This window comes from Nitrosomonas marina (assembly GCF_900110145.1).
Classification (GTDB): Bacteria; Pseudomonadota; Gammaproteobacteria; order Burkholderiales; family Nitrosomonadaceae; genus Nitrosomonas; species Nitrosomonas marina.
Map to the genome: position 1 here is coordinate 57,672 of NZ_FOCP01000007.1, position 110,131 is coordinate 167,802.

At 46.0% G+C, this 110,131-nt stretch carries 104 protein-coding genes, 2 other RNA genes and 2 pseudogenes (1 of these 108 running past the window's edge); 54 read left to right on the forward strand and 54 right to left on the reverse strand.

Annotation, left to right across the window (positions count from 1 at the left end; genetic code table 11):
• Nucleotides 1-249: the 5' end (the start) of an XrtA system polysaccharide chain length determinant gene (locus tag BMX44_RS06535; protein WP_090629939.1), read on the reverse strand. It extends 1,317 nt beyond the left edge of the window; 249 of the gene's 1,566 nt are visible here — the first part of the coding sequence; the start codon lies at nt 247-249; the stop codon falls past the left edge of the window.
• Nucleotides 250-414: 165 nt separating this feature from the next.
• Nucleotides 415-1,035, reverse strand: coding sequence for an XrtA/PEP-CTERM system exopolysaccharide export protein (locus tag BMX44_RS06540; RefSeq protein WP_090630364.1), 621 nt, complete (start codon nt 1,033-1,035; stop codon nt 415-417).
• A 542-nt stretch (nt 1,036-1,577) separates the two neighbouring features.
• Here BMX44_RS06540 and BMX44_RS06545 point away from each other — a divergent pair.
• Nucleotides 1,578-2,684 carry an S-(hydroxymethyl)glutathione dehydrogenase/class III alcohol dehydrogenase gene (locus BMX44_RS06545; protein WP_090629942.1) on the forward strand — a complete coding sequence of 369 codons (1,107 nt, stop codon included), beginning with the start codon at nt 1,578-1,580 and terminating at the stop codon, nt 2,682-2,684.
• Nucleotides 2,684-3,538, forward strand: coding sequence for an S-formylglutathione hydrolase (fghA, locus tag BMX44_RS06550; RefSeq protein WP_090629946.1), 855 nt, complete (start codon nt 2,684-2,686; stop codon nt 3,536-3,538). Before BMX44_RS06545 ends, fghA begins: the two co-directional genes overlap by 1 nt.
• Before the next feature lie 53 nt (nt 3,539-3,591).
• Here fghA and BMX44_RS06555 read toward each other — a convergent pair whose 3' ends face one another.
• The 4 genes from BMX44_RS06555 to BMX44_RS06570 form a co-directional block, all read right to left on the reverse strand.
• A complete protein-coding gene (locus tag BMX44_RS06555) occupies nt 3,592-4,791 on the reverse strand; it encodes an acetyl-CoA C-acyltransferase (protein WP_090629951.1) in 1,200 nt (399 codons plus the stop codon).
• A 66-nt stretch (nt 4,792-4,857) separates the two neighbouring features.
• Nucleotides 4,858-7,389, reverse strand: coding sequence for a 3-hydroxyacyl-CoA dehydrogenase/enoyl-CoA hydratase family protein (locus BMX44_RS06560; RefSeq protein WP_245738857.1), 2,532 nt, complete (start codon nt 7,387-7,389; stop codon nt 4,858-4,860).
• A gap of 202 nt (nt 7,390-7,591) precedes the next feature.
• Nucleotides 7,592-8,410: a hypothetical protein gene (locus BMX44_RS06565; protein ID WP_090629956.1), complete on the reverse strand. Its 819-nt coding sequence runs from the start codon at nt 8,408-8,410 to the stop codon at nt 7,592-7,594.
• The gene (locus BMX44_RS06570; RefSeq protein ID WP_177167697.1) at nt 8,403-8,933 is read right to left on the reverse strand and encodes a CDP-alcohol phosphatidyltransferase family protein; all 531 of its coding nucleotides are present in this window, start codon (nt 8,931-8,933) and stop codon (nt 8,403-8,405) included. Before BMX44_RS06570 ends, BMX44_RS06565 begins: the two co-directional genes overlap by 8 nt.
• Nucleotides 8,934-9,276: 343 nt before the next feature.
• Here BMX44_RS06570 and BMX44_RS06575 point away from each other — a divergent pair, with 343 nt between their 5' ends.
• The 5 genes from BMX44_RS06575 to BMX44_RS06595 all read left to right on the forward strand — a co-directional run bounded on the left by BMX44_RS06575 (nt 9,277) and on the right by BMX44_RS06595 (nt 13,488).
• Complete coding sequence (locus tag BMX44_RS06575; protein ID WP_090629965.1) at nt 9,277-9,930, forward strand: DUF938 domain-containing protein; 654 nt, start codon at nt 9,277-9,279, stop codon at nt 9,928-9,930.
• Nucleotides 9,931-9,933: 3 nt separating this feature from the next.
• Nucleotides 9,934-10,668 carry an SDR family NAD(P)-dependent oxidoreductase gene (locus BMX44_RS06580; protein ID WP_090629968.1) on the forward strand — a complete coding sequence of 245 codons (735 nt, stop codon included), beginning with the start codon at nt 9,934-9,936 and terminating at the stop codon, nt 10,666-10,668.
• Nucleotides 10,669-10,707: 39 nt separating this feature from the next.
• Nucleotides 10,708-11,316 carry a DUF1326 domain-containing protein gene (locus tag BMX44_RS06585; protein WP_090629972.1) on the forward strand — a complete coding sequence of 203 codons (609 nt, stop codon included), beginning with the start codon at nt 10,708-10,710 and terminating at the stop codon, nt 11,314-11,316.
• A gap of 72 nt (nt 11,317-11,388) precedes the next feature.
• Nucleotides 11,389-12,138: a DUF2182 domain-containing protein gene (locus BMX44_RS06590; protein WP_090629976.1), complete on the forward strand. Its 750-nt coding sequence runs from the start codon at nt 11,389-11,391 to the stop codon at nt 12,136-12,138.
• Between the two features lie 9 nt (nt 12,139-12,147).
• Complete coding sequence (locus BMX44_RS06595; protein ID WP_090629980.1) at nt 12,148-13,488, forward strand: DUF3422 family protein; 1,341 nt, start codon at nt 12,148-12,150, stop codon at nt 13,486-13,488.
• Nucleotides 13,489-13,516: 28 nt separating this feature from the next.
• Here BMX44_RS06595 and BMX44_RS06600 read toward each other — a convergent pair whose 3' ends face one another.
• Together BMX44_RS06600 and BMX44_RS06605 are read right to left on the reverse strand one after the other, a co-directional pair.
• Nucleotides 13,517-14,893, reverse strand: coding sequence for an L-serine ammonia-lyase (locus tag BMX44_RS06600; protein ID WP_090629985.1), 1,377 nt, complete (start codon nt 14,891-14,893; stop codon nt 13,517-13,519).
• A 187-nt stretch (nt 14,894-15,080) separates the two neighbouring features.
• Complete coding sequence (locus BMX44_RS06605) at nt 15,081-16,547, reverse strand: TM0106 family RecB-like putative nuclease (RefSeq protein WP_090629987.1); 1,467 nt, start codon at nt 16,545-16,547, stop codon at nt 15,081-15,083.
• A gap of 136 nt (nt 16,548-16,683) precedes the next feature.
• Here BMX44_RS06605 and BMX44_RS06610 point away from each other — a divergent pair, with 136 nt between their 5' ends.
• From BMX44_RS06610 to rluB, 6 genes are all read left to right on the forward strand, one after another.
• Nucleotides 16,684-17,001, forward strand: coding sequence for a UvrB/UvrC motif-containing protein (locus BMX44_RS06610; protein WP_090629995.1), 318 nt, complete (start codon nt 16,684-16,686; stop codon nt 16,999-17,001).
• 3 nt (nt 17,002-17,004) lie between these two features.
• Entirely contained in the window at nt 17,005-17,505 is a 501-nt protein-coding gene (locus BMX44_RS06615; protein WP_090629999.1) for a hypothetical protein, read from the forward strand.
• 123 nt (nt 17,506-17,628) lie between these two features.
• Nucleotides 17,629-17,727: signal recognition particle sRNA small type (gene ffs, locus BMX44_RS06620), an RNA gene on the forward strand.
• A 135-nt stretch (nt 17,728-17,862) separates the two neighbouring features.
• Nucleotides 17,863-19,500, forward strand: a complete 1,638-nt coding sequence (gene dnaX / locus BMX44_RS06625; protein ID WP_090630003.1) for a DNA polymerase III subunit gamma/tau — start codon at nt 17,863-17,865, stop codon at nt 19,498-19,500.
• Between the two features lie 12 nt (nt 19,501-19,512).
• Entirely contained in the window at nt 19,513-19,842 is a 330-nt protein-coding gene (locus BMX44_RS06630; protein WP_090630009.1) for a YbaB/EbfC family nucleoid-associated protein, read from the forward strand.
• A 22-nt stretch (nt 19,843-19,864) separates the two neighbouring features.
• Complete coding sequence (rluB, locus tag BMX44_RS06635) at nt 19,865-20,683, forward strand: 23S rRNA pseudouridine(2605) synthase RluB (RefSeq protein WP_090630016.1); 819 nt, start codon at nt 19,865-19,867, stop codon at nt 20,681-20,683.
• A 9-nt stretch (nt 20,684-20,692) separates the two neighbouring features.
• On the opposite strand, the gene prmB is transcribed toward rluB, so the two are convergent.
• Nucleotides 20,693-21,589 carry a 50S ribosomal protein L3 N(5)-glutamine methyltransferase gene (gene prmB, locus BMX44_RS06640; RefSeq protein WP_090630371.1) on the reverse strand — a complete coding sequence of 299 codons (897 nt, stop codon included), beginning with the start codon at nt 21,587-21,589 and terminating at the stop codon, nt 20,693-20,695.
• A 118-nt stretch (nt 21,590-21,707) separates the two neighbouring features.
• On the opposite strand from prmB, the gene tadA reads away from it, so the two are divergent.
• The 4 genes from tadA to BMX44_RS06660 all read left to right on the forward strand — a co-directional run bounded on the left by tadA (nt 21,708) and on the right by BMX44_RS06660 (nt 27,403).
• Nucleotides 21,708-22,199 carry a tRNA adenosine(34) deaminase TadA gene (gene tadA, locus BMX44_RS06645; protein WP_090630021.1) on the forward strand — a complete coding sequence of 164 codons (492 nt, stop codon included), beginning with the start codon at nt 21,708-21,710 and terminating at the stop codon, nt 22,197-22,199.
• Nucleotides 22,199-22,678 (forward strand): L,D-transpeptidase, encoded by a 480-nt coding sequence (locus tag BMX44_RS06650; RefSeq protein ID WP_090630374.1) that lies wholly within the window; start codon nt 22,199-22,201, stop codon nt 22,676-22,678. Before tadA ends, BMX44_RS06650 begins: the two co-directional genes overlap by 1 nt.
• Before the next feature lie 133 nt (nt 22,679-22,811).
• Nucleotides 22,812-24,482, forward strand: a complete 1,671-nt coding sequence (locus BMX44_RS06655; protein WP_090630025.1) for a FecR domain-containing protein — start codon at nt 22,812-22,814, stop codon at nt 24,480-24,482.
• Nucleotides 24,479-27,403 (forward strand): EAL domain-containing protein, encoded by a 2,925-nt coding sequence (locus tag BMX44_RS06660; protein ID WP_090630030.1) that lies wholly within the window; start codon nt 24,479-24,481, stop codon nt 27,401-27,403. The genes BMX44_RS06655 and BMX44_RS06660 overlap by 4 nt, the downstream gene beginning before the upstream one ends.
• Here the strand turns inward: BMX44_RS06660 and nagZ are convergent.
• The 14 genes from nagZ to queF form a co-directional block, all read right to left on the reverse strand.
• Entirely contained in the window at nt 27,369-28,415 is a 1,047-nt protein-coding gene (nagZ, locus tag BMX44_RS06665) for a beta-N-acetylhexosaminidase (RefSeq protein ID WP_090630033.1), read from the reverse strand. The genes BMX44_RS06660 and nagZ overlap by 35 nt on opposite strands.
• Nucleotides 28,416-28,419: 4 nt before the next feature.
• Complete coding sequence (gene acpS / locus BMX44_RS06670; RefSeq protein ID WP_090630038.1) at nt 28,420-28,797, reverse strand: holo-ACP synthase; 378 nt, start codon at nt 28,795-28,797, stop codon at nt 28,420-28,422.
• On the reverse strand, nt 28,794-29,519 hold the full coding sequence (pdxJ, locus tag BMX44_RS06675; protein WP_090630042.1) for a pyridoxine 5'-phosphate synthase: 726 nt from the start codon (nt 29,517-29,519) through the stop codon (nt 28,794-28,796). Before pdxJ ends, acpS begins: the two co-directional genes overlap by 4 nt.
• 105 nt (nt 29,520-29,624) lie before the next feature.
• The gene (gene era, locus BMX44_RS06680; RefSeq protein ID WP_090630046.1) at nt 29,625-30,518 is read right to left on the reverse strand and encodes a GTPase Era; all 894 of its coding nucleotides are present in this window, start codon (nt 30,516-30,518) and stop codon (nt 29,625-29,627) included.
• A gap of 53 nt (nt 30,519-30,571) precedes the next feature.
• Nucleotides 30,572-31,273, reverse strand: a complete 702-nt coding sequence (rnc, locus tag BMX44_RS06685) for a ribonuclease III (RefSeq protein WP_090630049.1) — start codon at nt 31,271-31,273, stop codon at nt 30,572-30,574.
• A gap of 39 nt (nt 31,274-31,312) precedes the next feature.
• Complete coding sequence (locus BMX44_RS06690; RefSeq protein ID WP_090630053.1) at nt 31,313-31,684, reverse strand: DUF4845 domain-containing protein; 372 nt, start codon at nt 31,682-31,684, stop codon at nt 31,313-31,315.
• 27 nt (nt 31,685-31,711) lie between these two features.
• Nucleotides 31,712-32,515 (reverse strand): signal peptidase I, encoded by an 804-nt coding sequence (lepB, locus tag BMX44_RS06695; RefSeq protein WP_090630057.1) that lies wholly within the window; start codon nt 32,513-32,515, stop codon nt 31,712-31,714.
• 232 nt (nt 32,516-32,747) lie between these two features.
• On the reverse strand, nt 32,748-34,547 hold the full coding sequence (gene lepA, locus BMX44_RS06700; protein WP_177167702.1) for a translation elongation factor 4: 1,800 nt from the start codon (nt 34,545-34,547) through the stop codon (nt 32,748-32,750).
• 103 nt (nt 34,548-34,650) lie between these two features.
• Nucleotides 34,651-34,920, reverse strand: a complete 270-nt coding sequence (locus BMX44_RS06705; RefSeq protein ID WP_090630066.1) for a glutaredoxin family protein — start codon at nt 34,918-34,920, stop codon at nt 34,651-34,653.
• A gap of 16 nt (nt 34,921-34,936) precedes the next feature.
• Entirely contained in the window at nt 34,937-36,346 is a 1,410-nt protein-coding gene (locus BMX44_RS06710; protein ID WP_090630070.1) for a DegQ family serine endoprotease, read from the reverse strand.
• 237 nt (nt 36,347-36,583) lie between these two features.
• A complete protein-coding gene (locus BMX44_RS06715) occupies nt 36,584-37,564 on the reverse strand; it encodes a MucB/RseB C-terminal domain-containing protein (protein ID WP_090630075.1) in 981 nt (326 codons plus the stop codon).
• Nucleotides 37,561-38,178 (reverse strand): sigma-E factor negative regulatory protein, encoded by a 618-nt coding sequence (locus BMX44_RS06720; RefSeq protein ID WP_090630081.1) that lies wholly within the window; start codon nt 38,176-38,178, stop codon nt 37,561-37,563. The genes BMX44_RS06715 and BMX44_RS06720 overlap by 4 nt, the downstream gene beginning before the upstream one ends.
• A 1-nt stretch (nt 38,179) precedes the next feature.
• Nucleotides 38,180-38,779 (reverse strand): RNA polymerase sigma factor RpoE, encoded by a 600-nt coding sequence (gene rpoE / locus BMX44_RS06725; protein ID WP_090630377.1) that lies wholly within the window; start codon nt 38,777-38,779, stop codon nt 38,180-38,182.
• A 460-nt stretch (nt 38,780-39,239) separates the two neighbouring features.
• Nucleotides 39,240-39,659: a preQ(1) synthase gene (gene queF, locus BMX44_RS06730; protein ID WP_090630085.1), complete on the reverse strand. Its 420-nt coding sequence runs from the start codon at nt 39,657-39,659 to the stop codon at nt 39,240-39,242.
• A 119-nt stretch (nt 39,660-39,778) separates the two neighbouring features.
• Here queF and smc point away from each other — a divergent pair, with 119 nt between their 5' ends.
• The 6 genes from smc to ssrS all read left to right on the forward strand — a co-directional run bounded on the left by smc (nt 39,779) and on the right by ssrS (nt 45,747).
• On the forward strand, nt 39,779-43,330 hold the full coding sequence (gene smc, locus BMX44_RS06735) for a chromosome segregation protein SMC (protein WP_177167698.1): 3,552 nt from the start codon (nt 39,779-39,781) through the stop codon (nt 43,328-43,330).
• Between the two features lie 83 nt (nt 43,331-43,413).
• On the forward strand, nt 43,414-44,598 hold the full coding sequence (locus BMX44_RS06740) for a cell division protein ZipA C-terminal FtsZ-binding domain-containing protein (RefSeq protein ID WP_090630094.1): 1,185 nt from the start codon (nt 43,414-43,416) through the stop codon (nt 44,596-44,598).
• 98 nt (nt 44,599-44,696) lie between these two features.
• Entirely contained in the window at nt 44,697-44,936 is a 240-nt protein-coding gene (locus BMX44_RS06745) for a CDGSH iron-sulfur domain-containing protein (protein ID WP_090630098.1), read from the forward strand.
• An 81-nt stretch (nt 44,937-45,017) separates the two neighbouring features.
• A complete protein-coding gene (locus BMX44_RS06750) occupies nt 45,018-45,215 on the forward strand; it encodes a hypothetical protein (RefSeq protein WP_090630102.1) in 198 nt (65 codons plus the stop codon).
• The gene (locus BMX44_RS06755) at nt 45,208-45,504 is read left to right on the forward strand and encodes a cell division protein ZapA (protein WP_090630106.1); all 297 of its coding nucleotides are present in this window, start codon (nt 45,208-45,210) and stop codon (nt 45,502-45,504) included. The genes BMX44_RS06750 and BMX44_RS06755 overlap by 8 nt, the downstream gene beginning before the upstream one ends.
• A 66-nt stretch (nt 45,505-45,570) precedes the next feature.
• A non-coding RNA gene (ssrS, locus tag BMX44_RS06760) (6S RNA) lies at nt 45,571-45,747 on the forward strand.
• Between the two features lie 384 nt (nt 45,748-46,131).
• On the opposite strand, the gene BMX44_RS06765 is transcribed toward ssrS, so the two are convergent.
• The 10 genes from BMX44_RS06765 to BMX44_RS06810 all read right to left on the reverse strand — a co-directional run bounded on the left by BMX44_RS06765 (nt 46,132) and on the right by BMX44_RS06810 (nt 55,614).
• Nucleotides 46,132-46,788: a thioredoxin domain-containing protein gene (locus BMX44_RS06765; protein ID WP_090630110.1), complete on the reverse strand. Its 657-nt coding sequence runs from the start codon at nt 46,786-46,788 to the stop codon at nt 46,132-46,134.
• Between the two features lie 300 nt (nt 46,789-47,088).
• Nucleotides 47,089-48,387 carry an adenylosuccinate synthase gene (locus tag BMX44_RS06770; RefSeq protein ID WP_090630114.1) on the reverse strand — a complete coding sequence of 433 codons (1,299 nt, stop codon included), beginning with the start codon at nt 48,385-48,387 and terminating at the stop codon, nt 47,089-47,091.
• 22 nt (nt 48,388-48,409) lie between these two features.
• Nucleotides 48,410-49,576: an ATP phosphoribosyltransferase regulatory subunit gene (locus BMX44_RS06775; protein WP_090630121.1), complete on the reverse strand. Its 1,167-nt coding sequence runs from the start codon at nt 49,574-49,576 to the stop codon at nt 48,410-48,412.
• Nucleotides 49,577-49,610: 34 nt separating this feature from the next.
• Nucleotides 49,611-49,796, reverse strand: coding sequence for a DUF2065 domain-containing protein (locus BMX44_RS06780; protein WP_090630125.1), 186 nt, complete (start codon nt 49,794-49,796; stop codon nt 49,611-49,613).
• A gap of 285 nt (nt 49,797-50,081) precedes the next feature.
• On the reverse strand, nt 50,082-50,930 hold the full coding sequence (hflC, locus tag BMX44_RS06785; RefSeq protein ID WP_425433711.1) for a protease modulator HflC: 849 nt from the start codon (nt 50,928-50,930) through the stop codon (nt 50,082-50,084).
• Nucleotides 50,931-50,954: 24 nt separating this feature from the next.
• Nucleotides 50,955-52,142 (reverse strand): FtsH protease activity modulator HflK, encoded by a 1,188-nt coding sequence (gene hflK, locus BMX44_RS06790; RefSeq protein ID WP_090630133.1) that lies wholly within the window; start codon nt 52,140-52,142, stop codon nt 50,955-50,957.
• A gap of 54 nt (nt 52,143-52,196) precedes the next feature.
• Nucleotides 52,197-53,351, reverse strand: a complete 1,155-nt coding sequence (hflX, locus tag BMX44_RS06795; protein ID WP_090630136.1) for a GTPase HflX — start codon at nt 53,349-53,351, stop codon at nt 52,197-52,199.
• Entirely contained in the window at nt 53,351-53,596 is a 246-nt protein-coding gene (hfq, locus tag BMX44_RS06800) for an RNA chaperone Hfq (protein ID WP_090630139.1), read from the reverse strand. The genes hflX and hfq overlap by 1 nt, the downstream gene beginning before the upstream one ends.
• A gap of 289 nt (nt 53,597-53,885) precedes the next feature.
• Nucleotides 53,886-54,881 carry a cytochrome-c peroxidase gene (locus BMX44_RS06805; RefSeq protein WP_090630144.1) on the reverse strand — a complete coding sequence of 332 codons (996 nt, stop codon included), beginning with the start codon at nt 54,879-54,881 and terminating at the stop codon, nt 53,886-53,888.
• 235 nt (nt 54,882-55,116) lie between these two features.
• The gene (locus tag BMX44_RS06810) at nt 55,117-55,614 is read right to left on the reverse strand and encodes an RNA pyrophosphohydrolase (protein ID WP_090630149.1); all 498 of its coding nucleotides are present in this window, start codon (nt 55,612-55,614) and stop codon (nt 55,117-55,119) included.
• A 222-nt stretch (nt 55,615-55,836) separates the two neighbouring features.
• Here BMX44_RS06810 and BMX44_RS06815 point away from each other — a divergent pair, with 222 nt between their 5' ends.
• Both BMX44_RS06815 and BMX44_RS06820 read left to right on the forward strand, forming a co-directional pair.
• Nucleotides 55,837-57,546, forward strand: coding sequence for a proline--tRNA ligase (locus BMX44_RS06815; RefSeq protein WP_090630153.1), 1,710 nt, complete (start codon nt 55,837-55,839; stop codon nt 57,544-57,546).
• Nucleotides 57,534-58,130 (forward strand): lytic transglycosylase domain-containing protein, encoded by a 597-nt coding sequence (locus BMX44_RS06820; RefSeq protein WP_090630157.1) that lies wholly within the window; start codon nt 57,534-57,536, stop codon nt 58,128-58,130. The genes BMX44_RS06815 and BMX44_RS06820 overlap by 13 nt, the downstream gene beginning before the upstream one ends.
• 28 nt (nt 58,131-58,158) lie before the next feature.
• Here BMX44_RS06820 and BMX44_RS06825 read toward each other — a convergent pair whose 3' ends face one another.
• From BMX44_RS06825 to BMX44_RS06865, 9 genes are all read right to left on the reverse strand, one after another.
• A complete protein-coding gene (locus tag BMX44_RS06825; RefSeq protein ID WP_090630162.1) occupies nt 58,159-58,611 on the reverse strand; it encodes a TlpA family protein disulfide reductase in 453 nt (150 codons plus the stop codon).
• Nucleotides 58,612-58,778: 167 nt separating this feature from the next.
• On the reverse strand, nt 58,779-60,311 hold the full coding sequence (locus BMX44_RS06830) for a 2-isopropylmalate synthase (RefSeq protein ID WP_090630166.1): 1,533 nt from the start codon (nt 60,309-60,311) through the stop codon (nt 58,779-58,781).
• 231 nt (nt 60,312-60,542) lie between these two features.
• Complete coding sequence (gene pssA / locus BMX44_RS06835; RefSeq protein ID WP_090630170.1) at nt 60,543-61,322, reverse strand: CDP-diacylglycerol--serine O-phosphatidyltransferase; 780 nt, start codon at nt 61,320-61,322, stop codon at nt 60,543-60,545.
• Nucleotides 61,323-61,458: 136 nt separating this feature from the next.
• Nucleotides 61,459-62,109 carry a phosphatidylserine decarboxylase gene (locus tag BMX44_RS06840; protein ID WP_090630174.1) on the reverse strand — a complete coding sequence of 217 codons (651 nt, stop codon included), beginning with the start codon at nt 62,107-62,109 and terminating at the stop codon, nt 61,459-61,461.
• A 62-nt stretch (nt 62,110-62,171) separates the two neighbouring features.
• Nucleotides 62,172-63,188 (reverse strand): ketol-acid reductoisomerase, encoded by a 1,017-nt coding sequence (gene ilvC, locus BMX44_RS06845; RefSeq protein ID WP_090630179.1) that lies wholly within the window; start codon nt 63,186-63,188, stop codon nt 62,172-62,174.
• A 96-nt stretch (nt 63,189-63,284) separates the two neighbouring features.
• Complete coding sequence (ilvN, locus tag BMX44_RS06850) at nt 63,285-63,776, reverse strand: acetolactate synthase small subunit (RefSeq protein ID WP_090630183.1); 492 nt, start codon at nt 63,774-63,776, stop codon at nt 63,285-63,287.
• 5 nt (nt 63,777-63,781) lie between these two features.
• Nucleotides 63,782-65,485, reverse strand: a complete 1,704-nt coding sequence (locus tag BMX44_RS06855; RefSeq protein WP_090630189.1) for an acetolactate synthase 3 catalytic subunit — start codon at nt 65,483-65,485, stop codon at nt 63,782-63,784.
• A gap of 57 nt (nt 65,486-65,542) precedes the next feature.
• Complete coding sequence (tldD, locus tag BMX44_RS06860; RefSeq protein ID WP_090630193.1) at nt 65,543-67,003, reverse strand: metalloprotease TldD; 1,461 nt, start codon at nt 67,001-67,003, stop codon at nt 65,543-65,545.
• Between the two features lie 53 nt (nt 67,004-67,056).
• Nucleotides 67,057-67,914, reverse strand: a complete 858-nt coding sequence (locus tag BMX44_RS06865) for a carbon-nitrogen hydrolase family protein (protein WP_090630380.1) — start codon at nt 67,912-67,914, stop codon at nt 67,057-67,059.
• A 258-nt stretch (nt 67,915-68,172) separates the two neighbouring features.
• Here BMX44_RS06865 and glnE point away from each other — a divergent pair, with 258 nt between their 5' ends.
• From glnE to BMX44_RS06945, 16 genes and pseudogenes are all read left to right on the forward strand, one after another.
• On the forward strand, nt 68,173-70,977 hold the full coding sequence (gene glnE, locus BMX44_RS06870; protein WP_090630198.1) for a bifunctional [glutamate--ammonia ligase]-adenylyl-L-tyrosine phosphorylase/[glutamate--ammonia-ligase] adenylyltransferase: 2,805 nt from the start codon (nt 68,173-68,175) through the stop codon (nt 70,975-70,977).
• A gap of 93 nt (nt 70,978-71,070) precedes the next feature.
• The gene (locus tag BMX44_RS17535) at nt 71,071-71,520 is read left to right on the forward strand and encodes a pilin (protein WP_090630201.1); all 450 of its coding nucleotides are present in this window, start codon (nt 71,071-71,073) and stop codon (nt 71,518-71,520) included.
• A gap of 153 nt (nt 71,521-71,673) precedes the next feature.
• Nucleotides 71,674-72,759 carry a histidinol-phosphate transaminase gene (gene hisC / locus BMX44_RS06880; protein ID WP_090630205.1) on the forward strand — a complete coding sequence of 362 codons (1,086 nt, stop codon included), beginning with the start codon at nt 71,674-71,676 and terminating at the stop codon, nt 72,757-72,759.
• Between the two features lie 60 nt (nt 72,760-72,819).
• The gene (gene hisB, locus BMX44_RS06885) at nt 72,820-73,407 is read left to right on the forward strand and encodes an imidazoleglycerol-phosphate dehydratase HisB (RefSeq protein WP_090630210.1); all 588 of its coding nucleotides are present in this window, start codon (nt 72,820-72,822) and stop codon (nt 73,405-73,407) included.
• Between the two features lie 31 nt (nt 73,408-73,438).
• Complete coding sequence (hisH, locus tag BMX44_RS06890; protein ID WP_090630215.1) at nt 73,439-74,083, forward strand: imidazole glycerol phosphate synthase subunit HisH; 645 nt, start codon at nt 73,439-73,441, stop codon at nt 74,081-74,083.
• A 70-nt stretch (nt 74,084-74,153) separates the two neighbouring features.
• Nucleotides 74,154-74,906, forward strand: a complete 753-nt coding sequence (gene hisA, locus BMX44_RS06895; RefSeq protein WP_090630219.1) for a 1-(5-phosphoribosyl)-5-[(5-phosphoribosylamino)methylideneamino]imidazole-4-carboxamide isomerase — start codon at nt 74,154-74,156, stop codon at nt 74,904-74,906.
• 69 nt (nt 74,907-74,975) lie between these two features.
• Nucleotides 74,976-75,749 carry an imidazole glycerol phosphate synthase subunit HisF gene (hisF, locus tag BMX44_RS06900; RefSeq protein ID WP_090630223.1) on the forward strand — a complete coding sequence of 258 codons (774 nt, stop codon included), beginning with the start codon at nt 74,976-74,978 and terminating at the stop codon, nt 75,747-75,749.
• Between the two features lie 39 nt (nt 75,750-75,788).
• Nucleotides 75,789-76,178: a phosphoribosyl-AMP cyclohydrolase gene (gene hisI / locus BMX44_RS06905; protein ID WP_090630227.1), complete on the forward strand. Its 390-nt coding sequence runs from the start codon at nt 75,789-75,791 to the stop codon at nt 76,176-76,178.
• Entirely contained in the window at nt 76,178-76,516 is a 339-nt protein-coding gene (locus BMX44_RS06910) for a phosphoribosyl-ATP diphosphatase (protein WP_177167699.1), read from the forward strand. Before hisI ends, BMX44_RS06910 begins: the two co-directional genes overlap by 1 nt.
• Nucleotides 76,516-76,872 carry a histidine triad nucleotide-binding protein gene (locus BMX44_RS06915; RefSeq protein WP_090630383.1) on the forward strand — a complete coding sequence of 119 codons (357 nt, stop codon included), beginning with the start codon at nt 76,516-76,518 and terminating at the stop codon, nt 76,870-76,872. Before BMX44_RS06910 ends, BMX44_RS06915 begins: the two co-directional genes overlap by 1 nt.
• A gap of 29 nt (nt 76,873-76,901) precedes the next feature.
• Nucleotides 76,902-77,049: pseudogene (gene tatA, locus BMX44_RS17540) on the forward strand (Sec-independent protein translocase subunit TatA); the annotation flags it as partial.
• 284 nt (nt 77,050-77,333) lie between these two features.
• Nucleotides 77,334-77,729 carry a Sec-independent protein translocase protein TatB gene (gene tatB, locus BMX44_RS06925; protein WP_090630244.1) on the forward strand — a complete coding sequence of 132 codons (396 nt, stop codon included), beginning with the start codon at nt 77,334-77,336 and terminating at the stop codon, nt 77,727-77,729.
• 70 nt (nt 77,730-77,799) lie between these two features.
• Nucleotides 77,800-78,567, forward strand: a complete 768-nt coding sequence (gene tatC, locus BMX44_RS06930; RefSeq protein ID WP_090630247.1) for a twin-arginine translocase subunit TatC — start codon at nt 77,800-77,802, stop codon at nt 78,565-78,567.
• A 153-nt stretch (nt 78,568-78,720) separates the two neighbouring features.
• Nucleotides 78,721-79,326 carry a hypothetical protein gene (locus BMX44_RS06935; protein WP_090630252.1) on the forward strand — a complete coding sequence of 202 codons (606 nt, stop codon included), beginning with the start codon at nt 78,721-78,723 and terminating at the stop codon, nt 79,324-79,326.
• 120 nt (nt 79,327-79,446) lie between these two features.
• Complete coding sequence (locus BMX44_RS06940; protein WP_090630255.1) at nt 79,447-81,843, forward strand: heavy metal translocating P-type ATPase; 2,397 nt, start codon at nt 79,447-79,449, stop codon at nt 81,841-81,843.
• A gap of 16 nt (nt 81,844-81,859) precedes the next feature.
• Nucleotides 81,860-82,072, forward strand: a complete 213-nt coding sequence (locus tag BMX44_RS06945; protein WP_090630259.1) for a heavy-metal-associated domain-containing protein — start codon at nt 81,860-81,862, stop codon at nt 82,070-82,072.
• A 306-nt stretch (nt 82,073-82,378) separates the two neighbouring features.
• On the opposite strand, the gene BMX44_RS06950 is transcribed toward BMX44_RS06945, so the two are convergent.
• Nucleotides 82,379-83,065, reverse strand: coding sequence for an ABC transporter ATP-binding protein (locus BMX44_RS06950; RefSeq protein WP_090630263.1), 687 nt, complete (start codon nt 83,063-83,065; stop codon nt 82,379-82,381).
• Between BMX44_RS06950 and BMX44_RS06955 the strand changes: the two genes are divergently transcribed.
• Nucleotides 83,064-83,717 (forward strand): arylesterase, encoded by a 654-nt coding sequence (locus BMX44_RS06955; protein WP_177167700.1) that lies wholly within the window; start codon nt 83,064-83,066, stop codon nt 83,715-83,717. The two genes, BMX44_RS06950 and BMX44_RS06955, sit on opposite strands and share 2 nt — an antisense overlap.
• A gap of 72 nt (nt 83,718-83,789) precedes the next feature.
• Here the strand turns inward: BMX44_RS06955 and BMX44_RS06960 are convergent, their stop codons facing one another.
• Complete coding sequence (locus BMX44_RS06960; protein WP_090630267.1) at nt 83,790-84,797, reverse strand: RluA family pseudouridine synthase; 1,008 nt, start codon at nt 84,795-84,797, stop codon at nt 83,790-83,792.
• Between the two features lie 532 nt (nt 84,798-85,329).
• Between BMX44_RS06960 and BMX44_RS06965 the strand changes: the two genes are divergently transcribed.
• A complete protein-coding gene (locus BMX44_RS06965; RefSeq protein WP_090630270.1) occupies nt 85,330-87,954 on the forward strand; it encodes an Rne/Rng family ribonuclease in 2,625 nt (874 codons plus the stop codon).
• Nucleotides 87,955-88,038: 84 nt separating this feature from the next.
• On the opposite strand, the gene polA is transcribed toward BMX44_RS06965, so the two are convergent.
• Nucleotides 88,039-90,726 (reverse strand): DNA polymerase I, encoded by a 2,688-nt coding sequence (gene polA, locus BMX44_RS06970; protein ID WP_090630276.1) that lies wholly within the window; start codon nt 90,724-90,726, stop codon nt 88,039-88,041.
• Between the two features lie 15 nt (nt 90,727-90,741).
• Here polA and BMX44_RS06975 point away from each other — a divergent pair, with 15 nt between their 5' ends.
• The 4 genes from BMX44_RS06975 (at nt 90,742) to BMX44_RS06990 (ending at nt 94,093) form a co-directional block, all read left to right on the forward strand.
• Entirely contained in the window at nt 90,742-91,461 is a 720-nt protein-coding gene (locus tag BMX44_RS06975; RefSeq protein WP_090630281.1) for an LOG family protein, read from the forward strand.
• Between the two features lie 99 nt (nt 91,462-91,560).
• A complete protein-coding gene (locus tag BMX44_RS06980; protein WP_090630284.1) occupies nt 91,561-91,959 on the forward strand; it encodes a DUF2782 domain-containing protein in 399 nt (132 codons plus the stop codon).
• Between the two features lie 95 nt (nt 91,960-92,054).
• Nucleotides 92,055-93,005 (forward strand): homoserine kinase, encoded by a 951-nt coding sequence (locus tag BMX44_RS06985; RefSeq protein ID WP_090630287.1) that lies wholly within the window; start codon nt 92,055-92,057, stop codon nt 93,003-93,005.
• An 83-nt stretch (nt 93,006-93,088) separates the two neighbouring features.
• Nucleotides 93,089-94,093, forward strand: a complete 1,005-nt coding sequence (locus tag BMX44_RS06990; protein WP_090630292.1) for a BPSS1780 family membrane protein — start codon at nt 93,089-93,091, stop codon at nt 94,091-94,093.
• A gap of 169 nt (nt 94,094-94,262) precedes the next feature.
• On the opposite strand, the gene BMX44_RS06995 is transcribed toward BMX44_RS06990, so the two are convergent.
• The 4 genes from BMX44_RS06995 to BMX44_RS07010 are packed head-to-tail and all read right to left on the reverse strand — an operon-like array spanning nt 94,263 to nt 97,705.
• Nucleotides 94,263-94,652, reverse strand: coding sequence for a hypothetical protein (locus tag BMX44_RS06995; protein WP_090630297.1), 390 nt, complete (start codon nt 94,650-94,652; stop codon nt 94,263-94,265).
• The gene (gene pepP, locus BMX44_RS07000; RefSeq protein ID WP_090630389.1) at nt 94,649-95,953 is read right to left on the reverse strand and encodes a Xaa-Pro aminopeptidase; all 1,305 of its coding nucleotides are present in this window, start codon (nt 95,951-95,953) and stop codon (nt 94,649-94,651) included. The genes BMX44_RS06995 and pepP overlap by 4 nt, the downstream gene beginning before the upstream one ends.
• A 14-nt stretch (nt 95,954-95,967) precedes the next feature.
• Nucleotides 95,968-96,684: an N-acetylmuramate alpha-1-phosphate uridylyltransferase MurU gene (gene murU, locus BMX44_RS07005; protein WP_090630392.1), complete on the reverse strand. Its 717-nt coding sequence runs from the start codon at nt 96,682-96,684 to the stop codon at nt 95,968-95,970.
• 19 nt (nt 96,685-96,703) lie between these two features.
• Nucleotides 96,704-97,705 carry an aminoglycoside phosphotransferase family protein gene (locus tag BMX44_RS07010; protein WP_090630300.1) on the reverse strand — a complete coding sequence of 334 codons (1,002 nt, stop codon included), beginning with the start codon at nt 97,703-97,705 and terminating at the stop codon, nt 96,704-96,706.
• Nucleotides 97,706-97,946: 241 nt separating this feature from the next.
• Here BMX44_RS07010 and BMX44_RS07015 point away from each other — a divergent pair, with 241 nt between their 5' ends.
• Both BMX44_RS07015 and BMX44_RS07020 read left to right on the forward strand, forming a co-directional pair.
• The gene (locus BMX44_RS07015) at nt 97,947-98,261 is read left to right on the forward strand and encodes an accessory factor UbiK family protein (RefSeq protein WP_090630302.1); all 315 of its coding nucleotides are present in this window, start codon (nt 97,947-97,949) and stop codon (nt 98,259-98,261) included.
• Nucleotides 98,262-98,376: 115 nt separating this feature from the next.
• Nucleotides 98,377-99,882, forward strand: coding sequence for a YifB family Mg chelatase-like AAA ATPase (locus tag BMX44_RS07020; RefSeq protein WP_090630305.1), 1,506 nt, complete (start codon nt 98,377-98,379; stop codon nt 99,880-99,882).
• A 274-nt stretch (nt 99,883-100,156) separates the two neighbouring features.
• On the opposite strand, the gene BMX44_RS07025 is transcribed toward BMX44_RS07020, so the two are convergent.
• The 4 genes from BMX44_RS07025 to BMX44_RS07040 all read right to left on the reverse strand — a co-directional run bounded on the left by BMX44_RS07025 (nt 100,157) and on the right by BMX44_RS07040 (nt 103,615).
• The gene (locus tag BMX44_RS07025; protein WP_090630307.1) at nt 100,157-100,525 is read right to left on the reverse strand and encodes a hypothetical protein; all 369 of its coding nucleotides are present in this window, start codon (nt 100,523-100,525) and stop codon (nt 100,157-100,159) included.
• Between the two features lie 20 nt (nt 100,526-100,545).
• The gene (gene cbbX / locus BMX44_RS07030) at nt 100,546-101,499 is read right to left on the reverse strand and encodes a CbbX protein (protein ID WP_090630311.1); all 954 of its coding nucleotides are present in this window, start codon (nt 101,497-101,499) and stop codon (nt 100,546-100,548) included.
• A gap of 184 nt (nt 101,500-101,683) precedes the next feature.
• The gene (locus BMX44_RS07035) at nt 101,684-102,118 is read right to left on the reverse strand and encodes a ribulose bisphosphate carboxylase small subunit (RefSeq protein ID WP_090630314.1); all 435 of its coding nucleotides are present in this window, start codon (nt 102,116-102,118) and stop codon (nt 101,684-101,686) included.
• Between the two features lie 21 nt (nt 102,119-102,139).
• Nucleotides 102,140-103,615: a ribulose-bisphosphate carboxylase large subunit gene (locus BMX44_RS07040; RefSeq protein WP_090630318.1), complete on the reverse strand. Its 1,476-nt coding sequence runs from the start codon at nt 103,613-103,615 to the stop codon at nt 102,140-102,142.
• A gap of 189 nt (nt 103,616-103,804) precedes the next feature.
• On the opposite strand from BMX44_RS07040, the gene BMX44_RS07045 reads away from it, so the two are divergent.
• The 5 genes and pseudogenes from BMX44_RS07045 to BMX44_RS07065 all read left to right on the forward strand — a co-directional run bounded on the left by BMX44_RS07045 (nt 103,805) and on the right by BMX44_RS07065 (nt 109,267).
• On the forward strand, nt 103,805-104,818 hold the full coding sequence (locus BMX44_RS07045) for a LysR family transcriptional regulator (RefSeq protein ID WP_090630395.1): 1,014 nt from the start codon (nt 103,805-103,807) through the stop codon (nt 104,816-104,818).
• A 226-nt stretch (nt 104,819-105,044) separates the two neighbouring features.
• Nucleotides 105,045-105,668 (forward strand): DUF3465 domain-containing protein, encoded by a 624-nt coding sequence (locus tag BMX44_RS07050; RefSeq protein ID WP_090630321.1) that lies wholly within the window; start codon nt 105,045-105,047, stop codon nt 105,666-105,668.
• A 13-nt stretch (nt 105,669-105,681) separates the two neighbouring features.
• A pseudogene (locus BMX44_RS07055) lies at nt 105,682-105,840 on the forward strand (magnesium chelatase subunit ChlI family protein); the annotation flags it as partial.
• A gap of 464 nt (nt 105,841-106,304) precedes the next feature.
• A complete protein-coding gene (locus BMX44_RS16790) occupies nt 106,305-106,445 on the forward strand; it encodes a hypothetical protein (RefSeq protein ID WP_177167701.1) in 141 nt (46 codons plus the stop codon).
• 1,196 nt (nt 106,446-107,641) lie between these two features.
• Nucleotides 107,642-109,267, forward strand: a complete 1,626-nt coding sequence (locus BMX44_RS07065) for a formate--tetrahydrofolate ligase (RefSeq protein ID WP_090630327.1) — start codon at nt 107,642-107,644, stop codon at nt 109,265-109,267.
• A gap of 110 nt (nt 109,268-109,377) precedes the next feature.
• Here the strand turns inward: BMX44_RS07065 and ppa are convergent, their stop codons facing one another.
• Nucleotides 109,378-109,917, reverse strand: a complete 540-nt coding sequence (gene ppa / locus BMX44_RS07070; RefSeq protein WP_090630330.1) for an inorganic diphosphatase — start codon at nt 109,915-109,917, stop codon at nt 109,378-109,380.
• Between the last annotated feature and the right edge of the window lie 214 nt (nt 109,918-110,131).

Consider the following 110,131-nt stretch of genomic DNA (forward strand, 5'->3'; position numbering starts at 1 on the left):
GATTAATGTGCGTCCCATTATGGATATTTGCTGCTGCACGTTTGTTGAGACGGTAATGCCTTCCATCAACGGTCTGATAATGTTTTGTGTGTCAACATAAATTCTCGCGGATGCCTCAAAATTATCCGGTAATTTAAGCACGAAAAACCAGCCCGCAATTGCAATCATCCATGCAACAATGACTGCCAAGAAACGATATTTCCAAATTCCTTTGATACTGACATACAATCGAGTTATTAACTCATCCATGAAGAATACTCTCTTTAAATCTCGGTCGCTTATGGGCTAATACTGAAATTGAACAAAACATCTCAAACAAATTGCTCCAGATGCAATCTATGTAACATTGTTTTAACCATATTTCCGAACCAATACTCCTAACAGAACATGTTCGTAATATGTTAAATACTAGAACTAAAAGAAACTTTCTGGTATCACCAGCACGTCGCCTTGTAACATGGGAACATTGGCAGAAACATCACCGTCTCTTATTAGATCATCTAATCGAACACGGAACTGCTTTTGCTCTCCATTGATACTGCGAATTACTCTTGCTCTGTTTCCTGCTGCAAAATCTGTCATGCCGCCGACTGCAATCATGACATCCATCAACGTCATATTTTCCCGATAAGGTAACGCCTGAGGTTCTGCGGCTTCTCCTATTACTCTGATTTGTTCACTGTAAGGCCCTACAAATTGGGTTACAACGACTGTAACTACTGGTTCCTGAATATATTTGGATAATGTTTCCTCAATATCGCGTGCAAGCTGCGTTGATGTCTTCCCGCTAGCAGGTAAATCTTCAACCAGTGGCGTTGTGATTTTTCCATCGGGTCTTACCGGAACTGACATAGAAATTTCCGGATTACGCCACACAATAATATCCACATTATCGCCAGGGCCTATCAAATAATCACGGGATACAATTTCGTTTTCTGAATCACTTAGTAGTGGATATGTAGAACAACCAAACAGAAGCGGAAAAAATGAACAACAAAAAAGAAAGCGCAACAGGCCGCCTGCGCTCAAGAAGATTTTTTTCACAGAAGTTTCCTCTTATACATTTAACCAAGAAAAGCCAAAGAAAACCATTTATAACATAATGCCATAGTATCAGATACTAATCGATACACTAAGTTTCTTAAGCAAGAATAAAGCCGAAATAAACCGCATAATTTATCATGAGCCGAAAACTCAGGATTGTGCACTGGCCGATCCCAGTCAATATATGCCCGTTCAAAACATCCGTTACAATAAAATACACATATTATTATCAATTGTTCTGAGCAGGTTTTATTTGATCATAATCAGTGCATATCACAAAAACAATTGGACTACAGTACCAAAACAACTCATCCACAATGCCGGAAATAATCAAAAACATTTATTTCTTTTCGACAATTAACAGTTAAACATACGCTGCGTGTCCCGATAAAAATACGATTGAATAAACCGCGTCTATTGATAACAAGCCGGTGTACAAATGGAAATCAGACACGATAGAATTGATTCTGGATTTTAAAATTGTTGAGAAAGTGGCACGCATTTATTTTATGAAAGCAAACAGGAAAATTTAGATGAAAACTAGAGCAGCCGTGGCCTGGCAGGCAAAACAACCCCTTACTATCGAACACATTGATCTGGATGGACCCAAAACAGGCGAAGTACTAGTAGAAATCAAGGCCACTGGCATCTGTCACACCGATTACTACACACTATCAGGCGCTGACCCCGAAGGCCTGTTTCCCGCGGTTCTTGGGCATGAAGGCGCCGGAATAGTCGTTGAAGTTGGCAAGGATGTCAAATCCTTACAACCCGGTGATCATGTAATTCCGCTCTATACGCCGGAATGCCGCGAATGCAAATTCTGTTTATCGCAAAAGACCAACCTCTGTCAGGCGATTCGAAGCACACAAGGTCAAGGTTTAATGCCCGATTCCACATCTCGCTTTTCGCTCAACAACAAACCGTTGTTTCATTATATGGGTACTTCAACATTCTCAAATTTTACAGTTGTACCCGAAATCGCATTAGCCAGAATTCGCCCTGATGCCCCATTCGATAAAGTCTGCTATATCGGTTGCGGCGTTACAACCGGCATCGGAGCAGTACTCTTTACAGCAAAGGTGGAAGCGGGCAGTCATATCGCTGTTTTTGGTTTAGGCGGCATCGGTCTGAATGTCATACAAGGGGCCAGAATGGTAGGCGCTGATAAAATCATTGGCATAGACATCAACCCGGAGCGGGAGGCTATGGCACGCGCTTTTGGCATGACACATTTTCTGAATCCCAATAATGAACCTGATATTGTTGATGCTGTTGTACAGCTCACAGACGGAGGCGCAGATTACAGCTTCGAATGCATCGGCAATACAAAAGTCATGCGACAGGCGCTTGAATGCACCCACAAAGGCTGGGGACGCAGCGTAATTGTTGGCGTGGCTGAAGCTGGTGCGGAGATTAGCACGCGCCCATTTCAACTGGTAACCGGTCGCAAATGGGAAGGCACCGCCTTCGGTGGAGCACGCGGTCGAACAGATGTTCCTAAAATAGTTGATTGGTATATGGAAGGCAAAATCAATATTGATGCATTAATCACTCACACCCTGAAGCTGGAGGATATAAATGAAGGCTTTCAGTTGATGAAAGCTGGAAAATCCATACGCTCGGTTGTTGTTTACTGATGAAACAATCACTGGAAATACGCAACCAGCATCGCTGTTTTGACGGTACTCAAAGCTTCTGTCAGCATAATTCATCCACTATCGGCCTACCGATGCGTTTTTCGGTATATCAACCACCTGAGACGAATCGTCAGCCTAATCCAGCGGTATTCTTTCTTGCCGGCCTGACCTGCACTGATGAAACTTTTATGATCAAGGCAGGCGCCCAACAGTATGCGGCGAAATTAGGCCTTACGCTTGTCACTATGGATACCAGCCCGCGAGAAACCGGTATTACCGGCGAAAATGACACTTGGGATTTTGGTTCAGGCGCTGGTTTTTATCTAGATGCAACTGCAGAACCCTGGTCAAAACACTATTTGATGGAAAGTTATATCGTACACGAACTGTACAATATCATTATCCATGAATTCTCTGCGGACCCGAATCGAATTGGCATATCAGGCCATTCAATGGGCGGTCATGGCGCCCTGACGCTAGGGTTACGTTATCCAGAAAAATTCCGTTCTGTTTCTGCTTTCGCACCTGTCTCCGCACCCATGCAGTGCCCGTGGGGACAGAAAGCCTTCACGCACTATTTGGGCGACAACCAGGAAGTCTGGCGCAATCATGATGCGACTGCCTTAATAGAAGACGGCAATCAAATCGCTGACATTTTGATAGACCAGGGCCTGGAGGACCCATTTCTAACCGAACAGTTATGCCCAGACCAATTGGAAAAAGCATGTCAAAATACCGCCCAGAAACTAACGCTGCGTTATCATCCCGGTTACGATCACAGCTACTATTTCATCAGCACTTTTATAGCCGAGCACCTGAAATATCATCAAGATACGCTAAACGCTTCCCGGTGACTGTCGAAAATTTTTTACACCCGATATTTCCAGGCGCCGTGTTGTTTTACAGGTTATAGCGCTTCAAATATACCGGCAGCTCCCATACCACTGCCGATACACATGGTTACCATACCGTATTTCATATTGTGCCGGCGAAGACCGTGCAAAAGTGTAGCTACACGGATGGATCCAGTTGCACCCAAAGGATGTCCCAGTGCAATCGCACCACCCAAGGGATTGACTTTCTCACGGTCTAATCCAAGTTCACGAATAACTGCCAGGCTTTGCGCGGCAAAAGCCTCATTTAATTCAATCCAGCCAAGATCATCTGACTTGATACCAGTTTGCTCCAACGCCTTCGGAATCGCTTTGATAGGCCCGACGCCCATAATTTCCGGTGGGACACCGGCAACCGAATAACCGACAAACCTTCCCAATGGAGAAAGGTTAAAACGCTGCATGGCAGACTCGCTCATCAACATCACCGCACCGGCACCGTCAGACATTTGTGAACTGTTACCCGCTGTTACAGAACCATGCGCTGCAAACACGGGTTTAAGTTTTGCGAGCACTGCCATGCTTGTATCCGCTCGCGGCCCCTCATCAGTATCCTTGGCCACGCTTACTTCACGTACCTGATGTGTTTTCAGGTCGGGATATTTCTCATCAATGGTATATGGCACAATTTCCTGTCTGAATTCGCCACTTTCAATTGCTGCTTGAGCGCGCTGATGGCTTGTCAGTGCGAACTCGTCCTGTGCCTCACGATCCACTTTCCACTGTTCGGCTACTTTTTCAGCAGTCATACCCATACCGAAAGCGATAGCAACATTTTCGTCATGTTTGAACATCGCCGGATTCATCGACACTTTGTTTCCCATCATCGGTACCATGCTCATACTTTCCGTCCCGCCTGCAATGATAATATCAGCTTCACCCAGGCGGATACGATCGGCCGCAATTGCAACCGACTGCAAGCCTGACGCGCAGAACCGGTTTACGGTCATACCCGGTACGCTATTGGGCAAACCCGCCAGCAGCAAAGCCACACGCGCCACATTAATTCCCTGCTCTGCTTCGGGCATGGCGCAGCCGGCAATCACATCGTCAACTGCAGCCGGATCAACCCCTTCGCACAACTCCATCACGGATTTCAACACATGAACCAGCATGTCGTCAGGGCGTACATGCTTAAACATGCCGCGCGGTGCTTTACCGACTGGCGTGCGTACAGCAGCCACGATATAAGCATCTTGTATTTGCTTGACCATCAGATTCTCCTTGGATTGCAGACGCCACTCGTCCTGTTACAAATTTTACCAGGTGTGGATTACCGTTTAGTTTCTAAGTGGTTTGCCTGTTTTTAATGTATGTTCAATGCGAGCCTGTGTTTTCTCCGTCGCGAGTAGTTCCATGAACGCAGCGCGTTCAAGCTCGAGAAACCATTCTTCATCGACCAGACTTCCCGGTGTCAGATCACCCCCACACATGACAAATGCTATTTTTTTTCCGATCAGGAAATCATGATCGGAAATGAAACCGCCTTCATGCATATTGACAAGCATGCTCTCAATCGTTGCAGCACCGGTATTTCCGGCCACAGGTATTGCCCGTTGTCTTAGCGGTGGACGATAGCCCGACTCAGCCAGGGCCAATGCCTGTAATTTAGCAGCGTGCAGCAATTCAAAACGATTCATAATAATAGTATCGGCTGGACGTAAAAAACCGAATTCCTTAGCCTGTTCCGCGCTTTTTGCCAACTCTGCCAATGCTACTGTTTGATAATATTTTTTTAATTGTGGAAACGGATCATTTTCCACCGCGGTTTGTGCGGCTCTGAACGCCAGTTCCTTACAACCACCGCCAGCGGGCAGCAAGCCGACCCCCGCCTCTACCAGACCGATATAGGTCTCCATAGTAGCGACAGTATGGTCACAATGCATGATAAATTCACACCCGCCCCCAAGTGCCATACCGTCCACAGCTGCAACCGTTGGAATCATAGAATATCGGAGTGCCTGCGATATCTGCTGAAACTGGGCAATCATGGCCTCCACTTCAGCCAGCTTCCTTGCCATCAGCGCATCCGCCATATCCAGCTCTCGGGCAGCCTTCAGGACAGTCGCCTGTGCTGATTTTTTAAACTGTTTGAAAAACCTTTCAAATACGGATGGCGGCGCCGGCTCACGTTTTTCAACTTGAGGCGGTTTCGGACGTTCAGTTGCCTGTTTTAAATTAGCACCCACAGAAAAAGGTGGCTCCGTCTGCCAGATCACCAGGGCCTGCCAGTTTTTCTCGGCTTCCTCGAGTCCATCCTGAATTCCATTGAGCACATCCTTGCCTATAGTATGCATTTTGCTCTTGAAGCTCAGTATGGCTGTCTTATCACCTGTATGCCACATCCTGACCGCATCGGTTTCGAAAATGGTCTCACCGTAGGTCTTATCTTCGCCGATCAGCAGATCGGGATACAATTGCCGTCGATAAACGGGCAGTGCCGAACGCTTATGCATCGAACCCGATGCCGGAGCGAAGGAGCCACGGGGTGTATGTACAGCTGCTACCTCTTGATCGCTGATTTTCGTAACCCAGGAAGGTAACGGTGTATCACGCATACATTTACCTGCTGCGATATCTTCATTGATCCAACCGGCCACCCGTTTCCAACCGGCTCTTTGCCAGATTTCAAATGGGCCGTGTTCCCAGCCAAAACCCCATCGTAAAGCCAGATCCAGATCACGTGCATTATCGGCGATATGCGCCAGTTGAACGGCACAGTAATGAAATAAATCACGGTGAATAGCCCACAGGAATTGACCGTGCATATGTTGACTGTTACGCATCACAGCGATTTTATCCGCTGACTTGCTGTATTTAAGCTGCTGTTTTAGCTCATCATTAGCTTCGCCGCGGGAAACCCGATATGAATTATCGGCCAGATTTAACACCTGAATTTCTTTGCCGACTTTCTGATACACTCCCCGTTTGGTTTTTTGCCCGAACGCGCCCTCGTCAATCAGTCCGCGTAACCAGTCAGGTGTTTCGAAATATGCATGCCAGTCATCGTCTTTCAACGTGTCGCGCATGGTATGAATGACATGCGCCAGTATGTCCAACCCAACGACATCTGCAGTTCTGAAAGTGGCGCTCTTTGGCCGACCAATCAGCGTACCTGTCAGAGCATCTACTTCGTCAAATCCCAGTCCGAATGACCGTCCATGGTGCATGGTTGCCAGCAATGAAAACACGCCAATACGGTTGGCAATAAAATTTGGAGTATCTTTTGCACGGATAACACCCTTGCCCAGGTAAGTAACCAGAAACGACTCCAGGTTATCGAGCATCAGCGCATCGCTGTTCGCACAAGGTATCAATTCAACCAGATGCATATACCGTGGTGGATTGAAAAAATGAACCCCACAAAAACGATGTCGCAATGTTTCCGGAAATGCCTGCGCCAGCTGATTTATGGAAAGACCGGATGTGTTGCTTGCGAAAATTGTCTGTTCACCCAGAAACGGAGCAACTTTTTCGTAAAGTGCCTGTTTCCAGTCCATACGCTCTGCAATCGCTTCGATTACGACATCACACGTTTTAAGCTGTTCAAGATGCTGATCATAATTGGCTGCCTGAATAAATCCGGCTTTGGCTTTCACCGCCAACGGCGCCGGTTCATGTTTTTTCAATTTTTCAACCGCCTTAACAGCATTGGCGTTAGGATCATCTGCTTCAGCCGGTAATTCAAACAATATGGTTTCAATATTGGCGTTAACCATATGGGCTGCAATTTGTGCACCCATGACGCCCGCACCCAGCACCGCTACCTTGCGCACAATAAATTGAGCGTTATTCAATTCTGCCTCCTGCATGATTCGGTTTTCAAATAGTTTGTCCGCTCTTTCGCTTTATCCAGCATAGCAGTTCAATATCCACCTTCTACCATAGGCGCCGGTAGAAAATTGTATATCTTACCCCCACTGATACTTTTTCTGCCACCAATATTCAGCAAGGAATACTCCGTAAAGTTGTCTTTTTCGAAATCAGTCAGCGTATCAATTAATGCCAGTCAGACTAATACAAAGCAACTGTAGTATTGTTTTCCAGGCTGCCACTGGGTTGTTCAGCACGTTGTGTTTTTCCAAACAGTCTGCGCACAGCGAACCGGGGACGCCGCTGCCAGTTTGATAAAGATCCATCCTTTACCTGTCCGTCCAGATCAGAAACCTGGCGTGTCTGATCAAGCAAAAACTGTCCGGAATCTGCACAACTACAAAACAGTTGCCGATAAAATGTTCGACGCTTCCATATAGAAACGTGAATACCATCAATACTCATCCATTCTGGCTTTGGCTCGTACAATACCAGCTGATGCTGCTCAGCCAATGTATGCAAACCCTGATACACTGTGGACGCTCGCTCAATTATCTGGTCACGGGAGAGTCTGCATGTTGGAAACAAAATATTTCGCAATAACATGAACCGGCGTTCAGACATCGCCCTGACAGAGGCCATCGGCAAATTCGTCATAACAATACGCGCACCACTTTGATGCAACTGATGAATACACCAAGATACCCAGGACAGAATCCGGTCTGGCGAATAACCGTACAGAATATCGTTTCCAACATCCGTCAAAAAGGCATACACAGGCATCGGCCTTGCTGAATCCAACTGTCGCCATAAACCACACTGAACAATCCCCGGTAATTCACGCACCAAGACCAGACTATTTTGTCCGTATGAGCGCCCATGTCCCGCTGCAACCAGCACCTCACTTGGTGACCCGCAATGCTGTTGCATCAATTGGATAATCATACGAAGCGAAAAAATCAGATTGCTTGCACCGAGTAAAACAATTCGATTTGCGGGTGTTTGCAACCGACTATGCATTCCTCATACCACGATAAAAATCATTTTTGACAAACAACTGAACATAATCCAGTGCCGAGACGACACTCATGACAATTGTCAAAATCAGCAGCCATTGTGGAATCATATGCAGGCCGACAAAGCTTAAAAAAACCAGAAATTGAAATACAGTCGCGATTTTACCGGGAACTCTGGGAATCACATTAAAAAAAGCCCGCCAGTTTTTTTCCCATGCGATAAACGTTGCACCACAAAATACAGCAATATCACGCGCACCAAATAATAAAAACTGCCACCAGGTCATGTTGGTTTCCAGAAACATGATTACAGCAACTGATAGAACAAAGCATTTATCGGCTATCGGATCCAGCAACGCACCGAGAGGTGTTTGCAGATTAAACCAGCGGCTCAAGGCACCGTCGAAATATTCAGTTGCCAGCGCCAAAGCAACGATAGCCAAGCGGTATTGTTCTGGCGCAAACGGAAAAACAAAGGCCAGCGCCAGACGTAACAAGGACAATGTATTTGGCAGATGTTTCAGCATTTTAGTTAATTTTTTCCAGATTGAACTACTCGAACCCTTCATAGTGTAATTGCGTTCTAAATTACACACGCCTTACAACAGACAATTGTAGAGATGCAGTACAGTGTGATTCTAGGCGTTATTTACCATTCGCAGCAGTAATAATATTATCAGAGGGGCAACAGTTGCGTTGAAAAATTACCGCATTATCGGCATGTTCGTCATTAAGCGTTTTCGCGCCATTACTGTATTTGGAATCAACAGGGTATTGGCTATATCAACTGAAGCTGATACGCTTTCAACTTTAAAAACATTAAGCCTGTTTTTGCATTTTCAACTGATTACTCAATAAAGGACAAGTCATATGAATCAGGAAACACCTCCGTTAGATCCGCATCCTCTCAGTGAATATGTTGCCTGGGCGGGCGGACGTAACCGCGAACCGATATTAGGGGTACTAAAGGAAAAATTACCCAAAGACCCGGAACGGGTGCTGGAAATGGCCAGCGGCAGTGGCATGCATATCAATTATTTCGCACCACATTTCGAACATTTACATTTTCACCCGTCCGACATGGATACCGAAGTGTTTGACAATATCAGGAACCTGGCCACTCAGCAAGGTAATAACAATATCGCCGACCCTGTGCATCTGGATTTGACCAGCCCCGACACCTGGTTCAATCCCGGCCCGGAAAAATCATTTGCTGTGATTTTCTGTATCAATATTTTCCAGGTTGCACCCATTTCAATTGCAGACAGTATGATGAAATGCGCATCACATCTGCTGAAGGACGATGGTTTTCTGCTGATATACGGTCCCTTCCAGATAGAAGGCAAATTCACAACGGACTCCAACAAGGAATTCCACGATACGTTGAGTTCCGCCGGTGTAGCTGAATGGGGACTCAAGGATATCGCTGATTTAAAGAAAGCGGCCGCAGATCATGGTATGGAGCTTAAAGAAATCATTGACATGCCAAGCAACAACTTTTCATTAATCTTCGGAAAAAAATAACTGATGACGTCATCCGGTTCAGCCATCGTTGCAGGCGTCGGACCCGAACAAGGCCTGGGCGCTGCACTTGCACGCTGTTTCGCCAAAAACGGTTTGCATGTCTTCATTTTCGGTCGCAGTGAAGATAGACTGCATCGTGTTGCATCAAATATTCAGCGATCAGGCGGCGCTGTAACCCCGATTACAGCCGATGTTACAATTGAAAACAGCGTGCAATCGCTGTTTGACCAGATACGCGCACGTTGCGACAGGATCCATGTTGCAGCTTATAACGTCGACAGCAATATTCCCGCGCCTTTTCTTGAAACCAGCACTGAAACATTTACGCGTTTATGGCAACAAAACTGTCTGGGCGCTTTTTTATTCGCCAAACAATTGATGGCGATCATGCAGACCCAGAAACAGGGAACGGTATTTTTTACCGGTGCAACCGCATCGCTCAGAGCCAAGCCCCCTTTCACGGCGTTTGCATCTGCCAAAGCAGGATTACGGGCGTTGGCGCAGGGACTTGCACGGGAATTCTCACCACAAGGCATACATATCGTGCACACGATTATTGACGGCGTGATCGACGGTGATCGGGCGCGACAGCAATTTCCTGAATTTGTGCAGGCCAAAGGCATCGACGGTTTGCTTAAACTCGACGCAATCGCCCAAACTTACTGGGCGATACATCAACAACCACGCAGCGCATGGACACACGAGCTTGATCTGAGACCGTACAAAGAAATTTTTTGAAACCGAGTGGATTGAAGAAACCATTACTGGACTTTAACAATGAATACAATAACAGACTGGAAACTGCATGGCAGTTATTTTGAGGCATGTAACTGTGAAACCGCATGCCCGTGTATCTGGTTGCAACCGCCTTCGGAAGGTAATTGCAAACTACTGGTGGCCTGGCACATAGATAGCGGTTATTTAAATGGAGAGTCGCTGGACGACCTGAATGTAGCACTCGCCTGTTTCTCTCCCGGACACATGAAAGATGGCAACTGGCAAGCAGCGCTTTATGTAGACGAGCGCGCCAGTGACGGACAGTTTAATGCGGTTACTGAAATTTACAGCGGCAGGCATGGCGGCCATCCCGCCGTTCTTATGAGCTTCGTCACCGAAATCTGGGGCATCCGAAAGGTAAAAATCGACTATTGTGCGCGTGGCAATCAGCGTGAGCTGTCAATACCCGGTATTGCGGAAATGGCAGTCGAATCCATCCAGGGCATCCAGGACGGCGAAGCGACAATCGAAAATCCACCTTTATGTGTAGTTGCCAGTCATCCTGCAGTTGTCGCACGCTCATCCAATTATGCGTATCATGATTTTAACAAATCCTGGAAATTCTCAAACCGTAACAGCTATTTTTCCCAGTTTACCTATCAACCCTGATTACTCGCACAATACTGCCGGTCCCATCATTGGCCGGCAGCAAATCCTTTGTGTGGTCGTTCAGCTCAAATCATGTCCAGAAATCAAGCAACAATCCTCTTAACCCTGTTGATTGCTATTATTGCCGCCTGGTTTTATTTATATTACCAGCATTGGTTGATGACATCGCTGCCGATGTCGGAAATGTGGATGCCTTCGGCTGACATTTACAACTGGCAGTGGACGGACTTCTGGCTGGTTTACACAATGTGGGCCGTGATGATGATCGCGATGATGCTGCCAACCGCGATCCCAATGGTGGTTGTGTACACAAAAATTTGCGAACAACGCTACCAAACAGCCTATCCTAATACCTTATTGTTTGTTTTTGCTTATCTTGTCGTCTGGCTCGTATTCAGTATAGCCCTGTCAGTAATGCAATGGCAGATGCATGGTCTGAATTTCTTAACCCCCATGATGGACTTGCAACATGAGCAGCTGGCAGCGACCCTTTTTTTATTGGCAGGCTTTTATCAATTCACGCCACAGAAAAACAAGTTTCTACAGTTATGCCGCACGCCGATGGGGTTTGTCTTGACCGAATGGCGTGAAGGTGGCATTGGCGCTTTCCAAATGGGTATAAAGCACGGCAGCGCATGTCTTGGCTGCTGTTGGGCGCAAATGCTGATTATGTTTGCAATCGGTGTAATGAGCCTGCTGGGTATGGCGCTCATCACACTGCTTGTTTTCGTTGAGAAAATCGCCCCGCCCCGGTACCGTTTTTTTTCCAAAGCAGTCGGTATTCTGTTTATAGTATGGGGTTTCTGTCTTTTTTTCTCATAACCTACGTCTATGAATGCTGATCCCTTGTCATCACAAACGGCCAACCATCGTTTCAACGATGACCTGTTGGGTATTGCCCAGTACCAGCAAAGAAAGGAGCTTCATTATGAGTTGAACGCAATCGCGTATGAGTTCCTGGCCATTCCCGCACAGCTTTCGCATCTTGTTCTCTTATCAGACAGGCAATTTATCGGCCAGGAACGCAAGCTGCTTGGCCAGTTGTGCGACCAGTACAATACCACACCACCCAATAGCAACACCAATGAATTCACTGTCGTAATGGGTGAAGTACAACTCAGATGGGAACGCCACACAGAATATTCAACATACACAGTTTATCAGGCGGGATCATTCGAAATCCCTTTTGAACAGCCTCCGATCAAACGACTGCCACGCAAATGGTTGGCCAGCCTGCCGGGAGAGGTCCTCGTTGCAACACATATAGCGCTCGACGACCGTGCACGTCCCAAGCGCAGCTTAAATGAGATGGCGCAACTGTTTTCTTCCAATACCGTCATCGGTTCCAGAGTGGCCGGCGGTAGCGCCAGTGTATGGAGCGATAATCAAATTCATCAAGATGGTTTCGGCCGCATACTGATACATGATGACAATTTACGCAGTCGCCAGGTCGGGCGCTTGGTCCAGCGACTGCTCGAAATAGAAACATATCGTATGCTGGCGATGCTGCCGCTGCCTTTGACCCGGGATATGATACCCAAGCTCGCACAAGCTGATCACCGTCTGGCTATGCTAAGAAACGCAGAACTCAACAACATTGATGATGAACAGCAACTGCTGGACGAATTAACCACGCTGGCAGCCGAGATTGAAGTGCTGTCGGCCCAGACCAGCCATCGGTTTAACGCTTCCCGCGCGTACTATGATATTGTCAAACTACGCATCAGGGAATTACGCGAGGAACGCATTGAAGGTTTGCAAATGCTGCAAGAGTTCATGATACAGCGGTTATCTTCAGCGATGGGAACCTGCGAACTGGTGCATTCGAAACTGGAAAATTTATCCTTGCATGTCGCACGCGCTTCAGAGCTGTTGAGAACGCGCGTTGATATTTCCATGGAAGCGCAAATTCGCGATCTGCTCAAATCGATGGACAATCGCGCGCATCTGCAACTGCGTTTGCAGGAAACTGTAGAAGGGCTGTCTGTAGTAGTTTTGAGTTATTACCTTCTCGGCCTGATTGGTTATGGACTCAAGGCCATCAAAGCAACCGGTTATATGATCAATGTCGAATTGATCACTGGCATTGCCATTCCGGTTGTCGTCATCGGTGTATTTCTTGCTGTCCGGCGCATCCGCAACCTGGTAAACAAGCAGCATTCAAAAAAATAACACCGCCCGCACGGCCCGCCATTAAACATTAGCATTCAGTAATACTGACAGCCAGACCGCCAAGTGATGTTTCCTTGAATTTGACTGACATTTCCAGCCCGGTCTGTTTCATCGCTGCAATACAGTTGTCCAGTGACATAAAATGCTGACCATCGCCACGAATCGCCAGCGATGCAGCAGTATATGCCTTGATCGCACCAAACCCGTTGCGTTCAATACAGGGTACCTGGACCAGGCTACCCACCGGATCACAGGTCATTCCCAGATGATGCTCGAGTGCAATTTCCGCCGCATTTTCAATCTGTTCAGTTGTACCACCTTTAATTGCGCAAAGTCCAGCAGCCGCCATCGCTGAAGCTGACCCCACTTCTCCCTGACACCCTACTTCAGCACCCGAAATAGAGCTGTTATGCTTGATCAGTCCGCCAACGGCTGCTGCAACCAGCAGAAAATCCCGCACCTGTTCATGTGTCGCTCCCTCATGCTTTACCGCGTGATAAAGAACGGCAGGTATAACACCGGCAGCGCCATTCGTCGGCGCTGTGACGACCATATGGCCAGCGGCATTTTCTTCATTCACAGCCATTGCATAGGCACACAACCAGTCATTTAGACTTGCCTGTTGTGGCTTTTCCTGCAATTGGCGGTACAACGCCTTGGCGCGCCTTTGCACCTTGAGTCCGCCAGGTAGAGTGCCATCAGCTGACAGCCCATTCTGTATGCAGGTGTGCATGGCTTCCCAGATAGCATCCAGCCCAGCATTCAATTCCTCTTCACCAAAACGCTCCAGTTCATTGCTGCGTTTCATCATGGCAACAGATAGTTTACTGTCAGTCGACATTTTCATCATCTGGTTCGCGTTTTCAAAAGGATAACCACAGGAATTTGTCACCTCCAGTTTGATCGGCGCCACCAGTTGGCTGATCTCGGCCAATGTTGCAATAAAACCGCCGCCAATTGAAAAATAGGTTTCCTGCAATACGGTTTTTCCAACTGCATTCATCAGCTGAAAAATCATTCCGTTCGGATGTTCCGGAAGCGGTTCACCACGGTCGAATACAATATCATCTACTGGAGAAAAGATGACATCCACGCCTTTGAAATCGATTACTGCTCGTGAGGAAAGATCATCAATCAATGTATTGACATCTTCTTTGGCCAGTTCCTGAGGTGTGTAATCATTTAGACCCAATATAACAGCACGGTCGGTTGCATGACCTTTGCCGGTAAATGCCAGCGAACCTTTTAGCGTACACCGCACATGAAAGGGCTGATCGCTGCTGTCATCGTCCATATACTTCGTGCAGCGAGTACGGAAATCCTTAGCGGCAACCATCGGCCCCATGGTATGGGAACTGGAAGGACCAACGCCAATTTTAAAAAGATCAAGAACACTGATGAACATAAAAGAACCCAAAAATTGAATAAATAAGCACTACAATATCCATATTCGATACCGTATTGATTGTCAGACAGATATACGTACTGTTCCGTTCGCAGGGAAAATTTTAATACTTTTTCATCAAAAACGCTTGTGTAAGTTACATCTGCACCGTTCCCCGAAAACTGCTGTAAAAAAGCACCAGGAAGTATTAATAAGCGCTGATTGTATGAACATTTTCTCTATTTGAAAAACCGCGCAACCACAACTCAAGTTTGCGCGTAGCTATTACATCGTCTCGATTATATGTCAGCAATTCAGTTTTTAGCTGTTGCCTAGTCCACTTGTCAGTGGTTTTCTGAAACCGGTTGAACTGTACAACAGACCACTGTGAACCGGATGACTCAAGCTCCCACTGAAAATTCACCAGTTTCGGATGTTTACAGATTTCTTTTAATCCATAACCCGCTACCGGCAGCACGAGATTGTCAAGCACCGCATTTTGTATATCATACAGCGGGCTTGCTTCACCATGCAGACCCAGCAGCCACTTTACAGTATCGTCGTCGATCATGCTGTATCGTTCAGCATATTTTCTGATAATGACTTTTTCATGGTTCGAATAATGCGCGATAACCAGCGAATTATGCTTTGCACGATACTGTTGGATTTTTTCCAGAAACACCTGCCAGCCTGTGTAATCCTGCGTCTCGTCATCTGTCCATACATAATCAAAATCGTCATGGCTATAAGGTGGCGCCAACAATCCCCATAAATAAACATGCCTGTCGCACGTCCGTGCCATTGGATTGTCTTCAATATCAAAATGGACCCAGGTGCCATCCGGCAAATTGATAGCGTTTAATTGAACGATATTATCATGCAAAACCGATTGTGCCTGCCGGACAATACGCTGTTTCTTTTTCAGACTGCTCAGATGTGGAACATCAGGAATGTTTTCAGGGTCCTGAGCAGCGAGCTGCGCAATTGTCCTGATTCCTGTCTGCGCAAGAAGTTCGGCTGTACGCCCGTGCATGCCGTGGAGCATAGAAGTGTCCTGGCTGGCTTCAAATTCTGTACGGCACCGCGACAAATAAGGGCAAATACGGCAACGACTGTGACTATATCGTGCAGGCGGCTGTTCCGACAAGGTACGCAACTGATGCATGTCCCCGATAAATTCATCAACAAGCACATCAACCTCGCAGCCAATACCCGCAGTACGCCCATTTCCAAGAAAAACGACAACGGGCAACTGATTCCCCAGTAATCGCCGGTACACACCCAGTTGAATCTGAAGCGCTTTTTTATTTTCACGCTGCGTCAGTTTAGCATCGGCAGCCTGATAAAAGCCGTTTTCTTGACGAATCAGAAAATCAGGAAAACCTATCAGACCTATCTCATAATCCTTTAACCGCGCCTGATAAATAACCGGCACACCCTGTTCCATCAATGCAAGTGTATCGTCAAACGATGTCGCCTGTTGAACAACATGCTCGCTTTGGAGCCGTTGCAAGACACGGCGCTCATGCTGCAAACCTGCATCACTCAATAACTGAATGAATGGATCGACCTCACATCTGATCGGCTGGTGAAATTCCAGCCACATGCGTCGCCTGCAGAAAACCCATGTAACGGCATCACTGGCTTTGATCGTTGGCGAACTGGTAATGTGCATGTAAAAATTTCTCGATTTACCATCCCGATCTTACAGATTGACTATTTTTACAGATCAGGTAATGATAACTGCAATAGATTCCAGGATACGCAAGCATGAACGCAGCTGATTAAAAGAGAAGAGGATAAAAAATACTATGGGAATTGTATCAGGATTTGCCGCAACAATGGTTATGGCCCTCCAGATTTCACCTGTGCTTGCCGCTCCGCTGAATAAATATACGGATGATGATTCACCAACGCCATTTATCCAGCAGCAGCCTGCTCCCGACGATATCAGGCGGCGCCTTAACGATAAAATGCAGCGCTCAATTCAAATTTTGAATAATATGAAGGCAGAGGAAAAATCTCAATGGATTCGGGAATATGAAAGAAGGCTGGAACAGGCAGTCGAGGCCGGCGATTATTTAAAGGCAGCCTACTACAGGGGCATTCTGGAACAAATTGAGCGCTAACGCATGAAATCCTTGAATATATTCTGTTTCTTGGCAATATTCTGCTCAACCATCTACGCTCAGGATTTTGACACCGAAAGCAGTGAACAAAACGGTGCAACCGAACTTAACGCACTCTCTTTTGACAAGGTATTCGACAAAATCGTACGCGAGGAGTCGGCGCCAGCGGTAGACTCCGCTGATTCAATTAGTTCCATTCGGCACATACGTGTAGCAAATGAATTTTATTATGTCATTATTTTGTCCGTTATGTGCCTGCTATCTCTCAGTATTGTGCTGTATTTCTTGATTAAGCTTAAAGATGACGCCCAGCCTCAGGATATTGTCAGCGGCGCGGGTCTGATCCTGATTGTTTTCGGTACAATTATTCTGGTTCTTATCGTAGACACCTCTGAACAATTGACGGCGGCTATCGGCATACTTGGCGCTATCGCAGGCTATCTGTTCCGGACCGCACAGGAAAACGGCCGTGAATCCAAACCCAAACCGGCTACGGATAAATAAGCCCAATCTGCTAACTTCAGTGTCAATTTGGATCGCGTGCTCAAATCGCGCAAAGCACTTTGTTTAGTAACCGTGTACTGGTATACTCTCGCTTCTTGGGCACACAACCCGACCAAGATCAAAGGCGGGCCTCCCCGCATTGCAAGGTAGTGAACCTGGTCAGGTCCGGAAGGAAGCAGCCACAGCTAATTTTTGCAAGTGCCGGGGGTCTGGCTCGCCACCCTGCCCTGTTGTTTGAATTTTTATCTCGCGTACGCAGTCACATTCTTATTTAAACCCTGATTGACGAATTGATGCATAGCAATTACGTGACCTGATATAATATGCGACAGGCACACCATTTATCAATTATTCGACGTGTCACAATCACAAGTCCTTGCACGCAAGTGGCGACCAAAAAGCTTTTCTGAACTGACCGGGCAGGATCATGTCGTCAGGGCATTGACGAACGCGCTGGCACATAACCGTTTACATCATGCATATCTGTTCACAGGAACGCGCGGTGTGGGTAAAACAACGGTAGCACGCATTCTTGCTAAAGCGCTGAATTGTGAAACCGGAATAACAGCAGCACCATGTGGCAACTGTAGCGCCTGTACTCAAATTGATCATGGACATTTTATAGATTTGATCGAATTAGATGCTGCATCAAATACACAGGTCGACCATATGCGCGACTTGCTGGAAAATGCTCTATATGCACCGACTGGAGCGCGATTCAAGATTTATATAATCGACGAAGTGCATATGCTGTCCAAGTCGGCTTTTAACGCAATGCTGAAAACACTCGAAGAGCCACCTGCACACGTCAAATTTATTCTGGCTACGACAGACCCGCAGAAAATCCCCGTAACCGTTCTTTCCCGATGTCTGCAGTTCAATTTAAAGCAAATTCCAGTAGCGTTAATTACGGAGCATCTCAAACTGATTCTGACCCATGAGGGTATACCGGTGGATGGGGCAGCATTGACACTTATTGCGCAGGCAGCCCAGGGCAGTATGCGTGATGCTTTGAGTATTTTGGATCAGGCGATTGCTTTTGGTGAAGGAAATGTAACGGAGCAGTCTGTCCGAAACATGCTTGGCGCCGTTGACCAGCATTATCTACACGACCTTCTGGACGCGCTGAAACAAAAAAACGGATCACAAATGTTAGCCATTGCAGATGAGATTGCATCGCATGGCTTATCGTTTGATACTGTACTGCATGATGTCTCAGCACTGTTACATCAAGTAGCGCTGGCGCAAGCAGTGCCCCAGTCAGTTCATGAAGACATGCCGGCATACCAGCGCATAAAGGAGTTCGCGGAAACATTTACAGCCGAGGATATTCAGCTGTTTTACCAGATAGCACTGCATGGACGCCGTGATTTAAGCCTTGCTCCCGACGAATTTTCTGGCTTTACCATGACGCTAGTCCGCATGCTCGCATTTATGCCTGATAACCCGCCACTCAATCCGGCAATACAACAGGTAACCTCAACACATGAACAGCCAGGTACAATAAATACTTTTAATGGATCGGCTCAGACCAGTCATACAATGATTGCTTCCGGTTCTTCAGCAAGCGTCGAGAAGCTACCGGCAGCGCAGAAAATGTCTGCAACCGCACCGGTATCAAATTGGCATGACCTGGTTAAACAACTGAATTTGATCGGCATGGCCAAAATGCTGGCGCAGCATAGTGAAGCAAAATTATTATCAACAGATACCATTGAATTGTTGGTTCCCGATGCCCATAAACATTTACTCGACAAAAAATACCAGAATGCCATTCAGACCGCACTGAACGATCACTTCGGAAAACCGGTCGCGCTAAGCTTCAAAGTTGGCAGCATTACGGGGATGACACCGGTTGCATTACAGCAACTAGAAAACCAGCAAAAACAGACAGAGGCAATTGCCGCCATTGAAAAAGATCCGGTCGTGCAGGATCTGGTAGACAGTTTTGACGCAAAAATCATAGAATCCTCCATCAAACCTATTCGAAATTAAAGGAGATTTACCATGAAAGCTAATCTGGCAAACATGATGAAACAGGCACAGCAGGTTCAAGAAAGCATGAAACAGATGCAGGAAAAACTGGCCACACTGGAAGTTGAGGGCCAGTCAGGTGCTGGAATGGTTAAGGTTGTCATGACCTGTCGCCATGATGTCAAAAGCGTACAGATTGATGACAGCCTGGTTGGAGATGGCGACGACAAGGAAATGCTCGAAGATCTGATAGCTGCGGCATTCAACGATGCTGTTCGACGCGTTGAAACCACGACTCAGGAAAAAATGGCCGAACTAACCGGTGGTTTGGGTTTACCGCCCGGTATGAAGCTTCCGTTCTGATTACTACCGATCAAACAGATTTATGCGCACACATAAACCGACCAGATCAGGTAAATCCAAATCTCCACTTCGGGCATCTGATAAAGACAAATATGGTGTTCCGGCCTCTGCAGTCACCCACAAATTGCAGAAATTGCTGGCCCAGAAAGGGCTGGGGTCCAGACGCGAAATGGAGGCGCTGATTGCCACTGGCCAGGTTAGCATCAACGGCAGAAAGGCTGTTCTGGGAGACCGTGTTGGCGCACAAGACCGAGTCCAGATCGGTAAGCGCATCATCCGTTTTGACTTTGCCGATCGACTACCGCGGATTTTACTGTACCATAAACCTGAAGGTGAAATTGTCAGTCGACTTGACCCTGAAAACCGTCCGACTGTATTCGACAAACTGCCTCATCTTAGATCTTCCAAATGGATCGCAATCGGCCGCCTGGATTTTAATACCAGTGGCCTGTTAATTTTCACTACCGATGGGTCGCTCGCTAACCGGTTCATGCATCCGCGATTTGAAGTAGAACGTGAATATGCCGTTCGTATAATCGGGAAATTATCGGACGAACACATCACCCAGCTGACTACCGGCATCCAGCTCGAAGACGGTACCGTATCTTTCGATCAGCTGATCGAACAGGGCGGCGAAAACGTCAACCATTGGTATAGAGTTATCCTGAAAGAAGGCAAAAACAGAGAAATCAGGCGCATGTTTGAAGCACTTGGGATAACTGTTAGCCGTCTGATACGCGTGCGGTTTGGTCCGATTAATCTGCCAGCACGTATCAAGCGCGGGAAATGGCTGGAACTTGAAGAAAAAGAAACCCGGAAACTGTTAACGTTGCTAGCCTGAATGAATTTGTCAGCCTGCAAGCTGTTCGCGGCTTATCAAAAAGACAAAACTGTCACCGGAACTGGTTTCCAACCATGTGAACGGCAATTCTGGATACATGTTCAGCAATGCATCCCTGTTGTGGCCAATTTCCACAATCAACATTCCTCGATCAGTCAGATAGTTGGTCGCGACCGATAGAATACAACGAGTCGCATCCAATCCATCTTTCCCACTGGCCAGCGCACCGGATGGCTCATGGCGATACTCATCAGGCAGAGTTGCCATCGACACTACATTGACATAGGGCGGATTACTGACAATCAGATCGTATCGCTTCCCGGACAAACCATCGAACATATCAGAGTGTATCAAATGGACTCGATGTGACAATTGATAATCGTCAACATTTTTTCTCGCAACTGCCAACGCATCTTGAGAAATATCTACTGCGTCGATTTCAGCCTCTTCAAACACCTGCGCCATCAGAATGGCAAGACAGCCAGAACCCGTACACAAATCCAATGCATGCTGAATATGTTCGGGTTCTGCGATCCAGGGTTCCAGGTGACTATGTAACAGTTCCGCAATAAATGAACGTGGAATTATTACTCGCTCATCTACGTAAAAAGAGTAGTCACCCAGCCAGGCCTCACGTGTCAGATAGGCCGCTGGCTTTCTTTCTTGAATGCGCCTTTGAAGTACTTTTTCAACTTCATTCTGTTCATCACGAGTGAGTCTAGCATCAAGAAACGGCTCGAGTTGATCCGAAGAAAGATGCAGCGTATGCAAAATAAGATATGCCGCTTCATCGTAGGCATTCGTGCTGCCATGACCGAAAAAAAGTCCGGCCTTGTTAAATTTACTGACTGCATAACGTAACCAGTCGCGGACGGTGATTAACTGATCTGTTGCCTGTATATTCATATACCAATAACTGTCATTAAACCGAAACAGAACTAGACTGCCGAAATGTATCATAAAACTTACTTAGGGATTTGAATCTTTACGAGATTGCATTAAACTGTCACAAGTGGTACAGATAATGAGAGATATTCAATTCATGCGTTCGGCGCTCGAGCAAGCCAATAAAGCGCAAAAATTGGGCGAGGTGCCAGTTGGCGCCATAATCGTACACAACGAAAAGATTATCGGGCGCGGTTTTAATTGTCCTATCACAACACGAGATCCCACGGCACATGCTGAGGTCATGGCATTACGTGACTGCGGTTACAAAATGAATAATTACCGCCTTCTCAACTGTACACTGTATGTCACGCTGGAGCCTTGTACGATGTGTATCGGTGCACTTTTTCACGCACGAATAGAACGTTTGGTCTACGCCGCGACCGATCCTAAAACCGGTGTATGCGGCAGCGTCCTCAACTTGCCCGCAGAAGCGAGACTGAATCATCATATGCAGGTTGAAGGCGGTATCTTAGCCGAGGAAGCCAGTATGTTGCTTAAACATTTCTTTGCTCAACGCCGCAAAAAAACAGTCAACGATATAACCTGCTCCAACGCAACCCCGCAATGATGAAAATAAATATCTCCATCCGCAAGCAACAACTCGAATTATTCAGTGACGACGGTCAACTCGTCCACCATTATCAGATTTCTTCCGCAAAAAACGGCACTGGCCAACAATACGGAAGTTTCTGCACACCCCTGGGCAGACATATTATTCGCGCCAAAATTGGTTCCGGGCAACCAGTCAATACAGTGTTCGTTCGCCGCCGACCAACCGGAGAAATATATTCACCCGAGTTAGGAGAACAGTACCCGGCCCGGGACTGGATTCTGACAAGAATTTTATGGCTGTCGGGCTGCGAACCGGGTTTCAATAGACTCGGAACAGTCGACACCATGCAGCGATATATTTACATCCATGGCAGCCCCGATAGCGTAGAAATGGGAAAACCGGGTTCTATAGGATGTATTCGTATCTCAAATCACGATCTACTGGATTTGTTTGACAGAGTATCTGTCGGCACACAGGTCGACATTATTGCTTGATTTCCTGAATACAGATTTTCATTGACAATGGGGCCCAGATTGCTATTTTGCAATTAAATCCATTAACACCGAAATTCTGAGAATATACATTAGGCAAATCTTTCCAATCTGTAATTTTTGACGAGGAAATGGCATGCAATTGGATTTTATTTATCACGGAACAAACCTGCTTCAAAACCGCTTACTTTGCTGTTTGTATACTCTCTTATTATGTTTACCAGCTCATGCGATCGCTGATGAATGGATATATACGGTAAAACCCGGGGACAATCTATGGAATCTGTCGGAGCGTCATCTGACAGGTGTACAGTATGTCCAGCGTTTACAAAAGTTGAATCGCATCGAAGACCCTTATGTCATTCCTCCAGGCAAGAAACTCAGAATACCGGTTGCCTGGTCACGTATATCCGATGCAGTTACTGCACGAGTCATCCATGTCCAGGGCACAGTACTCATTGAACGTAGCAACCGTGGTAAAATTTTTGCAGAACCGGGAATGGAATTATATACAGGCGACACTATTCGATCCGAGAATGACTCGTTTGTCACCATTGAGTTCGCAGACAATTCTCGTATGCGCGTTCAGGATAACAGCCGAATTCGTCTGGATAAAATGCGTATATACGGTAATTTTGGCCTGATCGACACGCTGATTCAGCTTGAGCAGGGGCGAACTGAAAACTCTGTACCACATGGCACTCAGCAGGATAAGCGTTTTCGTATTCAAACACCATCGGCTGTCAGTTCCGTTAGGGGCACCGATTTCCGTGTTGGTACAGTTGAAATGCGATCCGGAACCGCCAGCGAGGTGCTATCCGGCATCATCAATGTCAGTGGCTCCAAAAAACACGTCATTGTTCCTGCCGGTTTTGGCACAGTCACTTCCCGGGATGAGCCTCCCATGACACCCGTCGTCCTTTTACCGCCACCTGATTTGTCCGGGACGTCCGGTTATTACGAGAGTCTTCCACTGGTTATTCATTTGAACGCCCTTAACGGGGCCCATGCCTACCGTACGCAAATAGCACTGGATCCGGACTTCGACAATCTTGTTTCTGAATTTACTACAACGACGCTCCCATTTCGCGATGGCGACATACCTGACGGTGAATACTGGCTTCGGATACGTGGCATTGATAAATTCGGTTTAGAGGGAAAAGACGCCGTCATGCCTTTTGCGCTGAATGCCCGCCCCGAGCCACCTTTTGTCACAGCTCCGCTTCCCGGAAGTGCAACGACACCCGACAATCAGGAATTCACCTGGACCAGTCAATCCGAACCGGTACATTATATATTGATGATTAGTAAAAACGCCGATTTTAGCGATCTGGTCTACTATAATCCTGAACTGAAAAAAAATGCCCTGGCGCTATCCAAGGCCGAGTCGCTCGCACCCGGCCATTACTTCTGGCAAATTGCTGCAGTTTCACCAACAGAAGGTGCAGGTCCGTTCAGTGATGCCATGCCCTTCAGAGTCCCTTTCCCCGGTCCCGCTCTGGAAAAAACAGAAATTGATGAGCAGGATCTGACGTTTGCCTGGCGAGCCGCTGCAGAAGGGCAGCGATTTCATTTTCAATTTGCGCGCGACGAATCATTTTCTGACATTATCCATGAAGAAACAACGGAAGCTTCCAGTATCACAATCCAGAAGCCTGCGGGCGGGACATACTTTTTGCGCATCAAAACAATTGAGTCCGATGGTTTTGAAGGGCCTTGGGGGTTGCCACAAATAGTTGAAATACCGCGCGACTTTCCTTACTGGATGATGTTATTGCTGCTTCTCCCGCTGTTAGTGCTGATATGATTGCTCCTCAAAATCCGGGACGCTACATAAATACGTATGTTTTACGTATTACGATACTCCTGACGAGTGTTGGTATTCTAGCGTTTACAGAGATTTTGGAGCGACTTGATTTCATGATCTACGATAAATTATCGACGTTTATCCCCTATTCACAAGATTCGGATGTCGTTATCATAGCCATAGATGATCAGAGTCTCGGTATTATCGGTAGATGGCCATGGCCTAGAGACATTCATGCAGCGTTTATCAACCGTATGAATTTGATTGACAATCAGCGTCTCGCTCTTGATCTGCTTTTTTCAGAACCGCAATCCAGCAATCCGCATGCCGATCAGTTACTGGCTTCGGCGATTGCATCGCATGGCAATATCGTGCTCCCACTGGCACCGGTATCCACAGCGCACACCGATTCGATTCACATCGTCGCTCCGCTTCCGCTTTTCAGAAATCACGCCATAATGGGGCATGCCGATGTAGAAATTGATAGTGATGGCGTAGTCCGGCGCGTGTTTCTCAACGCCGGCATTAATTCTCCGACATGGCCCGCCTTGGCGCAGGCACTGATCAGTCCGGCATCAGCAAAACAGGATTTTCTCCGAGAAGAAGATGAAAAACCGTCAGAACAAAGTAAACAATGGTATCGTGCCGATGAAGTATTAATACCCTATCTCGGCAGACCTGGCAGTTTTACTCAGATATCCTACGCAAGTGTTCTATTCGATGATGATATTCTCGCCAGCCTGAAAGACAAGACAATCATTGTCGGAATGACCGCTGCAGGTATCGGAACACGTTTTGCAACGCCGGTATCTTCCTTGAACCATCAGTTCATGTCGGGAGCCGAGTGGCATGCGAATGTTTACTCAATGTTGCAGCATGATCGCGCTATACATCCGGTTCCAAACACGTGGGTTGTCATCATCTCTATCGCATGGATCATGCTAGTGCTGCTGGGCATCAGTTTGACAAAAAAAAACCTGACTGTTCCACTACTGACTCTCATGTCGATAATCGGTATTTTTTCAATTTATCAGTTACTTAAATCCGTTCATGTGTGGATCCCCCCCGGCGCGGCCTTACTGGGGACACTGGCGGCTTATCCCTTGGCAAACTGGCGGCACATTAATCAGTTTGTGCGCTCTTTCCTGATCAATAAATTACGTTCCAGCACGGCGCTGGAATCGATAAAAGATGGCGTCATCATAACCGACGCCAACGATCTTGTCGTCTATGTCAACAAAGGTGCAGAGAATATATTGCGTACAGAATTCAAACATATCAAGGATAGAAATCTTCAGCAGATATTGCATATACACTCAAATTGCGCCAGCCAGCCCGACAAAAGCGCCGTGAACAAAATATTGACCCGCGATCCCGACAAGCCCGGTACCCTGGAATGCAACCTGAAAACCCGATATGGCGATGAACGTTCGATAAGAATTACGCGTAATCAATTATATGATGAACAAAAAATGTTGATCGGTTCTGTTATCGCAATTACTGATCTTACCGATACAATCGAACTGGCCCAGCAGGTTGCATACCAGGAAAGTTACGACGCGTTGACCAAACTGCCAAACCGTTCAAAATTATTATCACAGTTTGACCAGATGATCCAGGAAGCTGAAGATACTGGCAAAACAATCACTGTTTTCTTTGTTGCACTGGATAATTTTAAAAAAATCAATGATGCCATGGGACATCAGGCTGGAGATAAATTACTTAGGATGGTGTCTTTCCGTCTGTTTGAAACAGTACGGCACAACGATTGTATTGCCCGCTGGGGTGGCGATGAATTTATTGTGTTGTTCAATCACCTGGATAATATTGATTCGTCTGCTGAAATGGCGCAGCAGATTTTAGATGCCGTTAAACAAAAATTCGAAATTGATGGTATGGAAATTTTTGTCGCCGCCAGTATCGGAATCAGTCTCTATCCGAATGACGGATTGGTCACTGAAACTTTGCTAAAAAGAGCGGAAACGGCCATGCACACTGTAAAACGGGATGGAGGCAACCGTTTTGAATACTATTCTCCCGAATCATCCATAGCGTGGACCCGTGATCGTCTGGAACTGGAAAAGGAACTGCGGACTGCTATTCTTAATGATGAGCTTCAGGTTTTTTTTCAACCCATCATTAATGCCAAAACCCACCAGATAACCCGCATGGAAGCACTGGTTCGCTGGCCGCATCCCACGAGGGGATTTTTATCTCCCAGCGAATTTATCCCGCTGGCAGAAAAGGTTGGTTTGATTGAACAACTGGGCGAACTGGTGCTGAGAATGTCCTGCCTCTCAGCTTATCGACTTCTGCAACAGGGATATCAGGTCAATGTAGCAGTCAATGTTAATCCTCGCCAGTTAATGAATAAAAATTTTCTACAAACTATTTTGAAAACGCTGCAGGATACTCAGTTACCTGCCGGTTATTTGATACTTGAAATCACTGAAAGCTCCATAGTCAATAACATTGAGCGCGTAGGCATTATCCTGAAAACACTCAAGCAGTTGGACATTCTTATTGCACTGGATGATTTTGGCACAGGTTATTCTTCACTAACGCTATTGCGCGAACTGCCGATTGATATTTTAAAAATCGATAAGTCCTTCGTGCGTACACTCGATCAGAATCAAAGCGATCTAACAATTGTCCAGGCCATTATTGGCCTGGGAAATAACATGGGGCTAATGGTTGTCGCAGAGGGTGTCGAAACGGCAGAGCAGAACCAGATATTACTGCAGCATCAGTGCTATCATCAACAAGGATATTATTTCAGCCGCCCTGTTCCCTATAATGCACTGGTTGAATTGATGCACGCCAAAAATAAAAGTCGAACACCTGCGAGGGATCTATACGGGGTCGCCGCGAGTAGTGCGATCCAAACTAGAAAGGCAATAATCCGTTCGGATCACCAATAGCAGCCACCTCTCGGATAGCCTGGGCATACGTTTCATTCTCCCGCAGCTTCACCATTGAAGTAAAATACCTTTTAGCATGCATACGCGCCATTCGAGCGATACTAGTCGCCGAACTATCCCATTGTAGTGTATCCAGTAATTCGTCAACGGCATCGGAATTGTTACAAACCAGAATCATATCGCATCCCGCCTTAAGCGCAGCCGAAGCGCGCGCAACAATAGAACTGTAATACGCCGCACCTTGCATACTTAAATCGTCACTAAAAATGCAGCCTTCAAATTGCAGCTGCTGTCGTAGTATGCTTTCAAGCCATCTGCTCGAGAACCCTGCAGGATATTGATCCACTTGTGGATAAATCACATGCGCCACCATGATGCCAGCCAATCCAAAATTGATCATGCGCTGAAACGGAACCAGGTCGTCCATCTCGATATCAGCATACCGACGCAGATCAACGGATTTCTCAAGATGCGAATCGGCCTGTATACCGCCATGACCTGGAAAATGCTTGCCAACTGCCTGCATCCCGCCGGCTTTCAGGCCGGTCATTAGTGCATGTCCAAGTGTTGAGACAATCTGAACGTCCCGATGAAACGCCCGATCGCCAATGACACTGCTTTGTCCATGATCAATATCCAGTACAGGAGTAAAGCTCAGATCAACTCCGGCGACCACTAATTCAGCTGCAAGTACAAACCCTGCCTGTCTGGCAAGATGACGCGCCCGCACCTGATTCTGATCCCATATTTTCCCCAGTTCACGCATCGCAGGCAATCGGGAAAAATCTGCTTTAAAACGCTGTACCCGACCACCCTCCTGATCAACAGCGATCAGTAAATGCGGTGTTCTGAGTGCTTTAATCTCCTGAGTCAGCGCCATCAGCTGTTTCCGGGAAGTGTAATTTCGCGAAAATAGAATAACGCCGCCGGTCAGAGGGTGCATCAATCGCCGCTTATCCTCATCTGTCAGTTCAGTGGCGCCGATATCCAACATGATTGGCCCAAGAGCCATATTGCTATTTCTCCAGCACAACAAAGGCACAGGCGGCGTTCATTTCATCGCTGATAGACAGGAAATGACCAACAATTCCCTGATCACAAACATACCGGTTGAGTACGGGATGAAATTCAAAATAAGGTCTGCCAAGCTTATCATGTGCAATCGTAATGAAATCAAGATTTACAGGATGACGCAAACCTGTGCCTATTGCTTTTGAAAATGCTTCTTTGGCTGCAAACCGTCCTGCCAGAAACAATACAGGCTTACTACTGCTCTGGTACTCCTGCCATTCAGGCTGCGTTAATATACGACGCGCAAATTTATCGCCGTAGCGCTCTATCGAACGCGCGATCCTCGCCGGATCGACAAGATCGGTACCGATTCCATAAATCACCAACTTGCCTCGGAAATCAACTGTTTCATTTCTCTTACTGCCTTATCAAGCCCCACAAAAATAGCCTGACCGATAATGGCATGACCAATATTAAGCTCCGATACACCTGGGATTGCAGCTATCGCCTGCACGTTCTGGTAATGAAGCCCGTGACCGGCATTAACTTTAAGATTTCGCTGAATCCCAAAAGCAACAGCATGCTTTATTTTCTCCAGCTCTTTGATTCTTGATTCTTCAGTTGTTGCATCGGCATAACTACCCGTATGAATTTCAATGACAGATGCACCCGATTGAGCGGCAGCATCGATCTGTTCAGGATCTGCATTGATGAAAAGTGAAACACGTATACCCGCTTCTTTTAATTGCCGGCAAGCGCGTTTAATCTGTTCAAACTGTTTAACAACATCAAGACCTCCTTCCGTAGTCAACTCTTCACGGCGCTCTGGTACAAGGCATATATCTTCCGGTTTGATGCGCAGCGCAATTTCAATCATTTCAATTGTCACCGCACTTTCAAGATTCATTCGTGTTGTCAGTAAAGTGCGCAACTCTTCCACGTCGCTGTCCTGAATATGACGCCTGTCTTCACGCAAATGCAGCGTTATCGCATCGGCACCTGCCGATTCAGCGATGCGTGCCGCTTCGATTGGGCTCGGATAGATTGTGCCACGTGCTTGTCTGAGTGTTGCCACATGATCAATATTAACGCCAAGTTCCACCATATTGTTTCATTCCACGTTTAAGGTCTTTTAAAGCCAGACTTGTTACTAATCGGTTTTCAAAATGTTGCTTGCCGATTCCTCAGGTGAATTGCTACTAAAGCAGGGTTATTCATGGCCAAGCTGTTTCAAAACGTGCGCATCATTTGCCCATCCGCTACGCACCTTCACCCAAACCTGCAAAAAAACCTTTTTATTAAACAGCAATTCCATTTCTTTACGCGCCTGACTCGAGATCAGCTTCATTTTTTCACCATTTTTTCCAATAATAATAGCTTTCTGACCGGGTTTATCAATCAGAATTGTCGCATATAGCGTGATCAGCTTATCTGTTTCGACAAACCGATCAATAATCACGCTTGTGGAATAAGGTATTTCATCTCCAATCAAACGAAAAAGCTTCTCTCGCACCAGTTCAGCTGCAATAAAGCGGACATTTCTATCGGTTACATCGTCTGCATTATACAAAGGTGGGTTTTCCGGCAAATACGGACGAATTGCATCAACCAGATCCGTCAGCTGCAATCGACCAGCTGCACTGACCGGAGACAACGCCACAAAATCAAATTGCCTGCTCATCTTGTCAAGAAATGGCAGCAACATGTTTTTATCCGTTAACCGGTCAATTTTGTTCACCACCAGTATAACCGGCACTGTCTTGGGTAATCGTTCGAGCACAAGACTGTCTCGCTCATCGAAACGCAACGCCTCAATGACAAATAAAATCACATCGACTTCCTGCATGCTTTGAGCCACAACCTTGTTCATCGCGGTATTCATACGATTTTTGTATCGCACCTGAAAGCCTGGTGTATCCACAAAAATGATTTGTGAATGCTGTTCTGTCAAAATACCGTGTATTCGATAACGCGTTGTTTGAGCTTTCCGGGATGTTATGCTGATTTTTTGTTGAATCAGACTATTAAGCAAGGTCGACTTGCCAACATTTGGCCGACCAACAATAGCGACATAACCGGTGCGAAAATGAGTATCAGACTGCATAACGAGATCTGCTATTCTATATACTTTCCAATACAAGCTATCATCAAAAACGACTAAGAAAGAGAATCAGCAGCGCAGGCAATCTCGTAAGCTTTTTTTGCAGCGGCCTGTTCAGCATTGCGGCGGCTGGAGCCTTCTCCAAACGTACGAATATTGAATTCCGGTATGACACACTCCACTCTGAATTTTTGCTGATGTGCTTTCCCTGTTGTAGTGACCACAGTATATGCCGGCAAATTCAGCCTCTGACTTTGCATTAACTCCTGCAACAGGGTTTTGGGGTCTTTTCCATGTGTGGAATGATCGATTGTTTCAAGGACGGGCGTATATAACCTGGCAATAACAGTCTCTGCCTGGGTAAAACTGCTATCCAGATAAATCGCGCCAATAACAGCTTCCAGAGCATCGGCCAGAATTGACGGCCGCCGGTCTCCTCCGCTTCGGATTTCGCCTTCGCCCAACCGAATCAACTGATCCATCCCCAACTGCATTGCCATTTCAGACAAAGCTTTCTGATTAACCATACTCGCACGCAAGCGGGAAAGTCGTCCTTCAGGAAGGTCATGAAATTTTTTGTAGATTAACGCGGCAACCGCACAATTGAGCACACTGTCACCCAAAAATTCCAGACGTTCGTTGTGCACTATACTGTGACTACGATGCGTTAAGGCTTCATGCAGCAACTCGGGGCTGGCGAACTGGTATCCAAGCCGGTTGCAGAATAAATTCACATTGTTTTCCCGATTGGTCTGCATGTTATTTCTATAGTAATAATTTTCAATTTCTTTGCTTCGTCAGTTAGTTTGCATATCAAAATCGAATTCCAAAGAAATATTTGCAAACAGAGGTACTTTTTCTGAATAAACCACACTCAGAATGTTTTGTCCGTTCTCACGGGCTATCGTAATGTCTTTTGCTGTAATCGCCGTAATACCATCGATCTGTGCACGCTTGGAGAATGCAAGCCTGATCTGGGTGGGAGTTGCTTTATTTAGCGTGGAATCACTAGCAACCGCCACCAGATTTTTTTTAATCGATGCATTTTCAATATAAACCGGCGCTACTTTCATGCCCAGCAACACAAACAGAATCAGCACTACAGACCAGAACAGCATACCTGTCAAAGTAACACCGTATTGATTTGCATGTTGCCCACACAGATTCATGACACCTCCCGAGAAAAATGGACCAGACTACTGAATAAACTGACCGATGCGATCAAAATCACCAAAATTCCACCAGATCATAAATGCCTTGCCTACAATATTTTCGTCCGGCACAAATCCCCAATACCGACTATCGCTACTGCTATCCCTATTATCACCCAAAGTAAAGTAGTTTCCGGGCGGAACTGTACAGGTAAATCCAGTTCGGCTGTATTGACAGTTTTCGCGAAAAGGAAACTCGCGCACGCTGGCATATTGCAAGCCATTGACTTCTCGGCTCACCAAAATCGAATGATTGGCTTCTCCAAGATATTCAGTATATTTTTCGGAATAAATGTAACCCAGTCCGGGTTCTACATATTTATAATCACCCTCATACGCCTGCTCAACTATTTGATCATTAATAAACAACTGCTTATTATGATAAGTAACAACATCACCGGGAACACCGACAACACGTTTAATGTAGTCTATGGAAGGGTCCTCAGGAAAACGAAACACCAGAACATCTCCGGCTTCCGGGCTATCCATGTCGATTATTTTTTTATTAATAACCGGCAGCCGAATACCATACACATATTTATTGACCAGGATAAAATCGCCAACAATCAAAGTTGGAATCATGGAACCTGATGGGATCTTGAATGGTTCAATAATAAACGAACGCAAACAGAATACAATTAAAATGATTGGAAAAAAACTCTTAGGATACTCAATCCACCAAGGCTCATCTTCATCCTGCTTGCGTTTATGGCGCCATATTAAATAATCAAGCACCCATACGGCACCGGTAATCACCAGCAAAGAAAACAAAATCAAAGGAAAATTCATGTAATTACCTTTCTGTGTTTTTTTATGTAATTATTATCAGGCAGCCGAGAAACCATCCATGTTGACACTGCTGCGTTAAAAAGTAGCATGTTCGCTTATCACACAGCCCATACATCTCGATTCACCTGCTTTAGCCTTGTTTCTCAACTGCATCGAATATATTGAACGATCAGTCCGGCTTCAATTACATTTCCCTTGGGATTGAATCTTGTATTTTTCGGCATGCTGCCTTTTACGATTTGGCGTCAGTTTGTAAAATTGCCAAAAAAGCTTCCTGAGGAATCTCCACATTACCGACCCGTTTCATCCTTTTTTTACCAGCTTTTTGCTTTTCTAGCAATTTACGCTTGCGGGTGATATCACCTCCGTAGCATTTTGCCAGTACATTTTTCCGCAAAGCTTTGACAGTTTCTCTGGCAATAATATGTGCGCCTACGGCTGCCTGCACGGCTATATCGAACATTTGTCTGGGAATAAGTTGTCGCATTTTTTGCACCAGTTCCCGACCACGGTATTGACTGCTGCTGCGATGAACAATTAACGATAACGCATCGACCCTGTCACCGTTTATCAGTATATCCAACTTGACCAGATCCGATGCACGGAATTCTTTAAATTCATAATCAAGTGATGCGTAACCGCGGCTGGTCGATTTTAGTCGGTCAAAAAAATCCATCACAACCTCATTTAAAGGCATTTCATAGGTCAGCATGACCTGTTTACCCATATATTGCATGTTTTTTTGGATACCACGCTTATTGACGCAAAGGGTTATTACAGCTCCGACATACTCTTCAGGCACCAGAATGGTCGTCGAAATAATAGGTTCCCGAATTTCGGCGATTTTTGACAGGTCCGGAATTTTTGATGGGTTGTCGATTTCAATTACTGATCCGTCCCGCATTTGAATCTGATAGACAACGGTAGGCGCTGTCGTGATCAAATCCATATCATATTCTCTTTCGAGGCGTTCTTGCACAATATCCATATGCAATAGCCCCAGGAACCCGCAGCGGAATCCAAAACCGAGTGCCTGAGAAGTTTCCGGCTCGAATTGAAGAGAAGAATCATTGAGCCTGAGTTTTTCCAGGGCTGATCGTAATGCATCATATTGGTTGGATTCCACCGGATATAATCCGGCAAAAACCTGTGGCTTGATCTCTTTAAAACCCTGTAAAGGTTTTTTTGCAGGATTTTGTGCCAATGTAACGGTATCGCCCACTTTGGCAACGTCAAGATCTTTAATTCCAGAAATTACAAAGCCAACTTCGCCTGCATTCAGTGCATCCCGATTTAAAGACCTGGGTATAAATACACCGACTTGTTCACAAAGATGGGTAACGTTGCTGGCCATCAACAGAATCTTGTCTCCGGGTTTGAGTACGCCGTCGAAAATACGCACCAGTATGACGACACCGACATAATTATCGAACCAGGAATCAATAATGAGCGCTTTTAACGGCGCATCAGAATCACCCACCGGAGCTGGAATCCGGCTCACAACAGACTCTAGGACTGCTTCTATACCAACGCCCGTTTTGGCACTGACATGTAAAGCGTTATGCGCATCTATGCCAATAACATCCTCGATATTTTCAATGACTCTTTCAGGATCGGCGGCCGGCAAATCAATTTTATTCAGAACAGGTACCACCTCTACGCCCTGATCGATTGCAGTGTAGCAATTTGCAACAGTCTGCGCTTCCACGCCTTGAGATGCATCAACCACCAGTAAAGCACCTTCACAAGCAGCCAAGGATCGTGAAACTTCATACGAGAAATCCACATGGCCGGGCGTATCAATCAAATTAAGCAGGTAGATCTCGCCATCTCTCGCTTTATACTGCAACGCGACTGTCTGTGCCTTAATGGTAATACCTCTTTCACGCTCCAGATCCATAGAATCCAGAACCTGCTCTTCCATTTCCCGTTCCGACAGACCCCCACAGTATTGAATAAGACGATCCGCAAGTGTCGATTTGCCATGATCAATATGGGCAATAATGGAGAAATTACGTATTCGCTGCATTATGATTCCGAGGGAATGATCCAACTAGTCAATTGAACAGAAGTTATCTGAGCTCCGGCTATTTAACAGCCGGACCATCCATGATTCTGAATTACGATGCAGCATTTTATCGAAATCTGGCGAGATAATCATCCAGAGCATTCATATCCAGATGATAATGACAGATTATCTCTTGATTGGAGGGTGACACTAAAACGGGTATCTTATCGTTAAATCTACTCACCAGTTCTGGATCCGCATCAATATCAATTACTTTAAAATCAAACGATAACCGTGCCTGACACTCCTTCAGTGCTTGTATCATTTGTGTACATAAATGACACGCTTCACGACTGTAAACAACCAGATCGTCGACAGCCGAATCTGTTTTTATCATGACTAACTAAACACCATTATTCGTCGTTATTTAATTTCATAGTAATAAAGGTCGTCAGATCACCCCGTTTGACCAACAGGGCAATATTGCGTCCGCTTTCCACTTTTTCCAGTAACTGATTAAATTGTTTAACACTACCAATATCTTTACTGTTAAAACCTAAAATGATATCACCTTTGCGCACACCTGATTGGCTTGCAATTCCCGGTTGTATATCTTCCACCAGCAGACCATTTTCTATTTCCAGTTGCTTTTTCTGTTCACCAGTCAATTCGATCAACACAAGTCCCAGACGATTGGATTTATCGGTTTTTTGATTTTGTTTATTTTGAGTGTGCTGATCTGATTCCTCGGTAGGAATTTCCCCAACTTTCAACTGAAGCATCTTGATGGAGCCATCACGCCAGATTTTTACCTTTACTTTCGAGTCGGGCGCTGTATTTCCAACGATGCGCGGCAAATCAGCTGAAGCCTCAACTTCCTCACCGTTGAAAGACAAAATAATGTCACGCGCCTGTACACCGGCGACATCTGCAGGACCATTTTTTTCAACTGACACAACCAATGCTCCACGTGTATCAGACAGACCAAATGAATCAGCCAATTCCTTGGTTACTTCTTGTATTAGCACGCCGATTCTTCCACGCCGAACAACCCCGGATATTTTAAGCTGATCAGCTATATCTGTTGCAACATTGATCGGTATAGCAAATGACAGTCCCATAAATCCGCCTGTTCGGCTGTAAATCTGTGAATTGATACCAACCACTTCACCATGCATATTGAATAAGGGGCCACCGGAATTACCCGGATTAATGGCAACATCAGTCTGAATAAACGGCACATAATTTTCCTGTGCCAAAGACCGTCCTTTTGCACTGACAATACCGGCTGTAACACTGTTTTCAAAACCAAATGGCGATCCAATCGCAACCACCCATTCTCCGACTTTGAGTTTTTCCGGATCGCCTCGATTGACAGTTTGTAAATTTTCGGCGTCAATTTTAATCAACGCTATATCAGTTTTTTTATCAGTACCGATCACTTCACCAATAAACTCACGTTTATCATTCAGTTTAACGGTAATTTCCTCCGCTGACTCAACGACATGCGCATTTGTTAAAATGTAGCCATCAGAACTGATAATAAAACCGGAACCCATTGATCTTGGTTCAGATTTTCTGGGCGTAGCAAATGGCTCCATGTGTCGTCGAAAGAATTCGTAAAATGGTGAATCCTTGGGAAGGTTTGGGATCTCTGGAAAAAATTGGGTAACTGCGTTCTGCTGTGACTGCGTTGTACTAATATTAACGACAGTCGCGCCGTATTTTTCCACGAGACCTGTAAAGTTTGGCAACTCATTCGTCTGAGCAGCAACAATCCCTGTGGTTACAATTAACCACATCCCTATTAAGTTACGCACCATTATTATTAACCTCTGTATTTCCATCATATTTAAGCTGTGTATAACATAAACTAGTTTTTTCTATAAAGTAAAGGAACGGGGAGTTCGTCGCATTTCCCGTCCGGCTGCTGAGAGTGATAACAGGTCTATTTCATTTGACCCGCCAATAAAAAAGCGCTTACATAGCGCGATTCATAGCAAGTGCAATTTTGTTTCACGTATTGTCGAAACTACGACAGATTGTGACAGGAGTTTCCTTCATTTGCGTGCAAACACGGCGTCACCAATTAGCTTAATCGTGTTTAGCGGGACCTCTCCTACAGTTGTTATTTTGTTATTTTCCAGTTCGCGCACGTAAATATTTATCGCGCCACGACTTGAATAGAAACCTGGAACCGGAGGCGTATCATCTGTCTTGACAGGTTCAATAAAAATAGACACGGTAGCTATATCATCAGATAAAACAATATGATCAATCATCGCGCTCTTTCCTGCCAGCTTACGTCTCATTTCAGCAAGCTTTTCAAATCCCGCGGGCAGTTCTTCCAATTGCCATTTCAGCTCACCTTTATCCAGATGCTCTGTCGTTAGATCTACCTGCTTCCAGTTTTGGGTTGATATTGACTCTGTACTCAGCAATTCTTCGTCAATATCTTTACCAATTTTCAGCTGAGCAAATGCATACTGTTCAACGATATCTTCTTTGTCTGTTACAGCGGCTTTCAACAGCAGGCCGCTGTCAATATCAATCCAGAACTTGTGCCCATATCGCAAGTTATCTTTTGGTATCAGTTTTATCATCTGGGCGTCATGTCCTGCAATACGCTCCTGGCCGTCAACCTCCATTTTATAATTATCACGTATTCGCACGGTTGGATGCGGCAGCAAATCCGGAAAAAACTTTCTAAACCAACGTGTTTCAGTATAGACTTTCTTGCTGCCCGGCATGTAGCATTTCATCTCATCGTTGTAGCGATAAACAATACGCGCCATGCCATCCAAAATCTCTATTTTGTCATACTCATCATCATGATCCACGCGATGCGTAATTTGTGATGTTTCTATATGACCATCGGCATAATACACAAAGGTTCCGTGATAATTTTGTTGACGCGGTGCTTCAGCGATTCTCTGTAACCAGTCGTATGCACGTGCATAGGACTGGGATTGAGGTTCAGCGCCAACCGCCTGGAATGTCAGTACAAGTAACAAAAAAACGGGTAATGCAGGGTTTTTCATCTACCATATTGATCATGGAAATTATCGTGAGCGCCAGTCACTGGATAAATATAGGCTGATTGACTGCCGTATTTGGCATGTCCAGAAGATAACTCTTTATAATGGTTTTGAAAATTATGATAAAAGAGATAGTTGTTCATTTCCTCTGCTGAGGTATTTGGATATGGATGAGTAACCTGATAAGGTCGAGCAGTTTGTGGATGAGACACCAGCATCGAACCTGAACCTACAGGCCTATCAGTATCTACTTGGCTGCGTGATTGATCCGCCACAACGACTGGTTGTGTTTGCAAGTATACATCATGCATGACAAACCACGCGGTTACCATTGCCACTACTGATGCTGCTGTTGCAAATGCGAATACCTTTGTTTTGGAATTTCTATAGACGGGCTTGTTTGGTGTAAGTACTGTAGGTTCTGTTTCGAGTTGTTGTCTGACACGATAGGTGAGGTCTGCCGGTGAAGTGTCCGGTTGCCTTAGGACATCACCGATTAAATGAAAAGTTTCCCAATCCTGATGCAATTCCTGGTTCTTTTTGAGTGCTTCAATTATTTTACTGGCATCTGAGCCAGTGAGTTCACCATCCATTAATTCGGAAACCTTACTTTTCACTTTACCACCTCTTGTCTTTGCTTGTACCCAGTAACGGGCGTAGTTTCTCAGAAATTGCTTCACGCGCTCTAAAAATACGCGAACGAACTGTACCTATCGGACATTCCATGATGTTTGCAATTTCTTCATAACTCAGCCCTTCTATTTCTCGCAATATAATTGCAGTTCTTAACTCATCCGGCAATTCTTCCAACGTCTGGTTCACTGTTTGAGCAATCTGTTTACTCATCAGTTCACTTTCAGGCGTATGCATCTCACGCAAAACGCCGCCTTCTTCAAAATTTTCAGCTTCGTCACTATCAATGCCATGCAAGGTCGGCGCTTTTCTACCTTGAGACACCAGATAGTTTTTAGCAGTATTTATACCTATTCGGTACAACCAGGTGTAAAAGGCGCTGTCACCTCGAAACGAAGGCAGTGCCCTGTAAGCTTTGATGAAAGCCTCTTGCACTACATCTTCAACTTCGGACGAATCCCGTATGAACTGTGATAGTAAACGTGTCAACTTACGTTGATATTTAGCTACCAATAGGTCAAACGCGCGTTTATCGCCATTTTGTACCCGCTCCACTAATTGCTGATCGATTTCACGATCGCCCATCCTGCCTGATCCTTGCGCATTAAGAATTAATAAAACTGCTTTAATTGCAATATGGCCTTGATTAAAAGCCAGCGGGATCAAGTATACCTATTCAAAGGGATCACGAAAACCAATCAGCTACTTTACTGAAGACAACAAACCAAGTGAAATAGTTCATTGATCATCCGCTACAATTGATAACTAATGCCAAATTCCTGACGGAATTCCTGCACATGTATTACAAACATCATTCGGAACTATCCGGCAATACAACCGCTTGAAATAGTTTCTGCTACAACACTGAAGCTTTGCTCATAATAATAGCGTAAAAGATTATTAAATACCTCTCTCATATGATTATTGGAGCTCTATGCACCATAGTATGTGGATTCTGGCTCGAAGAAATGCGCTATTGCTGTTCACTTCTGTCTGAATCCACGATCTTCGGAATGATTACAATACAGTATACAGCCTAAATCCGTCATTTCCTTGTGTTTGACTGCTCATCACAATGATGCAGCGATATAATCGGTTGCGGGGTCCAACCGGATTTTCGATGATCAACAATCACATTGGTAAATATACCACCGCGCACAAAAAAGCGTGCAGTCAAACGGATATATCTCGGTTTTAACACACCTACAAGATCTTCAAGTATCTGGTTAGTCACCGCTTCATGGAAAGCAGCTTCGTCTCGATATGACCAGATGTACAATTTAAGGCTTTTAAGCTCGATACATTTTTTATCTGGAATATAATCCAATATCAAAGTGGCGAAATCAGGCTGACCGGTTTTAGGACATACACATGTAAACTCTGGTATCTCCATATGAATTTGATAATCCCTTTTAACGAAAGGGTTGGGAAATGTTTCTAACTGTTTGCTGGGCTTAGTTGACATTCAGCATTCTCTTATTACGGTTAATTCAGTTACAATAAAACAAATATCGCTACATGCAGTTATCGCATGCAGTACATACTAATGAATTGTCCTATTATAACTGTATCCAGCTCATTAAATTGCGCCTTACTAAAATCAAACTTGCCGGCTTTAAATCATTCGTTGAACCGACTGTTATTCCGGTAAACAGCGATCTGGTCGGTATTGTAGGTCCCAATGGCTGCGGCAAATCCAACATAATAGATGCTGTACGCTGGGTACTGGGTGAATCCAAAGCCTCGGCATTACGCGGCGAATCCATGCAGGATGTTATTTTCGGCGGCACTGCGCAACGAAAACCTGTTGGCCGGGCCAGCGTCGAACTGGTATTTGACAACAGTCAGGGTAAAGCAGTCGGCGCCTGGTCCGGTTACACGGAAATTGCCATAAAACGCATTATTCAACGAGAGGGTAATTCGAATTATTACATCAACAATATTCATGTCAGGCGCCGCGATGTAGCCGATCTTTTTCACGGCACCGGTGTCGGTGGCCGCGGTTATGCCATAATTGAGCAAGGCATGATTTCACGCATCATAGAAGCGAAACCCCAGGAATTAAAATATTTTCTTGAGGAAGCAGCGGGCATCTCCAAATATCGTGAAAGAAGGCATGAAACAGAATTAAGGCTTGCTGATACTCGCAAAAACCTCACTCGCGTTGAAGACATCCTGAGTGAACTTAACAAGCAGATAGACCACCTAAGCGGTCAGGCTGAGATCGCCTGCAAATACAACTCACTCAAGCAGCAGCTGAATAAAACACAACAAATACTCTGGCTACAACAAAAAAAAGAAGCCATTCACAAACGCCAGCGCATAGAAAAAGAAATTAAGACAGTCGAACAGGCACTAGAAGCAGAAATTTCCTCAACACAATCCTGCAGAGCCCAAAGGGAAACAGCACGGACACACGAGCATCAACTTGGCGAAGAGTTGCATGAGCTGCAGGGAAAATTATATGCAGCCAACGCAGACAAAGCGCGTATCGAACAGGAAATAACACAATTTCATAAAAACAGGGAACGACTTGCAGCCCAGATACTTGATCTAGAAAAACAGATCACTCGAAATCGACAACAAATCGACGCTGCTAAAGACAACCTGAAGCACTGGCATGAGGAAAATAATCAGGCACAGGCCTTGCGCGAAGCCGATATGCAAATCTGCCAAGCGGAAAATGACAAGTTACCTGAATCGGAGAAAGCTTATGATCAATGTCAAAAAGCATTCGATTCACTTCAACAAAAGCTAATCATGGCTGAAAGAGCCGGTAGTCTGGAGCGAACCCACATTCAGCATGCAAACAGAATGATTCAGCAACTACAATCGCGCAATAACCGCTTGCTTACAGAATTCAATACGCTGCCAACTCCTGATCACGAGACATTACAAAACCTTGAACTGAATTCTGAGCACATACGCGATCAGTTGTGCCAGGCAGAAAATACATTAAAACAGACAGAGGCGGATTATTCTCTAGAGAGCGGCCGTAAAGATAAAGTCGCCTCACAAGTATACGAACTTCAGAAAAAAATATCTCATTCACAGGCCCAATTTAATGCGCTGCAGAGTTTACAGCAAAAAATTGAAAATAATGATGCGCTAAAAGATTGGCTACACAAACATAATCTGGAAACTCAGCCGCGCTTATGGCAGTGCATACATATCGAGAAAGATTGGGAAAACGCACTTGAATCCATTTTACGCGAACGCCTCAACAGCCTGGGATTTGCGCAGTTGGAACTCGTCCACGACTGGAAGGATGATATCCCTCCAGGAAAACTGTCTATCTTTGAGTTTCGTCAGCATGAAGACCATAAATACGCTGATCATCTGGATTTTCCTGCCAATCGTAAAAACTGGCGAGCTTTGGCAGGCTTTTTGTCGTGCAGCGATCAATCTATTAAACCCGTCCTTAATGAATGGCTTAGACACATGTTTGCCGTAGATCATATACATGACGCCATTCAGCAAAGAGTCCATCTTAGTTCAGATGAAAAATTTGTTACACCTGAGGGCCACATTATTTCCCGCAGCAGCATCAACTTTCATTCTCCAGAGTCACAGTTGCATGGCGTTTTGTCCAGGCAGCGCGAACTCGACCAATTACAAACTGAATTAAAAGCGCTGGAAAAAAAACTAAAAGTTCAACAGTCACTTCTTGATCAGTCTTCGACAAACCTGGACAAGCTCTATGAAGCCACCCAAGCGGAGCGCACACGCTTGCAGCAACTGACACAGCAACAACATCATTTGCAGCTTGAAAAAACAAAACTCTCTCAAATTCATCAACAGGTCGATCAACGTAAAAGCATGATCACGAAAGAGCTTGAAGAAATCGATCAGGAACTGGTCACAGAAACTACTCAAAAAGCACGTGCTGAAACACGATCATCAGATTTTCAGAGCCAGATCGAAACTACAAAGCAACAAGTTGATTCAGCAAAAAATGCATTGGCAATTGCCCGCCAACAGCTTGCAGACCGTCAGTTAAAAATTCAAAGCTACAATAAAAAAATTCAAGAAGCAGTTTTTAACGAAAAAATATGTCAGAATAAAATCAGTGATATATCAAACTCAATCAAAGCATGTGAAACAGAAATTACACATCTCTTAGCAAAACACAATCAAGTATCATCAGAGAAAAACGGGCAGGACGACACGCTGCTAACAAATCAACTACACGAATGCCGGTTACAAAGCGCAGCCCTGGAGCAAAGCGTTACGGAGAAACGAAGTCTGCTAGATATTGCTAGAAAGCAGATTCAGACGATTGAAAACATGCTGATGGCATCAGAACAAAAACAGACAGCAATAAGAGAATCATTGAGCCAACTGCACTTAAAAACACAGGAATACGGCCTGCTGGAAGAACGATATGCAGAGCAACTCATCGAATCTCAGGCGACTGAAGCTGAATTGATGGAATTCGTAAATCAGAAAGGCATATCCGCTTTGCAGGCTGAGATCAATCAAATCAACAAACACATAGCAGCGATGGGCACCGTTAACCTCGCGGCAATTCAGGAACTCGAAGCTGCCAGTCAACGTTCAGACACGTTAAACACTCAGGTTCGGGATCTTAAAGAAGCCATGAACATCCTGGAAAATGCCATCGACCAAATCGATCAAGAAACCAGGAAACGTTTGCAGGAAACTTTTCATACAGTCAATCACAATTTAAACGAAATTTTTCCAGTTATATTCTCTGGTGGAAAAGCCGAGCTGATTCTTTGCGAAGGTACAATACTTGAATCCGGATTGATGTTGACCGCGCAACCACCCGGCAAAAAAAACAATTCGCTGCACCTGTTATCCGGTGGTGAAAAAGCACTTACAGCATTAGCATTGATTTTTGCATTATTTCGCTTAAAGCCTGCCCCTTTCTGTTTACTGGACGAAGTTGACGCACCCCTTGATGATACAAATACGACACGTTTTTGCGAACTGGTCAAAAAACTGTCACAACAAACACAGTTTTTATTTATCAGTCATAATAAAATTACAATGGAAATTGCGCAGCAGCTAATCGGCATTACAATGCAGAATCAAGGAATCTCAAGTGTTGTTGCAGTTGATATTGCAAACGCTGTAAATCCGGCCAGAAATAAGGAGACTGCACTATCATAGTAGTGAAAAGTTTCACCCGGCAGCCATGAAAATGATTGCCTTTTCAGGAATATTCATGTGTATCGAGATGGTAAGGAAATAGTATGGATTTATTGAATATGAGCGACTTACAAGTCAGTTTGATTTTTATCGGCATAGTTATCATTGTCGGCGTTGCTATTTTTAACTGGGTACAGCAATTACGTTACCGACGCAAAATTGAATCTACCCTGGATCATCAACATGATGATGCCCTATTTAAAAAAAACAGTGACCACAAACAGCGTGAACCGCACAAAAGAATAGAACCAGAACTCGGTCAAGGCTTCTTTTCAAACAATCCATCCCCGCCCCAGCATTCTCTAGTCGACGAACCAGACAGTCTCTCTGAAGAAAATAACTTGCAAACCGACAGTTCCGAAGTTGACACATCTTCTTCGACAGAAGCTTTACCTACTGCAGACGTTTATGATAGCCGTTCAAATTATGTTGTTATCATATCCGCAGACGAAATAATTCCCGGTATGGAACTAAACAAGCTACTACAAAGAAAGTATGAATTTAGCAAACCATTGATTTGGCTGGGAAGAAGAGAAAAATCCAGCACATGGGAAGAAATTGCTGCGGGAACAACGGCAGAGAATTCAGATTATATCAGCCTGAAAGGCTGTCTTTTATTGGCTGATAGATCGGGACCGATCAGAGAAATCGATCTATCGAAGTTTCGGGATACGGTACAGGATTTTGCTTCGCACGTCAGAGCGAGTGCCGATTGTCCTGATATCGTAAACGCTCATGAACAGGCTATTATTCTCGATAAATTTTGCGCTGATGTCGATGTGATGATTGGCATCAATATTATCAGCAAAGACAACGGCGCTTTTGTCGGCACAAAAATCAGAGCACTCGCAGAGGCATCCGGTTTCAAGCTCGAAGCCGATGGTATTTTCAAATATCGTGATGAAAATAATCATGTTTTGTTTACACTTACGAATTATGAGTCGGATTCCTTTAAACCTGAAAATATGAAAGCAATTACCACGCACGGTGTTACCTTTTTACTGGACGTGCCCCGGGTAGCCAATGGCGAAAAAGTTTTTGATCAGATGACACATCTGGCAAAGATTTTTGCCAATACACTTGGGGGTATTATGGTTGATGACAACCGCGTTCCACTCAGTGAGAATGGGCTTGCTAGAAGTAAGCAGCAGTTGGTCAATATCCAGACATCCATGAAAGAAAATAATATTGTCGCTGGCAGCTCTAATGCATTGCGTTTATTCAATTGAAAAACTGTACTGATTCCTGATTCATAAACCGATTACACAAACTTAATCCGCCCGTCTAAATCAACCGAATACCATAACAAATAAACTGGAGCACGCATATGAACCAAGAAAGTAAAAAAACCTTTTCGCCGATCGAAGTTCAGTTGGAAGCAAGCAAGCAATACTTTTGGTGCACATGTGGTCGCAGTCAATCACAGCCATTTTGTGATGGATCGCATAAAAATACGACTTTTACACCCAGAGCTTTCTCCGTCAATGAAAATAGATCAGCCTGGCTTTGTACATGCAAAAAAACAGGTAATGCACCATTCTGTGATGGTACACACAACAAACTATAATGGGTGTGGTAGACTTGAAGTAATCCCTATTGTCGAATAGTCTTACCTGAGCATTGTCTTGCAGATCTTCCTAGGATATTCATGGACTCAGAACTCAAATTTCTAGCGGAGGAAGTCGACCGGCTCATACGCCTGTATCAGGAGATCAGCATTGAAAATACAAAGCTACGTCAGCAGCTTGCAGAAACCAGTGCCAGGAACGAAAAATTAACAGAAAAAATTCATATTGCCAGCAGTCGTCTAGAAATCCTTTTACAGCATCTACCTGATCATGAATAAGGAAGATATTCTAAAAGTCACAATCATGGGACGCGATTTCAATATCAGCTGTTCCGAGCAAGAACGCGCCGAACTATTATTAGCTGCAGAATTACTGGAAAGCAAAATTCAAAAAATCAGGCAGGAGGGCAAAATGATTGATTCTGACCGAATTGTTATTGCCGCCGCACTGAGCATAGCGCACGAACTGCTTGTTCTGCGCCAATCAAGCGGCTTTGACATTGACGAGATTAAGCGTAGAATAGCCCATATACGTAAAAGAATTAATGATGTATTGATTAAGAAATAGCTTTGATGTTTGATAATCAGCGTATCTGTTTATTAGTGATCAAGCATATATCCGTTTAATAAAAATAGCTCCCTGCTATGTACGTTTAAGGCTGAAATTCTTTGAACCAATTATCATATTTGGTTGTTGACTAAAGTGGTGCTGGTGTGCGAGCCTGTACGGGCTTGCCTGATGTACCCGGGAAACGACCACCTTGAACCATCAGGTTCAAGATGATGGCCTGACGGCATCTGCGGGGAGCCCCTTTTATTTTAATCTGCACCCGTTCCAGTTAAGACTGTTGTTTTAAGAGCTTGCATTATATTCAGGCACAGATTAAATAATCCATTCAGCAGCTGGCCTGCTCTGAAAAATGTACTATTATGTGTGGGTCAACACATTTCCTCCGAACCGCAAACAGTCTGAATGGACGGGATATATGGTGTGTACATATAAGCGGTGTGTACATATAAGCGGTGTGTACATATAAGCATGTAAAACAGTGTGTCAGCTTCCCTGACAGTTCCATGGCCGGCAAAACTGAATTCTGCAAAATGCTGGCAGGAAGATCTCTCAAAACTACCGATTAATCTGGCATGAAACTTTATGCACTTATCATAATGTTGCTAGCTTTGATAATCAGCATATTCAATTTTGGGCCAAAAGCTGTTCAATGGCTGACTGTTTATGAGCAACTTGACCAAATGATACATCCTGTAGCGTTCCTTTTCTGTCAAACAGAATAGCCGAAGGCGTCCCTTGTAATGAGAAACGCTCAAATGTTTCAGCTTTCATATGTTTTTGTTCAAGAAAAGTCTGGATTTGGTTCTTGATTGCCTGCTGTTGATCCTCTCGCAACTGATCAAATTGCTCCAGTAACTGTCGCGCGTAAGCCAGCACACGTTCTTCTGTTACCGGCTCATTATCCGGTTCTATTCGATCCATACCCACTGCAAAAGGAAGTCTCCATGGCAGTTTGGAATGATCAACCAGCAAGCCGCGTTGATTGAGTGCTTTAAGTGTTTCCCCGATCACCTCTCCGGTTCCAACAAGCTGACGAAGATTTTCCAATGTATTTTTATCATAATCTTCAAAAGCAGTTGCCAGGGCAACTATTACAAGGCCATGGTCACTATATTTTTCATGGAGTTGTATTGCATTCGGAAGTGCATACAAAAAACAACCCGGGCAATTTACCTGAAAAACCTCAATCAGCACTACGGAGCCCAGTAAATCCTCCATCCTTGCCGGACCGTCTTGCACCCATGTATCTACAGCCACATCAGTAAGGTATAAATTATTCATGCATATTTACTCTAAGAATTGAGATTTTCAGAAGAATGAACGTCACCAAGAATTTGTGTAAATGAAACCCTAGCAGAATGAATGGATCGTTACAATTGAACCCAAATAACAGTCGAAATATTTTGTGACTCGATGTACCTGTCTGTTCAAATTTTAAACTCAAAATGAATTAAATACCTGCTAGCCAGCTTCAGTCATATTTTTCATTATGCTGAACTCCATTGATCTACAAATATTGCCACGTGTTCAATTACCAAACGTTATACTGAAATATGACCCTAATGAATGACACTCTTCCGATTATTCAAATGGATGACGTAAAACAATGGTGTCCTTTCGATCCGGGCCTGTAGAAATCATGTCAATCGGCGTCTGACATATATCTTCAATTCTCTTTAAATAATTTTGAGCCGCTTTGGGCAATTGGCTAAAATTCTGGATACCACCTGTCCCGGCTGACCACCCCGGAATCTCTTCATAAATTGGCTCGCATTGATGCAAATCATCCGCCCCTACCGGCAACACATCAGATTTTTTGCCACTACTCAATCGGTAGCCAACACAGATATTCAATACCTCCACACCATCCAGTACATCTAGCTTGGTCATACACAGTCCTGTCACACCATTAATCTGTATTGATCGCCTCATTGCAACAGCATCAAACCAACCACAGCGTCTTGGACGACCTGTTGTCGAACCAAACTCATGGCCACGTTCAGCCAGACGATGGCCAATTTCATCTTCCAGTTCTGTAGGAAACGGACCGGAACCAACGCGAGTTGTATAGGCTTTAGTAATACCTAGCACATAATGCAGCATCTGCGGCCCAACCCCACTCCCGGCTGCTGCTGCTCCAGCTGTACAATTACTGGATGTTACAAAGGGGTAAGTACCATGATCAATATCCAGCAGCGTTCCCTGAGCACCTTCAAACAATAGATTATTACCAGCCTTACAAGCATCAAATAAAAGTTGAGGTATGTCTGCGATCCACGGTTTTATGCGCTCTGACTGCATAATCAAATCATCCAGCGTTTTCTGAAAATCGACTATAGATGCATTGAAATAGTTTTTTAAAACAAAATTATGATAATCCAATACTTCACCCAGTTTTGCTGCAAGTCTGTCTCTATGAAACAAATCCTGCAACCGTATTGCACGACGCGCAACTTTATCTTCATAGGCCGGACCGATACCACGTCCGGTTGTACCAATTTTACTCACACCTCTGGCACGCTCGCGGGCATGATCAAGTGCGGTGTGGCAAGGTAATATCAGCGGACATGCTTCACTGATACGTAGCCGACCATTGATATCAACATCCATTTGCTCAAGCATGTCTACTTCTTTTAATAGCGCTTCAGGCGACACGACTACGCCATTTCCTATGTAGCAGATCACATCATCGCGTAAAATTCCTGACGGAATCAAATGCAGAATTGTTTTGTTTTCGCCAATTACTAGTGTATGACCCGCATTGTGACCGCCTTGAAAGCGAACTACACCCTGGGCATGATCTGTCAACCAGTCAACAACTTTCCCTTTGCCCTCATCTCCCCATTGTGTGCCAATCACAACAACATTTTTAGTTACCATACAAAATCTCTTGATTCATCCTCTAATTTTCAATGAATTCAATCTGCTCTACATTCCACGTACCGTTATGCATGACAAGTCGTCTGTCACAATTCAAGGCAACTTCTGATTGCCCCGGTAATTCAATGATGACAATATGCCCTTCCTGACGTAAACGCGCTATTATAGAATTCAATTCCTTGTCTTTTTTGTTATAGGGAGCACTTATACCCTTCGGATATGATTTTTGCTCAACAAGCCTGGATAACTCACGCAAATCCATGCTGAAGCCAGTAGCAGGCCTAGCCCTGCCAAATGCCTTACCAATCTCATCATATCGCCCGCCCAGTGCGATGGCATTCGAACAGCCTCGTGCGTATGCGGCAAAAACCATGCCAGTATGATAGTGATACCCACGCAAATCTGCCAAATCAAAGGCAACGGTTTCCACAATCGGCTCGAGTTCTTCACTGATCCACTCGAGCTGATCAATGGCTGATAAAATTTCATTCTGCGAAGGCAGACGCTTCTTTGCCTCCTGTAAAATTTCTATACCGCCATATAATTCGGGCAGTAACAACAATGCCTCCCGCGTACTTTGTTTAAGTTTTCGACAAATTTCTTTCAGCGCAGAAATATCTTTTGCCTGCAGTACTGTAAACAGTTCAGCTTCCATTTCTGATGAAATATTGGCATTTTTGATAATTCCTCTGAAGACTGCCACATGTCCAAGATCCAGATGTACTTGATTCAGTCCGGCAATCGCAAGACATGCCAACATCAACTGCTGGATTTCAATGTCGCTTTCCATCCCCCCATGACCATAAAGCTCTGCACCGACCTGTAACGGTTCACGTGTTTGTGTCAGACTGATTGGGACCGTATGTAACACACTGTTCGCATAACAGAGCCGAGTGATACCATCACAGTTTAATAAATGCGCATCAATCCGCGCTACTTGTGGAGTCATATCAGCACGCAAACCCATCATTCTGCCACTAAGCTGATCAATTACCTTGAACATTTGCAGACTCATGTCGCTTCCACTACCGGTCAACAAAGATTCCTCATATTCGAGTAAGGGCGGAAAAACCTGTTGATAGCCATGGAGCAGCAGCAAATCAATAATGCGTCGTCGCATCGTTTCAATATGCAACGCCTCTGCAGGCAGAATATCTTCAATATACTCAGGCAGTAGCCAGTTACGCATGGTAAAACTATAGAAATGAGTAAAATTTAAAAAATCAGCTCAGTATCAAAAACAACGCCAACCCGATGAGCATTGATGTCAATCCGATAAATCGAATCTGACCATCATGTATCTCAGTTAATTTCTTGAATGTCTCACGCCAAATGCGTGGCGAAATGAATGGTAACAAACCTTCTAGAATCAGCATAAGTGCAAATGCCATCAGAAAAGTCTCAAACATAAAACACTTCCCCTCACCAAACTCAGAATAGTTGAAATTTATAGGATTATTACGCTGTAAAAAAACAAAGGCGCCGCAAATGGAAGTAAAACTATCTTCTTCAGCGAGCGCCTTTTGTTTTATTGATAAACTGATCTAGGTAAAAAGCTGATATACCAATAATCAATCAGATTCACTATTCTGTCACGAACGTAATTACTGCCACAACGAAGCAACAGGTTTAGCTATCGAATCAGTAAAGCTTGTATAAAAATTGTCTCTCAACAAAATTTTTGCCATCACGAATCAATTGCTAGTCGGATCTTTAAGATACTTGAAAAATTCTGATTTAGGCTCCAATACCATCATATCGTTTTTATGCTTAAAGGTATTTTTGTAGGCATCCATACTACGCCAGAATGAATAAAATTCAGCATCTTGTTCAAATGCACTCGCATAGATCGCTGCAGCTTCCCGGTCTCCCTCACCCATAGTTGTCTGGGCCTCCCGATAGGCTTCTGCCAAAATAACTTCACGCTGGCGATCTGCGTCAGCACGAATTTTTTCTGATTCGGCTGCACCCGTCGAACGGAGTTCATTCGCTACGCGCTTACGTTCTGCCTCCATTCTGCGATAGACAGACTCGCTTACTTCCTGCGGCAAATCTACACGTTTCAAGCGCACGTCAACCACCTCTACGCCAATGGTTCGTGCATCGACATCAGCTTTCTGACGCATAATCTCCATGATCACGTCCCTTTCACCGGACACCACGTCATGAACCGTTCGATTACCAAATTCGTCACGTAAGCTCGCGTTGATTGTTTGTGCCAGACGGATCTGTGCCAAGCTTTCATCTCCGCGGACACTAATGAAATATTGTTTCACATCGATGATACGCCATTTTACAAACAGATCCACAAGAACGTTCTTTTTCTCAGAAGTAATAAAGCGCTCCGGCTCCTCTGAATCCATCGTTAAAATACGCTTTTCAAAAAAACGTACATTTTGTGCGATTGGAATCTTGAAATACAAACCAGGCTCAGTTTTGACATCGACAACCTCACCCAGTTGGAACAAAATTGCCTGCTGTCTTTCATCGACAATATAAATTGCAGAAGTGGCCAGCAAAAAACCCACCACTACAATACCCATTAAAACTGATGTAACACTTTTCATTTATCTCATCTCCCTTTCGCGTCCACGAAACGACTCGCGCGACCGGATACTATTATTGTCTGTCATCGTCTCAGGTACCATGGATGATTGTGTTGTATTCTTTGCAGGCGAGCCTGTTGAGGCTGAGCCACTGCCAATTAACTTATCCAGAGGCAGGTACAACAAATTGTTGCCGCTTTGCTGATCGACCATAATTTTACTGGTGCTGGACAGTACCTGCTGCATCATATCCAGATAAAGACGCTCACGAGTCACGCCCGGTGCCTTGCTGTATTCCTGAAGAATTTGTTCAAAACGGCTCGCATCACCTATTGCACTTGAAACAACGCGCGCTTTATAACCTTGCGATTGTTCAATCAAGCGTTCAGCTTCACCTCGCGCCCTTGGTATTACATCATTAGCATATGCCTGACCTTCATTCTTTTGGCGCTCTCTATCCTGGCCAGCTTTAACAGCATCATCGAAAGCTGCCTGGACCTGTTCAGGCGGTTGCGCATTCTGCATTGTTACTCTACTGATTGCTATACCGACCTGGTAGCGGTCAAGAATTTCCTGCATCAAAACTGTTGCAGCCGACGCAACCTGCTCACGACCTTCGTATAGAACATAGTCCATTTTACTTTTACCGATGATCTGCCTGATCGCCGTTTCAGCAGCCTGTAGTACGGAATCGTCTGGGTCCCTATTATTGAACAGAAATTTTTCTGGATCATTCAAGATATACTGTACAGCAAACTGTATATCAATAATATTCTCATCGTCAGTCAGCATCAGTGACTCGCGCAAAACTTTACTTCTGACGTTATTACGATAACCGATTTCTACCGTACGGACCTGGCTGACATTAACAAGCTCAACTTGCTCAATCGGATATGGCAAATGCCAACGCAAACCAGCCGGAGTCGTATTGACATATGCGCCAAAACGCAAAACGACACCTCGGTGACCTTCGTTGACAATATAAAACCCACTGGCAACCCAGACAACAAGCAATAAACCCAGGATCAGAATAATACTACCGCGGCTGTGCTGCTTTGGCTCTTTACCTCGTGAACCGCCACCGCCTTTGCCTTCCTTAGAACCAAATATGTTATTAATTTTTTTATTAACGTTACGTAAAACCTCATCCAGATCAGGTGGCCCGGAATCACCTTTGTTTTTTCCCCATTGAGGATCATTTAAACCCATAATTCTTCCTGTTTCATTTGTTTAAAATTAAATCAAACCACAGCACTTCCGCGCTCAATTATTACAGCCCGCCAGCGTCTTATTCATTGATTCAACTTCTTCCGAAAGCGCCTCAGACAGGGCCTGTCTAATAAAATCCAGCCCCTCCCCTGTTTTAGCACTTAGTCGTATGCGCGATATTCTATCATATTCATCCCGCATAAAACCCACGCACTTTGCTGGCGAATCGCATAAATCAATTTTGTTATACACCATAATTTGGGGAATTTTGTCTGCTCCTATTTCCGCCAAAAGTTTATTTACTTCTTCTATCTGCTCATCTTTATTTGGACTGCAAGTATCCACGACATGCAACAATATGTCGGCCTCTACAGTCTCTTCAAGAGTTGCCCGAAATGCTGCAACCAGTGTATGAGGTAATTCTCGAATAAACCCTACTGTGTCCGAAATGACGACCGGGCCGCGCTCAGGAATGAACAGTTTTCTCGTTGTCGTATCCAGTGTCGCAAACAATTGATCCGCTGCATATGTTTCTGATCTCGTCAGCCGATTAAATAACGTTGATTTCCCTGCATTGGTATAACCTACTATGGAAACCGACAAAACTTTTGATCGTCTTCTAGAACGACGTTGAACCTTGCGTTGGCGCTCCAGATTCACTAGCTTTTCCTTAAGCAGTTTGACACGCTTTCTCAATAAGCGACGATCTGTTTCCAGCTGCGTTTCTCCTGGTCCACGCAGACCGATGCCACCTTTTTGTCGTTCCAAGTGAGTCCAACCACGGACTAATCGTGTTGCCAGATGTTCTAGTTGCGCCAGTTCAACCTGCAATTTTCCTTCGTGACTCTTGGCTCTCTGCGCAAAAATGTCCAGTATCAAACTGGTACGATCAACTACTGGACAATCCAGCTGCTGCACCAAGTTACGTTGCTGTGCAGGACTGAGATCATGATTAAAAATTACCATGTTAGCACCAGCGCTTGTGAGCAGTTGCTCAATTTCTGCAACTTTTCCGCTGCCTACATATGTTTTCGCATCTGGGCATATACGTTTTCCTTCAACGACAGCACACACTGTAATCTGATCGCTGGCTGCAAGCTGCTGCAATTCTTGCAGGCGTTCTTTGCTCATGCCGTCACCAAAGTCCAGATTGACCAAGATCGCGGCATTCATGTTTCGTGTATGTTGAATACCTGACCTGTCAGGCATTAAGTATCTCTCGATTCAGGAACTTCAATAGGCAGGGTCACTGCTCTCGCAGGTACGACAGTTGATATAGCATGTTTATATACCATTTGTGTCACCGAATTTTTTAACAACACAACATATTGATCAAAAGAATCAATATGTCCTTGCAATTTAATGCCGTTTACTAAATAAATCGATACAGGTATATGTTCTTTACGCAAAATATTCAGAAACGGATCCTGCAATAACTGGCCCTTGGTACCCATGCGTGGCTCCCTGTTTTAATTATTAATTATAGGAGTAATGACTCTACTTGATTTTGATTTGCAAATCCAGTACCCCTGATACTTTTCAGAATACTAGTTTTTCTTAGCAAGTCATTAGCACCTCAATATAATTAAAAAGCGTAAGGCTAAAATGATTCCCAGCCCGGTTAAATAAAGCAATTGCTTCATGTTATCAAGATACCCAGACTGATTAAACAGCCTGGGAAATACTAACTAACTGACAAAATAGTTTACTTCCTTTTCTGAAACAAACCAAGTCATTTAATCCCTAAAATGGCTGGGGTCTTGGTGTATCGTTATTGGATGGTGGAAGAATAGGTAATTGAATATCAGGTTGTTCGCCTGTGAGTGTTTTCAGAAAGGCGACAATGCTGTCGATCTCTTTTTTATTGAAATCACGGTCGAGCTGCAGCTTACCCATTATTTTAACAGCTTCCTCAAGCGTCCAAACCGCACCGTCATGAAAATAGGGATAGGTCAATTCGATATTGCGCAACGTTGGCACTTTGAAAACATTTAAATCCGTATCTTTGCCGGTTACAGCTTTACGACCCTCAATTTTACTATCCGTTTTGTACTGATGATGAACACCAAATTTTTGGTAGAGAGCCCCACCCACAGCTGGACCATTGTGACAACCTGTACAGCCACTGCTCTTGAATAGCTTGTAACCATCAAGCTCTTGTTTATTCAGTGCGTTATTGTCTCCCTCAAGCCATTTATCGAAGCGTGATCCCGGGGTAACCAAAGTTTCCTCAAACGCAGCAATTGCCGTCGTCACACGATCGATATCAACCTTATCAGAGCCAAAAGCCTTTTCAAATTTTGCCCGATATTGCGGTATCGAATTTAAAACACTAACAGCCAGTTCATGTGTAGAAGCCATTTCACCTGGATTCGCGATTGGCCCGCCAGCTTGCTCTTTCAAATCTTTAGCGCGCCCATCCCAAAATTGCGCAAGATTCATGCTTGAATTCAACACTGTCGGCGCGTTAATTGGTCCCTGCTGCCAGGCATGACCTATTGATGTCGGAATATTATCTGTTCCACCCATGCTCAAATTATGACATGAGTTACAGGAAATCCAGCCTGACTTGGATAATCGCGGATCAAAAAACAACATTTTACCTAACTCTACAAGAGCAGGCTCTTTTGGTGTAACAGCCTTGATGGGTTGAATTGGTTCATTTGAAGCAGACACAGTGAACGAAACGGCAAGCGTGCTGATTAATAGCAACGATGCCATCAGTGTACGTATCATCATCGATAATCTCCCTTAAATTCCTACGGCTAATAAAGGCGCAGCCGATTACGCCTAATATAAAAATTCAGCGGGAACTCAATAAAAAAGGAGCATGATCCTGCCCCTGTTCCTCTTGTTATTGTCCTGCGTATCCTTAAAGTAAAGGATACGCACGAAAAATCTTTCCATTTCTATAAACTTTTTCGATCCATACACACAAACCTACAATAACCAGACCAGACATGCCGAAGTATCGCTATTTATCAGTCGTGTTCTCCACGTTAACAGACAACAAGCGAGACAGCTCCGTCAATGCCTGCTTATATACCTTACGTTTAAATTCAACCACGGAATCAAGTTCCACCCAGTATTGGTTCCACCGCCAAGCATCAAACTCGGGATGGGCGCTTTTACGCAAAGACACATCACTGTCCTTGCCAATCAGTCGCAACAAATACCAGATCTGCTTTTGTCCTTTATAGTTCCCACGCCATTCGCGTCTGATCCATTTTTCTGGCACCTCGTAACGCAACCAATCTCGGGTACGACCTACAATCTTGACATGGTCGGGAAGCAAACCGACCTCTTCGGCCAATTCCCGATACATAGCCTGCTCAGGGCTCTCTCCCGATTTTATGCCCCCTTGTGGAAATTGCCATGAATTTTGCCTGATTCGTTTTCCCCAAAACACCTCATTTTTCGAATTTAGCAAAATAATGCCGACATTTGGGCGATATCCATTACGGTCAATCATGCAAACAATCCATCTGACCCATTAAAATAATGTGGATTTTTTCATACTTTGGTGCAGATTAAAAGTATCATTGAAACAGCAATAGATTAAACCGACGCAATAAGCATTTATTCTATGTGAAATCAAGAATAATCCCTGTGTTACAAACAAGAATGACTATTTATACCTGCAAATACAATTCACGGTAGAATTGCTTCCTTTTTAATCATAATGGAATCTGGCATGCGCGTCTCGCAATTTTTTATCTCCACGCTTAAAGAAGCACCTGCTGAAGCCGAACTTATCAGTCACAAGCTGATGCTACGTGCAGGGTTGATTAAACGACTGGGCAGCGGTCTATATACATGGATGCCGATCGGCCTGAAGGTTTTACGGAAAATTGAGTCTATCGTCCGCGAAGAAATGAATCGAAGTGGTGCTATCGAACTGCTTATGCCAGCCATACAGCCTGCCGAATTATGGCAAGAATCAGGCAGGTGGGATGTGTTTGGCCCACAAATGTTAAAAATAAAAGACCGCCATGATCATGATTTTTGCTTTGGCCCGACCCACGAAGAGATTATTACTGATATTGCCCGTCGTGAGATCAGCAGTTATCGTCAACTGCCACTCAATTTTTATCAAATACAAACAAAATTCCGCGATGAAATCAGACCCCGTTTTGGGGTCATGCGGGCACGGGAATTTCTAATGAAAGACGCCTATTCATTTCATGCCAATCCCACCAGTCTGGATGACACATATCAACTAATGCATGAAACTTATAGCCGGATTTTTACCCGGCTTGGGCTCAACTTCCGTTCTGTTTCGGCTGATCCAGGCGCTATTGGCGGAAGCGGGTCACATGAATTTCACGTTTTGGCAGAATCGGGAGAAGACATCATAGTTTTTTGCCCTGACTCGGATTATGCTGCAAATATAGAACTTGCCACATCGCGGTTACCTGATACAACACCGGAAGATCCAGTCGATGAAATACAAAAAATATCCACTCCCGATCAGAAAACCTGCACTGAAGTTGCGGATTTTCTTGCTATACCGCTACACAAAACGATTAAAACACTCGCAGTCTCTGCAAGCGGCACATTGTACTTATTATTATTACGAGGCGATCATCAGCTAAATGAACTCAAGGTTCGGAAAATACCTTTTTTAACTGATTATGAGATGGCCGATGAGGCAGCTATCCAGAATGAAACCGGCACAGTTCCGGGCTATATCGGGCCCGTGGGACTGAAAACTACAGTTATTGCTGATACCGCAGTCATGGATATAAATAATTTCGTCTGTGGCGCCAATGAGAAAGGTTTTCATTTCATAAATGTCAACTTTGGGCGTGATCTTGAGCGGCCTCAGCATGTATTTGATATTCGCAACGTAACCGCAGGTGAGTTATCACCTGATGGCAAAGGAGTTCTGGAAATCTGTCGAGGTATAGAAGTAGGTCACATATTCAAATTGCGCACAAAATATTCAGAGATGATGAAAGCGCAATATCTGAATGAGCACGGACAGGCCCTAAACCTTGAAATGGGTTGTTATGGCATTGGTATTTCTCGTATCGTTGCAGCGGCAATAGAGCAAAATAATGATGATCAAGGTATTATTTTTCCTGAATCCATGGCGCCGTTCCAACTGGCTATTATCCCCATCGGTATGCATAAAAGTGAACAGGTACGTTCCGAAGTTGAAAAACTTTATACGCAATTTTTAGGCGCAAGCATTGATGTATTGCTGGATGACCGCAATGAGCGGCCTGGTGTCATGTTTGCCGACATGGAGTTGATTGGCATACCTCACCGGATCGTCGTCAGTGAACGCAGTTTAAAACAGTCATGCGTTGAATATAAAGGACGCACCGATCAAGAAGCACAAACAGTCGCCCTGGATGAAATCAACACTTTTGTCAAAGCAAAACTATGTATCACTTAACAGCTATTTTTTTACTCTTATTACTTCCTGTCACCGCATACGCCAGCATTCAGCGTTATGAACACGTCATTATCAGCACGCAAATCTTCACACAAACGGAGATTAATGATATTGCAGTGACTAACCAGGAATATGCCAAGCTAGCGACAGACAATACATGGCTAACTGTAATGAGCGAACGCCTTAAACGCTTTAAACCAAATAAGGACGAACGCGAATCATTTTTACGAACCGTTTATTATGAAGCAGCACGTGCCGGTCTCGATCCACAGCTTGTGCTCAGTGTAATTCAGGTTGAAAGCGGATTTAGGAAATACGCTATATCTCATGCCGGTGCGCGAGGATATATGCAAATTATGCCATTCTGGATTGAAACAATCGGAGACGAAACGCATAACCTGTTTCATCTTCGTGTCAATTTAAGATATGGCTGCATGATACTCAGGCATTATCTCAACAAAGAAAACGGTGACTATTTTCGCGCACTCGGCCGTTACAATGGCAGTCTGGGACAAGCCACATACCCACAGCTTGTATTTAATTTATTACACAGCACCTGGCAATATTCACAACCAGCCATATAAACGAGGCGATCGATGTTCGACGCAGGCTTTATCTTGAGTTGATAAAATCCTCGATGCTCTCACGCGTTACGATCCCTCGCTGACGAGCAGCAGGCTTTCCCTCAGGATCAAAAAAATAGGTGCTTGGCAGCAGTGAAATATCATCTAGCTGCGAAGCTATTCGCCTGTTACCAAGCACTGTCGGATAAGTAATTTCCAAAGACCGGGCAAATTCCATTACCACGGCCGGATCAGTAAACTCCATGGCAACACCAATTACCATCACATCCTTACGGTCTTCATACAAAGCTATCAGGTCAGGAATTTCCTCCAGGCAGGGAGGACACCATGTTGCCCAGAAATTGACAATTACCCAGCGCCCCTTATAGTCAGCCAGCGCATGGACTTTTCCGTCAGTGTCTTTGAATTGAAATGCCTGGATTTCAATCGCGAGCAACAGCATCAGAATACCACACGAAAAACTGAAAATTCGTCCGGACATGCTTAGTCGTTACCTTTTAATTTTTAGTCAAAACACCTACAGCTCTAAAACAGTCAGCGCCACTGTCTCTCAATGTCTTCCAGGAATCCGTCTGGTCTTCATTTCAATTCCTGCACCGCATTTTCAATTATGGCGCTGTCGCCAGCAACCAGGGTAATAGCGATATTCTATACCTGTGGGTGCGCGCGTTCCAGCTTGCTGTGCAATTTATTCAGTGCACTCAAATAAGCCTTAGCAGAAGCGACGACTATATCCGTATCTGCGCCATGACCGTTGACGATACGATCGGATTTTTGTAAACGGACAGTCACTTCTCCTTGTGCATCGGTTCCACTGGTAATATTGTTAACCGAAAACAGTTGAAGCTGCGCTCCGCTTCTCAGGAGTTTTTCTATGGCGCAAAATGTCGCGTCAACCGGACCGCTACCGTCCGATTCCGCCTGCATTTCATTACCATGATCGGAAATAACGATACAAGCATATGGAGTTTCACCCGTTTCACAACGTATTTTTAAAGACAACAGACGATACCGTTCCTGCGGCACAAGCGCTTCATCCGAAACCAACGCCTGCAGGTCCTCATCAAAAATTTCATGCTTTTTATCTGCTAACTCTTTAAATCGCATAAATGTATTGTTCAGCACTTCTTCAGAATCCAGCTCAATACCGAGCTCTTTTAACCGGCTACGAAACGCATTACGACCGGAATGTTTGCCGAGCAGCAATTTATTCGCTCCCCAACCCACGTCTTCTGCTCGCATAATTTCATAAGTTTCACGATGCTTTAATACACCATCCTGGTGAATGCCAGACTCGTGCGCAAATGCATTGGCACCCACAATCGCCTTATTGGGTTGCACAGGAAAACCTGTAATACCTGAAACGAGTTTACTGGCTGGCACGATGTGTTTCGTGTTGATTTTTGTATCACACGTGAAGTAATCCTGGCGTGTTCGAACAGCCATTACGATTTCCTCCAATGATGCGTTTCCAGCGCGTTCACCAAGTCCGTTAATGGTGCACTCAACCTGGCGCGCTCCATTCAATACTGCTGATAATGAGTTTGCGACAGCAAGTCCAAGATCATTGTGACAGTGGACTGAAAAAACAGCCCGGTCCGAATTGGGTATCCTTTCACGCAATGTACGGATTAATTTGCCAAATTGCTCAGGCATGGTATAACCAACAGTATCCGGAATATTAATTGTTTTAGCTCCAGCCTCGATAACTTTCTCAATGATTCTGCATAAAAAATCAATTTCAGAACGTCCCGCATCTTCAGGTGAAAATTCGATATTGTCGGTATATTCACTTGCCCATTTGATTGCTTTAACCGCTTGCTCTATCACCTGCTCTGGCGACATACGCAGTTTATTTTTCATATGGATGGGAGACGTCGCAATGAATGTATGAATACGCGAAGGGCCGGTATTATCAAGGGCATCCCCTGTTCGTCTGATATCCGCCTCTATTGCACGTGCCAAACCGCAAACTATACTTTCCTTGACCGATTCGGCCACAGCCCTGACCGCCTCAAAATCACCATTAGACGCTGCAGGAAAGCCTGCTTCAATCACATCTACACCCATTTGCTCCAGTTGCCATGCAATGCGCACCTTCTCTTCCTTGGTCATGGAAGCACCTGGGCTTTGCTCACCATCACGCAATGTCGTATCAAAAATAATTAAATGTTCTTGCATCTGTAGCTCCGTTCCTGGATGAAATATCATACTCGGGATATAAAACCCGTTCAGTGGGATTTTATAAGTTTGAAAGAAAAAGGAGGGATTCTAGATATTCAGCGCACAAGGCGCAGCAGCCACCAGAATTCTAAAGAACTTGGCAACAGGGCAAGGAAATAATTAGGATATGAGAATGGTATACACATCATAATTCAGAAATATAAATACTTTTTTTATTTTGTGCAATAGCTATGATGATAAATCCGAAGAATCATTTTTTTTTCTGCTCTTACCGAACCGCCATACTTTAATTATATATCCTGACAACGCATATCCCAAAAACAGACAAAATAACACCACAGGCGGATGACTTGGAATTAATACGAAAAAGAACAGTACCAGCAGCAAAATTGTAACAAACGGTACTCTTTTTTTCAGATTAATATCTTTACCACTGTGAAAGGGAATGTTACTGACCATGGTCAATCCGGCGAACAGCGTCACAATTAACGCAAGCCACTTGATATCAGTTCCCGACACCTGAAAATCAAGCATCACCCATACCAGGGCTGCAATTAGGGCGGCGGCTGCAGGGCTGGGTAGCCCTTGAAAAAACCGTTTATCAATAACATGAATATTGGCATTGAAACGTGCCAGTCTCAATGCCGCACAAGCGCAGTAAATAAATGCTGTAATCCAACCCAGTTGTCCCATTTCTTTTAACGCCCATTCGTACATTATCAGTGCAGGAGCAACTCCGAATGAAACCATGTCTGACATACTGTCGTATTCAGCGCCAAATTCGCTTTGTGAATGTGTCATTCTTGCAACACGGCCGTCTAGGCCGTCAAGCACCATAGCAATAAAAACGGCAACTGCAGAATGCTCAAAATTCCCGTTCATCGCTTGAACAATCGCATAAAAACCGGCAAACAACGCTGCGGTTGTAAACAGATTGGGCAGCAAATAAATACCGCGGCGGCGTAACCGCGATTGTGTCACGACAGGTTCCGGCTGAGATTCAGACATGTTGTGATTTCTCAGAAAAATCAAATAAAAATGCTATACCACAAATTATTCGGACATCACGTGAATCAATATCAAACTCCTCTAACAGAAGATATGGATAATACGGCTGATTTAGCAATACGTGTAACCCTACGGTTTATGCTTTTCTTAGTTCCGCCAAAACTGTTGTCGTCGCGTACACCTTATCACCAATATTGACGTTAATTTTTGTTTCGGGCGGCAAATATACGTCAACACGCGAACCAAACCGAATGAATCCAAATCGTTGGCCTTTAGACAGATGATCACCAGGTACTACACTGCATAATATTCGTTTGGCAATAAGGCCCGCCACCTGCACACACGTCACATCAGAGCCATCATCGGTTTTGATCCATAATGCGTTACGTTCATTTTCCAGGGAAGCTTTGGGTAAATCCGCATTAAAAAATTTTCCTGGGAAATACCATTTGTCATGTACATTACCCTCTACCGGACTACGGTTGGAATGTACATTAAAAACATTCATAAACACACTGACTTTGACGGCCTCTCGGTTTAAATAAGGATCGCGCACTTGCTCTACAGCAACGACCCTGCCATCGGCTGGTGATAGTACTGCGTTGGGAACCAGAGGCACTTCACGTGGTGGGTCACGGAAAAACTGCAGAACAAAAACAGCGATTAACCAGAAAAATACCGCCCAGATAAAACCGGCATAAATGTTTACCAGGATAGCGGCCAGAAAAGCAATCGCGATAAAAAGCCAGCCTTCTCTGGCAATCAATGGATGCGGATAATTTGACATAAGACTCTATAACAAAAAGTGTGTAGTAACCGACATAACCTTAATGATCGCATCACATCGAATTAGTTCTTACCTTGATCGACCAGTTGGTTCTTTTTAATCCATGGCATCATAGCGCGCAGTTGGGTACCCACCTGTTCAATTTGATGCTCGGACGCGAGGCGTCTGCTTGATTTCAGCATCGATGCACCTGACTGGTTTTCAAGAATGAATTCACGGGCATACTCTCCAGTCTGTATCTGGCGCAGAATATTCCGCATTTCGGCACGTGTTTCCTCTGTGATAATTCGTGGCCCTCTTGAAATATCACCATATTCAGCATTGTTCGAAATCGAATAACGCATATTGGCGATACCGCCCTCGTAAATCAAATCCACAATTAATTTCACTTCGTGCAGACACTCGAAATAGGCCATTTCCGGCGCGTAGCCTGCCTCAACCAACGTCTCAAATCCGGTCTGAATCAATGCTGTCAATCCACCGCATAAAACGACCTGCTCTCCGAACAAATCGGTTTCTGTTTCTTCGCGGAAACTTGTTTCAATAACGCCCCCGCGAGTACCTCCATTCGCAGCTGCATACGACAATGCCACATCTCTGGCTTGACCGGATTTATCCTGATGTACCGCGATCAGCGACGGCACACCGCCACCCTGAAGATATGTTGAACGAACAAGATGACCAGGTCCCTTTGGTGCAATCATAACCACATCCAGATCATCGCGTGGAGAGATCTGGCCATAGTGAATATTGAAACCATGCGCAAAAGCCAATGTAGCATTTTGCTTTAACCCGGGTTCAATTTCGTTGATATAGACGGACGCCATCTGTTCGTCGGGCAATAGCACCATGACGACATCCGCATCCTTGACTGAATCCGCTACATCCTTGACGTTCAGCCCTGCTTTTTCAGCCTTGCCCCAGGATGCTCCTCCTTTACGCAGTCCAACTGTCACCTGAACACCGGATTCACTCAGGTTATTTGCATGTGCATGTCCTTGTGAGCCGTAACCGACAATGGTTACTTTTTTTTGTTTGATCAAAGATAAATCCGCATCTTTATCGTAAAAAACTTTCATTATTTCCCTTTATAAGTAATTACAATCAGCCAAAGCCAGGCAGGCTGTTTCTGGTCTCGAGTAACTGAACCGCCATCTGTTGAGAATAAACGCAGATTATACCTTCAAAACCCAATCTCCGCGTCCAATACCGGAAGCACCCGTTCGAACCGTCTCTAACACAGCGCTATTATCAATAGCTTCCAGAAATGCATCCAGCTTGGAACTGGTTCCCGTCACTTCAATCGTATACGATTTATCCGTAACATCGATAATGCAGCCGCGAAAAATATCGGCCAGTCGTTTTATTTCATCACGATCCGCACCGACCGCTTTTACTTTTACCAGCATCAGCTCACGTTCAATATGATTTCCATCGCTCAGGTCGATCACTTTAACAACTTCAATCAACTTGTTAAGCTGCTTAGTAACCTGCTCAATCACTTCATCGGATCCAGATGTTACCAGTGTCATCCGAGATAACGTCGGATCTTCGGTAGGCGCCACCGAAAGCGATTCAATATTATACCCTCGAGCAGAGAAAAGGCCTGCTACACGAGATAACGCGCCCGCTTCATTTTCCATTAACAGTGAAATAATATGTCGCATTTGTTTTATACCAGAATCATTTCCGAGAGACCTTTACCGCCCGGCACCATTGGGAACACATTCTCAGCCTGGTCAGTAATAAAGTCCAGAAATACCAGCTGATCCTTAAGCTTGAATGCTTCCTGCAACGCACCTTCCACATCTTCAGGACGTTCTATTCGCATACCGACATGGCCGTAGCTTTCTGCAAGCTTGATAAAATCAGGCAATGCATCCATATAGGATTCGGCATAACGGTTACCGTGAAAAAATTCCTGCCATTGCCTTACCATACCCATATAACGATTATTCAGATTAACGATTTTTAGCGGCAGTTTATACTGCTTGCATGTCGATAATTCCTGTATGCACATTTGAATGCTGGCTTCACCCGTTATACATGCAACCTTACCCTTGGGATTGGCAAGTTGCACGCCCATGGCGGCTGGCATTCCAAAACCCATCGTGCCTAAACCACCCGAATTAATCCATCGACGCGGCTTATCAAATTTGTAGAACTGTGCAGCCCACATTTGATGCTGTCCAACATCGGATGTTACAAACGCATCTCCCTTGGTAATCTCATAAAGTTTCTCAACGACCATCTGTGGCTTGATTATTTCACTTTGTCTGTCAAACTTGAGACAGTCGCGTTCGCGCCACAAATCAATCTGCTTCCACCACTCGGCTAATGCAGTCTGATCCGGATCTTCCTTGGTGCTCTTTAGCAGTTTAATCAGTTCCTTCAGGACATCCGGCACATTACCGACAATCGGTATATCGACTTTTACACGTTTTGAAATCGACGACGGGTCAATATCAATATGGATGATTTTCCGGTTTTCATTGTAAAAATGTTTGGGATTCCCGATGACACGATCATCAAAACGCGCCCCAATGGCAATCAATACGTCACAATACTGCATCGCCATATTGGCCTCGTATGTACCATGCATACCCAGCATGCCGATAAACTGCCTGTCCGTGGCAGGGAAACCACCCAACCCCATTAATGTGTTGGTACAGGGAAAATCCAGCATTTTAACCAGCTCGGTCAACTGTTTCGCGGCATCACTGAGTATAATGCCACCACCGGTATAAACAACCGGTCTTTGCGCACTCAGAATCAGCTCCACTGCTTTTTTGACTTGTTTCAGATTACCCCGAATGACGGGGTTATATGACCGCATCGAAACTTTTTCCGGGTATGTGAAACTCATTTTTTGCTGTGTCACATCCTTGGGAATATCGACCAGCACCGGACCTGGCCGACCGGTTGCCGCAATATAAAACGCTTTTTTTATCGTAATGGCCAATTCACTGATATCGTTGACTAAAAAGTTATGCTTTACACAGGGGCGTGTGATGCCAACGGTATCGACCTCCTGAAAAGCGTCCAGCCCGATCGCATTGGTTGGCACCTGCCCGCTGATCACAACCATCGGAATCGAGTCCATGTAGGCTGTTGCTATGCCTGTAACGGCATTGGTTACACCAGGCCCTGATGTCACCAACGCCACGCCCACTTTATTGCTGGACCGCGCATATCCGTCAGCTGCATGCACTGCAGCCTGCTCATGTCTGACGAGAATATGTCTTACTTTGTCCTGCTTAAACAATTCATCGTAAATAAACAGTACTGCCCCACCGGGATAGCCGAAAATACAATCAACTCCCTCCGCTTGCAGGCAGCGAATTGTAATCTCCGCTCCGGTTAATTCCTCATTCATCCTGTTTGCATCCCAAAATCAATTTCTGTTAAATATAAAACACCCTTTTATCAGCGGTTATTCATGTCCTGTACCGCCCACTGTAAGGCCATCAACACGCAGTGTTGGCTGGCCTACACCAACAGGAACGCTTTGCCCGTCTTTACCGCAGGTACCAACACCCGGATCCAAAGACAAATCATTTCCGATCATGGATACACGGGTCAACACATCGGGACCGTTACCTATCAGTGTCGCACCTTTTACCGGGCTGGTAATCTTACCATTTTCTATCAGGTAGGCCTCGGCGGCAGAAAAGACAAATTTACCACTGGTAATGTCAACTTGACCGCCGCCGAAGTTGACGGCATAAAGCCCGTCTTTAACGGATGCAATAATCTCCTCTACGTCCATATCGCCATTATGCATGTAGGTGTTCGTCATGCGAGGCATCGGAATATGTGCAAAAGACTCACGACGCCCGTTTCCCGTGACCGGCAAATTCATCAGGCGCGCATTCAGACTGTCTTGCATAAAGCCCCGGAGAATGCCATCCTCAATAAGTGTCGTACACTGCGTAGGATTACCTTCGTCATCAATATTTAACGAACCCCTTCTGCGCGGGATCGTTCCGTCATCCACCACAGTGACACCCGGAGCTGCTACGCGCTGCCCAATTCGTCCTGAAAACGCTGAACTTCCTTTACGATTGAAATCACCCTCGAGACCGTGTCCGATCGCTTCGTGCAGCAATACACCAGGCCAGCCGCTGCCGAGAACAACTGTCATCGTTCCTGCCGGCGCAGCACGCGCCTCGAGATTCGTTACAGCCTGATGCACGGCCTTTGCCGCATATTCCTGCAATACGGCATCTGAAAAATAATCATAGTCAAACCGGCCACCGCCACCGGCCACGCCCTGTTCCCTGCGCCCATCTTCCTCAGCAATAACCTGCAACGACAAACGCACAAGCGGCCTGACATCGGCTGCCAGCACACCGTCACTTCTCGTCACCAGAATGACCTCATATTCACCGGCAAGAGACGCCATCACCTGAATCACACGTGTATCCTGTGCACGGGCAAACTTTTCAAGTCTTTCCAGGATTGAAATCTTGTCTTTATCGCCCAGACTCAACAAAGGATCTTCGGGTGCATACAGTAAAGACCGGCCCTGAATATTCACACTTCGACCTACTTTTACCGATCGATTTTCACCCTGATTTGCAATCGCCCGTGTCGCTTTAGCGGCTGACTCCAGCGCTGCCATACTAATATCGTCTGAATACGCAAAAGCCGTTTTGTCACCACTGATTGCCCGCACACCAACGCCCTGCTCGATATTAAAACTGCCGGACTTGACAATACCCTCTTCCAGCACCCAGCTCTCCGAGCGGTGATACTGAAAATACAGATCCGCATAATCAATTTTATGCCTGAGTATCTGGCCGAAAACCTGTTGCAGGTTATTTGTGTCGATATTATAAGGCGATAACAAGCAATTATCAGCTATAACAAAAAAATCGGATACTTCGGTCATGATCTCACTATTCGCTTTTTATTTGAATTCAACCAGCACAATTGCGGTTATGTTTACATACAATGCAGTTTACGATGTTTGAGCGCCGGCAGACTTTTACGTATCCGGGCCTGGTATTCCGGATCCAGTTTAGCCACGACCGCACCCGATCCTCGCGGCAGACGTTTAATTACACCCCCCCAGGGATCCACAATCATACTGTCCCCATTGGTTTCGCGCCCGTTGACATGATATCCGCCCTGCGCTGGAGCAATCACATATGCCAGATTTTCAATCGCACGGGCACGCAGCAGAACTTCCCAGTGCGCTTTACCGGTAACGGCGGTAAATGCCGCAGGTGCAAGAATGATATCTACAGCTCCCATCTTGCGATAAAGTTCCGGAAACCGTAGATCATAACAGATTGACAACCCGATTCGGCCAAAAGGGGAATCCAGGGTCACAATTTCATCACCTGCCATGATGGTTTTATCCTCCGCATAGTTTTCCTGCCCCATGCTCAAACCAAACAGATGAATTTTATCGTATCGCGCTGCCAGATTGCCATCGTCAGCATATACCAGACAACTATTGTAGACTTTATTCGGATCGGGAGAAACCAGGGGCACAGAACCACCGACCAGCCATATGCCGAAACGTTTTGCAGTTTCGCTGAGAAAATTCTGAATCGGTCCGTCCCCAAACTGTTCCATCACCAATAACTTATCAGCATCCTTCATCCCCATAATGCAGAAATACTCTGGCAGTACAACCAGTCTTGCCTGTTGCGAAACTGCATCTTCAATATGGCGGGCCGCTTCTTCCAGATTCGCATCAACACTGGGGCCCGACGCCATTTGTATGGCTGCAACCAAAAATCCCTTGTCAACTTCGGAAGCAACATGGCTATAATTTTCTGGATCGTTCAACATGGTCAAACAGTTTTTATTTTCAACTATCTTATTCTTATATAGAAATACCGGAGTTTTAGTTGCAAATTGATTGATACGCAAAACAATCGGTACGACATGCTTCGCACTAAAACCAAACACTGATTCTAACATCTACTCTGGTGTGATTCTAATTTCAATTGCCTGATGGCATTACTTTGTTTTATGCAATTCAATAACTGCGGCATATAACTAAACACCATTTTTTCGAAAATCATTTCACTCGCGTTAAAATAAGCCATGCACACAAACGATCCGACAATCACTATCGATTTCGAACAGGCAATCTCATTCAGCCGGTTTCTTCAACGTATTATCAACAGCGATCCTTCGCAAAAAACCAGGTTACTCAGCAACGCATCCCGCCCTTTCCACAAGACCGAAATGCTGGATTTTCTGCAACGTGGCACAAGCATCGCAATGCATGATGAGTTCGGGTTAAACAGTATTTTGCGCATATTACGCAGACAGGTCATATCACGGCTGGCTGTTCGCGACATCAGCGGATGCGCCGAACTGACAGAAGTGATGTCAACCATGACCGATCTGGCTGAAATCAGCATCAATTACGCACTCAGCCACCATGAAAAATGGTTGTCCGCTCCTGAACATTTCGGTTCGCCAAAAAGGAAAGGCACTAACCAGTCCCAGCAATTGCTGGTCGTCGCCATGGGCAAACTCGGCGGCCGCGAACTCAATGTATCCTCCGACGTCGATTTGATATTCGCATATCCCGAAGATGGCGAAACCGATGGCAAAAAATCCATTTCGAATCATGAATTCTTTGCACGCCTTGGCCGAAAGTTAATTGCCAGTCTGAACGACTACACCGTTGACGGATATGTTTTCAGGGTCGATATGCGGCTGCGTCCGCATGGCGAGTGCAGTCCACTGGCAATCAGTTTTGATATGCTGAAAGAATATTTTCAGACACAAGGGCGTGAATGGGAGCGCCATGCATGGATCAAGGGACGCGTGATTTCCGAAAACACATCTGCAGACGATGAGTCCAGACTGATGGAACAAATCGTCAAACCATTTGTATTTCGCAAGTACCTGGATTTCGGCGCATACGCATCAATGCGCAGTCTGCACAGACAGGTGCGCAAAGAGGTGGAACGACGTGAAATGCACGACAACATCAAGCTGGGTCCGGGCGGCATCCGTGAAATTGAATTCATCACCCAGGTTTTTCAACTGATACGCGGTGGACATGACGTCGACCTGTGTATCCGTCCGACACTGGACGTACTGCAGCAGCTGCAGCGGAAACAGCAACTGCCCGTCCGTACAGTCACAGAACTGGTGGATGCATACCGTTTTTTGCGCAAACTTGAACACCGCCTGCAATTTCTCGACGACCAGCAAACGCAGACACTGCCAGGCAGCAACGAAGATCGGGAACTCATCGCAACGTCAATGGGATTTCAAAGCTACGAAAAGTTTTTGCAGCAACTCGAAGTCCACCGCATGCATGTCTCTCATCATTTTGAGCTGATTTTTGCAGCACCTAAAAAATCAGCCACACACGATATTTTGTCAAACCTGTGGCAAACCCAGCCGGAGAATGCAGCGCAAAAAGAGGCTGCCGCATCACAATTAAGCACGCTGGGTTTCGACGAGCCCACAAAAATCTCTGAACGCGTACAACAGTTCTATCAAAGCCAGTTTTATCTGCAACTTCCCGAACTGAGCCAGCACAAAATCCGCATGCTGTTGCCCGCTATGATTGAGACAATTGTCCGGTTTCCACCCGTGGAAACCACGCTGGAACGTATGCTCAAACTGCTTGAAGCCATCAGTTCGAAGAAATCATCGCCGGCATCCTACCTGACGCTCCTGCTGGAGCACCCCGATACACTGCCGCGCGTGGCCAAACTTGTCAGCATCAGTCAGTGGGCCAGCGACTACCTGGGCAGACATCCAATTGTACTCGACGAACTGCTGCGGCATCAGGAACCCAATCCCCTGCCGGACTGGGAAGCACTGAAAAACGAGCTGGCTTCCCAGTTCAATCATGTCAACAAACCCAAAAGTGACGTAATTGGGTGGCAAATGGACCATTTGCGTCACTTTCAGCATGCGCAGGTCTTTCGGTTGCTGGCAACAGACCTTGAAGGCTCGCTCAAACTGGAAACATTAAGCGATCAATTGACCGCCCTGGCAGATCTGGTTCTGGAAACCGTGCTGATGCTGGCCTGGAATGGTCTCAGAAAGCGACACCGGAACACACCGCGTTTCGCCATCATCGGTTACGGCAAGCTGGGCGGCAAAGAACTCGGTTATGCCTCCGACCTCGATATCGTTTTTTTGTTTGACGATGACCATCCTGATGCAGCGGAGACATATACAAAACTGGCACACAGCGTCAATACCTGGCTCACCAGCCAGACATCGGCCGGATTGCTTTATGCCACCGATTTACGGCTCAGACCCAATGGCAACAGCGGTTTATGGGTACATTCAATCGAGGCCTTTTCGCAATACCAGCACAGCCAGGCATGGGTCTGGGAGCACCAGGCGCTGACCCGCGCCCGCTGCGCCGCCGGCGACCGGGAAGTTGCACAGGCCTTTGAATCAACAAGAAAAGAAATACTTTGCCGGCAACGTGATTTACAGCAACTGAAAGAAAACATATTATCCATGCGCGAAAAAATGCGCGATGCGCATCCTAACCAGACCGCACTGTTTGACATCAAACACGACCGCGGCGGCATTATTGACGTGGAATTTATCGTACAATTCCTCATCCTCGGTCATGCACACCGATACCCCGAACTGACGGGCAACATCGGTAATATCGCGTTACTGAAACTGGCTGCGCAACTGAACCTGATCTCGGCCGAAAACGCAGAGAAAGCCCGCCGCGCTTACCGCGAATTCCGTCGCACCCAGCACCGCCAGCGGCTTAACAGCGACGACAACCTGACAGGCACGCCTACAACCGACGGCTCTGTGCAGGCACTGAACCGTGTCGAAACCGCGCAGTTAAACGACGACCGCCTTGCCGTTATCGCACTGTGGAATGAAGTTTTTGGCAATTAAAAAGTGTTCGCAATAAAAACTGGCACGATTCATGCTTTAAATAAAGCACACACACTGTGTGGAATGAAAAAAACTAATTTTAGGAGACTCAACATGCACAAAGTACAAAAAGGTTTTACATTGATTGAATTGATGATCGTTGTAGCGATTATCGGCATTCTGGCTGCAATTGCAGTACCTGCATATCAGAATTATGTTGCTAGAGCCCAGTTTTCTGAAGTCACAGCAGCAGTCGCACCTTATAAATTGGGTGTAGAAGTTTGCTTTCAACAATTGGCTGACATGACTAACTGTATCAATGGACAAAATGGCATACCACTTGTAACCGCAGCCAATGATAATAATTTAGCAGCCGGTTCAGGCGCCATTGCTGGAAATGGTCCATTAGTAGCAAATATCACCATGACAGCCACTAACATTAATGGCTTAGCTGGTGAAACTTATCAACTTGATGGAGTATCACAAGCTGTCGGAAGACCAATTATTTGGGCGGTCAATGCTGCCAGCACCTGTATAACAAGAGCTGCCGGTCCAATCTGCTAAAAATGAAACTAAAAAAACACCCCTAGAGGGGTGTTTTTTTATTTCAACAATGAATATTGATACTGATGGCCGCCAATCAAAATTAATAGTTTCCTCTACACATATTTTTCGTTTTCGCAACAAAACTTGTCCCATCCAAGTTAAAATGCCTGGATGCCACATTCTTACAACCCATCCGACATTATCCGTCCTGAAGTCCTCGCGCTGAAGGCCTACCATGTTCCGCCGGCAACCGGCATGGTCAAGCTTGATGCAATGGAAAATCCGTATGCGCTACCACAGGCTTTGCAAAGCGAGATCTCGAGCATTGCAGCTGCCGCACCGATCAACCGCTACCCCGATCCGAACGCAACTGATTTGAAAACGGCGCTGCGCGAAGCGCTGATGATTCCGGACCAAATGGATGTCATGCTCGGCAACGGTTCTGATGAAATCATCCAGATTATTGCCATGGCGACAGCACGGCCCGGCGCCATTGTGATGAGTGTTGAACCTGCGTTTGTCATGTTTCGCATGATTGCGACGTTTGCCAACATGCAATACACAGGCGTGCCTTTGACCGCGGATTTTGCACTTGACCGCGACGCCGTGCTGGAAGCTATCGCGCGCCATCAACCGGCTGTTATTTTTCTCGCCTATCCCAACAACCCTACCGGCAACCTGTTTGACGAAAGCACCATACTGAAAATCATTGAGGCAACGCCCGGAATCGTGGTGATCGACGAAGCGTATCACGCGTTTGCCGATGCCAGTGTCATGGGCAAACTGGCTGATTACCCCAATCTGCTGCTGATGCGCACATTGTCCAAGCTTGGACTGGCGGGGCTGCGGCTGGGATTGCTCATTGGCCGCCCGGCGTGGCTGTCCGAATTTGAAAAGCTGCGCCTGCCGTATAACGTCAGCATATTGACGCAACGCGTCACTCAAACAGTGTTACGCCACATGGATGTACTGCTGAATCAAGCGGAACTTATCAAAAACGAACGTGCGCGATTGCATGCACAGTTAAGCGCCATCGATGGATTGAAGGTATTTCCTTCAGACGCCAATTTCATCCTGTTTCGAGCCAATAATGCCAGCGATCTGTTTCACAAGCTTAAACAACGCAATATTTTAATTAAAAATCTTGATCACACGCATGCCTTGTTGGATAATTGCCTGCGTGTTACAGTTGGCACGCCAGAGGAAAACGCACAATTCATTACAGCATTAAAAACATTATTATTAAGTGTTAAGTGAATAAATTCAGATTCAACCAATCCCAATCCGCAAAACCTGCTTCAATAACCTTGTCGATCCATGCGCCAGGCCCAAGTCACTCGTAACACGCTGGAGACCCAGATCGCGGTCAGCCTGAATCTGGATGGCAGCGGCAGCGCCGTAATGACTACAGGCGTGCCGTTTCTGGAACACATGCTCGACCAGATCGCGCGTCACGGCATGCTGGATCTGGAAATTTCGGCCAAAGGCGATCTGCATATCGACGCGCACCATACCGTGGAAGACATCGGCATTACGCTCGGCCAGGCCTTCACCAGGGCGCTCGGTGACAAAAAAGGCATCCGCCGCTATGGACATGCATATGTGCCGCTTGATGAGGCATTGTCGCGCGTTGTTATCGACTTGTCAGGACGCCCCGGCCTGTCGCTGAATGCCGAATTCGTTCGTGCCCGCATTGGCGATTTCGATGTCGACCTGATCAATGAATTTTTTCAGGGCTTCGTCAACCATGCACTGGTTACTTTGCATATTGATAATCTGGCCGGTAACAATGCACACCACCAGGCTGAAACCATATTCAAGGCCTTTGGCCGTGCACTGCGAATGGCGCTCGAACATGACCAGAAAGCCGTTGACGTCATCCCATCAACCAAAGGCATGTTATAAGCTGATCTCATTCTTCCCTTTTTAACCAGCAATGACCGATATAGCAGTAGTTGATTACGGAATGGGAAACCTGCGATCCGTCCATAAGGCACTCGAGCATGTTGCGCCTGAGGCCACAGTCACCGTGACCAGTGATCCAGCAGTTGTTGGTCGCGCACAGCGGGTTGTCGTCCCCGGTCAGGGAGCGATGCCAAACTGCATGCATGCGCTGAACACACACGGATTACACGACGCAGTCGTGCAGGCGGCCCAAAACAAACCGTTTCTTGGTATCTGTATCGGCCTGCAGATGCTGTTCGAGGAAAGTGAAGAAGGCCATGTCAAGGGGTTAAGTATCCTGCCCGGCAAAGTTGTACATTTTCCCGCAACAGCCATGACGATGCCTGACGGACAAAAACTTAAAGTACCCCATATGGGCTGGAACCAGGTATTCCATACGCATGACCATCCGCTCTGGTCGAATATCGCAAACGATGAACGGTTTTATTTTGTCCATAGCTATTATGTTGACACACCGGACACCGCCATTATTGCCGCACAGAGCCATTATCCATTTGCTTTTACCTGCGCAGTTGCAAAAGACAACATTTTCGCGGTACAGTTTCACCCTGAAAAAAGTGATCATGCGGGACTGGCGCTCTTGCGCAACTTTACAAGATGGACACCGGAAACCTGAAACCACCCTCTTTCGTACATGTAGGTACAGACAAGCTCGGTTTAACAACTCAACTCTTGATGAATTTGGTATGCTGATTATTCCTGCAATTGATCTAAAAGATGGACATTGTGTACGTCTGAAACAAGGCGTGATGGAAAACGCCACCGTCTTCTCGGAGAATCCGGGAGAAATGGCGGCACACTGGCTGGACCAGGGCGCACGGCGGTTGCATCTGGTTGACCTGAATGGCGCATTTGCCGGCAAACCCAAAAATAAAAATGCAATTCGAGAAATCGTACAGGCGATCGACAACCAAATCCCGATTCAACTGGGCGGCGGTATCCGCGATCTGGATACCATAGAGAACTATCTTGACGAAGGTGTCAGTTATATCATTATTGGTACGGCCGCAGTCAAGATTCCCGGTTTCTTGCACGACGCCTGTAACGCATTCCCAGGTCATATTCTGGTCGGACTTGATGCGAAAGAGGGCAAGGTCGCCGTAGACGGATGGTCTAAAGTCACCGGCCATGATGTTATTGATCTGGCTGTCAAATTCGAGGATTACGGCGTTGAGGCCATTATCTATACCGATATCGGGCGCGATGGCATGCTCAATGGCGTTAATGTCAAGGCAACTGTTGATCTGGCCAGCAAGCTGACCATCCCTGTCATCGCCAGCGGCGGCATTACCGATATGGAAGATGTGCGAACATTGTGCTCAATTGAAACCGAAGGTGTCATGGGCGCAATTACTGGTCGTGCCATCTATGAAGGCACACTGGATTTTAAAGCTGCGCAGGCACTCGCCGACGAACTCCATAAGAACTACGGTTTCTGATCAGGTTGTCTTACTGTTTTCGTTGCTGCATGCACTATCCTAATTTTTCCCTTTTCAGGCATCCAACCCATGGGCCTTGCTAAACGAATTATTCCCTGTCTTGACGTTACCAATGGACGCGTTGTAAAAGGTGTTAACTTTGTCGAGTTACGCGATGCCGGCGATCCTGTCGAAATTGCACGCCGCTACGATGAACAGGGCGCGGATGAATTGACTTTTCTGGATATTACCGCCAGCTCGGACGACCGTGACCTGATTCTTCATATTATTGAAGCTGTGGCGTCACAGGTTTTTATACCGCTGACTGTCGGCGGGGGGATTCGAAAAGTCGAAGACGTGCGCAGACTGCTCAACGCTGGGGCCGACAAGGTCAGCATCAATACGTCGGCTGTTCTCAATCCACAGCTGGTGTCGGACGCTTCAGGCCACTACGGCGCGCAGTGCATTGTGGTCGCGATTGATGCCAAGCGGGTTAACGATAATAATCACGAACCCCGCTGGGAGGTCTTCACACATGGAGGACGAAAACCAACAGGTATTGACGTGATTGAATGGGCTAACAAAATGCAGACACTGGGCGCAGGCGAGATTTTGTTGACCAGCATGGATAGAGACGGCACGCGCAATGGTTTTGATATTGCACTGACGCGCGCTGTTGCAGACGCCATCGACATTCCTGTTATTGCCAGCGGCGGTGTTGGCAACCTGGACCATCTGGTCGATGGCATTCTGAAGGGTCATGCGGACGCGGTACTGGCTGCCAGTATTTTTCATTATGGAGAATTCACCATCAACCAGGCCAAACAGCGTATGGCCGATAATGGTATCGAAGTCCGCCTATAGTGATAGAATAAAACGAAATTATCTTACTGTTTACACCCGATGACTTCGACATGGTTGAGTGAAATTAATTGGTCTGATGATGGACTGGTTCCGGTGATTGCACAGGAAGCCGGAAGCGGAACAGTTTTAATGGTAGCCTGGATGAACCGGGATGCACTTAAATTAACGGTAGAAAAAGGCGAAGCAGTCTACTGGTCCCGCTCTCGCAAAAAGCTCTGGCACAAAGGTGAAGAATCAGGCCACACACAAAAAATAAAAGACATCCGCCTTGATTGCGACGGCGATGTTGTACTGTTAAGCGTAGAACAGAATGGCGGCATCGCCTGCCATACCGGCAGGCATCATTGTTTTTTCAGGAAGCTTGAAAATAAACAATGGGTTATAACATCACCAATTCTAAAAAACCCGGATACGATTTATAAGAAATAATGCAACCTACCATACTGCACCGTTTGGCAGAAATCATCGAAACGCGAAAGCATACTGATGCTGACAGTTCATATGTCGCAAAACTGCTTCACAGCGGGCATGATAAAATTCTAAAAAAAATCGCAGAAGAATCTGCAGAAACATTAATGGCCTCAAAAGATGGCGATGCGCAGCATGTTGTCCGGGAAACAGCAGATCTCTGGTTTCATTGTCTGATACTGCTGGCGTATCATGGATTGACGCCCGCAGACGTACTACAGGAACTGGAAAGACGCGAAGGTGTTTCCGGCATCGTCGAAAAAGCCTCTCGGGATGCTGGCGAAAAAGGACAAACATGATGGAAAATGACAGCTGCATATTCTGCAAAATTCTGCGTAATGAAATTCCAGCACAGATCATTTATGAAGATGATGATCTCATGGCATTTAATGATATTAATCCGGCTGCACCGGTACATTTTCTGATTATTCCCAGAATGCACATTGCATCGCTTATGGAATGCGAAGAAACTCATCAGGCGGTGCTCGGAAAAATGCTATTATTGGCACCAGAGCTTGCGAAAGAACAGGGGTGTATTGAAGGCTTTCGCACGATTATTAATACTGGCCGTGTTGGTGGCCAGGAAGTTTTTCATTTGCATATCCATATTATCGGCAGTAAGGAGCGTCTGCCTGCCATGATGCAAAAAAGCTAATACTGTTCGATAGAACACAGGAGGCAGAAATGGGCACATTCAGTATCTGGCATTGGATCGTTGTATTAATTATCGTTGTTCTGGTTTTCGGTACAAAAAAACTGCGTAATCTTGGCGGAGATCTTGGCAGCGCCATCAAAAGCTTCAAAGAAGGCATGAAAGATGCAGATTCTGAGAAAAACGCATCCCATACATCAGACCCTGACAGCCTCACATTTGATGATGGGCCTGCAAATAAAGAAACATTTGACACGGAAACGGCTCAGAATACCAATAAACCAAACGAACAGAAATCCGATAGCAGCAATCATACCACCGGCACAACCAAGGATAAGGAAAATTCCCAGCCTAAAACGTGACTCAATTCATTGCGATTAATACTCGGCTAAACAATGATATACAGGCAATAGATACTTCCAGCATTGTTGACTTGACAGTATCCGGCTATTTACGGCAGTAACATGTTCGATATCAGTTTTTTTGAAATTTTGATCATATCTATCATTGCTCTGATAGTCGTGGGTCCAGAGCGGTTACCCCAGGTGGCGCGGACATTGGGTCATCTGATCAGTCGATGCCGGCAGTTTGTTTACAGTGTCAGAACCGACATTCACAATGAAATACGCATGGAGGAGCTCAAGCAGATGCATCACACCATGCAGGATACCGCGCAATCGATAGAAGACTCCGTACGCAAGGAGATAAGCGAAATCAAATCGATGACAGAATCTGAATCAAACAATAAGGCTGTTCAGGCACAGCCGGATGATTCGCGATCGGAGCCGGAGTCGAAAACAGAACCGACTAATTCAGCATCTCGCCGGCAATCATCTGATCACAACCAGTCTTCACCTTAACGGTCGCTCATATTTCTGATTTGCGCCAATCATGAATATTTCATCGCCCACACTCCTCAGTTAAGTCGCCATGACCGTTGAAGGCTCGCTTTTATCGCATCTGGTGGAATTACGCACCCGGCTGATTCGCATAGTCAGCGGTCTGTTGATCGGTTTTATACCCTGCGCATTTTATGCCCGGGAACTTTACACAATGCTGGCACAGCCACTTTTGGAAAAACTACCCCAGGGGGGACAAATGATTGCTACAGATGTCGCCACCCCTTTTTTTGTACCAATGAAAGTCGCAATGATGCTCGCCTTTGTCATTGCGCTGCCACACACGCTGTATCAAACCTGGGCCTTCATCGCCCCTGGCCTGTATTCACACGAAAAGCGACTGGCACTGCCGCTCGTGTTCGCCGGCAGCCTGCTATTTTTTTCAGGCATGCTGTTCGCTTATTTTGCAGCACTTCCTCTGGTGTTCGAATTTATCACCTATTTTGCACCGGAAGGTGTTGCTGTAATGACCGACATCAATAAATACCTGAGTTTTGTTTTATCCATGTTCATGGCGTTCGGCATAACCTTTGAAGTGCCTGTTGTCGTGATGGTTCTCGTCAAAACCGGCTTTATTACGATAGAAAAGCTTCGGGAGATTCGTCCTTACGTTATCGTTGGATCTTTTGTCATTGCAGCCATTATTACACCACCTGATGTCATTTCCCAATTCATGCTGGCAGTCCCATTATGCCTGTTATATGAGGCCGGCATCATTATTGCCGCGCTGACTTTAAAAAAAGACAGACAAGAAAACGATAAAACCACGTCAGATCAGTCTGAAAATGACAACACATAACCATGATTAATGATCATAGTTATTGTTATTACTGATATTCCTTGCAATGGCTATTGCATAAAGTTGAAGAAACTTATCCTTTCTTTTAGACTCAAAGTTTGGCTTCTGTAATAGTTTTATTACAAATCAGGATCAATACGGTGAGGTAATATAATGCGCGTTAGCAGAAACTCGATTCTGGCTGCCTTGACTGCCGCCTTAATTTCAGCTGCCACAGCTGCCTGGGGTCAGCCTGGCGAAACCGATGAATCCGAAGCGCAGCCATCTGCCAGGCAATCATTGGCACCTGTTCCTGGCTCTAAACCCGACTTATACCTGCCGCCCCGAACCATGCAGCGTACAGGTACTGCAATTAAAGGGGCCAGGAACAGCATCAGTATCAAAAGCACCGATGCGGGTATCATTCATTATCCACCTGCAACGATCCCTCAAAGCACGCCTTTTCCTCAAGCATCAGCGCAATCCGGCTGTATTAATTGCGGGGTCATTGACTTCATTCGTACCATTGGTCAGGAAAACACACACAACATGATCACCAGCGGTATCGTGGCGGGCACCATTGCAAAAGAAATTGTCGAGCACGGTGCACATCCGCATTCCGGCCGTACTGGTGGACATCATCCGGATTATCACGTAGGCGTTACCATGAATGATGGCACACAGCAAATTATCCGGGTTCCCGACGCATCTTACCTGCACCGTGGCGACAGCATTCAGTTGATTGACGGCATGCTGGTACCGAATCATTTCAATCATTAAAAATTGTCGGTTACACACTTGATTTCACAATTTTTCACGCCATATGATAGTCATGACTGACACATTATTTGTGTCGATGACAAACTATCGATTGACGGGTCCGAAATTTGACGAACGAAAATGAATACAGCCACGCTCAAGCAAATTGAGCTTCCAATAGCGGGCATGACCTGTGCGGCCTGTGCGGCCCGCATCGAAAAAAATCTGAATAAACTGCCCGGCGTAGAGGCGGCTGTCAATTTCGCCAGCGAGAAAGCGCGTGTTCACTATGACGACCAGCAAATAGAAACAAGTACGCTTATTCAAGCCATCGAAAAGGCCGGTTTTCAGATCGCACCGCAGACGCTGCAACTGCAACTGTACAGGATGACCTGTGCCGCGTGCGGAGGACATATCGAGAATGCACTGAATGCGTTGCCCGGTGTCAAAGCACAGGTTAATGTTGCGACAGAAACAGCGAAAGTTGATTTCATCCCCGGCCTGGTGTACAAAGATCAGCTCATCACCACGGTCGAAAATGCTGGTTATGGCGCCAAAGAAATCAGCGAAACAAATCATGCCGAAGAGAAAGCACGTCGACAGGCCGCCTATCAGGCCGAACTGCGCTTATTCTGGATTTCAGCCGCACTCACTCTGCCCCTGGTATCGCAGATGGGTGCCATGTTCACCGGTCATGATATGGATGTACTGCCGCGATGGCTTCAATGGATGCTCGCAACGCCGGTGCAATTCTGGATAGGCAAGCGTTTTTATACGGGTGCTTGGAATGCACTGCGCGGCGGCGGAGCCAACATGGATGTCCTGGTTGCACTAGGAACAAGTATGGCGTATGTCTTCAGCGCTGTTGTAACGGCATTCTCACTGGAACAGCATGTTTATTTTGAAGCCAGTGCGGCGATTATTACACTGGTACTGCTGGGAAAATTGATGGAAGCGCGTGCCAAAAGCAGGACTTCAGATGCGATTGAGGCGCTGATCAAGCTGCAGCCAAAAACCGCGCGTATCGAACAAGATGGTCAAATAGTTGAGGTAACTGCAGATACTTTGCAGGTAAACGATGTGTTCATCGTTCGCCCCGGTGAAAACCTTCCGGTCGATGGTATTGTTGTAGAAGGTTCATCCAGTGTCAATGAATCGATGCTGACCGGTGAAAGCCTGCCGGTTGACAAACAGCCCGGAACCAGGGTTCTTGCGGCAACTACTAATCAGCAGGGCATGCTTAAATGTCGGGCAACCAGTGTCGGTGCACAAACACAGCTTGCCGCCATTATACGTTTAGTCGAAGAAGCACAGGGTTCAAAAGCTCCGATCCAGCGAATGGCCGATACTATCTCAGGCATCTTTGTGCCAGTCGTCGTCGTTATCAGCATCCTCACACTTGGCTTAACCTGGTGGCTAACCGGCATATTCGTTACAGCGTTGATTCATGCCGTTTCTGTACTCGTCATCGCCTGCCCGTGTGCGCTGGGACTGGCAACACCAACGGCTATCATGGTTGGTACCGGACGTGGCGCTCAGACGGGCGTTCTGGTCAAGAATGCAGCAGCCCTGGAACACGCTGAAAAAATTCGAACAATCATTGTAGATAAAACCGGCACACTGACCGAAGGAAAACCCAAGGTTACCGATATCTTGCCCGCCCAGTCGATCAGCAAGACTGATTTGATACAGATTGCTGCATCGCTGGAACAAGGATCAGAACATCCGCTCGCTCTGGCTGTAAGCGAATGCAGTAAACATATGAAGATTATGCTTGAACCGGTAGCGGAATTTTCTGCTGTCGCCGGCGGCGGCATCAAGGGTCGAATAGAGAACAGCCTGTATATCCTTGGTTCGCCCAGATTCCTAACACAACATAACGTACAACTGGACGAATCATTAATTGTCACGTTGCAGACGGAAGGCAAAACAGTCATCGCTGTAGCGAAAACTGGTTTGGATGACAATCCGCAGGTCCTGGGTTATCTAGCTATTGCAGACCAACTAAGGGATACATCTGTGCGCGCGATTGAACGCTTGCAGCAAATGGATATAAAAGTAGTTATGCTAACTGGCGATAACAAGGTCACAGCTGACGCGATCGCCAAGCATACCGGCATCACTGAATACCGGGCTGAAGTATTACCGCAGGACAAGGCGGAAGAAGTCAGAAAACTGAAAGCAAGCGGAGAGTTTACCGGCATGGTGGGTGACGGCATCAATGACGCACCGGCATTGGCCGAAGCAGATGTTAGTTTTGCTATCGGCACGGGCTCGGATGTGGCAATTGAAACAGCAGATATTACTCTTATACGCAACGATCTGATGAGCGTGGCTGATGCCATTTCACTGTCACGCGCCACACTCAGAAAAATACGGCAGAATCTGTTTTTTGCCTTCATCTATAATTCACTGGGTATTCCGTTGGCTGCAGTCGGCATGCTGAATCCGATTATAGCCGGCGCTGCCATGGCAATGAGTTCAGTATCTGTAGTCAGTAATTCACTATTATTGAAGCGCTGGCAAGCCAATCATTAAAGGAAATGCAAATTATATGCAGACAACCACCATAATAAAAATTCAGGGAATGACCTGCCAGGGATGTGTCAGCAGTGTCAAAACCGTGCTTGAAAAGCTGCCGGATATCAGCCGGGTTGAAGTCTCTCTCGACCCCGGTGAGGCCATCATTGAGCACAACCCGTCCACTGTGAGCGTTGCTCAGTTAAAGACCGCTATCGAAGATGCAGGATTCGATGTCACCGAATAGCGAACTTGATAAATTTTAGTCAAGACGTGATTGACTACTACTGACTGATCCCAGGTGATAAACAAGTATTATCAGTTTTATTGCATTCGCTAATGCATGTCGCGCCGAACCGGATCATTTAAAAAGACCTGTTCGCTAAAAACCACTATCAACTCCATTTTAACCCCTCATTGTACTCTCAGTGCCGCCAAATCGAAGTTCAACACTTACAAGCATACCCGGAAGAAATTTATGCTCAATTAAGCGGTCCCAATTAGAAATCTGGCCCACCTGGTCTAATGGATACTTGAATATTCAGCAGGTCGTTCACGCCAGCATACCATCGACCAGTCGAATCTGACGAGAGCAGCGTTGAGACAATTCTTCATCGTGCGTCACCAACACCAGCGTCGTGCCGTGTTCACGATTGAGTTCAAACATAAGCTCGATGATCTGTTTACCTGTTGACGAATCTAGATTACCAGTCGGTTCGTCGGCAAGCAATAGTTTTGGATCAGTGGCAAACGCCCGCGCGATTGCAACACGCTGCTGTTCACCGCCTGATAATTGCTTGGGGTAATGATTTAAGCGCATTTTCAAGCCGACGCGTTCGAGTAACTTGTGGGCAATCGAATCGGTGGAGGGACTACCGGAGAGCTCGAGCGGCAGCATGACATTTTCTAATGCCGTCAAAGCAGGCAGCAATTGAAACGATTGAAACACAAAACCCAGAATTTTTCCACGCAGGGCGGCCCTGCTATCTTCATCCAATGCAAAAATGTCTGTCCCATCCAGATGAACTTTACCGGACGTTGGCACATCCAAACCTGCAAGCAGGCCCAACAGGGTAGATTTTCCTGAACCAGACGCGCCAACAATTGCGACAGCTTCACCGGCTTTCACTTCAAGGGTAATGTCCTTTAAAATAGTCAGTTTTTTGTCGCCGGTACTGACCTGTTTAGTAAGCGCATCAGTCTGTAATAATAATTCTTTAACAAGTTTAGGTGAAGCCATGAAACATTTCCTAACAATTATAATTTTTATCTTATTTGTGACACCCGGCGCTGCAACAGCGACCAGTCAGCAAACAATAACCATTATGGTGTTTGGAGACAGTCTTTCTGCAAACTATGGTATACCAACAGAGGCCGGCTGGGTTCATTTGCTTGAACAACAACTGCAGGAACTGTCCCCTTTTTTTCGCGTAGTTAATACCAGCATCAGTGGCGAAACCACACTCGGCGGAAGAAATCGAATCACCCGGGCAATCGAACAACACCGTCCGGATATTGTCATTCTGGGTCTAGGCGCCAATGATGGTCTGCGTGGTACCGCTATCAAAACAATTTACGAAAACCTTGAAGCGATTATCAAGATCTGCCAGCAAAACAATGCTTCTGTCCTGCTCGTCGGCATGCAGCTACCGCCCAATTATGGCATGACCTATACGCAGAAGTTCCAAGATATTTACCCGCAGCTTGCACACGACCATCAAACTGGTCTGGTTCCTTTTCTATTGGCCGGGTTTGGTGAAAAACACGAGTTTTTCCAGAGAGATGGCATCCACCCAACCGCCTTGGCCCAGGAAAAAATCGCGGAAAATGTCTGGACTGTCCTGCGAACCATGATTCACGATGATTTGGCAACCATTCATTCAGGAAGCTGATACCCAGACTAACAATTATAAGATACAAATTTTCTCCAAATTTATATTTCTGTAGTTTTTTCATTATTATGTTCATTTATTTTCAACCGTATCAAGCCGTGTAATAAACGCCTGCAATTCCTCAGGCAGGGGTGCCTTAAGATTTAGCCATTGCCCGTCTGAGGGATGTTGAAACGTAAAACTGCTTGCATGCAAGAACATTCTGGCCAAAGCGGGCACCTCACCAGACTGGTTGCGATTTTTATTCAGCTTTTTGTTTAAAGCAAAATCACCATACTTGTCATCACCAACGATTGGATAACCCAGATGAGCCAGATGAACACGGATCTGATGCGTGCGTCCTGTTTTCAGTTCTGCATCGAGCAAACTGAAATTTTGCCACGCCGTGAACAGCTTGAACTGTGTATGCGCAGCCATCACTTTAGGCGCATCATGACCATGAAACCGGGTTTTACCGGCTGCCGCGACTGCTACACGCCGCTCACCTTCCGCAGTCTTGTATTTAATTAACGGCATTGTTACATTTTGTTTGGGATTGGACCATTTTCCTTTTACCATAACGTGATAATGCTTTTGCGTCTGACCTGTACGAATCTGTCGATGCAATTCGACCAGTGCACTGCGTTTTTTTGCCAGCAACAATACGCCAGACGTCTCCCTGTCCAGTCTATGTACTAGTTCAAGAAATCGGCACTCCGGTCTCTGCGCGCGCAACTGCTCGATCACGCCAAAACTGACACCGCTTCCACCATGGACTGCAATTCCTGACGGTTTATTCACGACCAGCAATGCCGCATCTTCAAAGACAACATCAAAAGTGATAAAGGTGGGTGGATGTTTCTTTGACCGCTGCGGATGGGGTGTCGAAGCAGTGCGAACTGGTGGAATACGTAGTTGGTCGCCTTCCTGCAAACGGTAGTGAAAACCTACCCGCTTTCCATTTACGCGCACTTGTCCACTGCGTAGCAACTGGTAAATATGACTTTTCGGTACGTTTTTAAAACGTTTGAAAAAGAAATTATCAATTCGCTGATTATCGCCGTCTTCAACGATGCTTTCAATTACAACTGATGCATTCAAAAGAAAATTTTGCCTGTATGCTGGATTTTACTTATAATTACGTCTTTGTGATGTACAGCGTATTTTATTAAAGTTAAAGTGCGGTTAGTCTGTATATTTCGTAGTAGTAAATTAATAAAATAAAAATTGATCGATGTAGTATCCGGATGAGATTATAGGAATTTATTTTTGTTGTGGTATCAGGATTTTCCGCTTTCTAATTATTCTTTCTTGCTTCACTTCCTCCCCAATAGCGCCTATTTTACTTAACATCAGCCAAATCGCCAAATCAAACTGTCTTTTTTTAAAGACAGTGAATGAAATATATTTCCAAGATTCACAAATTTAGTTCAATAATTTCTCATAATAGATAATATAATAAACAAAAAAGTCTGTTTCTGTCAGACTAGCATCCAGAAAAGCTTGCTTATAACAAAAAATTGCTTATTAAAAACAATAAAACTAAAACACAATACCAATCCGGCTCAAACCTCGTCATCTCAATTATGTTTTTAAAAATTTATCATTGTGTAAATACACGTTAGGCATATAAATGAGACGAATGTTATTTAATGCAACACAACCCGAGGAGTTGCGTGTTGCAATCGTCAATGGTCAGAAACTGGTTGACCTTGATATAGAATCAATTAGTAAAGAGCAACGCAAAAGCAATATCTATAAAGCCGTTATCACGCGACTAGAACCCAGTCTTGAAGCGGCGTTTGTCGATTATGGCTGCGAACGCCACGGATTTCTTCCATTCAAGGAAATTTCACCGTATTGCTTTGGAGAGCAATCCGATATATCAGCAAATCGTATCCAGAGCTATCTTCATGAAGGCCTTGAATTGATTGTTCAGGTAGACAAAGACGAACGCGGATTGAAAGGAGCGGCATTAACCACGTATATCTCGCTTGCCGGGCGTTATCTTGTACTCATTCCCAATAACCCCAATAGTGGTGGAGTTTCCAGACGTATTACAGGTGACGAGCGTAATGAAATGCGCGAAGTTCTCGGTAAACTGGAAATACCTGAAGGTATGAGTGTCATCGCGCGCACCGCAGGTATCGGACGCAGCGAAGATGAACTGCAATGGGACCTGAATTATCTGACACAACTCTGGCACGCCATTGAAGAAGCGGCCAACAACCAGAGCGGTGTGTTTCTCATTTATCAGGAGAGCAGTCTGGTGATTCGCGCGATACGGGATTACTTCAATTATGAAATTGGTGAAATCCTGATCGATAACCGCGAAATATACGAGCAGGCCTGCCAGTTTATGACGCACGTAATGCCTGCCAATGTCGATCGTCTAAAGTTCTACCATGATGATGTTCCTCTGTTCTCCCGTTTTCAAATCGAACACCAGATCGAAACGGCCTATTCGCGGCAGGTAACTTTACCGTCAGGCGGATCAATCGTACTTGACCATACAGAGGCCCTGGTAGCGATCGACGTTAATTCAGCCCGCGCAATTCGTGGCGCAGATATCGAACATACCGCATTGAACACAAATCTTGAAGCGGCAGATGAAATTGCGCGACAATTGCGTTTGCGTGATCTGGGTGGACTGATTGTCATCGATTTCATCGATATGGACGCGTCACGCAATCAACGAGAGGTAGAAGCGCGCCTTCACGAAGCGCTGCGCCAGGATCGCGCACGCGTACAGGTCGGCAGGATTTCCCGCTTCGGACTCTTGGAATTATCACGGCAGCGATTGCGCCCGTCACTGGGAGAAAGCAATTACACAGCCTGTACACGCTGTCATGGTACCGGACACATTCGAGGAACCGATTCGTCAGCGTTGCATGTATTGCGTATTCTTCAGGAAGAAGTAATGAAAGAACGCACAAGCGCATTGCATGTTCAGTTACCCATTGATGTCGCCACCTATTTACTGAACGAAAAACGCTCGGAAATATACGAAATTGAAGAGCGTCTCAAGGTTGATATTATCCTGATCCCCAATATTCACCTGGAAACACCCAAGTACAAGATCACCAGGCTGCGCCATGAAGACATCAAGCAAAGCGAGTCACAGGCAAGCTATAAAATGGTCGAAAAGGTAACCGAGGATCTGATCCCCGAGTTAACAGAAAAAAAACCCAAACAGGAACGCCAAAAAGCGGTCGTCCAGGGTGTCAGATCAGCGCAGCCCGCACCGGTTCGTGAAGAAAAATCCAGAGACGCCTCTTTACTGGACAAATTTTTCAGTTGGTTCAAACCGGCGCATAGTGAAGAAAGCGACAACAACCAGGAACAGGACGTCACAAACGAGCGAATCATTTCATCATCTCAGGAAAAACCGAAACGATCCAACCGCGGACGGGGCCGCTCGCGCAATCGTAGCGACCGTAAAGATTATATTCAATCGAAACAGTCTCACAGGGAAGCCTCTAGCCAAAGCTCCGCAAACAGCAAAAGCGACATGTTAACCAGTGAGTCGCCTGCAGCTGCTGAATCAGTCGACGCTGAAAAACAAAACACGCACAACAGGCAACAGCCTTCTTCACAGGCATTGAATCAGGATGGAGCAACGTCACAACTGCTGTCGCCCGATACGCCCGCTTCTCCAGATTCCGAAGGAATTGAGAGTTCTGCAGCAACACCGGATGAAAAGAAACGGCCACGCAGGCGCCGCAATACAAAACAGCGGGACCGTTCAACCCGTAATCGAACGGCCACAGCTGCCAAACAAGAAGTTTCTGAACAGGCCGCTGTCGAAAATGAATTGGCTACTCAATCACCGTCAAAGTCGGACCAGTCTGCTGAAGAAATCCCGATCGCATCAATACCTTCTCCTGATACTTCAAGGAAACAGTCTAAAGAGGATTCGACACAACAACGCAATGCAGGGAAAAAAACCGCAACCGACGAAACGCAGCAGTCCACAGACACGGTTGAAACGGCGATTACAGAACCTGCTTTCTCAGCCCAATCATCACAGCCAGAAGAATCCAGGGACACATCCGCATTCGAACCATCAGAGCGTGTTGAGCAACCAGCTGCAAAACCGGATCTGGAGGAAAGCGGTCTGGTAATGATTGAAACGCCACCCGAAAAAATCGATTTGAAAGAAGAACAATCTGCACCTGCAAGAAGACCGAGACGCAAACCACAAAATACGATGGCGGCAGACACGGAAGAATTAATGCAGATAGAAACTCGCAAATAGCGTTCACACTTCAGCCGTTTATATCGGCCGGTATGTATTCAGATATATGGGGCCAGGTCAATACAGAGAATCTGTCAGCAGATGTCAATGTGCCTGCTCCCAGTTTTTTCCGGCTCCTACATCTACCAGCAGCGGCACGTCAAGATCAATGACACGACACATGCGATCCGGAAGCTCCGACTTGACTATATCAACTTCACCGTCAGGAACTTCCAGCACCAGTTCGTCATGAACTTGCATGATGAGCTGGCTTTGTAATTTTGTCTGTGATAACCACTGATGCACAGCAATCATTGCCAGTTTGATAATATCTGCAGCCGTTCCCTGCATGGGCGCGTTAATCGCTGCACGCTCTGCCCCTTGCCGCCGACTCCCATTCGCACTACCGATATCCGGCAGCCATAATCTGCGGCCCAGCACTGTTTCGACGAATCCACAGGACTTTGCATTCTCGCGAGTACGCTGCATGTAGTCGGCAACACCCGGATACCGGGAAAAATATCGGTCCATGTACATGCGCGCCGCACTGCGTTCAATTCCCAATTGCGCAGCGAGACCGTATTCTGACATTCCGTAAATCAGGCCGAAATTGATGACCTTGGCATAACGGCGTTGTTCCGGATCAATTTCTTCTGGTGGCAGCGCAAAAATTTCTGATGCTGTAGCGCGATGAATATCTTCACCAGCTGCAAAAGCATCAAGCAGTGCCCTATCTTTGGAGATATGCGCCATGATACGCAATTCGATCTGAGAATAATCCGCAGAAATAATCTGACTGCCGGGCGGCGCGATAAACGCTTCTCGAATTCGTCGGCCTTCCTGCGTTCGAACCGGGATGTTCTGCAAATTCGGATCCGAACTTGCCAGACGACCGGTCACAGCAACTGCCTGCGCATAATTGGTATGCACTCTTCCTGTTTTCGAGTTAATCATCTGCGGCAATTTATCAGTATACGTCGATTTCAATTTAGCGAGCGCTCGATAATCAAGCAGTATTTTGGGCAGAGGATAGTCCAGGGCCAGTTTTTGAAGCACATCCTCATTTGTGGAGGGAACACCTTTCGGCGTTTTCTTAATTACCGGCAATTTAAGCTGCTCGAAAAGAATTTCTTGAATTTGTTTTGGGGAATTCAGATTAAACGGTTGACCGGTTATCTTGTATGCCTGTTGTTCCAGAAGTATCATTTTTTCGTTCAGTGCTTCGCTCTGCTTCCGTAAAAGCTGCTGGTCGAGCAACACCCCCTGACGTTCCATTTCAAACAATACCGCCATCGCTGGCATTTCGATATGCCGGTAAATATAATCCTGCCTGGGGTCAGCCTGAATTTTAGGATACAGATACTGATGAAGCCGCAGTGTCACATCGGCATCTTCCGCGGCATAATGGGTGGCAGTTTCCACGGATACCTGACTGAAAGCGAGACGTTGCGCCCCCTTCCCGGTTACTTCATCATAACTGACAGTTTTAACATCCAGGTGTCGTTGCGCCATACTATCCATATTATGGGGCCTGTGCGACTCCAGCACATACGATTGCAACAGCGTGTCATGCTCGATACCATCGAACCGGATGCCATGATTGGCAAACACATGTTTATCGTACTTCAGATTCTGTCCCAATTTGGGTTTATCCATATTTTCAAGCCAGGGTCTGAGCCGCTCGACAACATAATTCATTTCCAACTGTTGCGGTGCATCAAGATAGTCGTGCATCAGCGGAAGATAAGCTGCATGCTGGCTTTCCACAGACAATGAAATACCAACCAATTTTGCCTCCATGGGATTCAGACTGGTCGTTTCGGTATCAATAGACACCAGATCGGCATTATTCAATCTGTCCACCCACTCATTCAATGCTGCTTCCGTCAATATGGTCTGATACACAACCGGTGTAGCTGGAGGCTGCGCGGTGGCGTTCTCCCCATCCTGTTGCCTGAGTTCCTGAAGTGCCGTTTTCATACCCAGTTCTTCGTAAAGCGCTGCCAGCCGTTCGGTATCCTGCGGGTTTTGTGTAAGCTCAGTGACTGCAACCGGCAATTCGACATCACACTTGATCTTTACCAGTTTTCGCGCGGTGTCAAACCAGTCCAGCGCCCTGCGCAGGTTTTCACCCACGATACCCTTGATCTCAATTGCATGCGCTATGATGTTCTCCAGTGAGCCATACTGGGTGAGCCACTTCACAGCGGTTTTAGGGCCCACTTTTTCGACACCGGGAATATTATCGGTACTGTCTCCGACCAGCATCAGATAATCAAGCATTTGATCAGGCCTGACACCAAACTTGTTATACACCCGCTGCTCGTCGAGCACATCATTATTCATGGTGTTGACCAATGTGATATGCGCATTCACCAGTTGTGCGATATCCTTGTCCCCGGTAGAAATAATACAGCGCATTTCCGCTGCTTCGGCCTGCTTTGCCAGCGTGCCTATCACATCGTCAGCTTCTACTCCGTCAATAGCCAGAATTGGCCACCCCATCGCCTCGATACAAGCGTGCAACGGTTCAATCTGTACGATCAGGTCTTCGGGCATCGACGGCCGGTGCGCCTTGTATTGCGGATAGATTTCATCGCGAAAAGTTTTACCTTTTGCATCAAACACGCACGCGCTATAATCCGCATGATAATCCTTGTGCAAACGGCGTAACATGTTGAGAACGCCATGAATAGCACCTGTTGGCTTGTTGTGTTGGCTGCGCAGATCAGGCAGCGCGTGATAAGCCCGGTACAGGTAAGACGAAGCATCAACCAGCAATAACGTTTTCATTAAATTTAAATTCCTATGAGCCTGCAAAATAAACCCGCCATGTCTCAATCTGTTGAAAAAGCATGGTCAGCAAGAGAATCATGGCGCCTGTTCGGCATTATGGCAGAATTTGTCGAAGCAACGGAAAGACTAGACGCAATTCAGCCTGCTGTAAGCATTTTTGGCAGCGCCCGCACAAAACCGGACCACCCGTACTACAAATTGACGGAGCAGATAACACGACTCCTCTCGGATGCCGGTTTTTCGGTGATTTCAGGCGGTGGACCGGGTATTATGGAAGCAGCCAACAAAGGGGCTTTTTTTGGACAGGCGCCGAGTGTCGGCTTAAACATTCAACTGCCCAATGAGCAGCGCCGCAACGCCTATCAGGATATCAGTCAGTCATTTCGTCACTTTTTCGCCCGTAAATATATGTTTGTCAAATTTGCCACGGCTTATGTTGTTATGCCGGGCGGATTCGGCACACTTGACGAGCTTATGGAAGCGTTGACGCTGATACAAACCGGAAAAACGCGCAAGATGCCCATTATTCTGGTCTGTTCAGATTACTGGAAAGGCATGATAGACTGGTTCCACGATACGCTGATTCATGAAGGATTTATCTCACCCGAGGACATGAATCTCATCCAGGTGATTGACGAACCTGATAACGTAGTACATGCTATTTTTAAATATTATGAATCCCGCGGTTTCGAACCTAACGCCGAGGAACGCGAAATCCAGTTGAATCTGTAGTAACCAACTGAAACTAATTTAGGTAGAATACAGGTACTGTCTGAAAGGATAACTTTTACGCTTACATAACCGATACCCAGCAATATCAGCGCAACCGTCATGTACCGAATATTATCAATTTTACTGCTTTGTATTTCGTTGTTCTGCGCCATGCCGCTGATAGCGCAATCCAACATACCCAAAAATCTGGTACCATTGCCTGAAATTCCGGAATTACCCGAACTCTCAGACTCTGACTTGCCAGAATTAGCGCCGCCTCCGCCGTTGCCACCCGACATGGAAATTGATCCGGATCTGGAACCGCAAATCACTATTATCAGACGTGGGGAGGACACGATTGAGGAATACCGCATCAATGGTGAACTTCACATGATCAAGGTCATTCCCCGTGTTGGATTTCCTTATTACCTGGTCCGCAACCGCGGCCGTCTAAATTCGCACACTGGCGAACCTGGCAGCAATGTCAGCGTGCCCATGTGGCGTATTCTGGAATTCTAAAATTGGTGAAACGCGGCAGTATCTGTGAATCTTCTATCTGTTTTTACTTAAGCGACAGAAATAACATAATATATTGATATTTCAGCTGCAAACGCATGTCCGTCTATACACCTGTCACAGAAAACCAGCTCTCCGACTGGCTGAGTAATTACGCACTGGGAAACCTGATCAGTCTGCAAGGTATTTCTTCAGGCATCGAAAATACTAATTTTTTCGTTACCACCACCCAAGGACGGTTTGTACTCACATTATTTGAGAAATTAACCGCAACCGAGCTTCCCTACTATCTGAATTTAATGGCGCACCTGTCCAGCCATCGGATTCCATGCCCCAACCCTGAACCCATGCTGGATGGTGGTCTATTCGGCGAACTTAACGGAAAGCCGGCCACAATTGTGACCTGTTTACCCGGAAAATCGCTGGAGAATCCCACAACAGACCATTGTGTTCAGGTTGGCAGAATGCTGGCGCAAATGCATGTTTACGGACAAACCTATCAAGCATATATGGAGAATCCACGCGGATTAAAATGGTGGCAGGACAAAGCGCCAGAGATCAAACCTTATCTGAACACGGATGATCAAACGCTGCTTGATAACGAAATCAGATATCAATTATCCCATCAGTTTCAGCAACTGCCCATGGGGGTCATTCATGCAGACCTCTTTCGAGACAATATTTTATTTACCGACCACAGTATTGGCGGCGTAATCGATTTTTACTTCGCCTGTAACGATAGTTTATTATACGATCTGGCTATTGTTGTGAATGACTGGTGCAATACTGAGAACAGAATACTGGATGATGCGCGAACTCTAGCGCTGCTTGAAGCCTATCACAGCATACGGCCACTGTCTCCGCTGGAGCATCAATTATGGCCTGCAATGCTGCGAGCAGGTGCGCTGCGTTTCTGGGTCTCGCGGTTGTATGATTTATATTTACCTCGTCCGGGAGAATTGACACATGCCAAAGACCCTGATGATTTTAAAATATTGCTGCATAATCACGCAAAGCATGAGTCGCAACTCGAGCAGCTCTGGATCTAGGACCAGCAGCGCTACACAATTTATAGTGTAGTATTCTTAAATTTAAACAGACACAAAAAGAACTGATAACTGGAGATACATTAATGGAAATTCATCAACTCAGTGCTAAATATGGATGGCATTGGATTGCCAATGGCTTTCATATGTTCCGTAAAGCACCGATGATCTGGGTGCTGGTATGCTTCACGCTGCTGCTGATAGCCATGACGCTGGCACTGATTCCAGTACTCGGACAATTTATTTTTACACTGATTTCACCTGTCTTTCTGGCTGGTATTATGATTGGCTGCCGGGAACAAGAGCAAGGCAGGCAACTCGAAATTGTTCATCTGTTCATTGCATTTAAAACCAACGTCGCCTCGCTGGTAACTGTTGGCGGTATTTATCTGATCGGCCAGGTATTGATTATCGGTCTGGTCATGATGATAGGCGGAAGCCAGATGACAGACATGCTGTTATACGGTAAACGAGTCGACGAAAATGAGTTGATTACAGTGATGGACAATATGCTGACCGCATCACTGGTGGCCTTATTGCTTTCGATTCCCTTGATGATGGCGGCATGGTTCTCTCCGTTACTGGTCGTTTTCCATAATCTACAGCCGATACCGGCGATGAAAAAAAGCTTTTTCGCCTGTTTAAAGAATATTATTCCGTTTCAACTGTATGGCATATTGCTGATCATTTTCTCCATCTTTGCGCTAATGCCCTACGGAGTCGGTCTGGTAATACTGATCCCAACCATTTTCGCATCGATTTATGTCAGCTATAAAAATATATTTTTGGGTGAAGAAGTTAAAATTTCGGACGATTTTTACCCGAAAACAGATTATCAGCAGGCAAACTGGTCAGATGAGCCCGATGAATCCGGACCTGCTCAAAAAGAAGAAAGCGACGCAAAAAGCAATCAAAGCAAAATATCGGTTGAAAAAAGCCCACTTGAAGCCGAAGGCGATATTGTTGAATGTCATCAATGCAAGATACTGATTCCCAAAGAAGAAGCCATACGCTTCAATGGGCGCTTTTTCTGTAGTGACGAGCATTTCCGGGAATATCAGGACAGTCTGGATAGCGACACAAAGAAATAAACCAGAGCCAGCAGCCCGATTATTGTCAACATTAAGATGGCCAGCTACTAATCGGGCACCAGGCCTGTTTCTACGACACGGACTGACGCTGTCAAGGCTGCTTGAGACCGCCTGAATGACCACCGACAGAGAAATAACTGACAATCAGCAAATTAACTGCTGTAGATATTTACCGCTTTGATTGTTTGCGTTCGTTGACGACGGTAGTTTCTTCAATAATCTCCGCGTCTTCGACAATACCGGATTTTGTAGATTGCTCGCTATCTGACGACCATTCAGCCTGTGAAGCGTTCGTCTGCTGATGTGCTGAACGACGATATTTTTTACGCAGCCACCATATTCTCACACCAATAACAACAGCTATAATGGAAAACAGGGCCACAAAAATGGTAAAAAAGAATACACCCAACACCGCCAGCAGCGCCAAAACCGGAATCAGCAGTGCTAGTGCGACCCAGCGATTAATCGGTGGCACTGGCGCGCGGCCCCGGGCATCCTCTCCCTGTTGCTCGTAGCTGGATATTCTTCTGATGATTATTCTGCGCTGCTCATCATTCATTGCATTAACTCCTCTATCTCTGTCACAGTTTTGGGTGCCGCAGCGGTTAAAAGTTCATTGCCGTCAGCTGTAATCAATGCATCATCTTCAATGCGCACGCCAATATCCCAGAAATGCTGCGGCACATTTTCAGCAGGACGGATATAGCAACCCGGCTCGACAGTTAATGTCATGCCGGGTTGCAATATCCGCCATTCGCCCTGCTGTTTGTATTCCCCCACGTCATGCACGTCCATACCCAGCCAGTGACCCGTGCGGTGCATATAAAAACGTTTGTAATCTTCCGATTCCAGCACGCTTTCAACACTTCCCTGACACAACCCAAAATCGATAAACCCCTGTGCCAGAATCCGCAGCGCCGCCTGGTGTGGATCGTCCCAGGTGTTTCCGGGCCTGGCCTGATCAATCGCCGCCATCTGCGCAGATAACACCAGTTGATAAATATCTTTCTGTACTGGAGAAAACCGGCCATTGACCGGGAAGGTGCGTGTGATATCAGAAGCGTAGCCTTCCAGTTCACATCCGGCATCGATCAGCAGCAGATCGCCACGGTTTAATTGCGCGCAATTTTCGATATAGTGAAGAATACAGGCATTGGCGCCGCCAGCGACAATGGACGTATACGCGGGTGAACGCGCACCAAAACGGTAAAAGGTATGCATCAATTCGGCTTCTATTTCATATTCGTATCTGCCGGGACGCGTAGCCTGCATCGCCTGTCGGTGTGCTTGTGTTGAAATATCGGCCGCACGACGCATGATCTGCAGCTCGCTGTCATCCTTGATCAGACGCATCTCGTCCAGCAATATACGATAATCATGAATTTCACCGGGTACCGCAACTCCGTTACGGTTTTGTGCACGCACCTGATTGAGCCAGCCGGCAATACGCTGGTCCCAGGTCGCATCATTCCCAAAAGCAGAATACACTGCGGTCTGATTTGCCAGCAACTCCGGAAGTTTCTGGTCTATCTCTGAGATAGGGTACGCTTCATCAAACCCGAACTCTTCCATGGCACGATCCGGACCAAAACGAAACCCATCCCAGATTTCACGTTCAGGATCTTTCGCGCGGCAAAACAAAATGCACCTGGCGGATTCCGACTGCTCCGCTACTATAGCCAGGACCGCTTCCGGTTCCTTAAATCCGGTTAGGTAATAGAAATAGCTGTCAAAACGATAAGGATAATGCGCATCCCGGTTTCGCAACCGTTCGGGGGCTGTCGGAATGACCGCAACACCGTTCCCCATCATTGACGCCAGTTGCTTGCGTCGTTTCAAAAACTGTTCAATCTTTTCCATTGGTACCATTTACTTTAACATGACTGGCCGCTGTTCGCATGCCGGGTATACATCAATCTGTCCAGTTGCATCAACCTGTCTGGCGTTCCAATATCAAGCCAGGTTCCCGGAAAATATTCACCTGTCACACATGCATTATCAATCGCTGTATGCAATATGGGCGCCAGTTTAACCGGTATGCCGGGTATAACGTCCTTGAACAGCAATGGATGATAAATACCAATTCCGCTGAACGTCAGCCGGTTTTCACCGGTTAATGCCACTTTTCCCTGTTTCAACTTGAAATCACCCGAGTCATGATGCGGCGGATTGTCGACCAGAACCAGATGTGCAAGTTGAGCCGGGGCGCTGCGGTGCATGGTCTGCAATATCGGCAACAGGGTCGCGTAATCGAACTCGCAATACACATCCGCATTAACAACCATAAAAGGACGATTACAATCTTCCCCAGTCAATAGCAGCAGCGCATTCGCGATACCACCCGCAGTTTCCAGCACTTTCTTTTCTGGCGAGTAGGCAATACGGACACCGTATTGATCGCCACGGCCCAGTGCGTCTTCGATCATTGCGCCAAGATACGCATGGTTAATGACGATATGTCGGAAACCTGAATCAGCAAGGCTGCTGATCTGGTATTCGATTAGCCGGCGTCCGCCAGCCCGCAACAACGGCTTTGGCTGTGCATCCGTTAGCGGACGCATACGCTCACCGCGTCCGGCGGCCAGAATCATTGCCCGGTACGGAACGGATTCAGAAAGTGTAACCAACTCTCCGCTCCGGATTACAGCCATTCAGCTCATCCAGCAGATTGAGCAGGCAATTCAGCTCTCGGTAACGTTCGCAAGCTTTACGTAAATACTGCATCACCACAGGCATGTCATCCAGATAAGCCTGTTTACCGTCACGATATGCCAGACGTGCAAAAATACCAAGCACCTTGATATGGCGCTGCACCCCCATCCATTCAAAATCACGATAAAAATCGCCAAAATCCTGTTGTACCGGTAATCCGGCCCGGCGCGCCTTTTCCCAGTATCGTATCGCCCAATCGAGAATCTGCTCCTCTTCCCACTGAATATAAGCATCCTTGAACAGGGAAACAAGGTCATAAGTTACTGGACCTACTACGGCATCCTGAAAATCGAGAATACCCGGATTGGGTTCGGAGACCATCAGATTGCGCGAATGAAAGTCCCGATGCACAAAAACACGCGGTTGTGCAAGACTGTTTTGCAGTATGCATGCAAACACCTGCTCAAGCACAGCTTTTTGTTTATCATTCAGTTCAGTCCGCAAATGACAGGCTATATACCACGCTGGAAAAAGATCCAGCTCGTTTCGCAGCAGCTTTTCGTCATAAGCGGGTAAATTTTCCAGTATCTGTGTCAGCTGCATGTTGATCAGTGCATCCGTTGCCTCACCGTATAACCGGGACGCCGTTTCCGGCTGTTCGGTAAGTGCTTGCAGGTAGGTGAGATTACCCAGATCGGACAATAGCAAAAACCCCTGTGATGTATCCTGTGCGCATATTTCCGGGACATGGACCGCATCTGCCAGTAGCTGCGCCACATGAATAAACGGTGCACAATCTTCCTGCACTGGCGGCGCATCCATGGCAATCCATGATTCATGGCCGACCTGTATACGAAAATAACGCCGGAAACTGGCGTCCGCCGAAGCAGGCCGCAACACAAACTGCCTACCCGGGAACTGCTGTGCCACCCAATTTTCAAGGAGTTGTAAACGATTCATACTCTATGTTAAAACGCACCCGGACTGTTTAGGGATGACCCTGTCATTAAATCCTGTTACGATAAAAACTGACCGGTATATACTTATCCAGAAAGAGACAACCGCAGATAACACTAATTAATCATATGCGTATACAATCCAGTCGTCACCACGGTCAGTTGACCAGTCTGTGATTTTATCACGTTGCTGTTGTTTCCCCTTAATATTGGCTGTCACTAAATATCAAATCATGGAGAACACAATGCTCAACAAAAATGTCATAGAAGAAATCAATTCAAAAGTCAGTGAAATTCTGCAAAACAGCCCGGCAAAAGATGTTGAAAAAAACATGCGCGCCGTAATGTCTGGTGTTTTCTCCCGCCTGGACCTGGTAACAAGGGAAGAGTTTGATGTACAACACGAAGTGCTGTTGCGCACACGTGAAAAACTGGTTCAGCTAGAAGCCAAAGTCAAAGAACTGGAGCAACAACTCGGCCTGCCTGAAATGGAAAAACAATCGGAAACCGATACCAGAACCGGACAAACTGCAGACACCGATCCGGCGCAGACCGTCTAGACCTGGGTATAGCATCGCAAACATACGCGGTGACAAATAGATTTCTACACATGCATACATTGCATACAGATTTCCGCATGTGTGCACAGACGGTTAAAGCAGATCTGCTTTTCCAATGTCGTTAGCCGTTTTATACAGCCGCGCCCTTGCCGGTATGCAGGCGCCGCTCGTCACAGTAGAAACGCATATTGCCAATGGCCTGCCAAGTTTCACTATCGTCGGACTACCGGAAACTGAAGTCAAGGAAAGCAAGGATCGCGTCAGGGCCGCGCTGCAAACGGCACATTTTAAAATCCCGGCGCAGCGAATTACCGTTAATCTGGCACCCGCGGATCTGCCCAAGGAGAGTGGCCGGTTCGATTTACCGATAGCACTCGGCATTCTGGCCGCATCCGGTCAAATACCCGACGACAAGCTGGATCAGTACGAATGGGCCGGTGAACTGGCACTGACCGGCGAACTGCGTCCCATACACGGCGCACTGGCCATGACCTACCATGCCGCGCAATCGGGTCGCAGTTTTGTTTTACCTCAATACAATGCAGCCGAGGCTGCACTGGTAAAACGGGCACATGTTTACCCCGCACAATCGCTACTTCAGATCTGCGCACATCTGACCGGCAATGCACCACTGACTGTTTACAACGATCCGCCGAATATCAACAACAATATCCCGGATTATCCTGATATATCCGAGGTCAAAGGACAAGCGAAAGTCAAGCGGGCACTTGAAATCGCCGCGGCCGGCAATCACAGCGTACTGATGATCGGCCCGCCCGGCACCGGCAAATCAATGCTTGCAGCACGTTTTCCAGGTATCCTGCCACCCATGACCGAGGATGAAGCACTGGAATCGGCCGCCCTGCAGTCTTTAAGCCAGGGAAGCTTTGACACGGCCAACTGGAAACGCAGACCTTATCGAGCACCGCACCATACCGCGTCAGGGGTAGCACTCGTAGGCGGCGGCAGTCATCCGCGACCCGGCGAAATTTCGCTGGCAATGCATGGCGTACTGTTTCTTGATGAACTGGCGGAATTCGACCGCAAGGTATTGGAGGTATTACGCGAACCACTTGAATCGGGCAAGATCACTATCTCCCGCGCTGCCCGCCAGGCCGAATTCCCCGCCCGCTTCCAGTTGATTGCTGCAATGAATCCCTGCCCCTGCGGCTACCTGGGCCATCATTCCGGGAAGTGTCATTGCACTCCGGACCAGATTGCCCGATACCGCGGCAAAATATCCGGCCCGCTGCTTGATCGTATCGATCTGCAAATCGAAGTTCCGGCCATTCCACAGGAAGAACTGATGCGCCAGCAGACAACTGGTGAGAAAAGCGATGTAATACGTCACCGCGTCAAACAATCCCGTAAGCGTCAGCTTATGCGTCAAAACAAAGCTAACAGCCAGCTGAACGTGAAAGAAATTGACCGCTATTGCGCGCACGACAAATCCTGTGAAGCGCTGCTCAACCAGGCCATCAACCGTCTGAACCTGTCCGCCCGCGCGTATCACCGTATTCTCAAACTCGCACGCACAATTGCAGATTTATCGGACGCCGAAACAATCAGCAGCCAGCATATAGCTGAAGCGATTCAGTACCGCCGGATGGACAGGTATTAGTATCAGTCGTTGCGCTAATCAAGGCATACAAGACACAATGAGCGTGAGCGGCATTATGCTGCGCTACTAATGGACACCTTAACAACGGGCGGTCAATTCCTAATTCAAGAATTCAACTCAAAAACCTTGTTTAGTTAAGAATTCTTCATTTTTTCGTTGTCTGTGATAATTAATAACATTATTAGTAAACAGATTTGACACCTTTTTCGACACCTTTTTCACGACACCTTTTTCACTTTTTCAGGTCTTGAAAAGACTGGTTATTACAATCCCGTTACAACCCGGCTGCTTCACTTTGACAAATCTCCATTTTGTTCAGCGTTTGATGCAGATCATCTAGTGCAGAACCCATGATCAGACCGGAACAGCTATGAAAAAGCCACAATTTAGTGGCTATAGGTCGATGTAAATCACTGCGCGCGTGTACTTCAAAATCGCACCATGCCAGTACCGGTTGATCTTCGTTAAAGCTGTCAACGCATAACCAATTATCAGTATCAAGAATCACCTCCAGACCACGGTGTTGTTGCAACGACACGCGTAAAGCACCCCCCGTCCGCAATTGGGCAAGGCGTGCCCGGTTATAACAGGCCGCTTCAATTTTTTTAGGAAATATACGTAACGGTTTAGGTAGCGGCTTCATACCATTTAAGACAACATGTTTTATCCCTGTTCTTTTGCTTCCGGAATAGCGCTTGAACCACTATCCGGCTTGCCCTCAAGAAAAACACGGCTTGCAAGAATATCTTCCGGTTCGAGTGTCATCAGATCAGTTTTAGTCAATGCCTTCTTCGTACCCATGAATAATCGATTAGCCTGACGAAGCCGAGCACGGTCAAGAGCGTTACGAACTGAACGCGCGTTTGCAAAATGTTCCATTTTCATGCGCAAGCGGATATATTTACCAAATGCTTCTTCTCCAGCTGGACTGAAACGGTAATTCTGTTCTGCCAACATCAACTTGGCAATAGCAACTAATTCATCAGCATCATAATCCGGAAAGTCAATATGGTGCGCTATGCGCGAACGCATACCAGGATTACTGTGGAAAAATTTATCCATCCGGTCTTTATAACCAGCCAGGATTACGACTAAATCCTCACGGTTGTTTTCCATCGTTTGCAACAGTATCTCAATGGATTCTGCGCCATAATCACGTTCGTTCTCTGGTTTATATAGATAATAAGCTTCATCAATAAACAAAACACCGCCCATCGCTTTTTTGATAACTTCTTTGGTTTTTGGTGCAGTGTGCCCGATATACTGACCGACCAGATCGTCGCGTGTGACAGAAACAAGATGGCCTTCACGTACATATCCTAATCGATGAAGGATTTCGGACATGCGTAGTGCTACAGTTGTTTTTCCGGTTCCCGGATTACCGGTAAAACACATATGCAGACTAGGTGCGCCCGCAGACAAATCCATTTGTTTGCGAACGCGATCAACAAGCAACAGTGCCGCCGTTTCACGAATGCGTGTTTTTACGGGTTTTAAGCCAATCAGCTCTCGATCCAGTTTATCCAACACTTCTTTGATGTTGGATTTGCGAAACTCCGCATCCAAATCAATTTGTGTATCGTCGGATGAAGTTGGGTTTTTTGATTGTTTGGACATGCTTGATCCCTTGTTTGTGACTTCATAGAATAGACACAGGAAGCACGCATCAATTTGTATTGATTTAGTTTATTGTGTCAGCCAGATTTTTATCGTAAATACAACAAATTATTTATTAACCTAAAACGATCGCGCAATTTACGAATTCTCTCTCTTCTGTTTCGAAGAGAGAGAACGCCTGATATTAGTAACGCTCGCCTTCGGGCTTATCAGTTGCATAAGAATGTATACTGTAACTTACATGTCTACCTGCGCCTTCTTGCCGCACCAGACCGAAGCCTGGTTCTTTTTTCGGTCGATTAACAATGTATGACATTGTCGGGCTTTCTACGCCACGTGTAGAATTAAATGCCGTGACACGGATATAATGACTTGGAAAAGTTTTACGGCAACTGTTGATTTCCATCAAAATCCCAGCAGGGTCTTTTAAATCAAACATAGGATTGCCGAACATTTCCCAATAAGTATTACGTGGATGGGGATCGTCAGTATATTCAATGCCGATTGCCCAGCCATTTTTTAATGCATACTTCAACTGTGCCGAGATCTGCTTGTCAGTCAGTGGGGGCAGAAAAGAAAACTGCCCTTGCGTAAGCAGATTGCCTGTATTGGTCATCATAATAATATCTCCTGAATATGATTAAACACTCGCAGTAGTGGATGGTACAAAATCAGCCGTATCGGTGGATTCATAGTTGAAAGTAATATCTTTCCATGTATCTAGTGCTTGTTTGAGCGGTGTACACGACTTAGCAGCTTCTGCAAGTATCTGTGGACCTTCTTTCACGTAGTCACGACCTTCGTTTCGAGCCAGAATCATGGCTTCGAGCGCCACGCGATTAGCTGTTGCCCCCGCTTGTATACCTTGAGGATGACCAATGGTGCCACCGCCAAACTGCAACACCACATCTTCACCAAGATAGTCAATGAGCTGATGCATCTGGCCAGCATGAATGCCACCCGAAGCAACCGGCATGCATTTATTCAGTGACGCCCAATCCTGATCAAAAAACAGCCCGTGTTCTAAACTTTTCTCAGTATGACTTTCACGCAAAGTATCATAAAAACCCTTGATCATGAGCGGATCGCCCTCAAGCTTGCCTACGACGGTTCCTGCATGAATGTGATCAACACCAGCCATGCGCATCCACTTGCAAATCACACGGAAATTCATACCGTGATTTTTTTGACGTGAATAAGTTGAATTACCAGCGCGGTGCAAATGCAAAATCATGTCATTTTTTCGCGCCCATTTAGCCATTGATTGAATCGCGGTATAACCGACCACCAGATCAATCATGACAATGACTGAGCCCAGGGATTTGGCAAACTCTGCACGTTCGTACATATCTTCCATGGTTCCGGCCGTGACATTCAAATAATGCCCTTTCACCTCACCCGTAGCAGCAGATGCCTTGTTTACGGCTTCCATGCAATACAGAAAACGATCACGCCAATGCATAAACGGCTGAGAGTTAATGTTTTCATCATCTTTCATGAAATCTAAACCGCCTTTGAGACCTTCGTACACAACGCGGCCATAATTGCGGCCCGACAGACCCAGTTTTGGTTTAGTGGTAGCGCCTAACAGTGGACGGCCAAATTTGTCCAATCGCTCCCGCTCAACAACGATACCGGTTGCTGGACCCTGAAATGTTTTGAGATAAGCAACCGGAATGCGCATGTCCTCCAGTCGCAATGCTTTAACCGCTTTAAAACCAAACACATTACCGATAATGGAAGCAGTCAGATTAGCGATCGACCCTTCTTCGAATAGATCCAGGTCGTATGCAATGTAAGCAAAGTACTGTGCTTCGTTATCGGTACCAGGACCAGTATTAGGCACAAGTTCAGAACGATAAGCTTTAGCACGGTATAACTCGCATGCAGTCAACCTGTCCGTCCACACTACAGTCCACGTCGCTGTAGAGGATTCGCCTGCGACTGCCGCTGCAGCTTCTTCGTGGTCTACACCTGATTGCGGCGTAATCCGAAACATAGCAATAATATCTGTGTCTTTGGGTTTGTAATCCGGTTCCCAATAACCCATTTTTTTATATGGAATGACACCCGACTTATAACGCTCTTTACCTTCTTTTATAGTTTGAGAAGCCATAATCTATCTCCAAATGTTTATAAAACCCACTGGGCATACATTCTTATCAACATGATCAGTTTCTAATTCCGAGTCGATAAAGAGTATCCTGGAGCGGGTTAGGGGTATCATGCATCACTTTATTTATTTATAATAATGAAAGTTTTCTATCTATATCATAGATTAAAATCTATGAAATGGGGGATAGTAATGCGTCATGGTACTTTGCGCCAACTTGAAGTTTTTGAAGCAATTGTTCGTTATGGAAGTTACACACGCGCTGCGGAAGAATTGTTCTTGAGCCAGCCAACGGTGTCCATGCAAATCAAGAAATTAACCGATGCTGTCGGTTTACCCTTATTCGAGCAAATTGGAAAAAAAATTTACCTCACTGATGCGGGAAAAGAACTGCATGAAATGAATCAGGATATTTTCAAATGCTTCGAGCGTTTTGAAATGATTGCTGCAGATATGAAAGGGATGAAGACCGGCAAACTGCGACTCGCAGTGGTAACAACGGCCAAGTATTTTGTACCCCGGTTACTTGGCATGTTTTGCCGCAAACATCCTGGAATTGAAGTTTTTCTGAAAGTAACTAACCGCGCAAATATTCTGGAGCGTTTAGCCAACAATCTGGATGATCTTTATGTTTTGGGACAACCTCCTAAAGAAATAGATGTGATTGCTGAAACATTCCTGGAAAACCAACTGGTAGCGCTTGCATCGGTTGATCATCCACTCGCCAGTGAAAAGGAAATCACGCCAAACCGCATAGTTAAGGAGCCGTTTATATCTCGCGAGTCTGGTTCCGGCACGCGCATAGCCACTGAACGTTTTTTTGCCGACCAGGGCTTGAAACTAAAAGTGAGAATGGAACTGGGCAGTAATGAAGCAATCAAACAGGCCATAATAGGTGGATTGGGCATATCAATATTATCACACCATACAGTAGCGCTGGACGCACCTGCGAAGCAACTCATTGTTCTGGATGTTAAAGGCCTGCCCATTAATCGTCATTGGCATTACGCCTACCCAGCAGGTAAACAGTTGTCAGTCGTGGCGCAAGTATTTTTAGAATACTTACAGCAAGCATCTCAACTGCTGGCCGATGTTTCCTGCCACTATGGAAATACCGGTCATTGCCCACTGTTACCCAATCAAAACCAAACACTTCGGGTTAACCCGGAACACACATTAGGAAAAATTTCCAGTGGAAGCCAATAGTATAATAAGCTGTTAAAAACAAAACTATTTTACTAAATCATGGTTGTTTGATATGAGCGGAGCAAAACAGGAGAAAAATCGAGTCAGGAGCAATCTGGGTGAATCGGGAGGGCTAATGGGTGACTCCTTTGGTACAGGTTGTCAATTTTAAGCAGATAAAGACCGCATTACAGAATCATGGAATCCTGTCGTAAGTTTAATTATTTCTTCAGCAAAACCGCTAACTATGAAATCCATGACCCTGCTACTCATTGCGTTGATTCCTGGAATATCTGCCGCAGAAAATATTCTTATCAATAGCAATAAGCTGTTTAATTTTGCTGAGACTGTTTATCCGAATTTTTTTAGTCCTGCCGGCGTTGAAACTACCACTCTGGATGAGTATCTGGTTCGCTATTATCCCAACACTGACACCTATATCGGCACTAAAGATAAAGGCGTTTATGTATATGGAAATGTTTTCGGTGGTTTGCTCAATGCAGGGGTAATTACTGATTTCATTGAATCAGAAGTCAATAGCGATGAATTGCTTGCTCGGTTATTTGCAAATGTGCAAAGTAATGTGCAGGTTTATGGAACGGGCACTGTCATTTCCATACTGTCAGATGACTTGAATGGAAGCCGTCACCAAAGATTCATCATTGAACTGAAATCAAAACAAACATTATTGATCGCGCACAACATTGATTTAGCACCAAGAATTGATACGTTAGCATTAAATGATCAAATTGAATTCTTTGGTGAATACGAATGGAATGATCAAGGTGGCATCATTCACTGGACGCATCATGATCCTGACGCAATCCATGTGAATGGATGGCTTTTTCATAATAATGTGATCTATCAATGACCTTCTGTTGATAATCGCCAAACAGGCTATCAACCGTCTGAACCTGTCCGCCCGCGCGTATCACCGTATTCTCAAACTCGCACGCACAATCGCAGATTTATCAAACACCGAAGCAATCAGCAGCCAGCATATAGCCGAGGCGATTCAGTACCGCCGGATGGACAGGTATTAGTATCAGCCCTTGCTAATCAAGGCATACAAGGCACAATGAGCGTGAGCGACATTATGCTGCGCTACTAACGAGCACCTTAACAGCGGGCAGTCAATTCCAGAATCAAGAGTTCAACTCTAAATACCTTGTTTGGTTAGGAATCTTCAGTTCCTCGTTGTATAGCCACAATTGACAATACAATTAAAAAACAGATTTGACACCTTTGTACAATTGACAATACAATTAAAAAACAGATTTGACACCTTTGTAATAGATTTGACACCTTCATATTGCAAGACATCTTTCCCAGATCGGCGCGTTTTTGCTCAGTAAAAAGAGGCAAATCGTCCAGGCTACTCTAACCGTAGCAGTGAAGCACCTAATAGATTCCATTAGTGAACAATAATGATTTCCCCGATACACCTCAGATATTGACTTATTTACACTTCCTCGGATGTTAAATATCAAACAAAGGAGTAACTCGCATGAACACAACTAGAAATTTTCTAATTCTGTCAATTGGTACCTTAATGGTGATTGCTTCTGTCGGGTTTATCGCTGCGACAGTGGCGGATTCTGGGGCAAACGATCAAGTCGTAACACAAAATTTGAACAAAGCAACTTAACATACCACAACTAACTGCAGAGCAAACCAATCGTTAGCTATAAAGAGACTGGTTTGTTTGCAATCAAATGTATCGTACATTTCTTAGTTCAGTGGCCAGAGCGCCAAGGAGCTAAGAAATTCACAATTCACACCAGCGCTCAAAGAACCAGATCTTACAGCACAACATCACTTCTCTGCATTTTTTAACAACTCGGCTGACAGTATCGGGATTATTTATAGTGATGCAAGACCTGATAGTCACCTAGTCGTCCTCCGACCCGGCGACGACCGGAAAAGATAAAGTAACGATTCGAAACAGCTTTATCAACAAAGGACGAAATGGGAAACCTTCTGAACCTGTCCACTCGTGCCTGTCACCGCATTCACCAACAAACGCACGTGCATGATTGCAGAATTATCGAATGCCGAGACAGCCATCAGCCAGCAAAAAGCTGAGACTGAGGCGACTCAATACTACCGTCTGGATAGCCGTTAAACCAATTCCGGGCCAGCGAGCATTCTTTATACAAAGCCCCTTGTAGTCAGGCATACCAACATTCTGGCATCTTGCCCAAACGACACGGCTTTTTCGAAACAAGAAAACTGAGCGGTCACGATCTTGAATAACCAGCAGATACATGCCTACCGCTCAAGCTCCCTTCACAGTCAGAAAAAACGCAAACTGAGTAAAATACGATTTGATTCCGGAGCGGCTGGAGGAACAACTACGGACTATCGCCGACTCCTGGATTTTAATGAAACACCTTAATTCAGAAAAACCCAGGCGCCTGACTCAATCACTTACGAAAAATACATTGAGATTATAATCAGAGCGGCGGCTACTGCACCTATGGCAGCGATATTGAAACCCAGTTTTCTAAAAGTTCTTGCATCTTCAGTTTCTAGCATTTGCATTTTCTAAACCCCTTCGTTAAGAAATAATCGAGATGTGATTGTGAATCGAAACCACATCAGATTTATTGATTCAGATCAACATAATGCTAAATAAATACTCTCTCAAGAATGTAGCCGGTCAATCCACCGGGCACATAAAATAGTATTGCATTACAGACACATGAATTAATAACCGGGTATCGCGTGATCGCTGTTTGATCAAGAAAACAAGTAGTCATCACATCTCTGAGTTGTGCATTGATCGACTTATCTGCAGCCTCATAGTAAGCTTGGCACTATTTTTTAAGACATTTTCCGCATATGCGCCATATACTGGATATCGCTGAAACTCTGGGGTTGCATTCCGAATCGCTGATGTGCTTTGGCGAGCATATGGCCAAGCTTCGATCGCAGGCTTTACCCAGCCCTGAAGGCAATCCGCCGGGGAAAATTGTGCTGGTTTCGGCAATCAACCCGACCCGCAGCGGTGAAGGTAAAACAACTGTCGCCATTGGTCTTGCGCAAGGTCTGGCGCGTATCGGCAAAAAAACGGCGCTGGCACTGCGCGAACCGTCGCTGGGCCCTATTTTCGGTGTCAAGGGTGGCGGCGCCGGCGGTGGCTGTTGCCAACTTGAACCGGCGGCACGCATCAACATGCATTTTACCGGGGACATGCATGCCATCGGCGCAGCACACAACCTGTTGGCCGCGCTGGTGGATAATGCAATTCATTTTCGAAGCGAACTGGATCTCGAGCATCGGCAGATTTTCTGGCGCCGCGTGCTGGACGTCAACGACCGCGCATTACGCCAAACAGTTATTGGGCTGGGCGGAAGGCTCAACGGCGTACCGCGCGAAACCGGTTTTGATATCACGGCGGCTTCGGAAATCATGGCGATTCTTTGCCTAAGCGAGCACACCGCAGATTTGAAAGCCCGGCTGGGCCGTATCCTGGTTGGCTTCGACCGTACGGAAGAACCAGTCACGGCGCAGAGTTTGCAGGCGGCTGGTGCGATGGCGGCGCTGCTGCACGATGCCATGCTGCCGAATCTGGTACAAGCTTCCGAAGGCGTTCCCGCTTTCGTACATGGCGGTCCGTTTGGTAATATCGCGCATGGCTGCAATAGCGTAACGGCCACTCGTGCCGCAGCTACCCTGGCCGACTACGCAGTGACCGAAGCGGGTTTTGGGTTCGATCTGGGCGCAGAAAAGTTTTTTGACCTGAAATGCCGCAGTTCCGGTCTGTGGCCCAGCGTCGTAGTTCTGGTGGTCACTGTACGCGCCCTGCGCATACACGGCGGCGGGAATCCTGGGCTTTGTGGCGATCTTGGTGAAATCGAGCGCGGATTGAAACATCTGGAACATCATATTCAGTGTGTCCACGCATTTGGATTTGCGCCAGTCATCGCTATCAACTGCTTTACAGGCGACAGCGCGCAGGAGTTGAATGTGATTGAGCAGTGGTGCAATCAGCACAAACTGGGCGTGGCCAGCTTCAGCGGATTTACGGATGGCGGCGCCGGTGCTGAAAATCTGGCACATGCCGTTGTCAGCGCAAGCGAGCAACCGCAGCCCGAGGCGCGCTATTTGTATAGCCTGGAATCTTCACCTGAAGCGAAAATAAAAGCCGTGGCTCAAACGATTTACGGTGCAAGCAGCGTTGAATTCAGCCGGACAGCCAGAAAAGATCTCGACCGTATCAACACACTGGGCTACGACCGCTTGCCGGTCTGTATCGCCAAAACCCATTTGTCACTCAGCGGGGACCCCGCGCTGGTAGGTCATCCCCGGGGGTTTGTGCTGCCGGTTGAATCGGTACGTATCGCGGCCGGGGCCGGTTATCTGCTGGTATTGACCGGCGACATCGTCACCATGCCCGGATTGCCGCGCGAACCGGCCGCCTATCGTATCGATCTGACCGACGATGGAGACATCACGGGAATTTGACGGACAATCCGCGAGAATCCGAAACCAGTTCCACAGACACTGTTCTTCAGAATATCACCGAAACGGTGTGCACCGCAGCATTAACTTTGCGACCCTGAGCGCTCCCTGGCTTATGAAGAAAGCGTATTCCGGTATCGGTCTATGGCCTCGACGATTAATCGTTTGGCTTCAACAACATCGCGCCAGTCACCAATCTTCACCCATTTTCCGGGTTCCAGGTCCTTATAATGCTCAAAAAAATGCGCGATCTGGCTGAGCGTAATTTCCGGCAGATCATCATAATTGAAAATCTTCTCGTATCGCTTGGTCAGATGCGGAGAAGGTACCGCTATGATCTTTTCGTCCTGTCCGGAGTTGTCTTCCATCACCAACACGCCGATCGGGCGCACATTGATCACGCAGCCCGGCACAAGTGGACGGGTATTACACACCAGCACGTCAATGGGATCGCCATCGTCGGACAGCGTACTCGGCACAAACCCGTAGTTGCCCGGATAGGTCATCGGGGTGTGCAGAAAACGGTCCACCACCAGCGTACCGGAGTCCTTGTCGAGCTCATATTTGATGGGATGACCGCCGATCGGCACTTCTACCAGTACGTTGACATCTTCCGGAACGTTGTTGCCGATGGGTATAGCCTCGATACGCATTTACAGTGTGCCTCGCTTTGAAAATAACGAATTATAGCGTATTGAAAACACAAACGCTTTATTACTCAACAATTGGAAGACTGTCGCCATGCACACTTCTCTCGATGGCGCAATAACCCGAGCTATGATTATTTCTGGTGTATGACAAGGGAAGAGAAAGCGGTGTAACCTGTTGGTATAGATCTCGGCAGATCAACCAATAAAAAGAGGAAAA

What these genes read in the sequence shown, in the direction of transcription:
- BMX44_RS06775 (WP_090630121.1), bottom strand. Translation starts at nt 49,576, where the DNA reads ATGCGTAACTGGCTACTGCCTGAGTATATTGAAGATATTCTGCCTGCA.
- BMX44_RS06965 (WP_090630270.1), top strand. Translation starts at nt 85,330, where the DNA reads ATGAGACGAATGTTATTTAATGCAACACAACCCGAGGAGTTGCGTGTT.
- BMX44_RS06595 (WP_090629980.1), top strand. Translation starts at nt 12,148, where the DNA reads ATGAATGCTGATCCCTTGTCATCACAAACGGCCAACCATCGTTTCAAC.
- BMX44_RS06990 (WP_090630292.1), top strand. Translation starts at nt 93,089, where the DNA reads ATGGAAATTCATCAACTCAGTGCTAAATATGGATGGCATTGGATTGCC.
- BMX44_RS06995 (WP_090630297.1), bottom strand. Translation starts at nt 94,652, where the DNA reads ATGAATGATGAGCAGCGCAGAATAATCATCAGAAGAATATCCAGCTAC.
- BMX44_RS07020 (WP_090630305.1), top strand. Translation starts at nt 98,377, where the DNA reads ATGTCGTTAGCCGTTTTATACAGCCGCGCCCTTGCCGGTATGCAGGCG.
- BMX44_RS06615 (WP_090629999.1), top strand. Translation starts at nt 17,005, where the DNA reads ATGAAATCCTTGAATATATTCTGTTTCTTGGCAATATTCTGCTCAACC.
- BMX44_RS07040 (WP_090630318.1), bottom strand. Translation starts at nt 103,615, where the DNA reads ATGGCTTCTCAAACTATAAAAGAAGGTAAAGAGCGTTATAAGTCGGGT.
- rpoE (WP_090630377.1), bottom strand. Translation starts at nt 38,779, where the DNA reads ATGGGCGATCGTGAAATCGATCAGCAATTAGTGGAGCGGGTACAAAAT.
- BMX44_RS07065 (WP_090630327.1), top strand. Translation starts at nt 107,642, where the DNA reads ATGCGCCATATACTGGATATCGCTGAAACTCTGGGGTTGCATTCCGAA.
- BMX44_RS06605 (WP_090629987.1), bottom strand. Translation starts at nt 16,547, where the DNA reads ATGCACATTACCAGTTCGCCAACGATCAAAGCCAGTGATGCCGTTACA.
- BMX44_RS07010 (WP_090630300.1), bottom strand. Translation starts at nt 97,705, where the DNA reads ATGAATCGTTTACAACTCCTTGAAAATTGGGTGGCACAGCAGTTCCCG.
- ppa (WP_090630330.1), bottom strand. Translation starts at nt 109,917, where the DNA reads ATGCGTATCGAGGCTATACCCATCGGCAACAACGTTCCGGAAGATGTC.
- queF (WP_090630085.1), bottom strand. Translation starts at nt 39,659, where the DNA reads ATGTCAACTAAGCCCAGCAAACAGTTAGAAACATTTCCCAACCCTTTC.
- BMX44_RS17535 (WP_090630201.1), top strand. Translation starts at nt 71,071, where the DNA reads ATGCACAAAGTACAAAAAGGTTTTACATTGATTGAATTGATGATCGTT.
- BMX44_RS06940 (WP_090630255.1), top strand. Translation starts at nt 79,447, where the DNA reads ATGAATACAGCCACGCTCAAGCAAATTGAGCTTCCAATAGCGGGCATG.
- era (WP_090630046.1), bottom strand. Translation starts at nt 30,518, where the DNA reads ATGCAGTCTGATACTCATTTTCGCACCGGTTATGTCGCTATTGTTGGT.
- BMX44_RS06710 (WP_090630070.1), bottom strand. Translation starts at nt 36,346, where the DNA reads ATGGTGCGTAACTTAATAGGGATGTGGTTAATTGTAACCACAGGGATT.
- hfq (WP_090630139.1), bottom strand. Translation starts at nt 53,596, where the DNA reads ATGGGTACCAAGGGCCAGTTATTGCAGGATCCGTTTCTGAATATTTTG.
- BMX44_RS06765 (WP_090630110.1), bottom strand. Translation starts at nt 46,788, where the DNA reads ATGAATAATTTATACCTTACTGATGTGGCTGTAGATACATGGGTGCAA.
- BMX44_RS06585 (WP_090629972.1), top strand. Translation starts at nt 10,708, where the DNA reads ATGAATACAATAACAGACTGGAAACTGCATGGCAGTTATTTTGAGGCA.
- BMX44_RS06575 (WP_090629965.1), top strand. Translation starts at nt 9,277, where the DNA reads ATGAATCAGGAAACACCTCCGTTAGATCCGCATCCTCTCAGTGAATAT.
- BMX44_RS06570 (WP_177167697.1), bottom strand. Translation starts at nt 8,933, where the DNA reads ATGCTGAAACATCTGCCAAATACATTGTCCTTGTTACGTCTGGCGCTG.
- rluB (WP_090630016.1), top strand. Translation starts at nt 19,865, where the DNA reads ATGCGCACACATAAACCGACCAGATCAGGTAAATCCAAATCTCCACTT.
- ilvN (WP_090630183.1), bottom strand. Translation starts at nt 63,776, where the DNA reads ATGCGACATATTATTTCACTGTTAATGGAAAATGAAGCGGGCGCGTTA.
- BMX44_RS06980 (WP_090630284.1), top strand. Translation starts at nt 91,561, where the DNA reads ATGTACCGAATATTATCAATTTTACTGCTTTGTATTTCGTTGTTCTGC.
- BMX44_RS06780 (WP_090630125.1), bottom strand. Translation starts at nt 49,796, where the DNA reads ATGTTTGAGACTTTTCTGATGGCATTTGCACTTATGCTGATTCTAGAA.
- lepB (WP_090630057.1), bottom strand. Translation starts at nt 32,515, where the DNA reads ATGAATTTTCCTTTGATTTTGTTTTCTTTGCTGGTGATTACCGGTGCC.
- BMX44_RS07015 (WP_090630302.1), top strand. Translation starts at nt 97,947, where the DNA reads ATGCTCAACAAAAATGTCATAGAAGAAATCAATTCAAAAGTCAGTGAA.
- pdxJ (WP_090630042.1), bottom strand. Translation starts at nt 29,519, where the DNA reads ATGGTGGAACTTGGCGTTAATATTGATCATGTGGCAACACTCAGACAA.
- hisB (WP_090630210.1), top strand. Translation starts at nt 72,820, where the DNA reads ATGCGCCAGGCCCAAGTCACTCGTAACACGCTGGAGACCCAGATCGCG.
- BMX44_RS06830 (WP_090630166.1), bottom strand. Translation starts at nt 60,311, where the DNA reads ATGCAAGAACATTTAATTATTTTTGATACGACATTGCGTGATGGTGAG.
- BMX44_RS06555 (WP_090629951.1), bottom strand. Translation starts at nt 4,791, where the DNA reads ATGGTCAAGCAAATACAAGATGCTTATATCGTGGCTGCTGTACGCACG.
- BMX44_RS06660 (WP_090630030.1), top strand. Translation starts at nt 24,479, where the DNA reads ATGATTGCTCCTCAAAATCCGGGACGCTACATAAATACGTATGTTTTA.
- BMX44_RS06655 (WP_090630025.1), top strand. Translation starts at nt 22,812, where the DNA reads ATGCAATTGGATTTTATTTATCACGGAACAAACCTGCTTCAAAACCGC.
- hflX (WP_090630136.1), bottom strand. Translation starts at nt 53,351, where the DNA reads ATGCCTGACAGGTCAGGTATTCAACATACACGAAACATGAATGCCGCG.
- hflC (WP_425433711.1), bottom strand. Translation starts at nt 50,930, where the DNA reads ATGGGTATTGTAGTGGTGGGTTTTTTGCTGGCCACTTCTGCAATTTAT.
- BMX44_RS06745 (WP_090630098.1), top strand. Translation starts at nt 44,697, where the DNA reads ATGAACCAAGAAAGTAAAAAAACCTTTTCGCCGATCGAAGTTCAGTTG.
- BMX44_RS06865 (WP_090630380.1), bottom strand. Translation starts at nt 67,914, where the DNA reads ATGTTGAACGATCCAGAAAATTATAGCCATGTTGCTTCCGAAGTTGAC.
- BMX44_RS06590 (WP_090629976.1), top strand. Translation starts at nt 11,389, where the DNA reads ATGTCCAGAAATCAAGCAACAATCCTCTTAACCCTGTTGATTGCTATT.
- BMX44_RS06985 (WP_090630287.1), top strand. Translation starts at nt 92,055, where the DNA reads ATGTCCGTCTATACACCTGTCACAGAAAACCAGCTCTCCGACTGGCTG.
- pepP (WP_090630389.1), bottom strand. Translation starts at nt 95,953, where the DNA reads ATGGAAAAGATTGAACAGTTTTTGAAACGACGCAAGCAACTGGCGTCA.
- hisA (WP_090630219.1), top strand. Translation starts at nt 74,154, where the DNA reads ATGCTGATTATTCCTGCAATTGATCTAAAAGATGGACATTGTGTACGT.
- hisC (WP_090630205.1), top strand. Translation starts at nt 71,674, where the DNA reads ATGCCACATTCTTACAACCCATCCGACATTATCCGTCCTGAAGTCCTC.
- BMX44_RS06610 (WP_090629995.1), top strand. Translation starts at nt 16,684, where the DNA reads ATGGGAATTGTATCAGGATTTGCCGCAACAATGGTTATGGCCCTCCAG.
- BMX44_RS06975 (WP_090630281.1), top strand. Translation starts at nt 90,742, where the DNA reads ATGAGCCTGCAAAATAAACCCGCCATGTCTCAATCTGTTGAAAAAGCA.
- BMX44_RS06560 (WP_245738857.1), bottom strand. Translation starts at nt 7,389, where the DNA reads ATGCAGGAGGCAGAATTGAATAACGCTCAATTTATTGTGCGCAAGGTA.
- BMX44_RS06840 (WP_090630174.1), bottom strand. Translation starts at nt 62,109, where the DNA reads ATGTCAAATTATCCGCATCCATTGATTGCCAGAGAAGGCTGGCTTTTT.
- BMX44_RS06915 (WP_090630383.1), top strand. Translation starts at nt 76,516, where the DNA reads ATGGAAAATGACAGCTGCATATTCTGCAAAATTCTGCGTAATGAAATT.
- polA (WP_090630276.1), bottom strand. Translation starts at nt 90,726, where the DNA reads ATGAAAACGTTATTGCTGGTTGATGCTTCGTCTTACCTGTACCGGGCT.
- BMX44_RS06600 (WP_090629985.1), bottom strand. Translation starts at nt 14,893, where the DNA reads ATGTTCATCAGTGTTCTTGATCTTTTTAAAATTGGCGTTGGTCCTTCC.
- hisF (WP_090630223.1), top strand. Translation starts at nt 74,976, where the DNA reads ATGGGCCTTGCTAAACGAATTATTCCCTGTCTTGACGTTACCAATGGA.
- BMX44_RS07045 (WP_090630395.1), top strand. Translation starts at nt 103,805, where the DNA reads ATGCGTCATGGTACTTTGCGCCAACTTGAAGTTTTTGAAGCAATTGTT.
- glnE (WP_090630198.1), top strand. Translation starts at nt 68,173, where the DNA reads ATGCACACAAACGATCCGACAATCACTATCGATTTCGAACAGGCAATC.
- tatC (WP_090630247.1), top strand. Translation starts at nt 77,800, where the DNA reads ATGACCGTTGAAGGCTCGCTTTTATCGCATCTGGTGGAATTACGCACC.
- BMX44_RS06630 (WP_090630009.1), top strand. Translation starts at nt 19,513, where the DNA reads ATGAAAGCTAATCTGGCAAACATGATGAAACAGGCACAGCAGGTTCAA.
- pssA (WP_090630170.1), bottom strand. Translation starts at nt 61,322, where the DNA reads ATGTCTGAATCTCAGCCGGAACCTGTCGTGACACAATCGCGGTTACGC.
- BMX44_RS06950 (WP_090630263.1), bottom strand. Translation starts at nt 83,065, where the DNA reads ATGGCTTCACCTAAACTTGTTAAAGAATTATTATTACAGACTGATGCG.
- BMX44_RS06805 (WP_090630144.1), bottom strand. Translation starts at nt 54,881, where the DNA reads ATGATGATACGTACACTGATGGCATCGTTGCTATTAATCAGCACGCTT.
- BMX44_RS06810 (WP_090630149.1), bottom strand. Translation starts at nt 55,614, where the DNA reads ATGATTGACCGTAATGGATATCGCCCAAATGTCGGCATTATTTTGCTA.
- BMX44_RS06855 (WP_090630189.1), bottom strand. Translation starts at nt 65,485, where the DNA reads ATGAATGAGGAATTAACCGGAGCGGAGATTACAATTCGCTGCCTGCAA.
- BMX44_RS06715 (WP_090630075.1), bottom strand. Translation starts at nt 37,564, where the DNA reads ATGAAAAACCCTGCATTACCCGTTTTTTTGTTACTTGTACTGACATTC.
- BMX44_RS06580 (WP_090629968.1), top strand. Translation starts at nt 9,934, where the DNA reads ATGACGTCATCCGGTTCAGCCATCGTTGCAGGCGTCGGACCCGAACAA.
- BMX44_RS06565 (WP_090629956.1), bottom strand. Translation starts at nt 8,410, where the DNA reads ATGCATAGTCGGTTGCAAACACCCGCAAATCGAATTGTTTTACTCGGT.
- BMX44_RS06740 (WP_090630094.1), top strand. Translation starts at nt 43,414, where the DNA reads ATGGATTTATTGAATATGAGCGACTTACAAGTCAGTTTGATTTTTATC.
- hisI (WP_090630227.1), top strand. Translation starts at nt 75,789, where the DNA reads ATGACTTCGACATGGTTGAGTGAAATTAATTGGTCTGATGATGGACTG.
- prmB (WP_090630371.1), bottom strand. Translation starts at nt 21,589, where the DNA reads ATGAATATACAGGCAACAGATCAGTTAATCACCGTCCGCGACTGGTTA.
- fghA (WP_090629946.1), top strand. Translation starts at nt 2,684, where the DNA reads ATGAAACAATCACTGGAAATACGCAACCAGCATCGCTGTTTTGACGGT.
- nagZ (WP_090630033.1), bottom strand. Translation starts at nt 28,415, where the DNA reads ATGGCTCTTGGGCCAATCATGTTGGATATCGGCGCCACTGAACTGACA.
- BMX44_RS07050 (WP_090630321.1), top strand. Translation starts at nt 105,045, where the DNA reads ATGAAATCCATGACCCTGCTACTCATTGCGTTGATTCCTGGAATATCT.
- BMX44_RS06705 (WP_090630066.1), bottom strand. Translation starts at nt 34,920, where the DNA reads ATGATAAAAACAGATTCGGCTGTCGACGATCTGGTTGTTTACAGTCGT.
- murU (WP_090630392.1), bottom strand. Translation starts at nt 96,684, where the DNA reads ATGATTCTGGCCGCCGGACGCGGTGAGCGTATGCGTCCGCTAACGGAT.
- BMX44_RS06750 (WP_090630102.1), top strand. Translation starts at nt 45,018, where the DNA reads ATGGACTCAGAACTCAAATTTCTAGCGGAGGAAGTCGACCGGCTCATA.
- BMX44_RS16790 (WP_177167701.1), top strand. Translation starts at nt 106,305, where the DNA reads ATGAACACAACTAGAAATTTTCTAATTCTGTCAATTGGTACCTTAATG.
- hisH (WP_090630215.1), top strand. Translation starts at nt 73,439, where the DNA reads ATGACCGATATAGCAGTAGTTGATTACGGAATGGGAAACCTGCGATCC.
- BMX44_RS06820 (WP_090630157.1), top strand. Translation starts at nt 57,534, where the DNA reads ATGTATCACTTAACAGCTATTTTTTTACTCTTATTACTTCCTGTCACC.
- BMX44_RS06910 (WP_177167699.1), top strand. Translation starts at nt 76,178, where the DNA reads ATGCAACCTACCATACTGCACCGTTTGGCAGAAATCATCGAAACGCGA.
- rnc (WP_090630049.1), bottom strand. Translation starts at nt 31,273, where the DNA reads ATGCAGACCAATCGGGAAAACAATGTGAATTTATTCTGCAACCGGCTT.
- BMX44_RS06650 (WP_090630374.1), top strand. Translation starts at nt 22,199, where the DNA reads ATGAAAATAAATATCTCCATCCGCAAGCAACAACTCGAATTATTCAGT.
- hflK (WP_090630133.1), bottom strand. Translation starts at nt 52,142, where the DNA reads ATGGGTTTAAATGATCCTCAATGGGGAAAAAACAAAGGTGATTCCGGG.
- BMX44_RS06770 (WP_090630114.1), bottom strand. Translation starts at nt 48,387, where the DNA reads ATGGTAACTAAAAATGTTGTTGTGATTGGCACACAATGGGGAGATGAG.
- BMX44_RS06825 (WP_090630162.1), bottom strand. Translation starts at nt 58,611, where the DNA reads ATGTCCGGACGAATTTTCAGTTTTTCGTGTGGTATTCTGATGCTGTTG.
- BMX44_RS06755 (WP_090630106.1), top strand. Translation starts at nt 45,208, where the DNA reads ATGAATAAGGAAGATATTCTAAAAGTCACAATCATGGGACGCGATTTC.
- BMX44_RS06955 (WP_177167700.1), top strand. Translation starts at nt 83,064, where the DNA reads ATGAAACATTTCCTAACAATTATAATTTTTATCTTATTTGTGACACCC.
- BMX44_RS06815 (WP_090630153.1), top strand. Translation starts at nt 55,837, where the DNA reads ATGCGCGTCTCGCAATTTTTTATCTCCACGCTTAAAGAAGCACCTGCT.
- BMX44_RS06945 (WP_090630259.1), top strand. Translation starts at nt 81,860, where the DNA reads ATGCAGACAACCACCATAATAAAAATTCAGGGAATGACCTGCCAGGGA.
- BMX44_RS07025 (WP_090630307.1), bottom strand. Translation starts at nt 100,525, where the DNA reads ATGAAGCCGCTACCTAAACCGTTACGTATATTTCCTAAAAAAATTGAA.
- tldD (WP_090630193.1), bottom strand. Translation starts at nt 67,003, where the DNA reads ATGACCGAAGTATCCGATTTTTTTGTTATAGCTGATAATTGCTTGTTA.
- ilvC (WP_090630179.1), bottom strand. Translation starts at nt 63,188, where the DNA reads ATGAAAGTTTTTTACGATAAAGATGCGGATTTATCTTTGATCAAACAA.
- tatB (WP_090630244.1), top strand. Translation starts at nt 77,334, where the DNA reads ATGTTCGATATCAGTTTTTTTGAAATTTTGATCATATCTATCATTGCT.
- cbbX (WP_090630311.1), bottom strand. Translation starts at nt 101,499, where the DNA reads ATGTCCAAACAATCAAAAAACCCAACTTCATCCGACGATACACAAATT.
- BMX44_RS06545 (WP_090629942.1), top strand. Translation starts at nt 1,578, where the DNA reads ATGAAAACTAGAGCAGCCGTGGCCTGGCAGGCAAAACAACCCCTTACT.
- BMX44_RS06690 (WP_090630053.1), bottom strand. Translation starts at nt 31,684, where the DNA reads ATGAATCTGTGTGGGCAACATGCAAATCAATACGGTGTTACTTTGACA.
- BMX44_RS06935 (WP_090630252.1), top strand. Translation starts at nt 78,721, where the DNA reads ATGCGCGTTAGCAGAAACTCGATTCTGGCTGCCTTGACTGCCGCCTTA.
- BMX44_RS07035 (WP_090630314.1), bottom strand. Translation starts at nt 102,118, where the DNA reads ATGATGACCAATACAGGCAATCTGCTTACGCAAGGGCAGTTTTCTTTT.
- tadA (WP_090630021.1), top strand. Translation starts at nt 21,708, where the DNA reads ATGAGAGATATTCAATTCATGCGTTCGGCGCTCGAGCAAGCCAATAAA.